This is a genomic window from Thalassospira lucentensis (genome assembly GCF_001613805.1).
In the GTDB taxonomy this organism is placed as follows: Bacteria; Pseudomonadota; Alphaproteobacteria; order Rhodospirillales; family Thalassospiraceae; genus Thalassospira; species Thalassospira lucentensis_A.
In genome coordinates this window covers 1-90,026 of sequence record NZ_LPVY01000001.1, presented here as the reverse complement: position 1 = coordinate 90,026, position 90,026 = coordinate 1, and the positions used below count along the sequence as shown (strand labels likewise).

The 90,026-nt window shown below is 56.7% G+C and carries 76 protein-coding genes and 2 pseudogenes; 25 read left to right on the top strand and 53 right to left on the bottom strand.

What is annotated here, in order from left to right:
- Positions 1-293: pseudogene (locus AUP42_RS21475) on the top strand (aldehyde dehydrogenase (NADP(+))); the annotation flags it as partial.
- A gap of 129 nt (positions 294-422) precedes the next feature.
- Here the strand turns inward: AUP42_RS21475 and AUP42_RS21820 are convergent.
- The 5 genes and pseudogenes from AUP42_RS21820 to AUP42_RS00370 form a co-directional block, all read right to left on the bottom strand.
- A pseudogene (locus tag AUP42_RS21820) lies at positions 423-559 on the bottom strand (IS5/IS1182 family transposase); the annotation flags it as partial.
- A gap of 986 nt (positions 560-1,545) precedes the next feature.
- On the bottom strand, positions 1,546-2,097 hold the full coding sequence (locus AUP42_RS00385; protein WP_062947821.1) for a sarcosine oxidase subunit gamma: 552 nt from the start codon (positions 2,095-2,097) through the stop codon (positions 1,546-1,548).
- A gap of 32 nt (positions 2,098-2,129) precedes the next feature.
- Positions 2,130-5,123 (bottom strand): sarcosine oxidase subunit alpha, encoded by a 2,994-nt coding sequence (locus AUP42_RS00380; RefSeq protein ID WP_062947819.1) that lies wholly within the window; start codon positions 5,121-5,123, stop codon positions 2,130-2,132.
- Positions 5,120-5,440 carry a sarcosine oxidase subunit delta gene (locus tag AUP42_RS00375; RefSeq protein WP_062947817.1) on the bottom strand — a complete coding sequence of 107 codons (321 nt, stop codon included), beginning with the start codon at positions 5,438-5,440 and terminating at the stop codon, positions 5,120-5,122. The genes AUP42_RS00380 and AUP42_RS00375 overlap by 4 nt, the downstream gene beginning before the upstream one ends.
- Before the next feature lie 11 nt (positions 5,441-5,451).
- Positions 5,452-6,705: a sarcosine oxidase subunit beta family protein gene (locus AUP42_RS00370; protein WP_062947815.1), complete on the bottom strand. Its 1,254-nt coding sequence runs from the start codon at positions 6,703-6,705 to the stop codon at positions 5,452-5,454.
- Between the two features lie 244 nt (positions 6,706-6,949).
- Here AUP42_RS00370 and AUP42_RS00365 point away from each other — a divergent pair, with 244 nt between their 5' ends.
- Together AUP42_RS00365 and AUP42_RS00360 are read left to right on the top strand one after the other, a co-directional pair.
- Positions 6,950-7,897 carry a 2-hydroxyacid dehydrogenase gene (locus AUP42_RS00365; protein WP_062947813.1) on the top strand — a complete coding sequence of 316 codons (948 nt, stop codon included), beginning with the start codon at positions 6,950-6,952 and terminating at the stop codon, positions 7,895-7,897.
- A gap of 71 nt (positions 7,898-7,968) precedes the next feature.
- Positions 7,969-8,349 (top strand): winged helix-turn-helix domain-containing protein, encoded by a 381-nt coding sequence (locus AUP42_RS00360; RefSeq protein WP_062947811.1) that lies wholly within the window; start codon positions 7,969-7,971, stop codon positions 8,347-8,349.
- Here AUP42_RS00360 and modC read toward each other — a convergent pair.
- From modC to AUP42_RS00320, 8 genes are all read right to left on the bottom strand, one after another.
- On the bottom strand, positions 8,346-9,461 hold the full coding sequence (modC, locus tag AUP42_RS00355; RefSeq protein WP_062947809.1) for a molybdenum ABC transporter ATP-binding protein: 1,116 nt from the start codon (positions 9,459-9,461) through the stop codon (positions 8,346-8,348). The genes AUP42_RS00360 and modC overlap by 4 nt on opposite strands.
- On the bottom strand, positions 9,458-10,150 hold the full coding sequence (gene modB, locus AUP42_RS00350; protein WP_082824615.1) for a molybdate ABC transporter permease subunit: 693 nt from the start codon (positions 10,148-10,150) through the stop codon (positions 9,458-9,460). The genes modC and modB overlap by 4 nt, the downstream gene beginning before the upstream one ends.
- A 6-nt stretch (positions 10,151-10,156) precedes the next feature.
- On the bottom strand, positions 10,157-10,945 hold the full coding sequence (gene modA / locus AUP42_RS00345; RefSeq protein ID WP_062947808.1) for a molybdate ABC transporter substrate-binding protein: 789 nt from the start codon (positions 10,943-10,945) through the stop codon (positions 10,157-10,159).
- 169 nt (positions 10,946-11,114) lie between these two features.
- Complete coding sequence (locus AUP42_RS00340; RefSeq protein ID WP_062947806.1) at positions 11,115-11,630, bottom strand: hypothetical protein; 516 nt, start codon at positions 11,628-11,630, stop codon at positions 11,115-11,117.
- A 75-nt stretch (positions 11,631-11,705) separates the two neighbouring features.
- The gene (locus tag AUP42_RS00335) at positions 11,706-12,395 is read right to left on the bottom strand and encodes an exonuclease domain-containing protein (RefSeq protein WP_062947804.1); all 690 of its coding nucleotides are present in this window, start codon (positions 12,393-12,395) and stop codon (positions 11,706-11,708) included.
- Between the two features lie 2 nt (positions 12,396-12,397).
- Complete coding sequence (locus tag AUP42_RS00330; RefSeq protein WP_062947802.1) at positions 12,398-14,266, bottom strand: DUF294 nucleotidyltransferase-like domain-containing protein; 1,869 nt, start codon at positions 14,264-14,266, stop codon at positions 12,398-12,400.
- Between the two features lie 114 nt (positions 14,267-14,380).
- A complete protein-coding gene (locus tag AUP42_RS00325; protein WP_062947800.1) occupies positions 14,381-16,147 on the bottom strand; it encodes a sodium:solute symporter family protein in 1,767 nt (588 codons plus the stop codon).
- 35 nt (positions 16,148-16,182) lie between these two features.
- Complete coding sequence (locus AUP42_RS00320) at positions 16,183-16,440, bottom strand: DUF4212 domain-containing protein (protein WP_062947798.1); 258 nt, start codon at positions 16,438-16,440, stop codon at positions 16,183-16,185.
- 538 nt (positions 16,441-16,978) lie between these two features.
- On the opposite strand from AUP42_RS00320, the gene ettA reads away from it, so the two are divergent.
- Positions 16,979-18,661 (top strand): energy-dependent translational throttle protein EttA, encoded by a 1,683-nt coding sequence (gene ettA, locus AUP42_RS00315; RefSeq protein WP_062947796.1) that lies wholly within the window; start codon positions 16,979-16,981, stop codon positions 18,659-18,661.
- 130 nt (positions 18,662-18,791) lie between these two features.
- Here ettA and AUP42_RS00310 read toward each other — a convergent pair whose 3' ends face one another.
- Together AUP42_RS00310 and AUP42_RS00305 are read right to left on the bottom strand one after the other, a co-directional pair.
- A complete protein-coding gene (locus tag AUP42_RS00310) occupies positions 18,792-19,439 on the bottom strand; it encodes an MlaC/ttg2D family ABC transporter substrate-binding protein (RefSeq protein WP_231858109.1) in 648 nt (215 codons plus the stop codon).
- A 14-nt stretch (positions 19,440-19,453) separates the two neighbouring features.
- Positions 19,454-20,239 carry a VacJ family lipoprotein gene (locus AUP42_RS00305; protein WP_231858108.1) on the bottom strand — a complete coding sequence of 262 codons (786 nt, stop codon included), beginning with the start codon at positions 20,237-20,239 and terminating at the stop codon, positions 19,454-19,456.
- Between the two features lie 304 nt (positions 20,240-20,543).
- Between AUP42_RS00305 and AUP42_RS00300 the strand changes: the two genes are divergently transcribed.
- From AUP42_RS00300 to metH, 4 genes are all read left to right on the top strand, one after another.
- On the top strand, positions 20,544-21,521 hold the full coding sequence (locus tag AUP42_RS00300) for an ArsR/SmtB family transcription factor (RefSeq protein WP_062947792.1): 978 nt from the start codon (positions 20,544-20,546) through the stop codon (positions 21,519-21,521).
- A 79-nt stretch (positions 21,522-21,600) separates the two neighbouring features.
- A complete protein-coding gene (gene metF, locus AUP42_RS00295; RefSeq protein WP_062947790.1) occupies positions 21,601-22,503 on the top strand; it encodes a methylenetetrahydrofolate reductase in 903 nt (300 codons plus the stop codon).
- Positions 22,451-23,617: a homocysteine S-methyltransferase family protein gene (locus tag AUP42_RS00290; protein WP_231858107.1), complete on the top strand. Its 1,167-nt coding sequence runs from the start codon at positions 22,451-22,453 to the stop codon at positions 23,615-23,617. The genes metF and AUP42_RS00290 overlap by 53 nt, the downstream gene beginning before the upstream one ends.
- Before the next feature lie 35 nt (positions 23,618-23,652).
- Complete coding sequence (gene metH / locus AUP42_RS00285) at positions 23,653-26,298, top strand: methionine synthase (RefSeq protein ID WP_062947788.1); 2,646 nt, start codon at positions 23,653-23,655, stop codon at positions 26,296-26,298.
- Positions 26,299-26,362: 64 nt separating this feature from the next.
- On the opposite strand, the gene AUP42_RS00280 is transcribed toward metH, so the two are convergent.
- Complete coding sequence (locus AUP42_RS00280; RefSeq protein WP_062947785.1) at positions 26,363-27,607, bottom strand: multidrug effflux MFS transporter; 1,245 nt, start codon at positions 27,605-27,607, stop codon at positions 26,363-26,365.
- A gap of 326 nt (positions 27,608-27,933) precedes the next feature.
- Between AUP42_RS00280 and AUP42_RS00270 the strand changes: the two genes are divergently transcribed.
- On the top strand, positions 27,934-29,727 hold the full coding sequence (locus AUP42_RS00270; RefSeq protein ID WP_062947781.1) for a chloride channel protein: 1,794 nt from the start codon (positions 27,934-27,936) through the stop codon (positions 29,725-29,727).
- Positions 29,728-29,833: 106 nt separating this feature from the next.
- Here the strand turns inward: AUP42_RS00270 and AUP42_RS00265 are convergent, their stop codons facing one another.
- A complete protein-coding gene (locus tag AUP42_RS00265; RefSeq protein ID WP_062947779.1) occupies positions 29,834-30,595 on the bottom strand; it encodes an EF-hand domain-containing protein in 762 nt (253 codons plus the stop codon).
- Positions 30,596-30,803: 208 nt separating this feature from the next.
- Here AUP42_RS00265 and AUP42_RS00260 point away from each other — a divergent pair, with 208 nt between their 5' ends.
- Positions 30,804-33,161: an ATP-dependent helicase gene (locus AUP42_RS00260; RefSeq protein ID WP_062947834.1), complete on the top strand. Its 2,358-nt coding sequence runs from the start codon at positions 30,804-30,806 to the stop codon at positions 33,159-33,161.
- A 60-nt stretch (positions 33,162-33,221) separates the two neighbouring features.
- Positions 33,222-34,103 (top strand): 50S ribosomal protein L11 methyltransferase, encoded by an 882-nt coding sequence (locus AUP42_RS00255; protein WP_062947777.1) that lies wholly within the window; start codon positions 33,222-33,224, stop codon positions 34,101-34,103.
- Here AUP42_RS00255 and AUP42_RS00250 read toward each other — a convergent pair.
- From AUP42_RS00250 to AUP42_RS00220, 7 genes are all read right to left on the bottom strand, one after another.
- On the bottom strand, positions 34,100-34,861 hold the full coding sequence (locus AUP42_RS00250; protein WP_062947775.1) for a sulfite exporter TauE/SafE family protein: 762 nt from the start codon (positions 34,859-34,861) through the stop codon (positions 34,100-34,102). The two genes, AUP42_RS00255 and AUP42_RS00250, sit on opposite strands and share 4 nt — an antisense overlap.
- 121 nt (positions 34,862-34,982) lie before the next feature.
- Positions 34,983-36,338, bottom strand: a complete 1,356-nt coding sequence (locus AUP42_RS00245; RefSeq protein WP_082824617.1) for a DUF2252 family protein — start codon at positions 36,336-36,338, stop codon at positions 34,983-34,985.
- Between the two features lie 78 nt (positions 36,339-36,416).
- Entirely contained in the window at positions 36,417-37,157 is a 741-nt protein-coding gene (locus AUP42_RS00240; protein WP_062947771.1) for an SDR family oxidoreductase, read from the bottom strand.
- A gap of 94 nt (positions 37,158-37,251) precedes the next feature.
- Positions 37,252-38,211, bottom strand: coding sequence for a diacylglycerol/lipid kinase family protein (locus tag AUP42_RS00235; RefSeq protein WP_062947769.1), 960 nt, complete (start codon positions 38,209-38,211; stop codon positions 37,252-37,254).
- Complete coding sequence (locus AUP42_RS00230; RefSeq protein WP_062947767.1) at positions 38,198-39,871, bottom strand: phosphoethanolamine transferase; 1,674 nt, start codon at positions 39,869-39,871, stop codon at positions 38,198-38,200. The genes AUP42_RS00235 and AUP42_RS00230 overlap by 14 nt, the downstream gene beginning before the upstream one ends.
- 132 nt (positions 39,872-40,003) lie before the next feature.
- Entirely contained in the window at positions 40,004-40,543 is a 540-nt protein-coding gene (locus AUP42_RS00225; protein WP_062947765.1) for a cytochrome b/b6 domain-containing protein, read from the bottom strand.
- A gap of 2 nt (positions 40,544-40,545) precedes the next feature.
- A complete protein-coding gene (locus tag AUP42_RS00220) occupies positions 40,546-40,824 on the bottom strand; it encodes a PepSY domain-containing protein (protein WP_062947763.1) in 279 nt (92 codons plus the stop codon).
- Positions 40,825-40,993: 169 nt separating this feature from the next.
- On the opposite strand from AUP42_RS00220, the gene AUP42_RS00215 reads away from it, so the two are divergent.
- Complete coding sequence (locus AUP42_RS00215) at positions 40,994-41,650, top strand: response regulator transcription factor (protein WP_062947761.1); 657 nt, start codon at positions 40,994-40,996, stop codon at positions 41,648-41,650.
- A 1-nt stretch (position 41,651) separates the two neighbouring features.
- A complete protein-coding gene (locus AUP42_RS00210; RefSeq protein ID WP_062947759.1) occupies positions 41,652-43,052 on the top strand; it encodes a sensor histidine kinase in 1,401 nt (466 codons plus the stop codon).
- Between the two features lie 106 nt (positions 43,053-43,158).
- Here the strand turns inward: AUP42_RS00210 and AUP42_RS00205 are convergent, their stop codons facing one another.
- Positions 43,159-43,356 (bottom strand): hypothetical protein, encoded by a 198-nt coding sequence (locus tag AUP42_RS00205; protein ID WP_142994591.1) that lies wholly within the window; start codon positions 43,354-43,356, stop codon positions 43,159-43,161.
- 275 nt (positions 43,357-43,631) lie between these two features.
- On the opposite strand from AUP42_RS00205, the gene AUP42_RS00200 reads away from it, so the two are divergent.
- Positions 43,632-45,656: an aminopeptidase P family protein gene (locus tag AUP42_RS00200; RefSeq protein WP_062947755.1), complete on the top strand. Its 2,025-nt coding sequence runs from the start codon at positions 43,632-43,634 to the stop codon at positions 45,654-45,656.
- Between the two features lie 163 nt (positions 45,657-45,819).
- Entirely contained in the window at positions 45,820-46,875 is a 1,056-nt protein-coding gene (gene mgrA / locus AUP42_RS00195) for an L-glyceraldehyde 3-phosphate reductase (protein WP_062947753.1), read from the top strand.
- Positions 46,876-46,933: 58 nt separating this feature from the next.
- Here the strand turns inward: mgrA and AUP42_RS00190 are convergent, their stop codons facing one another.
- Positions 46,934-47,839 (bottom strand): LysR family transcriptional regulator, encoded by a 906-nt coding sequence (locus tag AUP42_RS00190; RefSeq protein ID WP_037992114.1) that lies wholly within the window; start codon positions 47,837-47,839, stop codon positions 46,934-46,936.
- 141 nt (positions 47,840-47,980) lie between these two features.
- Here AUP42_RS00190 and AUP42_RS00185 point away from each other — a divergent pair, with 141 nt between their 5' ends.
- Positions 47,981-49,027: a DMT family transporter gene (locus tag AUP42_RS00185; protein ID WP_062947751.1), complete on the top strand. Its 1,047-nt coding sequence runs from the start codon at positions 47,981-47,983 to the stop codon at positions 49,025-49,027.
- 9 nt (positions 49,028-49,036) lie between these two features.
- On the opposite strand, the gene AUP42_RS00180 is transcribed toward AUP42_RS00185, so the two are convergent.
- From AUP42_RS00180 to ftsA, 8 genes are all read right to left on the bottom strand, one after another.
- Positions 49,037-49,585: a thermonuclease family protein gene (locus tag AUP42_RS00180; RefSeq protein WP_062947749.1), complete on the bottom strand. Its 549-nt coding sequence runs from the start codon at positions 49,583-49,585 to the stop codon at positions 49,037-49,039.
- Positions 49,586-49,599: 14 nt separating this feature from the next.
- Positions 49,600-49,992, bottom strand: a complete 393-nt coding sequence (locus tag AUP42_RS00175) for a hypothetical protein (protein ID WP_062947747.1) — start codon at positions 49,990-49,992, stop codon at positions 49,600-49,602.
- Positions 49,993-50,026: 34 nt separating this feature from the next.
- On the bottom strand, positions 50,027-52,096 hold the full coding sequence (gene ligA, locus AUP42_RS00170) for an NAD-dependent DNA ligase LigA (protein WP_419865687.1): 2,070 nt from the start codon (positions 52,094-52,096) through the stop codon (positions 50,027-50,029).
- A 92-nt stretch (positions 52,097-52,188) separates the two neighbouring features.
- Entirely contained in the window at positions 52,189-53,859 is a 1,671-nt protein-coding gene (gene recN, locus AUP42_RS00165; protein ID WP_062947743.1) for a DNA repair protein RecN, read from the bottom strand.
- A 225-nt stretch (positions 53,860-54,084) separates the two neighbouring features.
- Positions 54,085-54,909, bottom strand: coding sequence for an outer membrane protein assembly factor BamD (locus AUP42_RS00160; protein ID WP_062947741.1), 825 nt, complete (start codon positions 54,907-54,909; stop codon positions 54,085-54,087).
- A gap of 224 nt (positions 54,910-55,133) precedes the next feature.
- A complete protein-coding gene (gene lpxC / locus AUP42_RS00155; protein ID WP_082824613.1) occupies positions 55,134-56,102 on the bottom strand; it encodes a UDP-3-O-acyl-N-acetylglucosamine deacetylase in 969 nt (322 codons plus the stop codon).
- A 297-nt stretch (positions 56,103-56,399) separates the two neighbouring features.
- Positions 56,400-58,082: a cell division protein FtsZ gene (ftsZ, locus tag AUP42_RS00150; RefSeq protein WP_062947739.1), complete on the bottom strand. Its 1,683-nt coding sequence runs from the start codon at positions 58,080-58,082 to the stop codon at positions 56,400-56,402.
- A 254-nt stretch (positions 58,083-58,336) separates the two neighbouring features.
- Positions 58,337-59,587 (bottom strand): cell division protein FtsA, encoded by a 1,251-nt coding sequence (gene ftsA / locus AUP42_RS00145; protein ID WP_062947737.1) that lies wholly within the window; start codon positions 59,585-59,587, stop codon positions 58,337-58,339.
- Between the two features lie 296 nt (positions 59,588-59,883).
- Between ftsA and AUP42_RS00140 the strand changes: the two genes are divergently transcribed.
- The 5 genes from AUP42_RS00140 (at position 59,884) to AUP42_RS00120 (ending at position 65,190) form a co-directional block, all read left to right on the top strand.
- A complete protein-coding gene (locus AUP42_RS00140) occupies positions 59,884-61,143 on the top strand; it encodes an ABC transporter substrate-binding protein (protein ID WP_114111400.1) in 1,260 nt (419 codons plus the stop codon).
- A 64-nt stretch (positions 61,144-61,207) separates the two neighbouring features.
- Positions 61,208-62,101, top strand: coding sequence for a carbohydrate ABC transporter permease (locus AUP42_RS00135; protein WP_062947736.1), 894 nt, complete (start codon positions 61,208-61,210; stop codon positions 62,099-62,101).
- Positions 62,101-62,979: a carbohydrate ABC transporter permease gene (locus AUP42_RS00130; RefSeq protein WP_062947734.1), complete on the top strand. Its 879-nt coding sequence runs from the start codon at positions 62,101-62,103 to the stop codon at positions 62,977-62,979. The genes AUP42_RS00135 and AUP42_RS00130 overlap by 1 nt, the downstream gene beginning before the upstream one ends.
- 29 nt (positions 62,980-63,008) lie before the next feature.
- Positions 63,009-64,118: an ABC transporter ATP-binding protein gene (locus AUP42_RS00125; protein WP_062947732.1), complete on the top strand. Its 1,110-nt coding sequence runs from the start codon at positions 63,009-63,011 to the stop codon at positions 64,116-64,118.
- A 25-nt stretch (positions 64,119-64,143) separates the two neighbouring features.
- The gene (locus AUP42_RS00120) at positions 64,144-65,190 is read left to right on the top strand and encodes a LacI family transcriptional regulator (protein ID WP_331710648.1); all 1,047 of its coding nucleotides are present in this window, start codon (positions 64,144-64,146) and stop codon (positions 65,188-65,190) included.
- A 266-nt stretch (positions 65,191-65,456) separates the two neighbouring features.
- On the opposite strand, the gene AUP42_RS00115 is transcribed toward AUP42_RS00120, so the two are convergent.
- The 17 genes from AUP42_RS00115 to AUP42_RS00035 all read right to left on the bottom strand — a co-directional run bounded on the left by AUP42_RS00115 (position 65,457) and on the right by AUP42_RS00035 (position 83,723).
- Entirely contained in the window at positions 65,457-66,332 is an 876-nt protein-coding gene (locus AUP42_RS00115) for a cell division protein FtsQ/DivIB (protein WP_062947728.1), read from the bottom strand.
- Between the two features lie 39 nt (positions 66,333-66,371).
- Positions 66,372-67,286, bottom strand: a complete 915-nt coding sequence (locus AUP42_RS00110; RefSeq protein WP_062947726.1) for a D-alanine--D-alanine ligase — start codon at positions 67,284-67,286, stop codon at positions 66,372-66,374.
- Positions 67,283-68,227: a UDP-N-acetylmuramate dehydrogenase gene (gene murB / locus AUP42_RS00105; RefSeq protein WP_062947724.1), complete on the bottom strand. Its 945-nt coding sequence runs from the start codon at positions 68,225-68,227 to the stop codon at positions 67,283-67,285. The genes AUP42_RS00110 and murB overlap by 4 nt, the downstream gene beginning before the upstream one ends.
- A gap of 57 nt (positions 68,228-68,284) precedes the next feature.
- Positions 68,285-69,694 carry a UDP-N-acetylmuramate--L-alanine ligase gene (gene murC / locus AUP42_RS00100; RefSeq protein WP_062947722.1) on the bottom strand — a complete coding sequence of 470 codons (1,410 nt, stop codon included), beginning with the start codon at positions 69,692-69,694 and terminating at the stop codon, positions 68,285-68,287.
- 11 nt (positions 69,695-69,705) lie between these two features.
- Positions 69,706-70,905: an undecaprenyldiphospho-muramoylpentapeptide beta-N-acetylglucosaminyltransferase gene (murG, locus tag AUP42_RS00095; protein WP_082824616.1), complete on the bottom strand. Its 1,200-nt coding sequence runs from the start codon at positions 70,903-70,905 to the stop codon at positions 69,706-69,708.
- A gap of 302 nt (positions 70,906-71,207) precedes the next feature.
- Positions 71,208-71,672 (bottom strand): GNAT family N-acetyltransferase, encoded by a 465-nt coding sequence (locus AUP42_RS00090; RefSeq protein ID WP_062947720.1) that lies wholly within the window; start codon positions 71,670-71,672, stop codon positions 71,208-71,210.
- Positions 71,673-71,942: 270 nt separating this feature from the next.
- Complete coding sequence (locus AUP42_RS00085; protein ID WP_062947827.1) at positions 71,943-72,905, bottom strand: zinc-dependent alcohol dehydrogenase family protein; 963 nt, start codon at positions 72,903-72,905, stop codon at positions 71,943-71,945.
- 77 nt (positions 72,906-72,982) lie between these two features.
- Complete coding sequence (locus tag AUP42_RS00080; RefSeq protein ID WP_419865685.1) at positions 72,983-73,333, bottom strand: ArsR/SmtB family transcription factor; 351 nt, start codon at positions 73,331-73,333, stop codon at positions 72,983-72,985.
- Positions 73,334-73,453: 120 nt separating this feature from the next.
- Entirely contained in the window at positions 73,454-74,599 is a 1,146-nt protein-coding gene (gene ftsW / locus AUP42_RS00075) for a putative lipid II flippase FtsW (protein WP_062947718.1), read from the bottom strand.
- A complete protein-coding gene (gene murD / locus AUP42_RS00070) occupies positions 74,596-76,002 on the bottom strand; it encodes a UDP-N-acetylmuramoyl-L-alanine--D-glutamate ligase (RefSeq protein ID WP_062947716.1) in 1,407 nt (468 codons plus the stop codon). Before murD ends, ftsW begins: the two co-directional genes overlap by 4 nt.
- Positions 76,003-76,019: 17 nt before the next feature.
- Positions 76,020-77,108: a phospho-N-acetylmuramoyl-pentapeptide-transferase gene (mraY, locus tag AUP42_RS00065; RefSeq protein ID WP_062947714.1), complete on the bottom strand. Its 1,089-nt coding sequence runs from the start codon at positions 77,106-77,108 to the stop codon at positions 76,020-76,022.
- A gap of 24 nt (positions 77,109-77,132) precedes the next feature.
- Positions 77,133-78,563 carry a UDP-N-acetylmuramoyl-tripeptide--D-alanyl-D-alanine ligase gene (locus tag AUP42_RS00060; protein ID WP_062947712.1) on the bottom strand — a complete coding sequence of 477 codons (1,431 nt, stop codon included), beginning with the start codon at positions 78,561-78,563 and terminating at the stop codon, positions 77,133-77,135.
- Positions 78,564-78,628: 65 nt separating this feature from the next.
- The gene (locus AUP42_RS00055) at positions 78,629-80,089 is read right to left on the bottom strand and encodes a UDP-N-acetylmuramoyl-L-alanyl-D-glutamate--2,6-diaminopimelate ligase (protein ID WP_082824612.1); all 1,461 of its coding nucleotides are present in this window, start codon (positions 80,087-80,089) and stop codon (positions 78,629-78,631) included.
- A complete protein-coding gene (locus tag AUP42_RS00050) occupies positions 80,076-81,794 on the bottom strand; it encodes a peptidoglycan D,D-transpeptidase FtsI family protein (RefSeq protein WP_062947708.1) in 1,719 nt (572 codons plus the stop codon). Before AUP42_RS00050 ends, AUP42_RS00055 begins: the two co-directional genes overlap by 14 nt.
- Entirely contained in the window at positions 81,791-82,222 is a 432-nt protein-coding gene (gene ftsL / locus AUP42_RS00045) for a cell division protein FtsL (protein ID WP_062947706.1), read from the bottom strand. Before ftsL ends, AUP42_RS00050 begins: the two co-directional genes overlap by 4 nt.
- Positions 82,219-83,202, bottom strand: coding sequence for a 16S rRNA (cytosine(1402)-N(4))-methyltransferase RsmH (gene rsmH, locus AUP42_RS00040; protein WP_062947704.1), 984 nt, complete (start codon positions 83,200-83,202; stop codon positions 82,219-82,221). The genes ftsL and rsmH overlap by 4 nt, the downstream gene beginning before the upstream one ends.
- On the bottom strand, positions 83,202-83,723 hold the full coding sequence (locus AUP42_RS00035; protein ID WP_062947702.1) for a division/cell wall cluster transcriptional repressor MraZ: 522 nt from the start codon (positions 83,721-83,723) through the stop codon (positions 83,202-83,204). The genes rsmH and AUP42_RS00035 overlap by 1 nt, the downstream gene beginning before the upstream one ends.
- Positions 83,724-84,275: 552 nt before the next feature.
- Between AUP42_RS00035 and AUP42_RS00030 the strand changes: the two genes are divergently transcribed.
- Positions 84,276-85,004 carry a hypothetical protein gene (locus AUP42_RS00030; protein WP_062947700.1) on the top strand — a complete coding sequence of 243 codons (729 nt, stop codon included), beginning with the start codon at positions 84,276-84,278 and terminating at the stop codon, positions 85,002-85,004.
- 164 nt (positions 85,005-85,168) lie between these two features.
- Complete coding sequence (gene corA / locus AUP42_RS00025; protein WP_062947698.1) at positions 85,169-86,209, top strand: magnesium/cobalt transporter CorA; 1,041 nt, start codon at positions 85,169-85,171, stop codon at positions 86,207-86,209.
- Positions 86,210-86,273: 64 nt separating this feature from the next.
- Here the strand turns inward: corA and AUP42_RS00020 are convergent, their stop codons facing one another.
- Entirely contained in the window at positions 86,274-87,473 is a 1,200-nt protein-coding gene (locus AUP42_RS00020; protein WP_062947696.1) for a Swt1 family HEPN domain-containing protein, read from the bottom strand.
- Positions 87,474-87,578: 105 nt separating this feature from the next.
- A complete protein-coding gene (locus AUP42_RS00015; RefSeq protein ID WP_062947694.1) occupies positions 87,579-88,583 on the bottom strand; it encodes a GlxA family transcriptional regulator in 1,005 nt (334 codons plus the stop codon).
- A 99-nt stretch (positions 88,584-88,682) separates the two neighbouring features.
- Between AUP42_RS00015 and AUP42_RS00010 the strand changes: the two genes are divergently transcribed.
- Positions 88,683-89,249, top strand: coding sequence for a cysteine hydrolase family protein (locus AUP42_RS00010; protein WP_062947693.1), 567 nt, complete (start codon positions 88,683-88,685; stop codon positions 89,247-89,249).
- A 56-nt stretch (positions 89,250-89,305) separates the two neighbouring features.
- The gene (locus AUP42_RS00005; protein ID WP_062947692.1) at positions 89,306-89,926 is read left to right on the top strand and encodes a pyridoxamine 5'-phosphate oxidase family protein; all 621 of its coding nucleotides are present in this window, start codon (positions 89,306-89,308) and stop codon (positions 89,924-89,926) included.
- The last annotated feature ends 100 nt before the right edge of the window (positions 89,927-90,026 follow it).

Here is a 90,026-nt window from a genome sequence, read left to right as displayed (position 1 = left end):
CGATTGCCAGGGCGCTTGAAGGTCAGCTGACCTGCACGATCCATATGGATGGCGGGGATGCGGCGGATGCGCGTTCGTTGCTGCCGATCCTGGAACGCAAGGCGGGTCGTATTCTGGCCAATGGTTTCCCGACCGGGGTCGAGGTTTCCGACACCATGGTGCATGGCGGACCATACCCGGCATCGACGAATTTCGGGGCGACATCGGTTGGCACCATGTCGATCCGTCGCTTCCTGCGTCCGGTCTGCTATCAGAACATCCCCACCGATGTCCTGCCGGTGGATCTGGTCTGAGACGTTTCCATGCAAGAAAAAGCAAACCCCGCCGATGGCGGGGTTTCAGACTGCTGACGAACCCCATCATTATTGTCGGGGTTCGTTTTTTTATGGGGCAGTGTCTTTTTAAGGAGAAAGCTTTACTGTCTGCCAGACATGGCGTGTTACCACCTTGGTGTGATTGCGGCTTTGCGTACAGGCATAGCGCGGCGGGCAGGTTTTGCAGACCCTCGGGCTGCTTTTGTATTCCGGTATCTGGATCTGTTGGTGGTGCTGTAATTGAGGATTTACGCGAAGCCGAACCGGGCATCCGATGGGGGCGCGTCGGGTAGGGCTCATCAATTGCCACGCAATAGCGAATAGCCATTTCTGGTGGACGTACCCGTGAGAGTTGTTTCTAGATTTCCGAGCGCGCAGGATGCGTCGTGTCGAATCCTCCTTCCCATTCGGTTTCTTTAAAAAGTTCTTGATTTGTTCTTTTGTTTATGGCATAAGAGAAAAGTCAACGGGAGAAAAGCACCCGGACCGAAACCCGCGAGGCCTTGTGCCTCGCGGGTTTTTTGCGTTTGGGGCCGGATGAAAGAGGTGATCAGGATGCAGCGGCAAAGATACAGACAGGGCGGCGGGGTGATCCGCAGGATATGGGGCGGCGGATGGCGGAGCCATTATGGCGGCATTCTGCCCGAGGGCTAGAACGAGGACTAGGGGACTAACCCGATCATTTGTCATGACGGGAGAGGTGCGTCTTTTTGAGGAGGGAGCTTTAAATTTGCCGGGAGCGGCAACGATGGCAGCAGGGGGCAGCGTTGAGCTGTGGCCCGTCAGGGGTGGACCGGCGGGGCCCATGAGCCCGAAATGTGTCCGGACTTCATCGGTTTCCGGAAATGTCGCCATTGCGGAAGTGATGGGAGCGGGACGTGGGTCCGGAGACCGTCCGTTGGCGAGGATGGCGAACGCCCGAAATGTATCTGGACTTCATCGGTTGCGGGAAGTGCTGTCGTGGCCGGAAGTGACCGGGGCGGGCTGTGAGGCCGAAGGCCGCTGTCTGCGCGGCATTAGCGGGGATGCCGAAGCCCCGGGTCTGTCGGGACTTCCCGGGTTGTGGGAAGTCCGGTTTTGGCGGAGGTGGTTTGCCGTTGGGGCCGTCGTCGGCTGTGGGGCGGGCTGGGGGTCGTGACGTGGCTTTGCGGGGAAATGCCGTTGGTCGAGGTGCCATATCGAAGCGTCGGTTCCGGTTTGCGGCAGCTTTGCAAAGAGCCTGAGTGTCGGGTTATTCGCCCGCCAGTTCAGCGCAACCTGTTTCCAGAAGGGCGATGACATGCGGGGCGAAGGAGCGCCAGAGATCGAGGCGGTAATCCTGATCGCCATCCCGCCAAAGCACCGCGGACACACCGTCAAAAACCGTGCGGCGTGCTTCGCCGGTTGGTAGCTGATCAAGGTCGCGCGGGCATCCGATGGTGATCAGGTCGCTGGCCTTCGGGCCTGTGATATGGACGGTGACCTCGCGGTCGGAAATTTCCGTCAGGCTGTGCGGGGTTTTGGCATAGATCGCGGCACAGGCATCGGTAATCGTTCCTGCCTGACCTTCGGGAGCGATGATCGTCCATTCGTCCGGGCCAAGGCATATGATTTCAATATCCCCTTTGCGCCCGCACTGGCCGATTCTGGCCGGAAGGGTTACGCCAAGCGCCTTTGACAGGGCTTTCTGTTCGGGCGTTGCGGCCCGGAGTGAAAAGCGGGCGACAGGGGGCAGAAGTGCTACACGCACGGCGGAGCTTTCGGCCAGTATCCCGGCTTTGGACAGGTCGATATGTGCAGTCATTGCAGTCATCTCCGCTTGTATGACCTTGGAATTTAAAGTTTGAGACGCGCATTTTCGGGGTCGTAAAAGACCGTGCCGGTGATGGTGGCCCTGATCGTCCGGTCGGGCATCGGGATATAAACCGTTTCGCCGGTCTTGCCGTGGCCGCCTTCGATCAGGGCAAGGGCAATCGGGCGACCTGCCGCGTCGCTGTGATAGGACGATGTCACGTGGCCGACCATCTTCATCGGGATCGGCTGGTTCGGATCAAGGACGATCTGTGCGCCTTCTTCAAGTTTGGACGTGCCATCATCGGTCAGAAGCCCGACCAACTGCTTGCGGCCTTCTGCCGTCAGGTCCGGGCGGTTAAGGGCCCGCATGCCGACAAAGTCGGGCTTGTTTTTGCCAACCGCCCAACCGGCACCCGCGTCATAAGGCGTCACCGTCCCGTCGGTATCCTGACCGACAATGATGAAGCCCTTTTCAGCACGCAGGACATGCATGGTTTCGGTGCCATAGGGGCAGATATCGTATTTCTGACCCGCCGCGAACAGCGTTTCCCAAAGGGCACGGCCATGACGGGCAGGGACATTGACCTCAAAGCCAAGTTCGCCCGTGAAGCTGACGCGGAACAGGCGGGCCGGGAAACCGGCAACCGTGCACTCGGCTATCGACATATGCGGGAAGGCTTCGTCGGAAATATCGAGCCCCTCGACAAACGGGGCCAGAAGATTACGGGCATTCGGACCATTGAGCGCAATGGTCGCCCATTGTTCGGTGGTCGATGTCAGCCAGACTTTCAGATCCGGCCATTCCGTCTGAAGGTAATCTTCCATCATGTTCAGCACACGCGCCGCCCCACCGGTGGTGGTGGTGATGTGGAAACGGTCATCGGTCAGACGGCCAATCACGCCGTCATCGCGGATATAGCCATCATCGCCAAGCAAAAGGCCATAACGGGTGCGACCGGGGGCAAGTTTGGTCCAGGGGTTGGTATACATGCGGTTCATGAATTCGACCGCATCGGGGCCGACCACCTCGATCTTGCCAAGGGTTGATGCGTCAAACATGCCAAGCGATTTGCGCGTTTCGCGGCATTCGCGACGCACGGCGGCGTCCATGTCTTCGCCGTCCTTGGGGAAATACCATGCACGACGCCACAGGCTGACCGGTTCGAATACGGCACCATTTTCTTCGGCCCAGCTATCGATGGGGGTTTTGCGGGTGACTTCGAAATGATCACCTTTGTGATAGCCGACAAACGCCCCGAAGGTCGTCGGGGTATAGGGCGGGCGGAACGTGGTCAGGCCGACTTCGGGCTGTTTCTTGCCAAGCGCATCGGCGGCAATGTTCAGGCCGTTGATGTTTGACATCTTGCCCTGATCGGTTGCCATGCCATTGGTGGTATAGCGTTTGACATGTTCGATCGAGCGCATGCCTTCGCGTACGGCAAGGCGCAAATCCTTGGCCGTCACATCGTTCTGATAATCGACAAAGGCGCGGGCCTTGCCAGCATCAAGATCGGTCGGAAGTTCGGTGTGGCTGGCACCCGAACCGGGGCGATCATCGGCAACCGAAAGCGTTTTGACCGTGGCGGTTTTGCCAAGTGCTTTGGCCGCGGCAGCGCCCATCGCGGCCCCGTCATTAAGGGCGGCTTCGATCCCCCAAAGCCCACGCCCGGCACCGGCGATCTGGCAATCCTCGGTAATGCGGTCGGGCAGGAAGGTCTGGCTTTGGTCATCCCATTTAAGCGTTCCCTTGGTATGGGAAAACAGATGGAGCGACGGGGTCCAGCCCCCGCAGACCAGAAGGCTGTCGCAAGCCAGTGTCTGGGCGGCCAGCACGGTGCCATTTTCAACCTTGTTGATCCGCACCGATTTGATGCGCAGGCGGCCAGACGTGCCGGTTGCGGTATAACCGGCAAAGACCGTTATCCCGCGTGCGGCGGCTTCCTTGACAAGGTCGGCATTCGGGGTCGGGCGGGTGTCGACAATGGCCCCGATCTTCGTTCCGGCAGATGCCAGATCAAAGGCCGCATACCATGCGCTGTCATGGCTGGTGACGACGACGGCATTGTTTCCGACACGCACGCCATAGCGGTTCAGATAGGTTTGCGCCGACCCGGCCAGCATCACGCCCGGACGATCATTGCCATCAAATACCAGCGGCTTTTCAAGCGCACCCTGCGCCAGAATGACCTGTCTGGCGCGGACCCGCCACATGCGTTCCCGCGGGGTGCCGGTGGCCGGTTTTTCGAGATGATCGGTCAGTTTCTGACAAAGGCCGATCATGTTCTGATGGTAATAGCCAATCGCTGTGGTGCGGGTCATGATCCGGACACCAAGGTCGGTCAGGGCATCAAGCTCGGCCTCCAGCCAGTCCCATGCCGGTTTGCCGTCAATTTTTGCCTGTGGTTCGCTTAAAATCGTTCCGCCCGGTTCGGCGTTTTCATCGACCAGTGTGACGCGAAGCCCGGATTCAGCGGCGGCACGTGCGGCGGCAAGGCCGGCAGGACCGGCACCGACAACCAGAATATCGGTATGCAGATAACGCGAAGCGTAATTGTCCGGATCGGGTTCGGTCGGCGATACGCCAAGACCGGCAGCCGCCCGGATGAAGGGTTCGTAAACCTTGTCCCAGAAGGAGCGCGGCCACATGAAGGTCTTGTAATAGAACCCGGCGGAAAACAGCATGTAAAGGCGGTCGTTGATCGCGCCGATATCAAATTTCAGGCTGGGATATTTGTTCTGGCTGTTGGTTTCAAGCCCGTTCCAGATTTCCTGCACGGTTGCGCGCGTGTTGGGTTCAAACTGTCCCTTGCCGCGGCGTGTTCCGATCAGGGCATTCGGTTCTTCCGAGCCCGCCGCAATCGGGCCACGCGGACGATGATATTTGAACGAACGCCCCATCAGGTGAACACCGTTGGCGATCAGGGCAGATGCGACGGTGTCGCCCTCCAGGCCCTGATAGGTGTCACCGTCAAAGGTGAAGGAAACCGGCCGATTGTGAAGGACCCGGCCACGCCCCGGAACACGGAAAGCGGTCATTTCGAAGACTCCTTCTTTGCGGCATCTTCAAGCAAAACGGCAAGGTCAGGGCGCGGTTCGCCCGCCTTGTATGTCGTCAGGAACCGGTCCGAGACGGTGTCTCGCACGGCGTTAAAGAACCGGCCGCAGCCATGGGCATGACGCCAGCGTTCGAAATGCGGTCCCTTGACATTGGTGCGGATGAACAGGAAATCGCGCCATTCATCATCGGTTTTGTCCGCCGGATTTTCCGGACGCGCGATATGGGCTTCGCCGCCATAGGTGAATTCCAGTTCCGGCAGCGTTTCATCGCAATAGGGGCAATGGATGAGAAGCATGTTCGTTCTCCTCAGTGTGCGACGGCGGCTGCGGCCGCTTCGTCAATCAGACGGCCGGTCCGGAAACGGTCCAGCGTGAAGGGGGCGTTGATGTCATGCGGGGTGCCCTTGGCAACCGTCCATGCAAGCGTATGGGCAGCCCCCGGGGTGGCCTTGAACCCGCCCGTGCCCCAACCGCAATTGACGTAAAGGCCGGGTACCGGGGTCATGCCAAGGATCGGGGAGCGATCCGGGGTCACGTCAACAATGCCGCCCCATTTGCGCAGCATCCGCATGCGGTTGAAGATCGGGAAAATCTCGCAGATCGCGGCAACCGTATGTTCGATCAGCGGCAGGCCGCCACGTTGCGAATAACTGGTATATTGATCGGTGCCCGACCCGATCACGAGTTCGCCCTTGTCCGACTGGCTGATATAGGCATGCACGGTGTTGGACATGACGACACAGGGGAAGATCGGCTTGACCGGTTCGGATACCAGTGCCTGAAGCGGATAACTTTCAAGGGGCATGCGCACACCGGCTGTTTCCATAACGACACTGGTGTGACCGGCGGCCGAAACCGCAACCTTTTTGGCACGGATAAAGCCCTTGGCGGTTTCGACACCTTCGACCGCGCCATCCGGCCCGCGGCGGATCGCGGTGACCGGGCAGTTCTGGATAATGTCGACACCGCGTTGTGATGCCCCGCGCGCATAGCCCCACGCAACCGCATCGTGGCGGGCGGTTCCGGCACGCATCTGAAGCGCGGCACCGACGACCGGATAGCGTGCGTTGGGCGAAATATTAAGCGGCGGGCAGAATTCCTTGGCTTCCTGGGGCGTGAGCCAGCGGTTATCGACACCGTTCAGGCGGTTGGAATGGATGTGGCGCTGGAAGGACTGAACGTCGTGAACATTGTGTGCGAGCATCAGAACGCCGCGGCGCGAAAACATGACGTTGTAATTCAGGTCCTGGCTAAGACCTTCCCAGAGATCAACGGCATGGTCATAAAGCCGCGCACTTTCATCATAAAGATAGTTTGACCGGATGATCGTGGTGTTACGCCCGGTATTGCCACCACCCAGCCAGCCCTTGTCGATCACGGCGACATTGGTGATGCCATGTTCCTTGGCCAGATAGTAGGCCGCGCCAAGCCCGTGCCCGCCAGCACCGACAATAACGACGTCATATTCTGCCTTCGGTTGGCTGTCGGGCCATTGCTCCTGCCAGTTCTTTTGTCCTGTAAGAGCATTCTTTAACAGCGACAAAGCAGAAAAATGCGTCATGAGAAGCGGCTCCACCAAGTGTCATGATTTTGCACGATTAGATGTGAATTTGCGACGTCGCGATTGGATATTTGCGTCATATCTGTTGTACATATTCGCCATCCGGGCAGGTAGTGTGCAATGGCGCAGCGACAGGTGGCAAGTTCAGGGGCATGCGCACGGGCCTGTTAATTGTCCTGTTCTCTTGTTTTACAAGTTGCATGCCGCTAGTCTGATGGCTCCCGCCACCAACGGAGAAGCCCCGATGTCACGTTCTGACAAACATATCCTCGTTGTTTCGGCCATCCGGCCGCGTCATATGGAAGAACTTGCTGCGAAATACGAACTGCATCGCTGGGATCAGGCGACGGACAAGGACGCGTTTCTGGCCAATGTGGCAGACAGGATTACGGCCCTTGTTTCGACCGCCGGGGTCGGGGTGCCGACGGAGCTGATTGGGAAACTGCCGAACCTTAGGGTCATTACAAGTTTCGGGGTCGGTTATGATGCGATTGATATCGCGGCCTGTACGGCGCGCGGCATTCGCGTTTCCAATACGCCCGATGTTTTGAATGACGATGTGGCCGATACCGCGATCATGCTGCTGCTGGCGACGCTTCGGCGGCTGGTTGTTGGTGATCATTGGGCGCGCAGCGGACAATGGTCGGAAAAGGGGGCGATGCCGTTAACCACAACGGCGCGGGGCAAGAAACTTGGCATTGTCGGGCTTGGCCGGATCGGGCAGGCGATTGCCGCGCGGGCGGAGCCGATTGGCATGGAAATCGGTTATTTCGGACGATCCAAAAAACCGGTCGATTATCACTATGAGGCCGATCTGATCGGGCTTGCGAACTGGGCGGATGTTTTGATGATTTCCTGCCCCGGCGGGGCGGCGACACAGGGGATCATCAATGCCGACGTTTTGAAGGCACTTGGCCCGCGCGGTTTTGTCATCAATATCGCCCGTGGTTCGGTGATTGATGAACCGGCCCTGATTGCGGCACTTCGGGATGGCGTGATTGCCGGGGCGGGGTTGGATGTGTTCCATAATGAACCGCATATGGACCGTGCCTTTGCCGAGTTTGACAATGTCGTGCTGTATCCCCACAACGCCAGTGGCACGGTTGAAACCCGCGATGCGATGGCGCAGATGGTGGTCGATAATCTGGCACAGTGGTTTGCGGACGGGACGCTGGTGAGCCCGGTTAACTGATTGTATCGGCACCGGACCCGTTTCGCGGTTGGCAGTAGCGCGCATGTGACCAAGGCGCTAGATTGTCCGTCATGAGCAAAACCGACCTTAAAATCCGGCTTAAAATCGAATTGCCCGATGGGGTTCGCCTTGGTTATGGCAAGATCGATCTGCTGCGTGCGATTGATCGTGAACAGTCGATTTCGGCGGCGGCGCGTTCGATGGGCATGTCCTATCGCCGGGCATGGATGCTGCTTGAAGAATTGAACAGAAGCTTTGCCGCCCCGGTTGTTGAAACCCGGATGGGGGGTGCAGGCCGTGGCGGGGCCAGCCTGACCGGGACGGGGATGCGGATCATTGCGATTTACGACGATGCGCAAACCCGTGCGGACGAAGCGTTGGCGGATCAGTTACGCAAGCTTGCCGATGAACTGGCGGGCGATCCGTCCCCGCCGACTGAAGACGGGTCTTAAAGATCGTCGGCGCGCAAATGCCCGTCGACCGTGACCGATTTGATCACCGCGAAGACCCTTTGTCCGATGACAAGTTTCAGGCGTGTTGCCGACCATTGGGTGATGCGGGCATGGATTGTGCGGTTTTCACCGGTATCGTCATGACCCAGCCCCAGCGTGACATCCAGCGTATCGCCGCCATTATCGGCAATATCGCGGATCGTTACCGGCAGGATGTTGTTGGCGCTGATCCCGGTCGGGGCTGTCCGGGCGATCATCACATCCCGTGCACGGATATGCAGGCGCACCGGGCTTCCGGATTTCTTGCCAAGGAAGGGCACGACAAATCGTTGCCCGGCACAGTCAAGGAAGCTTATGACACCCTGCGGATCGCGGCTTTTGACCGTGGCCGGAAGTACGGTTCCCGTATCGAACTGCCCGGCAAGCGGGGCAAGGTCGGTTCGGCCCAGCATGTCAAACACCGATCCGCTGGCAAGCGTTTTGCCGCCTTCCATCACCACCATATGATCGGCCAGACGGGCGACTTCATCAATCGCGTGGCTGACATAAAGGATCGGCAATTGCCGTGCGTCGCGCAGATTTTCCAGATAGGGGATGATCTCGTTCTTGCGGCCCTGATCAAGGGCCGAGAGCGGTTCGTCCAGCAGCAGGATTTCCGGATTGCCCAGCAATGCCCGGCCCAGCGAGACGCGCTGTTTCTCGCCGCCGGAAAGAAGGTTGGGGCGGCGCGATAGCAGATTGCCGATACCGAGCATCGCGATGACATCATCACAGGCGGCTTTGTTCATGGGCCGGTCGCAGCGTTTATGGCCGTAAAACAGATTGGCCGCGACACTCAGATGCGGGAACAGTCTGGCATCCTGAAAGACATAGCCAACCCGGCGTTTGCGCGGTGCCAGATTGATCCGCTTCATGCTGTCAAATACAGCACGGTCATGGATGGTGATCCGCCCCCGATCCGGGCGCAGCAACCCGGAAATCGCATTGATGATGGTGGTTTTACCGCTGCCTGACGGGCCAAAAAGGGCGGTAATGCCGGGCTCGGCAATATCGAACTGCGCATGCAGGTCCAACTTGCCGATCTTGTGGCGGATATCGACGGAAATGCTCATGCGCGGGCCCTTTTGCGAATATGGCGCATGGCAAATTCCGAGAGTACGAGCCCGATCAGGGCAAGTCCGATGGAAATGGCCGCAAGGCGTGCGGCGGCGAGTTCACCGCCCGGTGTCTGGATCGCGGTATAGATCGCAAGCGGCAGGGTGCGTGTTTCACCCGGAACGTTCGACACGAATGTGATGATGGCACCAAATTCGCCAAGGCTTGCGGCAAAGGCGGTAATCGCACCGGCAATGATACCGGGCAGGGCCAGCGGCAATGTCAGGCTGAAAAACCGGTCAACCGGCCCGGCCCCCAGCGTTTCGGCGGCGTGATAAAGACCGGGGTCGATATTTTCCAGTGCCAGCCTGATGGCGCGCACCTGAAACGGGAAGCTGACGATCCCCGCGGCCAGTGCCGCCCCGGTCCAACTGAAAATCAGACGGATATCGAACGTTTCCAGCAGCCATGCACCAAGCGGCGCGCGGGTGCCAAAACTGATCAGCAGCAGATAGCCCATCACAACCGGTGGCAGGATGAGGGGCAGATGCACCAGGGCATCGATTAAAATCCTGCCGGGAAAGCGTGCCTGCGCCAGAAGGGAAGCGGCCAGAATGGCAAAGGGCAGGGCACATATCACCGCCACGCCGGAAATGCGCAGGCTTAGCAGCAGGGCTTCGATCTCGGCTTCGGTGAGTGTGATCATGGTTTGTTATTGTGTCTTCGGGCTGGTTGCCGGGCGATTGAAACCATATTCCGCAAAAATGACGCCTGCGTCATCCCCCAAAAGCCACGCCAGCAATTTTACCGCGGCGGGGTTTGTTTGCCCGGTGGTGATGGCAACCGGATAGGTAATGGCCGGATGACTGTTTTCGGGGAAGGTGGCGATGATTTTAACATCGGTCGCGATGGCGGCATCGGTGGCGTAAACGATGCCAAGCGGTGCCTCGCCGCGTTCTACCAGTGCCAGGGCGGCGCGCACATTGTCAGCCCGCGCCAGCCTTGGTTCGACGGCATCCCACTGACCAAGGTTTTCAAGTGCCTGTCTGGCGTAAATCCCGGCAGGAACATGGTCCGGGTCGCCAACGGCGATGCGGTCCTCGTCACCGATCAGTCTGGTCAGATCGGTTTGGGAATTGATCGTGATCGGGGCAAGGTCGCTGTCGGCTGGTGCAATCAGGACAAGCGCATTGGCCAGAAGGTCATGGCGGCTGTTGGCGGCAATCAGGTCCTGATCGGCAAGCCAGGTCATCCATTTCTGATTGGCTGAAATATAGAGATCAGCCGGGGCGCCTGCGGCGATCTGGCGGGCCAGTGTCGATGAACTGGCAAAGGATAGCTGCAATGTGTCGCCGGTCGCCGTGGCATAGCTTTGGGCTACCTGTGTCATGGCATCGGTGAGGCTGGCGGCGGCAAAGACCGTGATTTCCTCGGCGCGGGCAGCCGTTGCGGCAGCCAGAAACAACAGGGAAGCAAGGCCGGTTCGGATCAGATGGCGCATGGGAAAAACCGTGCTGATGGGGGTGGGAAAGGAGAATAATCCCCGCTATATTTCATGAAATATAGCGGGGCGTCAACCACCTGCACCGTCAGGACGAAACCGGTCGGGATCGCCAAAAAGAAAGGACCGGCAAAGCCGATCCCTGTCTTGAATGGTTGGAATGTCCGGTTCAGTTGCAGACCGATCGCAGCGGATCGTCGTCATTCATGGCGAACCATTCATCAAGGCCGGTCGGGAAACCGTTGGCGTCCAGTTCGGTTTGGGCGGTGATATATCCGCGCCTGTTCGCACCGCACTCCACCAGATGGGTCAGGGCGAGCGTTTCGGCACCCTTTTTAAGCAGCAGGGTGGTGACCCGCTTCTGATCGGGGTTATCCGGATTAACGACAATCTTTTCGCTGTCGATGGCGGTAAAGCGGTTAACCGGTGCCGAAATCAGCGTCCAGGGTGCAAACGGATTTTCGTCGGCAAAAGTCTGCACGATGCTGATCTGTCCCGGCAGGCGTGACGAATAGCGATCAAACCAGCTATATTCGTCCCAGATCATATAGGCAAACATGCCGATTGCCGCGACAAATGGAATGACATATTTCGGTGCCTTTCGCCCCCACAGGCGAAACAGCAGCATGACGACACCGGCACAGGCAAAACCGACCACAACGGTCGTCAGAATAAACACATACATCCGGCGCGAAGTCCCCTGATTTATTGTTATGACTTGATCAGTCTGGCGGGTGTTCCCGTTTCCCCTGATAACGGATTAGCGCAGCACGCGGCGAAGCTCAAGTTCACCTTTCGGATCACGCTTGGCAATCTGTGCCAGAAACAGCCCGGATGCGGCAATCGCATCGGAAAGGGCATTGTGAACGCGATACGGCGGCAGGTTGTGGGTATGGCGCAGTGATTCCAGTTTCAGCGCCCCGGCCTTCATCGGTTGCCCCTGCCGGTGCAGATCACGAAGCGCCAGTACCAGCGTATCGACGGTCGGCATTTGCAGGGATGCGCCAAAGTAACGTTTGCAGGCATGACCAAGAAAGCCCAGTTCAATCGGCGCGTGATGGGCCACCAGAACCCGACCGGCCAGAATCGGCAGGATATGGGCCAGCGCGATTTCGATATCGGGTGCCTGTTCGACATCGGTATCGAAAATGCGATGCACGATCACCGAGCTTTCGCTGAGTTCCTTTTTGGGGCGCACCAGAAGATGCTGGCAGCTTGAAAAATCGACTTCAAGGCGGCGAATGATCACAAGGCCAATCGAAACGATTTCATCCTGTTTCGGATCAAGGCCGGTGGTTTCCAGATCAAGGGCGACAAATTCGACATCGCGGACCGGCGTATCGGGATCGGCAGCCGGGATATCGTAATAGGCGCGAAGCGGCCCGGTTGCCCGACGCTGGACCATCTGGCGGTAAAAGTCGCTATCGATGATTTTCTGACGCAGGCCCATTGTTATGTCCCGCTTTTGCCAAAGGCGCTTTCAAGGGCGGCCTGGAGATTCTTGATCACCGAAAACGCATCTTTCAGATGGGTGCGTTCAAATGCCGACAGGCTTTCGGGATGCAGGAAGTTATCGGGGCGGTCGCCGTCACGAATTTGCCGGACCTGATGTTTCAGGCGCGTGATGCTGATGAATTCGAACGCATCCAGAAGGTCGGACGCCCCCTGTTTGCTGATGGAGGGGAAGGCCATCGCCGCCTCGAGCCGTTCATAGGTATTGACCACGTCAATGCCGTTCGCAAGCGCATGGATGCGCGCGATATCGACAATCGGCACCACGCCGTTATGTTTCATATCCAGCGTGCGATCATGTTCGCCGCCACGGATCATGACAAAGTTTTTAAAGAAGCCAAGCGGCACGTGATGGGTGAGGGCGTTGCCAACCATATAGGCCAGGAAAATGCGGTTGCCCTTTGCCTTGGTGACAATCATCCGATGCAGGTCTTCAAAGATCGCACGTGTCCCATGGATCACCCGCAGGTCGAACCAGACGGAACACAGCATCAGGGCCTTTGGCTCCGGCTGTTCGATCCATTTGTTGAAATATTGCTGCCAGACACGGACCGGCTGACGCCATTCGTCGGTTTTCGCCATCATCTCGCCGGGGCAATAGATGTAGCCGACGGTATCAAGGCCATCACAGACAAAATCGGCCAGTGATTTGAAATAGTCGCCGTGCTGTTCGGGATCATAGGCGTCATCAAGGATCAGGCAGTTATCCTGATCCGAAAGGGCGGTCTGTTCCTGCCGTCCCTGCGATCCACCCGCCATCCAGACATAAGGCACCGGCGGCGGGCCGAATTTTTCCTCGGCCAGTTGCAGCAGGCGTGATGTTGCCGCGTCCGAGAGGGTGGTGACAATATGCCCCGCATTGCGCGATGTCGCCCCGGCTTCGATCAGGTTGCTGAGCAATTCGGGGATTTGCGCAATGACCTTTGCCATGTCTGCCGGTCTGGTCATCTTGCGGATGCGTCCCACCATGTGGACGGCGGAAAGCGATTGGCGCGCCAGCAGGTTGTTGGTGGTAATCACGCCGATTGCCTTGCCATCCTTCATCACCGGAAGGTGACGGACATTGTTGCGCGTCATGGTCAGAAGCGCGTCAAAGGCATAATCGTCCGGCCCGATGCTGATCGGGTTCGGGGTCATGATATTTGTCACCGGTTCGTCAAAGGACCGGGCTTCGGCAACAACGCGGTTGCGCAGGTCGCGGTCGGTCATGATACCGGCGACCTCGTCCCCGTTTTGCGTGATCAGCAGGCAGGAAACCCGTTCGCTGCTCATAAGTTTGCCGGCTTCGAGGATGGAGGCACCGATATCGATGCTGACAAGGTCCCGCGCGATCAGGTCGGATACCCGGATGGACATCAGTTTAAGCTGATCATCGTCACGCTTTTCAAGCAACTGCATGCCGCTGCGAAGGCGGGCACCGCCCATCTGTTCAAAGAAGTAATTGAACTGCGGGTATTTCCCCGCCAGATCATGGAAATCCTTTTCGGGCAGCAGATAGACAAGGCTGTCTTCGAGCATGGTGATGTTGTTGGCGGCCTTGCCATTGCGGAACATCGCGCGTACGCCGAAACATTCACCTTCGCCAAGGCGGGCAAGAAGCTGGCCATCGGGATCGCGTGTTTCGGTTCCGCCCGTCCGGATGATGTGCAGATGCAGGCATTGCTGTTCGGGTGAGAGGACTTTGGTGCCTTTGCGGAAATAGCGCGCGGTAAGGCGCTTTGGCAACGCCTCGATCACGTCGTCTGGCAACAGATCGAACGGGTGATGCTGTTTGAGGAAATCGCTGATTTCTTTTAGTTCCAGACTCATATGACCATTCCTCCCTGTCGTGGTGCATTGTTGCCCGACTTCGAGGCAAAAGAAAAGGCCCCCGGAATAACTTCCGGGGGCCAGCAACAGGTTTCTTGCAAACCAGTCGACCGATTAGTGGTCAACGGCGCCACCGGCTCCTTTCGGAACGCGGATGTCTTCAATCATGTGCTGGATATGTGCCGGCGGTTCCGCCGTAACTTTCGACACGCCGAAAGCAACGAGGAAGTTCAGGATCATACCAACAACACCGATGCCTTCCGGCGAAATGCCGAACAGCCAGTTTGCCGGAACGTTTTCGATCAGCACCGGGATAAAGATGCCCTTGTAGGACATGATATAACCCATGGTGAAGACCAGGCCGACAAGCATCCCGGCAATCGCGCCTTCACGGTTAACCTTCTTGGAGAAGATCCCCATGATGATAACCGGGAACAGCGATGCGGCAGCCAGACCGAAGGCAAAGGCCACCACCTGCGCCACGAAGCCGGGCGGATTGTATCCCAGATAACCGGCAATCAGGATCGCAACGGCTGCTGCGATACGACCGGCCATCAGTTCCTGTCCTTCTGTCATATCCGGCGTCAATGTGCCTTTCAGAAGGTCATGCGAGATACCCGACGAAATCACAAGCAACAGACCGGCTGCCGTTGACAGTGCGGCGGCAATACCACCGGCAGCGACAAGGGCAATCACCCAGTTCGGAAGCTGTGCGATTTCAGGGTTGGCCAGAACCATGATGTCGTTGTCAACTTTAAGTTCGTTACCGGCCCAGCCATATTCGGCGGCTTTGGCGGCAAAGTCCTTGTTGGCATCGTTATAGTACTGGATACGGCCATCGCCGTTTTTGTCTTCGAATTTCAGAAGGCCGGTGGCTTCCCAACGGCTCATCCAGTCCGGACGATCTTCGACTTTAAGGTTGCCTTCCGGATCGCCAACGGCGCCGATCTGGACGGTTTCGGTCAGGTTCAGGCGAGCCATTGCGCCAACTGCCGGGGCAGTGGTGTAAAGGATCGCGATGAAGACCAGTGCCCAACCGGCCGAAGAACGCGCATCGCGGACCTTCGGAACCGTGAAGAAGCGGACGATAACGTGCGGCAGACCTGCCGTACCGACCATCAGCGCAAGCGTGATGCAGAAGATGTCGATCGTCGATTTGCTGGTGGTGGTATATTCAAGGAAGCCCAGTTCGGTCACGATCTGGTTCAGACGGTCGAGCATGTAATCGCCCGTGCCGTTAACCGTGGAGCCGAATGCCAGCTGCGGCAGCGGATTGCCGGTAAGCTGGAAGGCGATGAAGATTGCCGGAATGGTATAGGCAATGATCAGCACGCAATACTGTGCCACCTGGGTGTAGGTGATGCCCTTCATGCCGCCAAGAACGGCATAGATGAAGACGATGCCCATGCCGACGATCAGGCCGGTCAGGATTTCGACTTCGAGGAAGCGCGAGAACACGATACCAACACCGCGCATCTGGCCTGCAACATAGGTGAACGAGATGAAGATCAGGCAGATAACGGCAACGATACGCGCTGCTTTGGAATAGTAACGGTCGCCGATGAATTCCGGCACGGTGAATTTGCCGTACTTACGCAGGTAAGGTGCCAGAAGCATTGCCAGCAGGCAGTAGCCGCCGGTCCAGCCCATCAGGTAAACCGAGCCGCCATAGCCAAGGAAGGCGATCAGGCCGGCCATTGAAATGAAGGATGCAGCAGACATCCAGTCTGCGGCGGTCGCCATACCGTTGACGACCGGGTTAACGCCCTTGCCAGCGACATAAAACTCGCCGGTGGTGCTTGCCTTGGCCCAGATCGCGATGCCGATATACAGCGCGAAACTCAGACCGACGACAATATAGGTAAGGGTAGTAAGATCCATTTGTCTGTCTCCCCGGATCCGGAACTTTGTTGACGTCAGTCGTCTTCGTGAACGTCGAATTCACGGTCCAGTTTGTTCATCTTGCTCACGTAGACGAAAATCAACGCGACAAAGACGTAAATGGACCCTTGCTGGGCAAACCAGAATCCGAGCTCAAAGCCCGCAATCTTGATGCTGTTCATCGCATCGACAAACAAGATGCCGAAACCGTAGGAAACGACAAACCAGATGATCAGCAAAGTGGTCACCAGTTTTACGTTTCGCTTCCAGTAGGCTGCGCTTTGCTCATCCATAGCGCGTCTCCTTCCTAGAAAATGAAAACTTCCCTGCCGACCGGTTATTGAGTTCTTTTTTGTCCCGGTCCGCCTGCTTTTGATGCAGTGGTGGCGTCTGCACACACCATTGCCAACAAATTCGATAACAGTTTTCAGAATGCGCCAGAAGCTAATCATTAGTCGTATATATTAGGGCTCCTGCGTTCCCCAACCTGCTGGAAACACTGAAAAAACCCACAAAATCCGCCATTTTTTCGACATTGTTCGGCGCTGCACAATGGCATGCTGTTTTTAATCGAAATACGCGCATATTTGTTTGATTCTGCATTATTAACGGTTGATTTTGCCCCGAACGGGGTGTTTTGCGACGCGTTTTGGCCCGCGTCGTTTCCACCCGCACACATTCAAAGCGCATCACAGTGATTGCCGTTGTTTGTCATTGTTTGTAAGGGGCCGGTCGGTTACAAACGGGCAAAGCTTTCTGGATGGTCGCAATGCGATGATCCGCATGTCCCGGCATGGTCCGGGATTTCTCACATTTTGGATGGGGAATTTAATGGCATCCTACCAGTATATTTACGTCATGAAGGACCTGACCAAGATCCTTCCGGGTGGTCGTGAACTTTTCAAAGGCATCACGCTGTCCTTCCTGCCGGGTGTGAAGATCGGTGTTCTCGGGAACAACGGTGCCGGTAAATCGACCCTGCTTAAAATCATGGCGGGTATCGAAAAGGATTTTTCGGGTGAAGCCTGGCCTGCCGAGGGTGTCCGTGTTGGTTACCTTGAACAGGAACCGCAACTGAACCCGGCAAAGGACGTTCTGGGTAACGTCATGGAAGGCTGTGGTCAGATTGTTGACGATCTGGCGCGCTTTAACGAAATCAGCATGGCGTTTGGCGAGCCGATGACCGACGACGAGATGAACAATCTCCTCGCCGAGCAGGGCGAATTGCAGGAACGCATTGATGCGGCCAATGGCTGGGATCTTGAGCGGACGCTTGACATCGCCATGGACGCGCTGCGCTGCCCGCCCAAGGATTCCGACGTAAGCAAGCTTTCGGGCGGTGAGCGCCGCCGCGTTGCGCTTTGCCGTCTGTTGCTGGCAAAGCCTGACATCCTGCTGCTTGACGAACCGACCAACCATCTGGATGCGGAATCGGTTGCGTGGCTGGAACGTCACCTTGAAGATTATCAGGGCACTGTCATTCTGGTCACCCACGATCGTTACTTCCTCGATAACGTTACCGGCTGGATCCTTGAACTCGACCGTGGTCAGGGCATTCCGTATGAAGGCAACTATTCATCCTGGCTGGAACAGAAACAGAAGCGTCTGGATCAGGAAGCCCGTCAGGAAGGCAGCCGTCAGAAGCAGCTTGCATCCGAACTTGACTGGATCCGTCAGAACCCGAAAGGCCGTCAGGCGAAATCCAAGGCCCGTGTCCGTGCCTATGACGATCTCGTTGCCGAAGCCGCCAAGGCGGTTCCGGATTCAACCAAGATTGTTATTCCGATTGCCGAACGCCTTGGTAACGAGGTGATCACGGCCGAAGGTCTGACCAAGGCATTTGGTGACAAGCTTCTGTTTGATGATCTGCATTTCCGTCTGCCGCCAGGTGGCATCGTTGGTGTGATCGGTCCGAACGGTGCGGGTAAAACCACTTTGTTCAAGATGCTGACTGGCAGTGATAAACCGGATGCCGGTACGCTCAAGATCGGTGAAACCGTCAAGATGGGCTATGTCGATCAGTCGCGTGACTCGCTTGATCCGAACAAAACCGTCTGGCAGGAAGTTTCCGACGGGCTGGATGAAATTCTTCTGGGCAAACGCCCGATGAGCTCGCGTGCCTATGTATCGCAGTTCGCGTTCAAAGGGGCCGATCAGCAGAAGAAAGTCGGGCAGCTTTCAGGTGGTGAACGTAACCGCGTTCACCTTGCCAAGATGCTGAAATCGGGCGCGAACGTTCTGCTGCTTGACGAACCGACCAACGATCTTGATGTCGATACGCTGCGTGCGCTTGAAGAAGGTCTGCTGGAATTTGCCGGTTGTGCCGTGGTTATCTCGCACGATCGTTTCTTCCTTGACCGTATCGCGACCCACATCCTGGCCTATGAGGGCAATTCGCATGTCGAATGGTTCGAAGGCAACTATCAGGAATACGAAGCGGATTACAAACGTCGTTATGGCGACGCGGCGGATCGTCCGCATCGCATCAAATACAAGCCGCTGACCCGCGGTTAATGACAAAGGCCGCCCATCGGGCGGCCTTTTCTTTTGCGGGCATCTTGGGTTGGCATTCGGGCGCAAGCATGAAAAAAGCCACCGGCAAGTTACCGGTGGCTTTTTGATTTCTGTTCCGGTTGCGACGGAATTATTTTCCGACTTTCACCCGCAGGTTTTCCGTCAGGGCGGAAACCTCGCCACCATTTTTCTGGATGACAGCGGTAAATTCGTCGCGCTGGGTGATGCCCATGCTGAGGCCTTCGACGGTCACATCAATGATTTTATATTCATCACCGAATTCGCGCAGACGCCAGACGATCGACACCGGCGGGCCGTCCGGACGGACGAACTGCGAGTTGACGAAGGTATCCTTGTTCTGCTGTTTCTCGTCGCCGACAACGAACTGCTCGCCATTGAAATCCTTGAACTGGCTGGCATAGTTAAGGGCCAGATAGTCCTGCAGGAGATCGGCGAACTCGTTGAGTTCTTCCTCGGAGATGGAGCGCCAGTAGCGCCCGAGGACAAACCGGGAAATCACATCCATTGCGAAGTAACGATCCATCAGCGCGACAAAGTTCTGCCGGCGGGTGTCGTTGCTTAGCGATTGATCGGTCAGGCCGACAATTGCCTCGCTCGCAAGGGTTTTGATGACGTCGGTTGCACTGCGGCTGGCTGCGACCTCGACCGTATGGGACGATGCGGAAGTCGCGTTACCTGCAAATGCAGGACCGGCCACAAGGCCGGTCACACTGACGATTGCTGCCGCCAAAGCGGGAATCGCAATTCTGCTTTTCATGTTCGACCGAACCATTAATTTGCTGCTGCTTCAAACGCGTCATCAAAGTCGGCAGAAGCGCTTTCGTCTTCGAATTCCGGTGCAGAAGGTTCTGCGCCGTTGCGAATGGCGGCGTTACGTTGCTGACGATAGAGGCTACGCAAAGCAGCATAATAGTCAATCGAGGTTTGTTGCAATTCGTTAAGCTGGTTGAGCGTGCTGTAGCGCGCATTGAGTGCGGTCAGAGCCAGCGAACCGAGATAGAGCGTATCAAGGGTTTCGCTGTTCCGGCTGCCCCAGGTCAGCGGATTGCTTACATAATCGACCGCAATACCGGCGGTATCGCGCAGGTTCGACGGACCAAGCAGCGGCAGGACGATGTAAGGACCGCCACCGATGCCGTAATGGCCAAGAGTCTGGCCGAAATCTTCGGAATGATAGGCGATGCCGAAATCGGCAGCCACATCATTGAAACCAAGGAAGCCGATCGTGGTGTTCATGATGAAGCGCTGAACCGAGTCAGCGGCCTGATCAGGGTCACCCTGAAGCAGCGAGTTCAGCGCATTGACCGGTTCACCGATATTGCGCACAAAGCTGCGGACGGCGGTTTTGACCGGTTGGGGCGCGATGTCGCGATACCACATGGCGGCGGGGTAAAGGACCATAAAATCAACGGCACCATTAACCCCGTGAACGACCCGGTTTACCGGTTCGAGGGGGTCATAGTCACTTGTGTCCTGTGCCGGCTGGGTGGACGCGCATGCTGTCAGCATGGACAGAGATGCACCAGCGCACAGCGAAAGCAAAGTTCGAAGTTTCATTATTTTTGCCAAACGATTTCGATACAAACTTTCCCCGACCCCGAGACGCCCTTGAAATCGGGACTTCAAGAACATTACCCAACCTGCTGCCCGCGAAGAAAACAGGAATGTGCGATGCACACGTCTCAGATATCCATGTGGTTAGCATAGGGAAGTTTTAAACGCCAGCACACAAAATTATGAGCCTGATCAATGGGATTTGGCATGTTGCCTTTTTGCCATACTCCTTTTGAGTGGGTAAATAGGTCTTGATTAAATATAAACATATCTTTATGTCTTTGGTCAGATCAATGGAGGCGCTGAAATGGAACAGGTTCTTGCAAGATTGCGCGCGGCGGCAGAAGCGACACGGCTTCGCCTGTTGGCGATCTGTGCCGAATGCGAACTGACCGTCAGCGAGATCACCCAGATCATCGGGCAGAGCCAGCCGCGTGTGTCGCGCCATCTTAAACTGCTGTGCGAAGCCGGGTTGCTTGTCCGATTCCGTGAAGGCACCTGGGTATTTTATCGCACCCCCAATAGCGGCCCCGGTGCGGAACTGGTTCAGCCGGTTCTTGCCCTTCTGCCCGAAAGTGACGAGATACTGGCCCTGGATCGTGCCCGGCTGGAGCAGGTCAAGGCGCAGCGCGAACAGATTGCCCGCGAATATTTCCGGGCCAATGCCGATGACTGGGATCGCATCCGGTCGCTTCATATTGATGAAACGGTCGTCGAGCAGGCCCTGATTGATGCCATCGGCGATCTTTCCGGGGGCCGGATTCTTGATATCGGGACCGGTACGGGCCGGATTCTGGAACTTCTGGGCAAAACGGCCGAAGAAGGTGTCGGTGTTGATATGTCGCGCGAGATGCTGGCGGTCGCACGCGCACGTTTGCAGCGTGCCGATCTGTCGAACTGTCTGGTACGGCAGGCCGATATGTATCAACTGCCTTATCCCGCAGGGATGTTTGACGTTGTGACCCTGCATCAGGTGCTGCATTACGCCGAACGCCCCGAAGCCGCCATTGCCGAAGCCGCCCGTGTGCTGGCGCCGAATGGCAGGCTGGTGGTGGTTGATTTCGCAACCCATGACCGTGAGGAACTGCGCGAGGAGCACGCGCACCGTCGGCTTGGTTTTGAAGACGGGGCGATCAATACGTGGTTTCGCGCATGTGAACTTTCGCCCGGTGATGTCATAAGCCTGCCCGGCAAACCCTTGACGGTGCGGATCTGGTCCGCACATGCATCGGAGCAGGGGCAGAAGGCATTGCAGGCAAATAACAATAACGAGGCCGCCGAGTAATTAGTCGGGTAGGCTTATCGCCAACAATAATAACGCATAACGACCCGTTCCACCGGAACGACAAGACAGGATTAAAAGAATGACGGTTAAAAACGACATCGCACCACAGGGCACTTCGCATGGCGATTTGCGGGTTTCATTCGAATTCTTTCCGCCGAAAACGGAAAAGATGGAAGAAACCATGTGGCGTTCGATCCACCGTCTGGCGCCGCTGAACCCGTCTTTTGTTTCGGTAACCTACGGGGCAGGCGGATCAACCCGCGACCGCACGCATAGCAGTGTCACCCGCATTCAGGGCGAAACCGGCATTCCGGCGGCAGCCCACCTGACCTGTGTTGGCCATACCAAGGAAGAAATCGAAGGTATTGCGCGCAATTACTGGGATGAAGGTATCCGGTCAATTGTTGCCCTGCGCGGTGATCTGCCCGATGCGGGCGATAAATATGTCCCGACGCCGGGTGGTTATCCTTATGCGGTTGATCTGGTCGAAGGGCTTAAGCGGATTGCGGATTTCGATATTTCGGTTTCGGCCTATCCGGAAACCCACCCGGATGCCCCCAATACCGATTTCGAAATCGAATATCTGAAACACAAGATCGATGCCGGTGCGAACCGTGCGATCACGCAGTTCTTCTTTGATAACGAGGTTTTTCTTCGGTTCCGCGACAAATGTGCTGCTGCCGGGATCACCGCACCGATTGTGCCGGGTATCCTGCCGGTGACCAATTTCGGGTCGCTTTTGAAATTTGCCGATATGTGCGGGGCATCGGTGCCCAAACGCCTGCATTGGCGGTTTGAAGACCTTGACGAAGATCCCGACACGCGTCGCATGGTCGCCTTTCACGAAGCCATTTCGCAGGTCGAGGGCCTGATGGCCGAGGGTGTTACCGATTTCCATTTCTACACGCTAAATCGTGCCGAACTGACATATGCCATCTGTCATGCGCTGGGTATTCGCGGTGTTGCACAGGCCGCTGCCTGAACTGACCCGCCCAAACAGCCTGCATGATCAAAACGACTGGATGACGATGATGAATGACCGCAAGGAACGCATTGCCCTGCTGCGTAAACGGGCCGAAAACAAAATCCTGATCCTTGATGGTGCGATGGGCACCATGATCCAGAAGCACAAGCTGAGCGAGGAAGATTATCGCGGCGAACGCTTTGCCGACTGGAAACAGGATCTGAAGGGCAACAACGATCTGCTGTCCCTGACCCGGCCTGACATCATCAAGGATATCCATCTGCAATATATTGCCGCGGGTGCGGACCTTCAGGGGACCAATACCTTTAGTGCGACGACAATTGCGCAGGCCGATTACGGCATGGAAAGCCTTGCCTACGAGATCAATTACGAAAGTGCGAAAATCGCGCGCGCGGCCTGTGATGAATGGGAAGCCGCCCATCCCGGCGATGTGCGCTTTGTCAATGGTGCCATCGGCCCGACCAACCGCACCGCATCGATTTCGCCCGATGTGAACAATCCGGGTTTCCGCGGTGTTAACTTCGATCAGCTACGCGAAGCTTATAAGGAAGCCGTCAATGGCCTTCTGGATGGCGGAGCGGATGCGCTTCTGGTGGAAACCATTTTCGATACGCTCAATGCCAAGGCGGCCCTGTTTGCCATCGACGAGGTGCTTGAAGAACGCGGTGAAGATGTGCCGGTTCTGATTTCGGGCACCATCACCGATGCGTCGGGCCGGACGCTTTCGGGACAGACCACCGAGGCGTTTTACAATTCGGTCCGTCATGCCAAGCCGTTCTCGATCGGGCTGAACTGCGCATTGGGGGCGGCACAGTTGCGCCCCTATGTTCAGGAACTGTCGCGCATTGCCGAATGCCGTGTATCGGTTTATCCCAATGCGGGCCTGCCCAACGAATTTGGCGAATATGACCAGTCGGATGCCGAAATGGCGGCTTTGGTCAAGGAATGGGCCGAAACCGGTATGGTCAATCTGCTGGGCGGGTGCTGTGGCACGACGCCACCCCATATCAAGGCGATTGCCGATGCCGTGGCAAATGCCAATCCGCGCAAACTGCCCGTGATCGAACCGAAAATGCGCCTTTCGGGCCTTGAGCCGTTCAACGCCGCCTGATGCCGGGAAGCTGAAAAAAGAGATCGAACAGACCCATGAGTGACATTTCAAGATTCATCAATATCGGCGAGCGCACGAACGTCGCAGGATCGATCAAGTTCAAAAACCTGATCGTCGAGGAAAATTACGACGCAGCCCTTGAGGTTGCCCGTCAGCAGGTCGAAAACGGCGCGCAGATCATCGATATCAATATGGATGATGCAATGCTGGATGCCGAAACGGCGATGGTCAAATTCGTCAATCTTCTGGCGGCTGAACCCGATATTGCCCGTGTGCCGATCATGATCGACAGCTCCAAATGGAACGTGATCGAAGCCGGTCTGAAATGTCTTCAGGGCAAGGGTATCGTCAACTCCATCAGCCTGAAAGAAGGCGAGGAACCCTTTATCAAGCAGGCACGTCTTCTGCGCCGTTATGGGGCCGCCGTCGTCGTGATGGCCTTTGATGAAAAAGGGCAGGCCGATACGGTTACCCGCAAGATCGAGATTTGCGAACGCAGCTATCGCGTGCTGGTCGACAAGGTCGGATTCCCGCCCGAAGACATCATTTTCGATCCGAACATCTTTGCGGTCGCGACCGGGATCGAGGAACACGACAATTATGCCGTCGATTTCATCGAAGCCTGCAAACTGATCAAGGAACGCCTGCCATACGCCAAGATTTCCGGCGGTGTTTCCAACGTTTCCTTCTCGTTTAGGGGGAACAATCCGGTCCGTGAAGCGATGCATTCCGTGTTCCTGTATTATGCAACGCAGGCCGGCATGGATATGGGCATCGTCAATGCCGGCCAGCTTGTCGTCTATGAGGAAATCCCGCTTGAACTGCGTGAACGGGTTGAAGACGTCATCCTGAACCGTCGCCCGGATGCGACCGACCGCCTGCTGGAAATTGCCGAAAAATACAAGGGCACCGGCGGGCCGGAGAAGAAAGTCGATCTGGAATGGCGCAAAAAGCCGGTCAATGAACGACTGGCCCATGCGCTGGTCAACGGCATTGCCGAGTTCGTCGAAGAAGACACCGAAGAAGCCCGCCAGCAGGCCGAAAAACCCCTTCACGTTATCGAGGGGCCGTTGATGGACGGCATGAATGTGGTCGGTGACCTGTTTGGTGCGGGCAAGATGTTCCTGCCGCAGGTGGTCAAATCCGCGCGCGTGATGAAAAAGGCCGTGGCTTACCTGATCCCGTTCATCGAGGCGGAAAAGGATGGCGTGCGCGAAACCAACGGCAAAATCCTGCTGGCGACGGTCAAGGGCGATGTCCATGACATCGGCAAGAACATCGTGGGCGTGGTCCTGCAATGTAATAATTTCGAGGTCCTTGACCTTGGCGTGATGGTGCCGACCCAGAAAATCATCGAAACCGCCAAGGCCGAAAAGGTCGACATGATCGGTCTTTCGGGCCTGATCACGCCGTCGCTTGAGGAAATGACCTATGTCGCGGCCGAAATGGAACGAGAGGGGCTCAACATCCCGCTTCTGATCGGTGGAGCAACCACGTCCAAGGTCCATACCGCGGTCAAGATCGCCCCGAACTATAACAAGTCGGTGGTTTACGTGATTGACGCATCGCGTGCGGTGGGTGTCGCAAGCCAGCTTGTGTCTGAGACCCACCGGGAACGGTTTGCTGCGGAAATCCGGGCGGAATATATCGCGATGGCGGAAAAACACGCCGCCCAGCAATTGCAGAAAAAACGTTTTGCCATTGCGGACGCGCGCGCCAACAAGGTGCAGCTTGACTGGGACGCCTATGATGTTCCCGCACCGGCCAAACCGGGCATTACCCGGTTTGAAACCTTTGATCTGGCGGAACTGGTTGAACGGTTCGACTGGAAGCCGTTCTTTGAAACCTGGGAACTGCATGGCCGTTTCCCGGACATTCTGCAGGACGAGAAGGTCGGTGAAACCGCACGTGGTCTTTACGAAGACGCCAAGGCGATGCTCAAACGCATTGTCGATGAAAAATGGTTCAAGCCCTGTGCGGTTGTCGGTATCTGGCCGGCCAATTCGGTGGGTGACGATATCGAAGTCACCCCCGCACCCGATCAGAATGAACCGGTAATGCTGCGCACGCTTCGCCAGCAGATGTTCCGTGAAAACAATTCACGCCCGAACCGCGCCCTTGCCGATTATATCGCGCCAAAGGAATCCGGTAAGACCGACTATATCGGTGGCTTCGTCGTCACCGCCGGGCCGGAAGTCGAAGAAATCGCCAAAAAGCTTGAAGCCGAGCATGACGATTACAACGCCATTCTGGTCAAGGCCCTTGGCGACCGCTTTGCCGAGGCCTTTGCCGAACGCATGCATGAAAAGGTGCGTAAGGAGCTTTGGGGCTATGCCGCGGATGAGGACCTGCCGAATGCCGAACTGATTGCCGAAAATTATCGCGGTATTCGTCCGGCACCGGGATATCCGGCCTGCCCGGAACATACGGAAAAGCGTACGCTGTGGCAGTTGCTGGATGCCGAAAAGAATGTCGGTGTCAAACTGACCGAAAGCTGTGCCATGACCCCGGCATCCTCAGTCAGCGGGTTCTATTTCGCCCATCCCGAAGCCAAATATTTCGGCCTTGGCAAGATCGAACGCGATCAGGTCGAAAGCTATGCCGAACGCAAGGGCATGACTTTGGCCGAGGCAGAACGCTGGCTGGCGCCGAACCTGAATTACGATCCCCGTCAGGCGTGATCGTATCAAACAAAAAGCCCCGCAGCTTTCCGGCTGCGGGGCTTTTTTTACATTTGATCGGTCATCAGTGCGTCGCGTGGAAAAACTTTCCGCGTTCGGTAATGCCGACAATCACGATGGCCAGCACGGCAAGAGCCAGATAGCCGCCAATCAGCGGGATAACCGTGCCATTGAATAGCTGGCCGATGATCCCGCCCGCGACAACACCGATCAGGGTGCTGTAAACCCCGATCATCGAGGATGCGGTGCCGGCAATCCGGCCAACCGGTTCCATCGCCAGCGAATTGAAGTTTGGCATGGTCATGGAAAAGCAGAACAGTGTGACCGTAAGACCCACACCAAACACCGGAAGCGGCGGGGCACCGTCAAAGGCAAAGGCGATGCCCAGATTGATCAGGCTGCTGATTGCCATCACAAGAAGCCCACCCTGCGACAGTTTGTGCATGCCGATCTTGCGGACAAGGCGGGCATTGACGAAGGATGAAACGCTCATGCAGGCGGCGATCATCCCGAACACCAGCGGGAACCAGACGCCAAGGCCGTAAACCTCGGTTTCGAAAATCTGCTGGGCCGATCCGATATAGGCCATCAGACAGGCAAACATCAGCCCCATCGCCGTTGCATAACCCAGCGTCTGGCGGGTGGTGATGGTGGTTTTGATATCGCGCGCAATCCGGCTGAGTGACAGTTTATGCCGGTATTCGGGATTTAGCGTTTCGGGCATCCGCAGGCTGTACCAGACGGCAATAATGATCGCCAGCACAAGGGTGCTGACGAAAATCATGTGCCAGTTGGCAAGTGCAAGGATCAGGCTGCCCGATGCGGGGGCAAAGACCGGCACGATGATAAAGATCATCATCACGAACGACATGACACGCGCCATTTCGCGGCCTTCGAAACAGTCACGCGTGATCGCGATTGTCAAAACGCGCGGGGCCGCTGCGCCAAGCCCCTGAACGAAACGCGCGACCAGAAGGTGATCATAACTGTCGGCAAAAATCGCCATGACGGTCCCGATGGCATAAATGAAAAGACCCAGCATCAAAACGCGTTTGCGGCCGAAACTGTCAGCCAGCGGTCCATAGACAATCTGCATCAGGCCAAAGGCAATCATGAAAACATAGATCAGCAACTGCATGCGGTTGCCGTCTTCGATGCCGTAATCCAGGGCGATCGGACCAAATGCGGGTAAAAGATTGTCGATCGAAAGCGCAACCAGACCAATCGTGATTGCCATTAACACAACGAATTCGACAAAACCCGGAAGTGGACGGGCGATGGTGGCGCCCGATTTTTGACTTTCAGTCATTTATCGGAAGTCCTGAAAAAGGAATTTATTGTTATTCGGGGAAAGTCCCGCAGGCTTCGGAAACCTGTATGACGTCAAGCATGCGTTATTTCCCGTTCGAAGATCAATGATGGTTTTCTGAAAAAAGCACTGTCGCGTCATCGACTTGGCCCGAACCTGACCGGCCTGGGCAATGCATTTGAGGTAACCTGCGGTCATCATCTGCATCGGGCAAGGGGCAGCTATTGGCAAATATCACTGGATTTGCCGACCTTTACCTTTTATTCGCAACACCTTGTGATCATATGACAGCTTCCTGTTTCACCCGTTCCCGCCGGTAACCCGATATGGCCGAAAAGCTTTTCAAATCCAACCAGTTGCTTGGGCAATTGCGACGTATCGTCAAAAGCGAGCAGCTTGTGCTGTCGATCCTAGCACTTGTGGTCGGCGCGATGGCCGGGGGCGGGACCATCCTGTTTCGTGAAGGCATCCTGTTTGTGCAGTTGCTGACCTTTGGTTCGGGGGAGGAAGCGGTCCATGAATATCTTGCGCATCTTCCGGCGTGGCATTTGATCATGGTGCCGACACTGGGCGGGTTGTTTGTCGGGGTTTTCATTTACCGGTTTTTGCCCGAACGGCGTACCCACGGGGTGGCCGATGTGGTTGATGCGGCCCTGTTTCATGATGCACGCATGTCGTCACGCTGTGGGATCAAATCGGTATTTATCAGCGCGGTGTCGCTGGGAACCGGTGCGTCGCTTGGCCGCGAGGGGCCGGTTGTCCATATGGGGGCGTCGTTCGGGGCGTGGCTGGCGCGTATTCTTCATCTGCGGCGCAGCACGGCGCGCACCCTGCTTGGATGCGGCGTGGCATCCGCGGTTGCGGCGTCTTTTAATGCGCCGCTGGCGGGCGCGCTGTTTGCCCACGAGGTTGCCCTTGGCCATTATGCCCTGACCGCATTTGCACCGATTGTTCTGGCCTCGGTGACCGGTACGATCATCACCCGGCTTTATTTCGGCAGCGACATTGCCTTTCTGTTGCCGGCCAATGAAATCCAGTCGTTTCTGGAATTTCCGGCCTTTGCGCTTTTGGGGATTGCGGCGGGGATCACCGCGATTTGCGTAACGCGTGCCATCCCGGTGGTGCAAATGGCGGCCAAGGCATCGAAAATTCCGGGCTGGTTGCGGCCCGCCGTGGCGGGGCTTGTGATCGGTATTGTTGCGATCAAGTTCCCGCAGATTGTCGGCGTTGGTTATGGTGCGATGAATGATGCGCTTTACGGGGCGTATGGCTGGTCATTTCTTGTACAGCTTCTGATCGTGAAGGCCGCAATGGTCGCGATCTGCATCGGCATGGGCTTTGCGGGCGGGATTTTCAGTCCGGCCCTTTTCCTTGGTGCGATGCTGGGCGGGGCATTCGGGGTGACGGCAACGGCGATTTTCCCCGATCTGTCATCGGGGTACGGAGCCTATACACTGGTCGGCATGGGGGCGGTGGCGGCGGCCATGCTGGGCGCGCCGATTTCAACGACCCTGATCATCTTTGAACTGACCGGCGACTATGCCCTGACCATTGCGGTGATGGTGGCATCGGTGATTGCATCAATTGTGATGGACCAGTTCCAGGGCGGATCGTTCTTTGCCTGGCAGCTTAAATGCCGGGGGCTTTCGACCCGGTGGGGCCGGGAAATGAATTTGCTGCGCATGATGAAGGTCGCCGACATCATGAAGGCGGAATATCAGACCGTGCCGCTTGGCGACGGGATGCCGTCCATTCGCGAAAAGCTGATCAATGCGCCCTATTCCGAACTGTTCGTGATTGATGATGATGGCCGGTTGCACGGCACGATTACACTGGCCGATTTGCGCCATGCGGCGTTTGATCCGGAAATGGGCGAAGAAGTCACCGCAGGGCAGGTCGCCCGATCCAAGCCGCCGGTTCTGCTGCGTACTGACAGCATCGAGAAGGCCGTGCGTCTGATGGAACAGACCGGCGAGGAACACCTGCCGGTGATCAATAACGAGGAAGAACGTCTTATGGTCGGTTTCGTCCACGAAAAGGACGCGATGATGGCCTATAACAACGCGCTTCTGGAACTGCAAAGCGAAGAACGCGGCGATGCGCCGCCCAAGCTGTTCTAGGCTTTCCCGAACGTGGCAGGCAAAAAAATGCCGCCGGTTTGATATCGTGGCCGGCGGCAGGTTGGGGCTCTCGCTTCGTCGAAGAAACCCGGTGTTACATGGTCAATTATGCCATCAACTGTGCCATCAGGCGGTTATCGAACGGTGTTGCGCCATTGCCGACGGTGGTTGTGGCGTCATCGCCTGTGCTGCTGGTCTGGCTGTTGGTGTCGGGCAGGCTGCTGGCAGATGGGGTTTCGTCCGCCGGGGCGGCGGCCATCAGTTCGGCAAGGCTGACAATGCCGTCTTCGTTGGTATCAAGCGGGTCGTAATTTTCGGTATCGGCTGTTGCGGCACTGTCACCGCCCGATGAGCTACCCGTGCTCTCGTCCGCAGTTGCCGTGGTTGTTGTCGCACCGGGTGGGGGTGCCATGCTTGTCAGGTAATCGTCTTGGGAAATGCTTTCGGCTTCGCTACCTGCCATCATCGACCACAGGTTTTCAGCCATTTCATCGCTGACATCGTCGGGTTTGCCTGCCAGGAATTCATCCTTGGTCAGGGTGCCGTCATCATCGGTGTCAAGGTCATCAAACAGTTGCTGCGCGTCAAAAGCGCCATCGGAGGCCGATGTATCGGTGCTTTCCTGCATTTCCAGCAACATGGCTTTGATCTGATCGGAAAGCTGATCAACGCTGCCCTGTCCGCTGCTGGTGATTTCCGAAACCGCGTCGACCGCCTGTGTCGAGGCGGTGCTTTGCGTGCTGGTAAGGGCGAAGGCACCGATGCCTTCTACACCGCTACTGCTTTCGGTAGACTGGCTGCTACCGGTCGACTGTGTTTGGCTAAATATTTGCGCAAGACTGGCACTCAGACTGTTGATGCCGCTCATCGGGGGCTCCTTGCGTGGTGATTGTCGTTATGACTGTTCACGCGAGGCGCAGGAAAAACTGGCGCAGAAAAGCAGGCGGAAAAAATATTTTCAGGGAAAAAATTGGTCGACGTTCCCGATTTGTTGCACAATAAGCAACCCGATATCGCCACTTGATTGAATGCCAATACTGGCCCCGTTTGCAGAGCATGTTATATATCCCGACATGATGGATGATCCCTTTGAAATCGATGAATTCGCCGCAAGCCCGGAAATGCGCCTTCAGGACGCACCCGCACCGGATTACCTTGCCAATCTGAATGCCGAGCAACGCGAAGCGGTCGAAACGCTTGATGGTCCGTTGCTGGTGCTGGCAGGTGCCGGAACGGGGAAAACGCGCGTTCTGACGACCCGTCTTGCCCATCTTCTGGAAACCAAGGGACAGACTGAGCGCCTGCATCCGCAGCAAATTCTTGCCGTGACCTTTACCAATCGTGCGGCCAAGGAAATGCAGGAACGTGTCGCCCATGCGCTGGGCCGTCCGGTTGAAGGATGGTGGCTGGGGACTTTCCACTCGCTGGCCGCCCGCCTGCTGCGCCGCCATGCCGAACTGGTCGGGTTGCAATCAAACTTCACGATCCTTGATAGCGATGATCAGGTCCGCCTGCTTAAGCAGATCATGGATGCCGAACAGATCGATCAGAAAAAATGGCCGGCCAAGCAACTGATGGGGATCATCCAGCGCTGGAAGGACAAGGGACTTTCACCCGAACGGGTCAATGAAAGTGTCGAGTTCGCCAATGGCGGGGCCAAGTACCTTTATAAAATCTATCAGGAACGTCTGGCGGTTCTGAATGCGGCCGATTTTGGCGATCTTTTGCTGCATTGCCTGACCCTGTTCCAGAAGCATCCGGAAATCCTGCGCCGTTATCAGGAAACCTTCCGCTATGTTCTGGTCGATGAATATCAGGATACCAACGTGGCGCAGTATCTGTGGCTGCGCGCGCTGGCGATGGTTCATCGCAATATCTGCTGTGTCGGTGATGATGATCAGGCGATCTATAGCTGGCGTGGGGCCGAGGTCGGCAATATCCTGCGCTTCGAGTCCGATTTCCCCGGTGCCAAGGTCGTCCGACTGGAACAGAATTATCGTTCCACGCCGCATATTCTGGCCGCTGCGTCCAAGCTGATCACCTTTAACGATGGTCGTCTGGGCAAGGAGCTTTGGACCGAACTTGATACCGGCGAAAAGGTCTTTGTCAAAGGTGTATGGGATGGCGAGGCCGAGGCGCGACTTGTTGGCGAGGATATCGAAGCCCTGCAAAGCAAGGGTATTGGCGCATCCCATATGGCGATCCTTGTCCGTGCCGGGTTCCAGACCCGCGAGTTCGAGGAACGGCTGATCACGCTGGGCATCCCGTACCGGGTTGTTGGCGGACCGCGTTTCTATGAACGTCAGGAAATCCGCGATGCGCTGGCTTATATCCGCATGGTCGCCCAACCCGATGACAGCCTTGCGTTTGAACGCATCGTCAATGTGCCCAAGCGCGGGGTGGGAAAGGCCACCCTGCAAACCCTGCATCAATATTCGCGTGATCAGGCGGTTTCGCTTCCGGCGGCGGCGCTTGATCTGATCGGGACCGAGGAACTCAAACCCAAAATGCGTCAGGCGATTGGCGGGTTGCTGGGCGATTTCAAACGCTGGCGCGAGATGCTTGAAACCACATCGCATGTGGCGGTGCTTGAGACGGTTCTTGATGAAAGCGGCTATACCGATATGTGGCGCACATCGAAGGAAATTGATGCGCCCGGCCGTCTGGAGAACCTCAAAGAACTGGTATCTGCGATTGGCGAGTTTGAAAACCTGACCAGCTTCCTTGAACATGTGTCGCTGGTGATGGAAAACGAACAGAATGCCGATCAGGAAAAAGTCACCATCATGACCCTGCATGCGGCCAAGGGGCTTGAATTTGACTATGTCTTCCTGCCCGGCTGGGAAGAAGGTGTTTTCCCCCATCAGCGTGCCATGGATGAAAGCGGGGTGAAGGGCCTGGAGGAAGAACGCCGTCTGGCCTATGTCGGCATCACCCGTGCGCGCAAACGTGCCACGGTTTCCTATGCCGCCAACCGGCGGATTTATAACCAGTGGCAATCGGCCCTGCCGTCGCGCTTTGTCGATGAATTGCCCGACGAGCATGTCGAACGCATCAGCGACACCGGCCTTGGCAATCATCGTGGCAATGTATCGCCCGGTGCATGGGGGGCCGACGACTGGATGAAAATGCCAAGCTGGGCGGATAACAAACCGGCGGAAAGCTATAACCCCTATGGCGGGACGGGTGAACGCCGGTTTGCCAGCGCGGGATGGCAGGACCGGGTGCGCAAAAACGTGATTGATGTAAAGCCGGATGGTGAAACCAGCTACACCACCAGTTCGAAATCATCGAAATACAAAGTCGGCGATGCAGTACGTCATCGCAAATTCGGCCCCGGTACCGTCAAGGCGGTCGATGGCAACAAACTTGAAATCCATTTCGAGGGTGTCGGCACAAAGAAAGTGGTCGACAGTTTCATCCTGCCGGGTTAAGCCGCCCGGACATTATTTCTGGTGCGGTCAAACGGCCGCCGCAATCTTGCGAGAAGCGATATGACCGAAACCGTTCGTTGCTATAATTTCACCTTCGAGGTTGATGGCAAATATGCCCCGGCCTTTGCCGAGGCGTTGTATGAGCATTGCGATGCCCTGTCGCATTTCGAACGGCCGGGCGATCCGACTGCACCCTGGAAGGTCGAAGGCTTTTCGGGCGATCATCTTGACAAGACCGCGGTTGAAACCGCCGTATCATTGATGGCGTCTGCGGTCGGTGTTGACGTGCCGGTGGTCGAGTTTGGCACCTACGAGCCCAAAGACTGGGTCAGCGACAATCTGCGCAGCTTCAAGCCGATTTCGGTTGGCCGGTTCTATGTCCATGGCTCGCACTGGGAAGACGGTATTCCGGTGGCCAAAACCGGTTTGCAGGTCGATGCCGGTCTGGCATTCGGTTCTGGTGAACACCAGACGACCAAGGGTTGCCTCGCGGCAATCGACTGGATCGCCAAACATTCGTACCGTTACAATGCGCTTGATATGGGATGCGGGTCCGGCATTCTGGGCATGGCATGTGCCAAAACATGGCGTTGCCCGGTGATGATGGCCGATATTGATGCCGCATCGGTGCGCGTTGCCCGTGAAAATGCCCGGATCAACAAGATCACCGATCTGGTCACCGCGATCCATTCCAACGGCTTTAGCGACGTGCGCATCCGCAATGCCGGTTATTACGACATTGTGTGTGCCAATATCCTTGCCCGCCCGTTGCGCCATATGGCACGCGACCTGCGCGGTACGCTGGCCGAAGGTGGCTATGTGGTTCTGTCGGGGCTTCTGTCCCATCAGGAACAGTTTGTCCTGTCGGCCTACCGCGATGTCGGCCTGTCACTGGTCAAGCGTTTCCCGGTCGAGGAATGGACGACGCTGGTGGTTGGCTAAGCCACCAGCAACGCACTGACAAACCGGTAAATCCCGAACCCGCCAAGGATCACGATCAGCAATCCGACCGCGATCATCAGGGGTTTGCGCGGTATGATGCGGACAAGCACGGCGGCAAGCGGTGCGGCGGGTACGCCGCCGATCACCAGTGCCAGTGCCGCCATCCCGAAACTTTCCAGTCCGAAATGCCCGGCAAAGGTCACGGTGATCATCACTGTCACGAAAAATTCCGATGCCGCCGAGGTGCCCAGCATCCGGTGCGGTTCGGCATGGCCACGATAGACCAGCGTGCTTGATACGATCGGTCCCCATCCGCCGCCGCCCACCGCGTCGAGGAACCCGCCAACCAGACCAAGCGGGGCAAGCCCGCGCATGGCCGCAGGCGGTTGTACCTTGCGCACTGCCTTGGCAATGACCAGAACGCCCAGCGCGCTTAGGTAAAGGGCGACAAACGGCGCAAGATATTCGCCGATCCCCGATGACAGCAACGCCGCCCCGGCAGCCCCGCCGATGGAACCTGCAATCGCCAGTGTCCTGACCATTTTCCAGTCAACATTGCGCGCGAAATGGTGTGATGTGCCGGAAACGGCGGTGGTGAAAACCTCGGCGGCGTGCACTGTGGCACTGGCTTGTGCCGGGGGCAGGCCGATACTGATCAGAAGCGATGTCGATGTCAGGCCATAGGCCATGCCAAGCGCACCATCAACAAGCTGTGCGGCAAAGCCGATCAGAACGATCCACCAGAAAAAGTCGTCCATTTATGTGCGTTGCTCCATCAAGAACACAACGCCGGAATTGTATCGACAGGCCGCGTTTTTGATATCGGCAAATGCGCGGCTGGCAGAATGTCCGCCATGCATAAATGCCGCAAGACATTTGCTAACTCAGAAGGGGCGGCATCACCATTTTTTGCAGGGCAAGGCAATCGCACATGGTTTGATCGGCATAGCCTTCTGCTGCGGCAACAAGTCCTTCCGCATCGCGATCAAGCGCCCTGATCATGGTTTCCTCGAACCGGGTGGACCGGATGTCGCCGCGCGCATGCGCCAGTGCCAGCGCGGAGCCGCATGATCTGGCATATTGTTTAAGCGCCTTGCCCGGGTTCTTTGTGGCAAGGCAGATATCCTCGGGATCAAGACCGACCCGTGCATGGTGGCGGGATCGCACCAGCCAGTGGTCATCGCGCCAGACGACTTCATCAAGCACAAGGTCGGGGCGGCGCTGCATCACCCGCTGGCAGTCGACCGAAAGATGCGCCGGGTTCAGGCGGTTATTCGGGCTGATATCGGGGAAATGATGGATCGGGGCGGCTTCACGCTGTTGCTTGATTTCGACGATATGACATAGCGGCAAATCTTCCGGCCCGTCGACCTCATCGGGCCCGACCAGAAGATAAAACCGGTCCATATTGACCGATCCGGTGCCCGCCCCGACGCGAAGAACGATATCAAGGATGCTGTCATCGACATAGGGACGGAAAACGCGTCTGATTTCCGACATGGTGGCCGCATCAAGACGCTTGTAACGTTCCGGAAGGTCGCGGAACCGCAATGTGCCATCGGTCAGTTCGACCGCCTTGCCAAGTGCGCTTTTGGTTTCGAACTTCTTGCCCCCTGCGGCGCGCTTCAACGCCTTGTCGCGCGCAGCCTCGAGGATATGGCCCTTGGAGAATTTCAAAACAGCACTGCGGCGGTGATCCGGGTCGGAAACGATCTTTTCCAGGGTTTTCCGGTAGCTTTTCAGGAATGCGTCCGCGGCCTTTTTCGCGTCCTTCTGGCTGGCCGCTTCAAGACCAGACAGATCATTCATTTCGTCACTGTCGTAATCGTCATTCGTTAGTCCGTCGACATAGTCGCAGGCCAGAAACAGGCTGGTACAGAACCGCGCCAGATCCCAGCTTGCCAGCCCGAAACAGGCATCGTCGAAATCATTGGGGCAGAAAATCACATCGTCGCCATGTGACCCGTCTTCGGTCAGAAGCCCGAAATTCACCAGATGGCAATCGCCCATGATGGCGGTAATCAGCCGTTTGTCCGTCAGACTTTCGGGCAGGACGATACGACCGGATTTCAGGTCGCCATAAAACATCTGGGCGGCACCCCGCAGGAACCGGAACGGATTGGCAGCCATTTTCTGATGTTTGGCAAGCTTGGTCCTTGCACGCGGGGTGCGGCCATCGACACGTTTGAGTTCACGTGCAATCAGATTGTTTCGGCTGGCGCTGACGATGCTCATCTCGGCTTCCTTTCCGCTCAATGCAGGGTGCAGAGTGCCGGACAGGATCATCGCAGTCAAATCCTGCCACGGATCATGTTATCGCCCGCCAGCCACGTCAACCAGCGCCCCGGTGACATAGGACGCATCATCTGAGAGCAGCCAGTAGATCAGATTGGCGACCTCGTTTGCCTTGCCCGCCCGTCCCAGCGGGCAGAACGGGCCAAGTTCGGCAACCCGTTCCGGTCGGCCGACACTGCCGTGGATATCGGTATCAATAATGCCTGGCCGCACGGCATTGACACGAATGCCTCTGGGGCCAAGTTCCTTGGAAAGTCCGATCGTCAGGGTATCAATCGCGCCCTTGGACCCGGCATAATCAACATATTCGCCCGGTGATCCCAGTTTGGAGGCCATCGAGGATACATTGACGATTGAACCGCCCGCATGTGACAGGGCGCGTGCAGCTTCGCGGGCCACGATATAGGCCCCCAGCACATTGGTATCAAACACCGACTTCATCCGTTCGATGCTCATATCCGCCAGATCGCTTTTGGGGGCGACGATCCCGGCATTATTGACAACCGCATCGATTGTGCCGAACCGGTCAAGCGTTGCCTGAAACAGGTCCAAGACGTCCTGTTCGTATTTCACGTCGCATTTCTGGGCGAAAACATTGCCGGTTCGTCCGGCCCGTTCGCACAGCGCACAGGTTTCATCGGCACTTTCCTTATTGCCGAGATAGCTGATGGCGACGTTCCAGTCGTTTTGCGCACACAGAATGGCGGTGGCACGGCCAATGCCGCGTGATCCACCGGTGATCAGAACGGTTTTTGTCATGGATGTTTCCCCGAAAATCAACGTCGGGCGATACTATGGCGCGGCTTTTACGCTCTGGTCAAAAAGAAACCTGCAATTTGTACTGCGACCTTACTTAGGCCGTTGCCGACCCTAATGGCATGATCAGCCTGATCGCGTGATCTGATAGACAAACATGGCACGGAAGTCGCCCCCATGCTTCGCCATCAATTTGTAAAGCGGCGTTAGGGGCCGAAGAACAGATTATAATTTCTTTTGTTTTGATGACCCTTACGTCTTTGCTTTGGGATAAACGGCTGCAAAGCAGAGCCAACGCATAGCGCAATTTTGCGATGCGTCCAGTTGCGGAAAGGATAATGATATCAAGGTTGTGGTGTCGCAGACTTGCATCGGGGGCTAGGATATACTTTCCGGCGTAATGGGCTGCATGTGTGGCAATGACGCCGGTGGCATGAGTTGTCTGGCCGTTGGCAGTGATCGTAAAAGCCGGTTGGTTTCCGCGCAATGTCGTGATCAATCCTTGCCAGACATAGGCACCTTTTCCGATCCATCGTTTGAGACGAGGCGATATGTCTGCGACTGTTTGGGCATCTGCGCCCACGCCGGCCATCAGCATGAATGCCCGACCGTTTGCCATACCCGGAAATATATCCGCTTCAACGCCGTTCTGCACGTAGTCTGCAATAGCCTCGGTGCGAAAATCCATTCCGATTTCGATGGCCAGCACATTGGCAGTTCCCATCGGAATAATGCCAAGCGGCGGAATGTTCCGCCCGATTATGCGGGCATCGACCAAACCGTTCAGCACTTCGTTGATCGTACCATCACCACCGGCAACAAACAGTCGGGTTGTTGAAGGTATCCGGAACGCGATTTCGCGGGCGTGGCCAGGATGTTGCGTTTCAATCAGCGTGATATTGCCGGGGAGCCAGCTAAATATCTCTAACAGATATTTGCGATTTGCTCTTCCGGCGCAGGGATTGAATATTACTGTGACTTTGGGGATAGCAATGTTTGATACGACTGACGAATATGCCGAAATATCTGCAACTTTGTTCGTGTTACCGATCCGCATGGACAAGATCCTTGCCGTTTTCGCAGGATGCAAAAATATCGGACTTTTGATCGTAAATGCTCGTTTCAACCTGCATCAATCCAAGAACCGTTGAAAACAGATTATCTTGGGAATAGCTGTTTTCCTTGGAAATTGTATTGATACAGTCACGGTCAATATGCCGGGTGCTGGCAAAGGCAGCGGACATCCACGCCATCATCGGAATATGGGTTTGTTCTTCGGGGGCAAAGATATAAGGGGCACCGTGCAGGTATAACCCGCTTTCGCCGAGAGACTCCCCATGATCGGAAAGATACAGCAACGCCGGATTGTATGCGTCGTCGTATTCCGTCAGTTTTTCAATCATCTGTGATATCACGAAGTCGGTATAGCGGATGGTATTGTCATAAGTGTTGACCAGTTCCTGCTGTGTACAGTTTTCAATGTCCTTGCGGGGGCAATCCGGGGTGAACTGGCGAAAGTTTTCAGGGTAACGTTCAAAATAGGTTGGCCCGTGACTGCCGATCAGATGCATGACAATCAGCTTGTCGCCTTTGCCCATATCCAGGATTTCTTGATCAATCTTTTCAAGAAAAGCTTCGTCATGGCATGTGCCATTCTGACAAAGGTCGGGGAAATCATCCGTTGATATCTCGACGGTGGGAACGCGGTCGCAAACCCCTTTACAACCACCGTCGTTCTCCATCCAAAGGACCGGAATCCCAGCCTTGGCTATGACGTCGAGCAGGTTTTCACTATTACGCGCGACACTTTCATCATAATTGGAACGTGACATTTGCGAGAACATGCAAGGTACGGAAATTGCAGTTGCAGTGCCACAGGACCGGACATTCTGAAACGCGATGACAGTGCCAAGTTTTTCGGTGAAGGGCGTCGTCGGTCGGTCATAGCCGTTTGCAGCCAGACTTGCCGCTCGCCCGGTTTCACCGATGACCAGAAACATCAGGGTCGGCTTATCCGTCTTCCGGACAAGGCGGGCGTCATTGCCAATTGTGCGAAACGGAATAGACCGGTCGCGATATACGCCTTTGACATAGCGAATTGTTCCGGTGATGTAGCTTATCGGGACAATTTCCTTACCAAGGATTTTGTTATTACGTCCGACGGATGCGTAATCCTTGAAATATCCGGCGGCTATTGTGCCGATACACAGGATGATAATTGCGGTCATTACGATCCGCTGGCCGATCCCGCGATAGAAAGACGTTGCATAGCGAACCGGCGTCAATACCAGAAGGATAGCAGGCAACAAGCCGGTCATGACAAACCAGAACACAGCCATTGGTGTCAGATAGGAAAAGGCTTCAGCAGCATTGGTTTCGGCAAAGTTCCGGATCATGTCACGATCAAACACGATGCCGTATCGAACCATGCCATAAGTAACTGGCGCGGATGTCAGAATCAGAACCGTAAAAAATGGTTTAAGAACCGGTTTGAAAGAGAACGGTATGAAAACAAGGATCAAGCCAAGGAAAATAACCAAGGGGGCTGTTGCGGCAAAAATTGGATCATAAGCATCAAGTGCGCCAAGGATGCTGTAAAAATCACCCAGTACAGTCCAGTTAAAGGCAACACAAAAATAAAGGGCCAACGCGAAAAGTACGGCGCGGTAGTCAATATGCTGCAAATCTGGCAGGCGTCGGAAGACTGGAAAATGCATTGGTTAACTGCCCTGAACAGGAGAGAAAGGCGAAACGGATTGCCGGAAAGATTAAGACGCTGGCCGAATCAGATGGTTGGCTGATCCGGCAAAAAAATCTTCGCAGTGAAGGGTATTGGGAGATGATTTTGATCAGTTGACGTCATTACCGGCAGGTCGGCGTTTGCGACCCGACACCATTGCGCGCACCAGACTTTCCTGATGACGGATACTGGCCAGAACAACCCCGGCAACGTGCAGGCCAACTAGCACAAGCAGGCTATTGGCAAGAAATTCATGGATTTCCTCGACCCAGTCCGAACCCCAGAACATACTGGTGGTATAAAGCCAGCCGGTCAGAGCCGTACCCGTCATGAACAGCAAAAGCACAAGGATCATTGCAGCCCCGGCCGGGTTGTGCCCGATATAGCGTCTTTCCCGACCCTTCAGGATATCGGACAGATAAGTGACAACTTCTGTGGGACGGCGCAGGAACTGCGTGAAACGGGCGTAGTGGGGACCGATAAGCCCCCACAAAAGACGAAATGCGATCAGGGCAGCGGCGATATAACCACTGACCTCGTGCATGTCGTCCCATGTGTCGGCCGAAATCCACGCCACGGCAAAGCATGCCACAAGCCCCCAGTGAAATACTCGGACCAGTGGGTCCCACACTTTTACGGTAGCAACCATGATCAGTCCTTCCGTGGTTTAATCTGATCAAGGGTTTGAGGATCAAAATAGATTTCAACGCGCTTGCCATCCTGTGTAATGGCGTAAACCTCATAACAATTGTCTTCGGTTTTGATGTTCTTGATTTTCCAGCCTTCGGCCTCGAGCTTCTGCTGAAGAGTTTCACGTGGCTGCCATTGGTCCATCGGCGCCTTGCAGCGTTCCTCGTTTGCGGATGCGGCTATGGTTGATGCGACCAGAAGAGTTGCAAAGGCGGTCGCCAGCGTGGTTGCGTTTTTCATCGTGTGTCTCCGGGCGGGATGTGGAAAACTGCGTCTGCAGGCAATCTGAAGGGCCAACCTGACAGCAACCTGAACACGCCGGAAAAATGCCTTCAGGCTGTTGTCAGGAAACTGCGTTAATCTGACTTATGGGGTTGTGTACCCACTGGATTTCGTGACGGAGAAGTGCATGAGGCTTTTGCTGATTGAAGACGAAGAAGCACTGGGCGCTGCACTTCGCGACCACTTGATTGCGGCCGGGCATGCGATTGACTGGGTGCAAACCGTTGGCGATGCATCCACCGCAATAATCGGTACGCCGTACGATATTTTACTGCTTGATCTCAATTTACCGGATGGGCATGGCATCGACATGTTGCGATCATTACGCAGGCGGGGTGATGCGACCCCTTGTATTATTCTGACGGCGCAGGATCAGATTACCGATAGGATTGACGGGCTTAATGCCGGGGCGGATGACTATCTGGTAAAGCCTTTTGACCTTGACGAAATGACAGCAAGACTGGCGGCGGTTGCACGGCGTTATTCGGGTAATCCCAATCCACTGATCCAGATTGGCGAACTCGAAATTGATCTGGCAGCAAGAAGCGTTTTCCGGGCGGGACAGACCGTTGATTTGACAGCGCGGGAATGGGCACTGCTTGATCAGTTTGTCCGCCGTCCCGGCGCAACCCTGTCCAAACGCCAGCTTGAAGACGCGCTTTATGAATTTGGTGCTGAAATTGAAAGCAACACGGTTGAGGTATATGTCAGCAGGCTGCGCAAAAAGATCGGTGGAACCCTGATCAGGACTTTGCGCGGCGTCGGTTATCGGCTTGAGGGGTAGGATGGCAGGTTTTTTCAGCAGCAGCCTGACTGCGCGGATTGTCGGGCGGGTGACACTTTGTGTCGTGACGCTATGGTTGGTCGCTGCGGGATTAGCAGCAGTAGTCATCGACGAGGAACTTGGCGAAGCCTTCGATAGTGGCTTGCAGGAAACAGCGCGACGTAATCTTCCGCTTGCAGTCGAATTCATCATGAACAGACCGAATGGCAGCGGGATGACCGAATTGCCCGCGTTGCTTGATCACGATCAGGACGACGGCGAAGACGACGGACCTGATGATAGCGGGGAATATCTTCTCTATCAGATGCGAAACGCTCTGGGCGAGGTCCTGTTACAGACGCACGATGCGGGTCAGGTTGCCTTTGCAGCCCCGCTTGAGCCGGGATTTTGGCAGGACGAGATGTTTCGTTACTATACCGAGGCGGCCATTAGCGGCACGTTGTTCTTGCAGGTTGCCGAGCCATTGGCGCATCGGCGGGAGGCAACCTTTGAAAGTGCGGTGGCGGTTCTGTTGCCGGTAATTGTTCTGGTGCCTGCAATCATCGTGGCAATTTGGCTGAGTGTCCGTGCAGGTCTGGGGCCAGTTGCCCGCCTTCATGATGAAATTGATCTGCGCGGCAGTGGTAATCTTGACCCGATTGCGATCAAGCATATTCCGGTTGAGCTTGCCCGGATTGGCGGCGCGGTCAATACGCTTCTGGTGCGCTTGAAATCTGCATTGAATGCTGAACGTTCCTTTGCATCCAACAGCGCACATGAGTTGCGTACCCCGATTGCAAGTGCGTTGGCACAGACACAGCAATTGCTGTCAGAAATGGCACCGGATGACATTCACCGTGAACGGGCAAAAAGGGTCGAACAGTCGCTTGGACGTTTGCGGCGTTTATCGGAAAAACTATTGCAATGGTCGCGTGCAGAGGCTGGGATTGGTAAAAGTGATCAACACCATGATCTTGATGCGATTGTGGATATGGTGGTTGAAGATATCCGGCGCAGCAACCGGTTCGGGGATCGCATTGATGTGATGCGCAACGGGACCTCGCTGGTGGCGGCAATTGACCCGGATGCCTTTGGTATCTGTGTCGGCAATCTTCTTGAAAATGCATTGATGCATGGTGATGCCGATCAGGCTGTCTCTCTGCGCGTCGAAGGTCCGGATACATTGATTGTGGAGAATGCCGGGCGGACTGTACCCGACTATATTCTAGTCCGCCTGACTCATCGGTTTGAACGTCATGGCAAACATCCCGAAAGTTCGGGGCTGGGCTTGTCAATTGTTTCGGCGATCATTGAACAGGCTGGTGGGCAATTGGAACTTATCTCGCCACGCCCGTGCATGACGGACGGATTTATAGCTCGCTTGAAGCTACCTGGAAAAAGAAACGGCCCTGCCGTGGAGTAGCAGGGCCGTCTCAGAGGGAAAGACAAAAAAGACCGCAAGGATCGTGAACCTTCGATCCTGCGCTTCGTCCAATGGCATCAAAGACCTTCGCGGGCGGGATTGATCCCTATTCCCTGTCCGTTGCTTCCATCGAAAGGGTCTGACCCCGATGATGGCTTTCAGCATCGTCTGCCAGAAGGGCAGGGCCTGTATCAAGGCCGAGCGCGGCTCGTTCCGTAAGGGTGAGGCGCTCTAGACCGTCATAGGCCGTCTGACGACGACGCGATTGAACAACGTTCTGGACAGTAATTGGAAAACGGATCACCGTTTTGGTCTCCTGCAAATTGACGTCCCGACGGGCCATCTTTTTGTCACGCGCCTGTAATAGATTAAACATCTCTTAATTTGTATTGCGAAGCTTGCAGGGCTTTCATACCCATCATGCATGTGGTGGTATAGGCGTGACGCCGGTGTAGTTTACCGGTCGTCCGGTTGGCGTGTCCTGCCACGTTTTCTGGCATTCCATCTTGCAAGTGATCGGCGAAAACCCTTAGATAGCTTTGGTCGGATGCTGCCCCACGCACAGAAACGAGGATTTTGATGACCCTTCCCGGCGATACCCAACTTGCTGCCATGCTTGAACGTGACGGCGTTAACAAGGACGTCACTGCCGTTGTCGATTTGATTGACGGTGTGATTGCCAGTGCCAATGGCGATACGCGAACCGACTGGCTTGATCTGGTCGGTGGCAAGCTTGGCGATGATCTGAAATCGGCCCTGCTGACATTGCGTGATGAACGCAAATCGGAATTTCTGTATGCCAAGGATGGCTATGATGCGGCGGCCCGGATCGAAGCGCTTCGCAAATATCTTGCCGCCAAGGGTGTCGATGGTTTCGTCGTTCCGCGATCAGATGAACATCAGGGCGAATATGTTCCGGCCTGTGCCGAACGTCTGGCGTGGCTGACCGGCTTTACCGGGTCGGCCGGGGCGGCGGTGGTGCTTGCCGACAAGGCCGCCGTGTTTGTCGATGGCCGTTACACCATTCAGGTCCGCCAGCAGGTCAACCGCGACATTTACGAATATCGTCATCTGGTCGATGAACCGGTTGTCGGCTGGATTCATGATAATCTGAAATCGGGCCAGAAGCTGGCCTATGACCCGCACCTGCATACTGTTCAGCAGGCCGAACATCTGCGCGGTGCGTGCGAGGGTGTTGGTGCCGAACTGGTCGCAATCGAGCCCAATCCGATTGATGTTCTCTGGCATAAACAGCCCGCCATGCCGGTTGCGCCCGTGCGCCCACATCTTTTGGAACATGCCGGTAAATCAAATGCGGAAAAACGCAAACAGATTGCCGAAATGCTTGAAAAACTGGAATGCGACAGTGCGGTGATTTCGGCCCCTGACAGCATCGCATGGCTTCTGAATATCCGGGGGGGCGATGTGCCCCATATTCCGCTGCCGCTGGGATATGCCATCATCAATGGTGATGCATCGGTTGATCTGTTTATGGATGAACGCAAATTTCCGGCTGAAACCGTCAAATGGCTTGAAAATGATGCGACCATCCGCCAACCCGGCGAACTGGAAGAAGCCCTTGGTGCGTTGGGTAATCAGTCGGTCCGTCTGGACGAGGCAACCGCATCCGACTGGCTGCGCATGAAGCTTTCCGATGCCGGTGCGACGATGCGGATCGGCCGTGACCCGGTGGCGTTGCCCAAGGCCTGCAAGAACGAGGTCGAACTTGAAGGATCGCGCAAGGCACATAAGCGCGACGGCGAAAAGATCATTCGTTATTTTGCGTGGCTTGAAGAAGCTGCAGCCGATGGCAGTATTGATGAACGTATGGCTGCGGACAAACTTCTCGCACTTCGTGCCGAAGACCCCATGTTTCGCGATACGAGTTTTGAAACCATCCCGGGCAGCGGTCCGAATGGCGCGCTTTGCCACTATCGCAATACCCCCGAAACCAATCGGAAATTGTCACCGGGCGAAATTTTCCTGATCGATAGTGGCGGGCAGTATCTGGACGGGACCACCGATATCACCCGTACAACCGTGATCGGGCAACCGACCCAGGAACATCGGGATCGTTTCACCCGTGTGCTGAAGGGGCATATCGCACTTGCGCGCGCGATTTTCCCGGTCGGCACCACCGGGCAGCAGCTTGATACCCTTGCCCGTGCGCCGCTTTGGGAAGCCGGGCTTGATTTCGACCATGGCACCGGGCATGGCGTTGGCAGTTACCTTGGCGTTCACGAAGGTCCGCAGCGGATTTCCAAGGCCCCGAACAAGATCGCGCTTAAACCGGGCATGATCCTGTCTAACGAGCCGGGTTTCTACAAGGAAGGCGAATATGGCATCCGGATTGAAAACCTGATTGCGGTTGTTGAAGTCGATGGTCCGGTCGGGGCGGATCGCCCGATGCTGGGCTTTGAAACGCTGACCTTCTCGCCGATTGAACGCAAACTGATTGATCCGGAACTGATGACCAAGGATGAATTGCAGTGGCTGAACGATTACCACGCACAGGTCTATGCCATGTATACCGACGATCTTGACGAAGATCTTCTTGAATGGCTGCAAAAGGCAACGGCACCAATCAAGAAACGCGTGGCGTAAGTTCGGTCTTCAGGCAAGGCGCAATGCAAAACCGTCCCGACATATCGGGGCGGTTTTTTCATGTTAACACGCCTGACAGCGCGGTCTTTTTGCCTTATGAATAAAACATTGGATCGATTCAATTGCGGGCATGACCCCAAAAGAAAATAAGCAGGAGGAATAAATGGCGTCAGTGGAAGAAGGCTGGAATGCCAATCCCGCACGTTACGACAATGCAACCTATAACCGGTCGGGCAAAAGCGGCCTGATGCTGCCGCAGATCACGCTGGGCCTTTGGCAGAATTTTGGCGGTGTTGACGTTTTTGAGACGCAGCGTGCCATGATTCGGCGCGCCTTTGATCGCGGTGTCATCCACTTCGATCTTGCCAACAACTATGGTCCGCCCCCCGGATCGGCCGAGGAAAACTTTGGCAAGGTGCTGGCAAAGGACCTTAAATCCCATCGCGACGAACTGGTGATTTCGACCAAGGCGGGTTACCGCATGTGGCCGGGGCCGTATGGCGAATGGGGTTCGCGTAAATATCTGATTTCAAGTCTGGATCAAAGCCTGTCGCGGATGGGGCTTGATTATGTTGATATCTTTTATTCGCACCGTGTTGATCCGAATACGCCGCTTGCCGAAACCATGGGGGCACTGGATCAGATCGTGCGTTCGGGCAAGGCGCTTTATGTCGGCATTTCGTCCTATTCCGCCGAAATGACCCGCAAGGCGCAGGCGATCCTGTCCGATCTGGGCACGCCCTGCGTCATTCACCAGCCATCCTATTCGATGCTGAACCGCTGGGTCGAAACCGAAGGGCTGCTTGATACTCTGTCCGAGCTTGGCATTGGCTGCATTGCGTTTTCGCCGCTTGCGCAGGGGCTTCTGACCAACAAATACCTCAACGGTGTGCCGGAAAATTCCCGTGCCGCCCTTGAAGGGTCGTTCCAGTCCGGCATGTTGTCCGAAGACAACCTGAACCGTGTGCGCGCCCTGAACGAAATCGCCAAACGCCGTGGTCAGACACTGGCACAGATGGCGATTGCATGGGTTCTGCGTCGCCCGGAAATCACATCAGCCCTGATTGGGGCGCGTCATGTCGAACAGCTTGATAACAGCCTCGATGCCCTGAAAAATCTTCAATTCAGTGCCGAAGAACTGGCTGAAATCGACAAATACGCGACCGATGGTGGCCTGAACCTGTGGCAGAAATCATCTGATTCCGAAGCCCCGGTCTGATCGCTTCAAAGCCCTTACAGCAAACCCCGGTACGTTTGTCGTGCCGGGGTTTTGTTTTTCAGTTATCAGCCATCGGCATGGTGCCCGCCAGATCGCGCAATGTATCAAGCACGGCCTTGGCCCCGGTACTGAGCGGGCGGTCCTGAAGCCAGGACAGCATCACCTTGCGCGACAATTGCGGATTGACGATCCGCCGTGCCTTGAGCCGCCCGGTCGATAGTTCCATCACCAATGAGCTTCGCGGCAAAACCGTATGCCCGAGATCACGATGGACCAGATCGACCAGAACCCGTAATGCGTCCGCTTCGACCACCGGGGTCAGGGGGCGACCGGCACGAAATGCGGCTTCCTGCATCTTGGCGCGCAGACCGTGTTTCGGGGTTGGCATGATCAATGGCAATGCCAGAACATCTTCATAGGCAATTTCGGTTTCGCCTTCGCCGACGCGCGACGGATGGGATATCAGAAACAGGTCTTCGCGCCATAATGGTTCGGCATGCAGGCTGCGCGATATCATGCCATCATGCAGGATGCCGATATCAAGACGCCCTGATAGCAATCCTTCTTGCACATCACCTGTCAGATCCTCGGCAATCGAGATGTTCAGATCGGGATAGCGTTCGCGCAATGCTTCGACCAGCGCACCGGTAATGACGATCCCGGCACTGGGCGGCACCCCGACATGAACATGGCCGGTCACCTTGCTGCGTCGGGCTGACAGGTCGGCTTCGAGGCGCGCCAGATCACCCAGAATAACCCGTGCCCGTTCGGCCAGCATCTGACCGGCTTCGGTCAGTTTGACCCCGCGCCCGGTCCGCTCCAGCAGGCGGGTATCAAGTGCTTCTTCCAGAAGGTTAAGCTGCCGGCTAAGAGCTGGCTGCGACAGGTTCAGCCGGTCGGCCGCGCGCGACAGGCTGCCAAGTTCGGCAATGTGAACAAAGCTTCGAAGCTGTTTGATGTCCATTTATCTGCAATCCAAAAGGAATATGAACCGGCGGATGTTTTGTTAGATATAGCAAATCCTGATATCTGATAACATTTAATTCGAATTGAATAATGGCTATGCGCGGCAGATAGTTAAGGTCGAGAGAGACCGGAGACAATAATGACAAAACCATCCGCGCCAGCAGATGCCAAATCCGTGGCAAAGCCATCGGGTTCGGCCCTGACCCTTGTATTGCTGTCGACTGTGGCATTCGCAATGAAGGGGCTGTTGGCGAAATACGTTTATGCCACCGGCATGACGGTGGATGGTTTGCTGCTGTTGCGTTTTCTGATCGCGATGCCGTTTTTCTGGATCGGTGTTTATCTGTTTGGCAAACACCGGCCGGGCGAACGTACGATGAAGCCGGTCGATATTCTCTGGGGCGCGCTTTATGGCGGGCTGTTCTTTGCCGCTGCCCTGTTTGATTTTACCGCCGTGTCGGTGATTGATGTCACCGTTTCGCGGATCGTGCTTTTCACATTCCCGGCCATCGTCCTGATCCTTGAATGCCTGCATAAGTGGCGGCTTCCTCCCTTGCGCCAGTTTGTCTGCTTTGCGGTTACTTATGTCGGGTTGGTACTTGTTCTCGCCCCCAACGGGATCGGTGCCGTTTCAGATCAGCTTTGGCTGGGGGCGTCGCTCGCGTTTGCATCCGCCCTGACTTACGCCTGTTACCTTTATTTCGGGCAGCGGATGATTTCGGTCATTGGGTCGATGCATTTTGCGGCTCTGGTCAATACCATGGCCGGTATATCGATGATCCTCTATGAGCTGGTTGTGACCAAGCCGTTGAACCTGAATGTTGACGGGGTTTTGTGGACGGCGGGCATTTCGATCTTTTGCACCGTGATCCCGTTCTTCCTGCTTTATGAAGGCATCCGGCGGATCGGGGCGACACAGGCTGCACTGATTTCGCTTTCGGGGCCTGCCATGACATTCTTTGCCGCGTGGTTGTTGCTGGGCGAGGTGCTGACGGCACCGCAGGCGCTTGGCTTTGCTGTGGTTATTGTCGGCGTCGCGTCGATCAAGAATGGCGTCACACTGGCTGGTCTTGGCCGGTTGCTGGCCCGGCCGTTCTTTTCGGCAACCGGTCGTGGTTCGGATGACGTCAACGCGGCAGATACCGACCGCGGCCCGGCAGCGGATGCACCGGGCAAAGGCGCCTGATCACGGCCCTTATTCGTCGCGTTGCCAGCGGCGGACTTCGGTTTGATGTTCCGGTAACCGTTCCCCGCGCCGCCACAGCAATGGGTCGATAAACTGCCCGGCCCATGCCCCGGCACGGCTTTGCCGCGCACTGTTTTCAACCGCACCATAAGACGGCATTTCATCGGTCCGTGCCACGGCCATGCCTCGCGTAATCAGGCCCTGACCGATATCCTGACCATTGGTATTGCGACAGATCGCCATATTGCGGTGATAGCGGTTCTTGCCCTGCACCTTACACGTGATCGGCCCGGCGGCGATCAGATTGGTGATGACCTGCCAGGCATCCGCGCCACAAGCGGTGGTTTGGCCATTCACGATGCATCGCTGAAACCGCTCAAGCGCGTCCGCCCCCCAAAGATCAACGCGTTTGAAACCAAACTCCAGCGTGTCGCCATCAACGGCGCGCGCCTTGCCGACCAGTTCGTCAAAATCGGGGTTGGCATGGACAGGGGCATGTAACGTTGCCCAAATCGCAACGCTCAGACAGGCTGCACGGACGAAAGGTGCGGCAGTCATATGGGCCCCTGAAATCAGTAAAGGTCGCTATATCGGATTTCGTCAAGCTGGGCGAAAACGATCTTCCATGTCTCGTCCTGTTTGAGCAGGGCAAAGGCATAATCGCAATCAAAGATCAGGTTGTTTTCCGAGTTGCCGAACCGGAAGGACACAATGGCGCGCGATCCGCCGGGCAGGGCGGAATGCTGTTCTATCAGCATCGATTTCGCCATCGCCAGATCGGCATTTTTCAATTCATCAAAAAATGACTGATTGTATTTATGCAGATCCTCGACCGAGCCGATGGCGTGCACCCCCATCAGGTCATTGATCAGGCACGGGAAGTGATAGAACGCATCAAGGGCGTCTGCTTCGAATTTAAGATGTGCATCGGCATAGCGGCGAAAAAAGCTGCCAAGGTCTTCCATAGGATACGTTTTCCTTCCGCTTTGCCCGCGCTGATCAATCGGCGATCAGATCAAGCCATCCTTGTTCATCCAAAACAGTAACACCTAATTCTTCTGCTTTCTTTAATTTGGATCCCGCACCCGGTCCTGCAACCAGAAAATCTGTTTTCGCCGAAACGGAACCGGCAACTTTGGCGCCAAGGCTTTCGGCCTTGACCTTGGCCTCGTTGCGCGAAAACAGTTCCAGCTTGCCGGTAAAGACAACCGTTTTGCCGCTAACGGGGCTGTCTGTAACCTGCGGGGCTTCGACATTTTCGATGGTCAGAACGGCCTGAAGGTCATCAAGAACATCTCGGTTATGTTCTTCGGCCATGAATTCAATCAGGTCATGGGCCACACTGGGGCCGATCTGGTCGATATTGATCAGGTCGCGCAACGCATCACTATCGGGCGTTCCGGCATCATTCATTGCCGTGCGCCATTCCGTGATCGATCCGTAATGCCGGGCCAGAAGCTTTGCGGTAGCCTGTCCTATCTGGCGGATGCCAAGTGCGTAGATAAACCGGTCCAGCGGCACCGTGCGCCGTTCATTGATGCTGGCAAACAGTTTTTCGGCCGATTTATCGCCCCAGCCTTCAAGCTTGCGAAGGGCATCACCGTGCTTTTCCTCGATCCGGAAAATATCGGCCGGTGACCGGACCCAGCCAAGGTCAAAGAACGCCTCGATATGTTTGCCACCCATGCCTTCGATGTCGAACGCATTACGCGATACAAAATGCTTAAGACGTTCGACCGCCTGCGCAGGGCAGATCAGCCCGCCGCTGCATCGCGTGACGGCTTCGCCTTCTTCGCGGATGGCGTGGCTGCCGCATTTAGGGCAGGTTTCCGGGAAGTGATAGGGCACGGCATCATCGGGGCGTTCATCGACAATAACCTCGACCACCTGCGGGATGACATCACCAGCACGCTGGATAACAACAAGGTCATTGACCTGTACACCCAGCCGTTCGATTTCATCGCGGTTATGAAGGGTCGCGTTGGACACCACAACACCGCCCACCGTCACGGGTTCAAGTCGCGCAACCGGGGTCAGTGCGCCGGTACGCCCAACCTGGATATCAATCGCCTTGACACGGGTGCGGGCCTGTTCCGCCGGGAATTTATGGGCAATCGCCCAGCGCGGTGACCGGCTGACAAAGCCAAGCCGCAACTGCAATTCGAAATCGTTGACCTTATAGACAATGCCGTCAATATCGTAATCAAGTTCGGCGCGCTGATTGCCGAGTTCCTCGTAGAAGGCCATGATCTCGTCAGTATTGTGCAAAAGCGTTGTGTGGGGGTTGGTCACAAAGCCCCAGCCTTTGATCTTGCTGATGAAATCCCAATGCGTCTGGGCAAGGCTTTCAGAAAGTTCCCCAAAGCTATAGGCAAAGAAACGAAGCGGACGTTTGGCGCTGATGGTCGGGTCAAGCTGGCGAAGTGACCCGGCGGCGGCATTACGCGGATTGGCAAATGTTTTGCCACCGGTTTGTGCCTGCGTTTCATTCAGCTTCTGGAAGGCCGAACGCGCCATATAAACCTCGCCACGGATTTCAACGACATCGGCCGGCGCATCTTCGGGCAGGGTTTTGGGGATATCGGTAATATGGGCGACATTGGCGGTGACGTCTTCGCCCTCTGTCCCGTCGCCACGCGTTGCCGCACTGACCAGTTCACGGTTTTCATAACGCAGCGACAGTGACAGACCATCGATCTTGGGTTCACCAACGATTTCGACCGGACTATGTGCTGTCAGGTTCAGGAACCGGCGAATACGGGCCAGGAAATCAACAATGTCCTCGCGCGAAAATGCGTTGGCAAGCGATAGCATCGGGCGGGCATGCTTGATTTTGGCAAAACCATCGGCCGGGGCGGCACCAACTTCTTGCGTCGGACTGTTTTTTTTGAGCGTCGGATAGCGCGCCTCAAGTTCGATCAGGCGATTGAACAGTGCATCATATTCCGCATCGGGAACCAGCGGTTCGTCATTGATATAATACGCCTCGTTAAAGCCGCGAATACGGTCGGAAATTTCGGCATGCTGCAGGCCTGCCTCGGTCCGGGTTTCGGGCATATCGGGGACAATGGACGAGGTTGACCCTTGTTCGGCGCTCATATTTCTTTTTATCCGTATTTAAGGGGCTGGAACGGGCAGGGGGATGAACCCGTGCAAACGTTCTAGCGGGGTTGGTCTAACAGGCTGTCGGCCGCAGCACGGGCTTCGGCGGTGATCGAATGACCGGCCAGCATCCGCGCGATTTCCTCGCGCCGGGCACCATCGACCAGCTCGTTCACACGGGTCACCATGCTGCCGTCATTTTCGCTTTTGGCAATATTGAAATGGGTGCGTCCACGCGCGGCGACCTGCGGGCTGTGCGTGATGACAAGGATCTGGCGTTCCTCGGCCAGCAAATGCAGGCGTTCGCCAATGGCGGCCGCCGTCGCCCCGCCAACACCGCTGTCGACTTCGTCAAACACAAGGCTCGGCACCGCGGAAACGCGTGCCAGAACCACCTTGAGTGCCAGCAGGAAGCGGGAAAGCTCGCCCCCGGATGCGATCTTGTTTAACGGTCCGGCCGGACTGCCGGGGTTGGTGGCGACCATGAACTGAATGCGGTCGATCCCGTCGATGCCCCATTCGTTTTCTTCCAGTTCGGCAATGTCGGTGACAAAGCGCGCCTTTTCCATACGAAGCGGCGGCAGTTCGGCATTGATCGCGGTATCAAGCGTTTCGGCGGTGCCTTTGCGCGCACCATGAAGCTTTTGCGCGGCATCAATAAAGGCCGCGCGGTGTTCGGCAACCGCAGCCGTCAGGCGCGACAGTTCCTTTTCACCGAATTCAAGCTGATCGATCTGGCTGCGGTATTCCTTCATCAGGCCATTCAGCCCATCGACCGGCACATTGTATTTTCGGGCCGCCGCGCGCAGCGCAAAAAGCCGTTCCTCGACATTTTCCTGCTGTCCGGTGTCGACATTCAGATCGGCAAGGGTAACCGATATCGCACGCGATGCTTCTTCAAGCTCGATCGCGGCCCGGTCCAGTGCCTCGATAATCGGTTCGAACCGGCCTTCGGCCTTTTGCAATTCGCGTTCAAGATGGCGCTGCGCACTGCGAAGCGCACTTTCAGCACCTTTGCCCCGCGAAAGTTCGCTTTCGGCATCGTTAAGGGCCGCGACAAGCTTTTCCCCATGCATCAGGAACTGGCGTTCTTCGGCAAGGCGTTCCTCCTCGCCTTCCTCGGGGCCAAGCTTTTCAAGCTCGTCAACCGCATGGCGCAGCCATTCTTCTTCTTCGCGCGCCTTGTTGATCCGGTTGGTGGCCGCGGTCAGTTCCTTTTGCGTATCGCGCCATGCACGCCATTGATCCCGAACCGCAAGGGCAAGACTACCGAGATTTCCGTGGGCATCAAGGGTCGCACGATGGGTTGTCGGGTCCAGCAAACCGTGCTGGTCAAACTGGCCCTGAATTTCGACGCAGTAATTGCCGACATCGCGCAAAAGCCCGACCGAAACCGACTGATCATTGACATAGGCGCGTGACCGCCCGTCCGAGGTGACAACACGACGCACCACGAGTTCGTCGTCTTCAACCTCGATATCCTGTTCGGCCAGAAGCCCGTAAACCGGATGACCGGCGGGCAGGGTGAAGGTTGCGGTGACGCTGCATTTATCCGTGCCATGGCGGACAAGGCCGCTATCGGCGCGCGCGCCCAATGCCAGACCCAATGAATCAAGAAGGATCGATTTCCCCGCACCGGTTTCCCCGGTAAGCACACTAAGCCCGTCGCGGAAATCAAGGTCCAGCTTGTCGATCAGAACAACATTTCGGATGCTAAGCCGTCGAAGCATTGCGGGATACTGACATTGTTAAAACAGGTGCGATGGTGCCCGTCAGGCGACGTCGCGACAAGCAGAGTGCCCAATCGCAGCGCGCCTTGCAAGCTTTGGCAGAGCGCAAAATTCACCACATCCCTATGTTCCGCAGGAAAGAGCGAAAAATGTTGAAAAACAACTGACAAGAAATCGGTGTTCTTGGTGTGTTCTCGTGCGAAAAACAGTTCGACGCGACGAGAATCAGAACCAGTCACCAAGTGCGGTAGTGGTCGAATGCCACCAGCTTTCGCTTTCGCGCGTGTTCAGGCCATCACCCACCAGAAGATCGTAAGAATCCTCATACCACGGGCTGCCGGGGAAGTTGTGGCCCAGTACCGAGGCGGTACGTTTGGCTTCGCCATCAAGACCAAGTGCCAGATAGCTTTCGGTCAGGCGGGCCAGTGCCTCGGGCACGTGGGTGGTGGTCTGGTATTTATCGAGAACCGATTTGAACCGGTTGATTGCCGCCAGATATTCGCCGCGATCCTGATAATAGCGGCCAACACTCATTTCCTTGCCGGCAAGGTGGTCAACCGTCAGGTCCTTTTTCAGTTTCGCATCGCGTGCATACTGGCTGTCGGGGAAACGGCGGATCACGTCATCAAGCGAATCCATCGCATGCTGGGTCATCTGCTGATCGCGGCCAACGTCGGAAATCTGTTCGTAATAGGACAGTGCCTTGAGGTAATAGGCGTAGGGCACATCCGGGTTGGCCGGGTGCAGCGATATGAAGCGATCGATCGCGGTGATCGCATCGTCATATTTGTTGTCCTGGTAATAGGCATAGGCCGACATCAGGGTCGCCTTGGTTGCCCAGACCGAATAGGGGTGCTGACGTTCGACTTCGTCAAATGCCTCGGCGGCTTTCTGGTATTCCTTGGCATCCAGAAGGTCCTGTGCGCCGTTGTAAAGCTCGGAAACCGGGCGTTCGACATATTCCGGTTTGTCGTCGCTGGAGCAGGCCGCAAGAAGCAGGGCCAGACCACAAGCAGCAATAACATTCTTGGCGGAAGCCTTACGAAGCACTGTGACGTTTCCTTAAGCTTTGTGACGCATTCAGGTGGAAATTCGCCGGACTATATCATGCCGGTATGGGCATAGGGCAAGTAGTTGTGTGCCCTTTGCCGGTACTTTTCTGGTGCCCTGACGAAATTGCAATTGGCACCGTGCAAACTGTGGTTGTGAAACACAATAAAAAAAGCGGCCCCGAAGGACCGCCTTTATAGATAAGACCTGTTCAAAGGATCGGCTCAAGCCGTTGCAAGAACGGGCGTTTCAACCGCATGAAGGGCAGATTTGCGCATCGGTGCAACACGCCATGCGCTTGCATCGGCAAACAGCGCCTTCAAAAGCAGGTTGTTGACATGGTGGCCGGACTTGTACGCCGTGACCTTGCCCTGCAATTGCTTGCCGGCGGTGTAAAGATCGCCAAGGGCATCAAGAATCTTGTGGCGGACGAACTCGTCATCATAACGAAGACCTTCCTCGTTCATGACTTCGTCACCCGAAAGCACGACCGCATTGTCAAGCGAACCGCCGCGTGCCAGGCCCATCGACCGCATGGCTTCGACTTCGTGAAGGAAGCCAAAAGTACGGGCGCGTGCAATATTGGCAACAAACACGCCATCATCGAATTTCACCGACATGCGCTGGTTGTTGATTGCCTTGCTGGCGAAGTCGATTTCGAAATCAACTTCAAAGCCATGACCCGGTTCGATCCGTGCGGTGCAGCCCTTATATTCGACTTCCACCGGTTTCAGGACCTCGATCACCTGACGCGGTGCGTCCTGTTCCTCGATCCCGACACAATCGATCAGGAAGTTGAACGGTGCGGAACTGCCATCCATGACCGGCACTTCGTCGGCATCGATATCGATCAGAACGTTATCGATGCGGCTACCGGCAAGGGCCGCCATCAGATGTTCAATCGTGCCGATCTTGATCCCGGCATCGCGGTCGCCAAGGCAGGTGCAAAGCTGCGTGTCGATCACGCCATCGTAACGTGCCGGAAACAGTGGCTGGCCATCCAGATCCACGCGGCGGAATACGATACCGTGATTTTCAGGTGCAGGGTGCAGGGTAATGCGGATTTTATGACCTGAATGCAGCCCGACACCGGCACAGCCGATCGATGCTTTAAGGGTGCGCTGGCGTACGATATCCTGATCGGATATGTCCGAAGACGTAAAAGCCGCGCTGAGGTCTGTAATCTTATTCACGGGAACCCCCAGAAGAGTCAGGTCAGTGAGTTATTCATCAAATGCGCTATGTCTGGCGCATCGGGGTGTTAACCCCATTTCTTAGTGTCCGACCCTACAGATACTGTGACAAGAGGACAAATCACTCTTTGTTACGCTTTGTAAGCGACTTAACATATTGAAAAATATAAAATTAATTTCGAAAAACCGGAAAAATACAATTTCGGATTACAATGTTCCGAGGGTTTCACTTGCAGGTTCCGCATTTAAAAAAAGGGGAAGGCCAAAGCCTTCCCCTTTTTCGCGCGGAGAATGTCGTCAGTTGGCCTGACGACGCAGGAAGGCAGGGATTTCCAGAAGGTCGTCAGACGCATTCGACGTCTTGACGCGGGAAGCTGGATCCGCCTTCAAGGAGTGGTTTGCGGTCTCGCCAAGCGACATTTCGGTCTGACGTGGTGCCGGAGCCTGCGGCTGCGGATGTGCCTGACGCGGTGCTGCGTGGTGAGACTGTTCCCCATGATCGTCGTGTCCACCCTTGTTTTTGCCAAACAGGGTCCGCAGGCCAAAGCGCGGCGGGGTTGCGTTCTGGGCATCTGCTGCTTCGAACACATCCGGGCTGTGGTTTTGTTCTGCATCGCTCGGACGGGCCGGACGCGGCGGAATAAAGGCCATGTCACCGTTTTCTTTCGGCTTTTCGGCCGGGGTGAAATGCTGTGCCGGACGCGAAACCGGCTTCGGCTTCAGAACAGTCTGGCCCAGTTCGATTGAACCGGTATCGGACGCCGGCTGATTGCTCAGTTCCGGCTGCTGTGCGCTGCCGGTTGCGGCAAAACGTTCGGCCGGAATTTCGTCAATCGATGCACCGCCCTGATAACCGTCATGTGCGCTGGTAACGGCGGCTTCCGGGGCGCTGGCGACGGCTGCGGCCGCACCGTGCTGGCCAAAGGACGGGGTTGCCGGTTTTGCTGCCTGCTCGACCGGTTTGACCGGGGCGACCGAAACAGTGGTCGGCTGCGGGCGACGGACTTCCTCGGCATCAATGCCCGTGGCAACCACGGAAACGCGAAGCGCGCCTTCGATGGTCGGATCGAAAGTCGAACCAAAGATGATGTTGGCTTCCGAAGCAACTTCCTCGCGAATACGGTTCGCGGCTTCGTCGACTTCGTAAAGGGCCATATCCATACCGCCGGTGATGTTGATGAGGACCGCACGTGCGCCCTTCATCGAAGCATCTTCCAGAAGCGGATTTGCAATGGCAGCCTCGGCAGCCTCAAGGGCACGTTTCTCGCCGGTGGCTTCGCCAGTACCCATCATGGCTTTGCCCATTTCGCTCATGACAGTGCGAATGTCGGCAAAGTCAAGGTTCACAAGGCCCGGAACCATCATAAGGTCGGTAATCGAACGCACGCCATTGCGCAGAACGTCATCCGCCATCTGGAAGGCATCTGCGAATGTGGTTTTTTCATTCGCGACCCGGAACAGATTCTGGTTCGGAATGATGATCAGCGTATCAACATATTGCTGAAGCTGCTCGATCCCCTGTTCGGCGGTGCGCATGCGGCGCGTGCCTTCGAAATGGAACGGTTTGGTAACGACACCAACCGTCAGAATGCCTGCTTCCTTGGCAGCACGCGCAATGACCGGGGCCGCACCGGTACCGGTACCGCCGCCCATGCCCGCGGTGATGAACACCATGTGGCTGCCTTCAAGCTGGGCCTGAATGTCTTCGATGGATTCTTCTGCGGCTGCACTGCCCGCATCGGGACGTGCACCGGCACCCAGGCCTTGGGTGATTTTACGGCCAAGCTGCATTTTGCGTGCGGCTTTGCTCTGGCTCAGGGCCTGTGAGTCCGTGTTGGCAACAACAAAATCACAACCTTCAAGTTCGGATGCGATCATGTTGTTAACAGCATTGCCACCGGCGCCACCGACGCCAATAACCGTAATCTTCGGTTTCAGGTTTTCTTCCGTTTCAGGAACGGAAAAATTGATCGTGCTCATTGTTTGCTCTTCCTCTCCGCGCTTTAGAGCTCAAGATCGGCGCAGCCTTCCCTTTGCCACGCTACGTCTCAGGTGTCCCCCGGACATTAGACCTTGGCATTCGTTTTAGCGGGCAAAGAGTTATTGCCGTGTTAATAACAATGGAAGATTTCGAAAAATTATCGCGTTTTTTGCGTTAAATAATTTTCGTGTCGCGCAAAAGGCGCATCGCGAACCGTCCGGTTTCGGATAACGGCCGCGAAAATATCCCGGTTTCAGAAGTTTTCCTTGAACCACGCGCCAAGCCGGCCCCAGCGCCCGCCCGACTGGCGGATCTGGTTCATGGCTTCGCTCAGCGGGTCGTTCTGCTGCTGCAGGGCGCGCAACAACAAACCTGCACAGGCCGAAAATGCCGGCCCCGCAGTGGCTTCGGCAAGGCCCGATACACCGTGTGGGGTGGCAATGGTTGCGGGACGTTCAAACATCTGGCTTGCCAGATCGGCAATCGCGTTAAGCTGGCTGGCGCCGCCCGTCAGAACGATGGAACGGCCACCGATCTGCGACAGGCCATGTTCGTCAAGCTGATCACGGATCAACTCAAACGTTTCTTCGAGCCTAGGCTTGATGATGTTGATCAGCATCGAGCGCGGTACATGATTGACGTTGTTTTCGTCTTCGTCGCCGATCACGGGCACCGCCAGGATTTCCTGATCATCAGATGGCGATGTCAGCGCGCTGCCATGCAGTGTTTTCATGCGTTCGGCATGATTAAGCGATGTATTCAAACCATAGGCGATATCGCGTGTCACATGCGCCCCGCCAACCGGCACCGTCGCGGTATAGATCACCTGACCACCGTGGAAGACGGCAACGCTTGTGGTGCCAGCCCCCATATCAATGACAGTCGCGCCAAGGTCGCGTTGATCGGCAGTCAAAGCCGACAGGCCCGATGCCAGCGGGGTGACCACCGTTTCCTCGATCCCGAGATGGCAGCGCCCCAGAAGGGTTTCCAGATTGCGAAGCGGGGCGGTCTGGGTGCGGACAAAATGCAGATCAAGCCCGACCACGGACCCGTACATGCCACGCGGATCGCGAAGCCCCGTCGCGGCATCCACCCGGAAGCCCAGCGGTACGGTATGGATCAGCTCGTCGCCTGCCTGGCGCAGGACGGCTTCTTTCTGATCGTTCAGTTTGCGGATTTCAAGATTGCCGATCGGGCGTGAGCCCAGCGGTAATTCGACCGTGTGGGTTTCGGATTCAGGGCTGCCGCCCGACAGATTGACGATGACGGAATCAATCGTGTGGCCTGCCATTTTCTCGGCCGCATTCACCGCCGCAAGGACAACTTCCTGTGCAGCATCAAGATTGGCAATTGATCCGCTTTGCAGCCCCTTGGACATGTTATGTCCGATGCCGATGACTTTCGGGGCTTCGCCCTTTTCACGTCGGGCAATAAAGCAACAGACCTTGGACGTGCCGATGTCCAAGGCCGCGATCAAGCCTGATCTGGTTTTGCTGCGTGCCAATTGAATGCTCTGAACTTTTTAATAAATTGATCTGTCTTTTCCTGACGGACCTTACGCCGGTTTTCGCCCATAAGCTGTTGCAAATTGGTTAAGGCAGGGTGGAGTCTTCTGCATTCTTGTTTTTGGCAGCCTATCGGGGGCTGTTTTGCGATGCAAAAACATGCGCCGATCAACCACAGGTTTTCTGCCTGCTGACGGCTTTGCTGTACTGCAACGTTACAGGAGCCGCTTGACTCCCAACTGTAACGTTGCAGTAATCAACTGCCGAATTAAAAAACCAACAGGGAGGAAACAGCATGTTTCTTGGCAAAATGACACGTGCCGGGATCGGTATGATCGCGGCACTCGGGCTTTCGACCAGCATCGCATCGGCGCAGGAAAGTGTGGAAGTCCTGCATTGGTGGACGTCGGGCGGCGAGGCAAAGGCGCTTCAGGTTCTTAAAAAGGACCTCGAAGATCAGGGTGTTTCATGGAATGACATGCCCGTCGCTGGCGGTGGCGGCGAGCAGGCGATGACCGTCCTGCGTGCCCGTGTCACATCGGGGAACGCCCCGACCGCCGTGCAGATGCTGGGCTTTGATATCAAGGACTGGGCGGGCGAAGGTGTTCTGGCCAATCTTGATGAACTGGCCGCCGAGGAAGGCTGGGAAGATGTTGTTCCCGAGGCCCTTAAAGGGTTTTCGAAATATGACGGTCACTGGATCGCAGCCCCGGTCAACGTCCATTCAACCAACTGGGTCTGGGCCAACAAGGCGATTTTTGATGAGCTTGGCCTGAAGCAACCGACCAACTGGGATGAACTGATCGCAGCACTCGATAAAATCAAGGAAGCCGGTTACACCGCGGTCGCGCATGGCGGGCAGGCATGGCAGGATGCCACCATCTTTGATGCGGTTGTCATGGCAACCGGGGGGCCGGATTTCTATCAGGCATCCATGATCGATACCGATCCGGATGCACTGGGTTCGGATACGATGAAAACCGTGTTTGACCGGATGGCGAAACTGCGGACCTATGTCGATGACAATTTCTCGGGCCGCGACTGGAACCTTGCGACCGCGATGGTGATCAACAAGGAAGCCGGTGTGCAGTTCATGGGTGACTGGGCCAAGGGCGAGTTTCTTAATGCGGGCAAAGTTCCTGATACCGATTTCCTGTGTTTCCGTTTCCCCGGGACCCAGGATGCGGTGACGTTCAACTCCGACCAGTTCGTCATGTTTCAGGTTGGCGAGGATCGCCGGGATGCGCAGTTGAAACTGGCTTCTGCCGTGATGTCGCCAAGCTTCCAGTCGGCATTTAACGTGGTTAAGGGTTCCGTCCCGGCCCGCACCGATGTGCCCAATGACGATTTTGATGCGTGTGGCAAAAAAGGCATGGCCGAGCTGGCAGCCGCCAATGAAAAAGGCACGCTGTTCGGGTCGATGGCGCATGGCCATTCGGTTCCGGCCGGGGTCAAAAACGCGATGTATGACGTGATTACCGCGCATTTTAACGGCGAATATGACAGTGCAACCGCTGTCGAGGAGCTGGTTAACGCGGTTGAGTCCGCCCAATAAGACCGGAATGAAACCGGCGGCCGGATAACATTCCGGCCGTCGGATAAAGTGCGGAGAATCACCCATGCAACCATCCTTGCCCGGCAAGGCACAGGCAACCCTGCGGGAGGTTCTGCCCCGTCTGGTGCTGAGCCCCAGCCTGTTTCTGATCCTTTTATTCGTTTACGGATTTATTGCTTACACCGGTTATCTGTCGCTGACCGACAGCCGGATGCTGCCGTCCTATGAACTGGAAGGGCTTGGCAATTATGCCAATCTGTGGGGGCAGCGGAACTGGCTGATTGCCCTGCAAAACCTTGCGATTTTCGGCATTCTTTATATCGCGATCTGTACGGTTCTGGGATTGCTTCTGGCGATCCTGCTGGATCAGAAAATTCGCGGCGAAGGCATTTTGCGTCCGATCTATCTGTATCCGATGGCACTGTCCTTCATCGTCACCGGCACGGCATGGAAATGGTTTCTTGATCCGGGGCTTGGTCTTGAAAACACCATGCATCTCTGGGGATGGGAAAGCTTTACCTTCAACTGGATCAAGGATCGCGACATGGCGATCTATACCGTGGTGATTGCCGCAGTCTGGCAATCGTCGGGCTTTGTCATGGCGATGTTTCTGGCGGGTTTGCGCGGGATCGACAGTGAAATCCTCAAAGCCGCCCAGATGGATGGTGCGAGCCGCTGGAGCCTTTATACCCGTATCGTCATTCCGCAATTGCGCCCGGTGTTCCTGTCGGCCTTTGTGGTTCTGGCCCATCTGGCGATCAAGGCCTATGACCTTGTCATTGCACTGACCAATGGCGGGCCGGGGCGGGCAACCGAACTGCCCGCGACGTTTATGTATTCCTATACCTTCACGCGAAACCAGATGGGGGTTGGCGCATCGTCGGCGGTGATCATGCTGGCGATGATTGCCTCGATCATTGTGCCCTATCTTTATTCCGAACTTCGGGAGCGCCGCTAATGTCGCGTTCAACACAATCCTCCTTTGGCACCGGAAAGCTACTGCGCGCGGCCCTTTATGCGGTCCTGATCCTGTTTGCGGTTTATTACCTGCTGCCGCTGTTTGTCATGCTGGTCAATTCGGTCAAGACGCTTGATGAAATCCGGGGCGGCAACATGATGTCGTTTCCCGAGATGTTCACCTTCGAGCCGTGGCTGACCGCGTGGTCCAAAGCTCAGATCGGGGTCGAGCCGACCGGATTAAGCCCGTATTTCATCAACAGCATCATGATGGTGGTGCCCGCCGTGGCGATTTCGACAGCCCTTGGGGCGCTGAATGGGTATGTCCTGACCAAATGGCGGTTTCCGGGCGACAAGATCATTTTTGGTCTGATGCTGTTTGCCTGCTTCATCCCGTTTCAGATTGTGCTGATCCCGATGGCGCGTGTGCTGGGCATGATTGGTCTGGCGGGCACGACCGGCGGGTTGGTTCTGGTGCATGTGGTTTACGGGCTTGGCTTTACCACGCTGTTTTTCCGCAATTATTACGCGGCATTCCCGGACGAGCTGATCAAGGCGGCAAAGATGGACGGGGCCGGGTTCTGGCGGACCTTCACCCGTATTCTTCTGCCGAGTTCGGGTCCGATCATTGTGGTGACCGTGATCTGGCAATTTACCAATATCTGGAATGATTTCCTGTTCGGGGCGTCATTTGCCGATTTTGATTCAATGCCGATGACGGTTGCGCTGAACAATCTCGTTTCGTCCTCGACCGGGGTCAAGGAATACAATGTGCACTTTGCCGGTGCGGTTCTTGCCGCCCTTCCGACACTGATCGTTTACATCGTTTCCGGGCGCTATTTCGTGCGCGGATTGATGGCCGGTGCGGTCAAGGGTTAGCTCATAAAAAGACTTACAGGGAAGTTATCATGTCCTTTCTGCAAATCGACAAGGTGTGCAAAAGTTTTGGCCCGATCAATGTGCTGCGTGACATTACGCTGGATGTTGAAGAAGGTGGTTTTCTGGTGCTTGTCGGGCCGTCGGGCTGTGGCAAATCGACCTTGCTCAATACCATTGCGGGGCTGGAAAAGCTGACAACCGGGGAAATCCGTATTGCGGGGAATGTCATCGATGATCTGCCGCCGTCTGAGCGCAATATCGCGATGGTGTTTCAAAGCTATGCGCTTTATCCCAACATGAATGTCGGGCAGAACATCGCATTCGGCCTGGAAATGCGGGGCATGCCAAAGGATGAACGCGATGCCAAGGTCGCCGAGGTCGCCAAGACGCTTCAGATAGAACATCTTCTGGATCGCAAGCCCGGCCAGCTTTCGGGCGGGCAGCGCCAGCGCGTTGCGATGGGCCGCGCACTTGTGCGAAATCCGCAGCTTTTCCTGTTTGATGAACCGCTATCAAACCTTGATGCCAAGCTGCGCGTGGATATGCGCACCGAAATCAAACGCATGCATCAGACATTCGGCACAACGATTGTCTATGTCACCCATGACCAGATCGAAGCCATGACGCTCGGCACGCGGATCGCGGTCCTGAAGGACGGTATTGTCCAGCAATATGGCACCCCGGCGGAGATTTATAACGATCCGGCCAACCTGTTTGTCGCCGATTTCATGGGATCGCCCGCGATGAACCTGATCCCGGCGACAGTGCGGGGCAATGCGGTTGAAATGGCACGGGTGGGCGAAGAGCCGCTTGTGCTTGAATTCCAGCACCTGCCTGCGGATGTCCGGGCGCGGGACGGGCAGGAGGTCATTGTAGGCATCCGGCCCGAGGCGATTACCGATGCCGATAACCGGGCACTGGTGCGCGATGGGCAGCAGGCGGTCAGTGCGTCGTGCAGGATTGATGTGGTTGAACCGGCCGGGGCGGATATTTTTGCCATCACGTCGCTAGGTGGCAAGGAGGTGGTGACCCGCCTGCATCAGGACTGGAACGGGCAGGCCAACAACCATGCCGAACTGGTGTTCAACCTTGAAAAAGTTGTGTTTTTTGACCCTGAAAGCGGCGTAAGACTGCGCTAGAAATACCCCACGGAGGCTTTGACAACTGTCCGATCACGATCTTGCCGGGAAGGCCGGGCGCCCCGCCGTCCCATCCCGGCCGACCCTTAAAACCATTGCGGAAATGACCGGTCTTGGCGTGACGACGGTGTCGCGCGCGCTTAAGGATGCGCATGATATCAGTGCGAAAACCAAGCTGCGCGTGCGCAAGGTGGCAGATGCCATCGGCTATCACCCGGACCGGGCCGGGGTGCGTTTGCGGACCGGAAAAACCAATGTTATCAGCCTGATCCTTGATCAGACCGACAAGGTGCCGGAATTTGCCAGACGGCTGATCGTTGGCATTTCAGATGTGATTCGTGGCACGCCCTATCACCTTGTCGTCACACCGCAATCACGTACCGATGACCCGATGGACCCGGTGCGATATGTGCTTAATACCCGTGCCGCTGACGGGGTGATCATCACCCATATCAGGCCCGATGACGAGAGGGTACAGGCGCTATCCCAAAGCGGGCTGCCGTTTGTGGCGCATGGCCGGTGCCTTTCGGCACCCGATCATGCCTACCATGATTTTGATAACCGGGCGTTTTGCGAGATGGCGGCACGGCGCCTGATTGCGCGGGGGCGCAGGCGGCTGGCGCTGCTTTCGCCGCCGTCGGAGTTTTCCTATTATCAGGAAACGCTGGCTGGGCTGGCGGCGGTGGCGGAGGCAGAAAACGTGCCTTTTCAGGTGCTTGGCGGGATCGACCTTGATAGCAGCAGCGAGGTTTTGCGTCAGGCCGGCATGGCATTGCGCCATCAGGATTATGTGCCCGACGGGGTGATTTGCGGCAGCGAGCTGTGCGCGATGGCGCTGATTGACGGGATGATCCAGTCGGGGATGAATGTCGGGCGGGACATCGATGTGATCGCCAAGGAAACGTCGGATTTGCTGAACTTTACCCGGCCCCGGATCGATAGCCTGCGCGAGGATCTGATCGTGGCCGGGCAGCAATTGGCGACCCATCTGCTGGACGTGATCGAGGGGCGGGAGGGGGCAAATCTGCAATCGCTGAGCGCACCAATCCCGGTGTGGCGCAACGATATTTAAGCCGACCGTTACCGGATTTATTATTCATTTAAAGTGAAAAATAAGATCGATTATTCATTTTTGGTTGTTAATCGATTTTCGGGGGTGACTCATCGGCCCGGCGAAGCGTGAAAACAGCGTTTTTATTTGTATGATGAATAGATTTCCAAAACCGGCATTTCAGGCAGGTTTTGACCCCCGGCCTGCCAGATAAATCCCGGAAATCCGCCACTAATTATATTTGTATGAGGATTGTTTCGGGTGTTTTTCGGGCAAGGGCCGCGGCGCTAGGCCGCGTTACCCTTCTTTGGCGGGTTGCGGCGTTGTTCGGCCGCGCCTGGTGTCAGGCGGACAAAGGTGCGGTCGGGCAGGCGCAGATCGACGATCAGCACGTCGCGTGACAGGATGTGGTGTTCCTGATCAAGTTGATCGAGGCGCGCCCAGGCCTTGTCCATGTTTTCCTCGGGCAGGCGGATGAACATGCCGTTGGAAAGCTGGATGTTCCAGCGGCGGTTGCCGATGCGCTGTGCGCCGCTGACCATGTCAAACAGACGCGGGATGGATTTGAGCGTGGTCAGCATTTCGCTGGCATGTTCGGGGGCGTCCGCGCCGACCACGACCGGCAGGTCAAGATAATCACCCAGTTCGTAATCCTGAAGCTGCGCGCCGTCGGCATCAATCACGGTATGGCCATGATCGGTCTGCCACAGGGCAACGGGCTGGCGTTCGGAGATCGAGACGATCAGGGTGTTGGGCAGGCGGCGTTCGACAATCGCATCGCGGACCCAGGAAAGCTGTTCGATGCGTTCGCGCGCGGCATCGACATCAAAGGTGACAATCGGGGTGCCGGGCTTCTGGCCGATGGCGGCAAGAAGGGCTTCGGGGTCGGTTTTTTCACGCCCCCGGACTTCGATGTTTTTCACCGTCATGCCAAATTCGGCGGAAAGGCGGATCGCCTCCACCTCGGCGACCGCATACCATTTTTCGGCCTTGCCGGTATACCACAGCGCAAAGGGCCCGGCGATCAGAAGGGCCGTGAGGCTTGACCACCAGAAAACACGCACCAGTTTTTTCAGGTTGGCGCCAACGCTGTGCTGCTGTTCAAGCTTCTCGCGGCGTTCGCGGGCCTGTTCTTCGAGCGTGCTGGGCGGGGTGCTATACATGGCAGCCATTTCCAGAGACTTTATGCACAAGTGTGAGCATCAGCGTTCGCATGAGGCATCCTCGACCATCCAGGCGACAATGTCGGCAAAGCTTAGACCGTCATGACGGGCGGCATCCGGGACAAGCGATGTCGGGGTCATGCCGGGCTGGGTGTTGATTTCAAGGATCGCGACGCGGTCCTCGGTCGGGTCATAGCGGAAATCGGCGCGCGCAATCCCGCGGCAGCCAAGCGCGCGGTATGCCTTTTCGGCGCAATCCTGAATTTTGGCGCGAAGGTCGCCGGGGATATCGGCGGGGATGATATGTTCGGAGCCGCCGGCGACATATTTTGATTCAAAATCATAAAAGGCATGATTGCCGGTCAGGATTTCGATGATTTCCATCGCCTTGCCATCCTTGACCGCCACGGTCATTTCGCGGCCGGGAATGAATTCTTCCTGCATCACGCCGTCGCCATGCGTCCATTCACGCGCCAGCATGTTCTGTTCTTCCTCGGCCGTCAGGATGATTTCCACCCCGACAGAGGATCCCTCGTTATTGGGTTTCAGGACATAGGGCGGCGGCAGGGCGTTGCCCGATGCGATTTCATCACGCGAGACCCAGACATGGCGGGCACAGGGAATGTCATATTCCATGAACATCGCCTTGGCCGACATTTTATCCATGGCGATGGAAGATGCGCGCACACCCGAATGGGTATAGGGAATGCCCATGATTTCAAGCAACCCTTGCACGCAGCCATCCTCGCCCCAGCGGCCATGCAGGGCGTTAAAGACGACATCGGGTTTGGGATCAATGGCGGCAAGCTGGGCGGCCAGATCGCGGTCGGCATCAATTTCGGTGACGCGATAGCCCTTTTCACGCAGCGCCTTGATGCATTCCGTGCCCGAGGACAGGGAAACGGGGCGTTCTGCGGACCAGCCGCCATAAATGACGGCGACATGCTTGCTCATGCGTCTTTTCCTATGATCGAGTGTCCCAGTCGGTCGCCGATGCGCCGGATTTCCCAGCGCAGATCGACGCCACTATGTTTTTTCACGCGCTCGCGCACGGTTTCGCCGAGTTCTTCGAGATCAAAGGCGGTGGCATTGCCCAGATTGATCATGAAATTGCAATGTTGCGGTGACATCTGCGCCCCGCCAATCGTCAGCCCCCGGCACCCGGCGGCATCAATGACTTCCCATGCGCTATCGGGCAGGGGATTGGCGAAGGTCGATCCGCCGGTGCGCGATTTGATCGGCTGTGATCCGGCGCGGGCTTCGTGGATTTCATCCATGCGTTTGGTGATCTCGGCCGGGTCGCCCGGCTTGCCGCGCAGGATGGCGGATGTGAAAATCCAGTCTTCGGGCAGGCCGCAATGCCGGTACGTCATATCCATCGCCTTGGCGGTGACGGTGTGAAGGTCGCCATTGCCGTCAATCGCATTGGCGCTGATGAGAACATCCTTGATTTCCGTACCATAGGCCCCGGCATTCATGCGAAGCGCGCCGCCAATCGTGCCCGGAATGCCCGACAGAAACTCAAGCCCGGCAATCCCGGCATCGCGCGCGATTTGCGCAACATTGAGGTCAAGCGCACCGGCCCCGGCATGAATTTCGCCGTCCTTGATGATGGCATCGGTAAAGGGCCGACCCAGACGGACGACCACACCACGAATGCCGCCATCACGGACCAGAAGGTTTGATCCGACCCCGATCACGGTGATCGGAATTTCGGCCGGGCGGTTTTTGATGAAATCGGCGAGATCCATTTCATCAGCCGGGCGGAACATCACATCGGCCGGGCCGCCGACCTGAAACCAGGTGACCTTGGACAATTGTGCGCCTTCGCGCAGCTTGCCGCGCACCTTTGGCAGGCGATCAATAAGCGGTGTGTGATGTCCCGGCGTGCTCATGACAAACTCGTCAAATCCGTTTCAGGTTTCGGTTCAGTCTCAGTCTCAGTCTCAGTCTCAGTTCTTAAGCGCTTCAAGTTGGGCTGGCAGGGCGTTGGCCCATGCGCTGATCGATCCGGCACCCAGACAGACAATCAGATCGCCCGGTTTGGCTTCCTTGGCGATCATGCTTGCCAGGGCTTCGGGGCCTTCAAGGGCGGCAACGTGGCGATGGCCGCGATTGCGCAGCCCTTCGACCAGTGCGTCGCGGTTGGCACCCTCAATCGGGCTTTCGCCGGCTTCGTAAACGTCGGCGACGATCACGCTGTCGGCGTCGTTAAAGCAGGTGCAGAATTCCTCGAACAGGTCATGCAGGCGCGAATAGCGGTGCGGCTGAACCACGGCGATGACGTTATTCTGGGTCGCCTTGCGGGCGGCCTTCAGCACCGCCTTGATTTCGACCGGGTGGTGGCCGTAATCATCGATGATGGTGACACCATCAACTTCGCCGGTTTTGGTAAAGCGGCGTTTGACCCCGGTGAAGCCGTCAAAGGCGGAGACGATTTTATCGTCTGCAATGCCAAGTTCGAGTGCGACCGTGATCGCGGCCAGCGAGTTTGACACGTTATGATCGCCAACCATCGGCAGGCGGACATCCTTGATAACCCGTTCGGCGCTATCGACCCGTTCACGAATGACGACGTCAAAGGTGCTTTGGCCGATTTCGGTGCGGACATTGACGGCACGGACATCGGCCTGCGGCGAGAAGCCAAAGGTAAAGATGCGGCGATCCGTGACCTTGCCGATCAGGGCCTGGACTTCGGGATGGTCGATGCACAGAACCGCAAAGCCATAGAACGGGATGTTCTGAACGAAGTTCTTAAACGCCTCGCGCAACTGATCAAAGTTTTTCCAGTGATCAAGATGTTCCGGGTCGATATTGGTCACGACGGAAATAGTCGAGGGGACCTTGACGAACGTGCCGTCGCTTTCATCGGCCTCGACCACCATCCAGTCACCATCGCCAAGACGCGCATTGGTGCCGTACGAATTGATGATGCCGCCATTGATCACGGTCGGATCAAGCCCGGCAGCATCCAGCATGGTCGCAACCAGCGAGGTTGTGGTGGTTTTGCCATGCGTGCCGCCAACCGCAATCGCGGCCTTGAGGCGCATCAGTTCGGCCAGCATTTCGGAGCGGCGCACCACCGGGATCATATCGGCGCGTGCGGCGACGACTTCGGGGTTATCAGGCTTCACGGCGGTGGAGATCACCACCACCTTGGCGTCCTCGACATTGGCGGCCTGATGGCCGACGAAAACCCTGATCCCCAGATCGCGCAGGCGCTGCACATTGGCATTGTCGGAAATATCCGAACCCTGCACCGTGTAACCAAGGTTGTGCAGGATTTCGGCAATGCCGGACATGCCGATGCCACCAATACCGACAAAATGGATGGTGCCGATGTTGAGCGGCAGGGTGTTCATGGAGTGTCTCCTCATACCTTCTGGGGGTCTTTCTTTGTCATGTTATCATTATCGGGGCTACCGGCCGGGTTCAGCCCCAGCAGATCAAGCACCATGTCGGCCAGCCGTTCGGCAGCATTGGGGCGACCGGTTGCCTTGGCAGCCTTGGCCGCACGTGAAAGTGCCGCCGGGTTTTGCAGAAGTTTGGTCAAACGTTCGCTTAAAATCTCGATCGTGAAACGGTCCTGGGACATCAGCCACGCGCCCCCGGCTTCTTCGACCTGCTGGGCGTTGAAACGCTGGTGATCGTCAATCGCACTGGGTAGCGGCACCAGAAGGGCCGGACGACCGGCTGCGGTCAGCTCGGCGACGGTGGAGGCGCCAGAGCGCGCAATCACCAGATGGCAGTCGCGCAGACGATCCGGGATGTCATCGATAAAGGATGCCAGGGTCACATCAATGCCCGATCCCTCATAGGTTTTGCGCACGGCTTCAAGGTCTTCTTCGCGGGCCTGCTGGGTCACGATCAGGCGGTTGCGCAAATCACGGGGCAGGGCGACCAGTGCGGCGGGCAGGATTTCGGACAGCACGCGTGCCCCCTGCGAGCCGCCGGTAATCAGCAGGCGCACCGGGCCCTCGGATGTCGGGGCGTCATATTCGGTGCTGGCGAGGGCTGCGACTTCGTGGCGGATCGGGTTGCCGGTCCAGATGACCTTGGCCGCGTCATTGGGCGCGATCAGTTTGACCGTCGGGAAGGATGTCGCGATGCGGTGTGCCGCCCCCGCAACCATCCGGTTGGCCCGGCCCAGAACCGCGTTTTGTTCATGAATGGCAAAGGGAATGCCAAGCCATTTGGCGGAAAGCGTTGCCGGGATCGAGGCATAACCGCCAAAGCCGATGACCGCGGCGGGACGGGATTTTTTCAAAAGCGCGCGCGCCTTCATCGTGCCAAGGCCAAGGCGAAGTGCGCCGGTCAGACGGCCCTTAAGGCCCTTTCCGGCAATGCCGCCGGCGGGCAGGATGATGGTTTCAACCCCCTCGACCCCCTCGGTATAGCGCGAGGCGCGGGCATCGGTGAAAAACAGCACGTGGGCGCCGCGCCGGACAAGCGCGCGCGCCAGTGCAACCGCCGGAAACATATGGCCGCCGGTGCCGCCCGATGTCAGGGCGATCACCTGTCCTGCCAACGGGTGTTCCATCGGGGAAACTTCAATATTCTGGATGTCGGTCATCAGATCCACATATGCAACGACGGTTTGCCCCTATCAGAACCCGAGAAAGGTTAACATCCCTTCAAGCGCGGGTGTTTGTAGGGGAGGATTTTGTCGTTTTTTTGGGGTGGATTGGTGGGGTTTGAAGTTTTGAGAGGACGGGCGGCTTTGACGTCGTCGGCAGGGTCTGGCTTGCGGCGCGATGGACTCCCGCCTTCGCGGGAGTGACGGTGGTTCTTGTGGTTGGAGAGTGAACCCCCGGTTTGTCATTCCCGCGCAGGCGGGAATCCAGTTTTGGCTGGTCGCGCCGAAGGAGCAGATTTTTAAGCCATATCAATCTTATACAATATCGAATCAACCCGTTTTGCCAGCCGGTCATAGAGGCGTTGGGCGCCGTGGTTGTCGCTGGCGGTGAGCCAGTAGAGGCGGAGCCAGTTGTTTTGTTGAGCCTGTTTTTGCAGGGCATCCATCATCAGGCCGCCGATGCCGCGGCTTCGGTGATCGGGTGATACCCAGAAATCTTCGAGATAGGCGACATTGCGCAGCGTGAAGGTGTGCGGGTGGATGATCAGGTGGGCCAGTCCGATGACGGAGTGGTCATCATCATCTTGGTCATGATCCAAGGCCAGCCAAGCCTGCATCGGGTGGCTGGGGTCAATGATGCGCTGCCACAGGCCATCAATCACGTCGTCAGGCATGTCGGGTGCGCCGAACTGGATGATGTTTTGCCGCCAGAGGCGTTCCCATCCGGTGCGGTGGCGGGGTTTAGCGTGCTGGATATCGATCATGGTGGGGCCTTGGTGTCGTGTTTGGGGCGAACAGGTGCGGGTACTGTATCGCTAAAAGTCAATCATGGCTGGTGTTTTTGAGGAAGGGGTAGGCTGGACTCCCGCGTTCGCGGGAGTGACGGTGGGTTTTGGGGGGGGGGAGCGGTCGCTGCCCCTTTGTCGTCATTCCCGCGAAGGCCGGAATCCAGTTTTGGCGGAAGCAGGATAAGGGGCCTGTCTGGAAAGGCAACGCCGCACCTTTTGGTGCGGCGTTGCCGGGTGGTTGTCGGCTTATGGGGCGACCTTGATCGCGATTTTGCCCCGGAGGCCGTTATCGGGATTTTCCAGTCGGGCGTGGGCAAGCGGGATGTCGGCCAGTGAATAGACGGCACCGACATGCGGGCGGAGCTGGCCGCGTTCGATCAGGGTGCTTAACTCGTCAAGTTTGCCCCGGTTCTGGCGGGTGAACACGAAGTGGTAGCTGGCGTTTTTGCCCCAGGCTTCGATCAGGTTCTGCGGTTGTGCGATATCGACAATCGAGACGACACGGCCAAGCTGGGCCAGTGCATCCGCACTTTTGGCGAGTGTATTGCCGCCTATGGTATCAAAGATGACATCCACCCCGTTGCCATCGGTTTCGCGCAGGATGGCATCGACATAATCCTCCTTGGTGTAGTCGATGAGGACATCCGCACCGAGGCTTTGGGCGAATTCGAAGTTGTCTTCGCGCACGGTGGTGAAGACCTTGGCACCTATGGCTTTCGCGACCTGGATTGCCACATGGCCGACACCACCGGCACCACCATGGATCAGGATGCTTTCACCGACCCGAAGGCCTGCACGCACCACCAGTGCCTCCCACGCTGTTCCGCCGACCAGCGTCAGACTGGCGGCTTCGAGGTGGCTGAGTGAGGCCGGTTTTTTGCCGATAATTTTTTCCGAAGCGACATGGTATTCGGCGTAGCTTCCGTCCCCGTCAAAAATCTGCGGGGTGTACCAGACTTCATCGCCGGGAACGAAGCTGGTGACGCCGGGGCCGACGCTTTCGACGACGCCGGAAACGTCATGCCCGGTAATGGCAGGCAGGGGTACATAATCGGGATAGTCGCCGCGCCGGACCTGATAATCCAGCGGGTTGATGGAGGTTGCGTGGACACGGACAAGGACCTGTCCGGCCTGCGGGACGGGCTTGGCGACGTCCTGAAGTTCAAAGGCTTCCGGGCCGCCAAAGGATTTGAGTATCTGAGCTTTCATTGTCTGGACTTTCATTTTGGTGCCATATTTCGGCAAAAAGGGATATCGCAATTTCTCGATATATTCGGACAAAAAAACTACAGTTCTTTTCCGATGGCATCGGCAAGAGCGCGGATGGTTGCTTCGTTCCGCTTGTAGTAGGTCCACTGACCGATGCGTCTGACTTCCACCAGACCCACCCGTTGCAGCGTCGCAAGGTAATCGGACACCGTCGATTGCGACAGTCCGACACCTTCCTGAATACTGCTGACGCAAACTCCAACCGTATCGACGTCGCCTTCATCCTGCGGAGGGAAGTTCTTCGCAGGCTCTTTCAAGCCTTTGAGGATTTCAAGGCGGGTCCGGTTCGAGAGGGCTTTGAATATTTCGAGCATTTCCATGACGCGAAATATATCGGGATTTTCCGATATGTCAATATGCGGAAACAACCGGGCAGCTATGCGCTGTCGGGCTGGCCCTGATTGGCGCATCGGCAGGTCGCGAGATGGACTCCCGCTTTCGCGGGAGTGACGGTGGTTTTGATTTGTGGGGTGTGTTGGGCCGGTGGCTTATTCGCCGGGGCGTTTGCGGGTTAAGGCCAGAACGAAGCCCATGCCGATCGCGATGCCAATGGTGGCGGAGCCGCCATAGGAGATGAAGGGCAGGGTCATGCCCTTTGGCGGGACGAGTTGCAGGGTGGAGGCCATGTTGATCACGGCCTGCAAACCGAACTGGACCAGAATGCCGGTGACGGCCAGCACGACAAACAGGTTGCGTTCACCCATCAGCCGCGAGAGGCCGCGCATGATGACGAAACTGAAGACGCCAACCACAAGCACGCAGAACAGAAGGCCGAATTCTTCGCCCGCGACCGCAAAGATGAAGTCGGAATGGGCGTCGGGCAGGTAGTTTTTCACCGATCCCTCGCCGGGGCCCTGCCCCATCAGGCCGCCATTCATGAAGGCTTCCATCGAGCGGTCGATCTGATAGTTGTCGCCCGATGCCGGATCAAGGAAGCGGTCCACACGCGACTGCACGTGCGGCAGCACCAGATAGGCCCCGACCGCCAGGCCGACCACGCCAAGGCCAAGGCCAAAGACCAGCACCATCGGCAGGCCCGCGAGGAAAATTTGGGTTGACCAGATGGCGGTGACCACCACGGTCTGGCCAAAGTCGGGCTGGATCATCAAAAGGATGATGCAGGTCGCAAGCAGCATGCAGGAGACGATATAGCCCGGGAAGTTCGGGTTAAGCCGACCTTCGGAAAACATCCAGGCCACCACAACCGCAAAGCAGGGTTTGAGGAATTCGGACGGTTGCAGGGTGATCCCGGCCAGATGAATCCAGCGAACAGCACCCTTGATCTCGGAACCCACGAACGGGGTGATGATCAGAAGGCAGATCACGCCCAGAAACATGATCGAGGCCAGACGCCGCACCCATTTGATCGAGAGCAGCGAAATGCCAAAGGCGCAAATCGCGGCAAGGCCGAGAAACACGAACTGCCGACGGACGAAATGGAAGCTGTCGACATTAATGCGGTCCGCCACCGGCGGGCTTGCCGACATGACCAGCAGCGCGCCAATCCCCATCAGCAGGATGACGGCGGCCAGCATCCAGCGATCCACCGTCCACCACCAGATGCCAAGTACCGAGGTATCGGCCCGCGAAAAGGCGATGTTGTTGTTGGTGCTGTTGCCAAACAGGGATTTCATGGTTTCTCCTGCCCGGCATGTGCCAGCGCGTTAAACAGGTCGCGGAAGGCATCGCCGCGGGCTTCGAAACTTTTGAACTGATCGAACGATGCGCAGGCCGGCGAGAGCAGCACGACCGGCATATCGACCGCGCGCGATGCGATGCCTTCCCTGGCATCAAGGAATGCCGCCGCAGTCGCCCGATCCAGCGTTTCGCATTTCTGCCATGGCAGGTCATCGCCGAGCGTTTCGGCAAAGGCATCGGCAGCCGAGCCGATCAGATAGGCCTTTTTGATTTGCGGATAAAATGCCTGAAGGCCGTCAATGCCGCCTTCCTTGGGCTTGCCGCCCAAAATCCAGTAGATATCGCGATAGGCCGACAGGGCCTTGGCGGTGGCTTCGGCGTTGGTGGCCTTGCTGTCATTCACAAAGGTGACGCCATCGGCCATGCCCAGCCGTTCCTGCCGGTGGGCGAGGCCGGGGAAGCTCATGATGCCTTCGATGATTTTCGATGCCACAACCCCGCGTGCCCGGCAAAGGGCATAGGCAAACGCGATGTTTTGCCAGTTATGGACGCCGGGCATATGGGCGACCGTGACCAGATCCATGATCCGGGCCTGTGCGCCCGACAGATCATCGATCAGCCAGCCATTTTCAACGTAAATGCCATGCGGGGCCGGTTTATGGACAGATACCTCGATCACGCGGCGACCGCCTTCGCGGGCGAGTTCGACCGCCATGCGCGCGCAGGGATCGTCATCAACCGAAATCACCGCCCATTTCGGGCCCTTGTTGCGCGCAAAGACGCGGCGTTTGGCACCGATATAGCCATCCATGCCGCCGTGACGATCCAGATGATCGGGCGTGATGTTGAGCAGGCCGCAGGCATCGAAGCTGGCGTCATGAAGCAGTTCAAGCTGATAGGACGAGAGTTCGAGCACGAAGCAATCATCGGGACCGGCGGGGTCAAAGCCCAGGGCCGGATTACCAAGATTGCCGCCCGCCTGGGTTTTGATCCCGGCGTTCGACAGGATATGGGCGGTCAGGGCGGTCGTGGTTGATTTGCCGTTGGTGCCGGTGATCGCGATGCTGGGCACATCGGGAAGGGCGGTGCAGAGCAGTTCGACATCGCAGATGATCGGCTTTCCGGCACGGCGCGCCTTTTCGGCCGCAGGATGCGGTGTCGGGAAGGTGGACGGGATGCCGGGGCTGATGACCAGCATGTCGGGTTCCGTCCAGTCACATTCCGCGAGATTGATCGGGGCGAGGCCGAAGGCCTCTAGCTGGCCACGGCTTTCCGCGTTGTCATCCCATGCCCAGACGATGGCACCGCCATTGACCAGTGCCTTGACACTGGCCAGTCCGGATTTGCCCAGACCCAGAACCGCGATGGTTTTGCCGCGCAGATGTGACAGGTCGATCAAGGCGGGATGTCCTTAGTTTAACGGAGTTTAAGCGTTGCCAGCCCGACAAGGGCCAGAATGACGGCAATGATCCAGAACCGGATAACGATGGTCGGTTCCTGCCAGCCCTTTTTTTCGAAATGGTGATGCAGCGGCGCCATGCGAAACACGCGCTTGCCGGTCATTTTGAACGAGCCGACCTGAATGATCACCGAAAGCGTTTCAAGGACAAACAGACCGCCAATGATGGCAAGGACCAGTTCGTGTTTGGTGACAACCGAAACAGCACCCAGCGCACCGCCCAGGGCCAGCGACCCGGTATCGCCCATGAACACCATGGCAGGCGGGGCGTTATACCACAGGAAGCCAAGACCAGCCCCGACAAGGGCACCAAGGAAAATGGTCAGTTCACCCGATCCGGCGACATAATGGACCTGCAGATATTCGGCAAACTGGATGTTGCCGATCAGATAGGTGATCAGCGCGAAACTGGCCGCGGCAATCATCACCGGCACGATGGCAAGACCATCAAGGCCGTCGGTCAGGTTGACCGCGTTGGACGCACCGACCATGACAAACATGGCAAAGGGCACAAAGAACCAGCCGAGATCAAGCAGGAAGTTCTTGAAAAACGGGAAGGCAAGGGCGGTCGAGAGCGGATCGGCGGTGTTGGTGGAAATCCACCATGCAGCCGCCGCGGCAATCGAAAACTGGCCGAGCAGTTTGAGTTTTCCCGGCAGGCCCTTGGTATTGCGTTTGGAGACTTTCAGGAAATCATCAAGGAAGCCGAGGAACCCGTAACCGATGGTCACCAGCAGCACCGCCCAGACATAGGCATTGGACAGATCCGCCCACAGCAGGGTGCCGATGGACGTGCACAGCAACAGCAAAAGGCCGCCCATGGTTGGCGTGCCCTTTTTGGTAAGAAGGTGGCTTTCGGGGCCGTCATCGCGGATCGGCTGGCCTTCGCTTTGTTTCGAGCGCAGCCAGTTGATCAGGGACGGGCCAAGCACAAAGGCCAGAATAAGCGATGTGATAATCGCGCCGCCGGTCCGAAACGTGATGTAACGGAACAGGTTGAAGATCGGAAACTGGTCGGCCAGCGGATAAAGCAGATTATAGAGCATCGCCCCGGGGGTTCCTTCTGCGTCTTAACTTTTGGATGCAGCGCCAGATGCGCCATCCGGTGATTTTAAGGCCGAGACAATTTTCGAAACGTAAATGCCAAGCGATCCTTTGACCAAAACCACGTCATCCGCCTGCAAATCGGCCTTTATCGGGTCAATTGCGTCTTCGGCGGCGTCAAAATGGCCAGCATGGAGTTCGCCCGGCAGGGTTTCCGCAAGGTTGGCCATCAGCGGGCCGACCGTATAAACACGTTCGATGCCAAGGGCAACCAGTGGCTGATGCAGGTCTGCATGCAGTTTTTGCGCACCATCGCCCAATTCGCGCATATCGCCCAGAACCGCGATCCTGCGCCCCGATCCTTCGGGTTTGCTTTGGGCCAGCACGCTTAGACCCGCCATCATCGAGGTCGGATTGGCGTTATAGGCATCGTCAATCAGGGTATAGGTGCCATCAGCCCCGTTGGGCAGCGGCAGGATATGGGTTTCACCGCGCCCGGCAGGCGGGGTGAAATCGGCCAGATCCTGTGCGGCGCGCAAAACATCACCGCCGATTGCATCAACACAGGCCAGAACCGCAAGCGAGTTCAGAACCCAGTGTTCGCCGGGGCAGCCGATGAAATATTCGATGTCACGGCCGCCGATGCGCGCACGCACGGCAGAACCATTGGTGACAATGTTGGCTTCGAACAGGCGGTAATCGGCCATGGCATCGGTGCCAAAGCATTTGATGTTCTTGATCCCGAGTTCCTTCGCACGCCTGGCCAATGCAAAATAATGCAGGTTGTCGCGGTTGAGGATCACGGTGCCATCGGTATCAAGGCCATCGAAGATTTCAGCCTTGGCCTGTGCGATTTCGGCCTCGTCCCTGAAATATTCGGTATGTGCGCCGACGACCGTGGTGATCAGGGCGACCTTGGGGCGGACCATCTTGACCAGCGGGCTGATTTCGCCGGGATGGTTCATGCCGATTTCAAATACGCCATATTCGGCCGCCACCGGCAGGGTGGCGAGGCTCATGGGCACACCCCAATGGTTATTGAAGCTGGCGGGGCTGGCGTGGGTCTGAGCCTGTTCGTTCAGAACGTATTTGAGCGCCTCTTTGGTGCCGGTCTTGCCGACGGAGCCGGTGATCGCGATGATTTTGGCGTTTGATCGTTCGCGCCCGGCAAGACCAAGGCGGACCATCGCATCAAGCGTATCATCGACCACAAGGGCAGGCGCGCCATTGCCAAGGGTTTTGGTGTCCGACACCATGGCGGCCGCACAGCCGTTATCAAGGGCGGCCTGGGCGAATTTGTGACCGTCGAAATTGGGCCCCTTGAGCGCGATAAACAGATCGCCCTTGGCGGCCTTGCGGCTGTCAATCGATACGCCGGACGCCTGCCAGTTGCCGGTTGCCTTGCCCCCGGTGGCTTTTTCGGCGTCTTTTGCCGTCCATAAAACAGCCTTGGTCATTTTTGGGTTTCTTTCGTATCCGCATCCAGCACGATCTTTGGCGTCGTGGCTGGTTTTAAAATCAATCAGTTACCGCCCAGAAGGATGTTGCGCGCAACCGCGGCATCATCGAAAGGCAGAACCGTATCGCCGACAATTTGGCCTCTTTCATGGCCTTTTCCGGCAATAATAAGAATATCGTTGCGTTGCAAGATACCAATGCCGCGTTTGATTGCCTCGGCCCGGTCGCCGATTTCAACCGCACCCTCGCAGGCGGCCTTGATCGTGGCACGGATTTTGGCGGGGTCTTCGCTTCGGGGGTTGTCATCGGTGATGATGGCGATATCAGCGTTTTCCTTGACCACGCGGCCCATTTCCGGGCGTTTGCCGGTGTCACGATCCCCACCCGCGCCAAAGACGCAGATGATGCGGCCCTTGGCGTGCGGGCGGACAGCCTTGATCACGGTTTCAAGCGCATCAGGCGTGTGGGCGTAATCAACAAAGACCGGTGCGCCGAAGCTGGTTTTGCCAACCAGTTCCATGCGGCCCCGGACACCTTCAAGCTTTTCAAGGGCGGCAACCGCATCATCGACATCGGCACCCGACGCAATGACGATGCCAAGGGCGGCAAGGGCGTTCATCACCTGGAACGAGCCCATCAGCGGCAGATGCACGCCATATTCGCCCTTGTCGATGGCGAGTTTAAGTTTGGTGCCGGTGGCATCGGGCTTGGCTTCGAGTAGTTTGATATCATCGGCAGCCAGGCCATAGGACATCACCGAAATGCCGCGTCCCTCGCACATCGAGCGCAGGATTTTGAACTGCGGGACGTCGGCATTCAGAACCGCCGTGCCATTTTCGGCCAGAAGATCGGCAAACAGGCGGGCCTTGGCGGCGAAGTATTTTTCGAAATTGCCGTGATAATCAAGGTGATCACGGGTCAGGTTGGTAAAGGCGGCAACCGTGACTTTCACCCCGTCAAGGCGATGCTGGTCAAGCCCGTGCGAGGAGGCTTCCATCGCGACATGGGTGACACCGATTTCAGACATTTCATTAAGGCTTTGATGAAGGGCGACCGGATCGGGGGTGGTCAGCGAACCGGGGATTTTCGCACCGGCGGCACGAATGCCGAGTGTGCCGATGGAGCCCGACATATTGCCAAGGATCGTCCAGAGCTGTTCGGTGAAAACGGCGGTGGAGGTTTTGCCGTTGGTACCGGTAATCGCCGCGATATTGGCCGGCTGTTTGCCATAGAAACGCGCGGCCAGTTGTGCGTAACGCTGGCGCGGGTTTTCCACCGGGATCAGCGGAACCGTTGCGGCGGCGGGTTTGGGGGTGCCTTCCTTTGCAAGGATGGCGGCTGCACCCAGCCGGATCGCATCATTGATGTATTTCGATCCGTCGGTTTTGGCACCAGACAGGGCGGCAAACAGATAGCCATCCTTCACGGTGCGTGAGTCTGCTGTCAGGCCCGTAATGTTCGGGTCCCGTCCGTCGGCATGTTTAAGTGCCGCTTGATCACCTGCCATGAGTTCAGAAAGACGCAAGTTTGCGCTCCCCCTTGCGAAGGTCGATATGCAGCGCTTGCTCAATCTCCGGCGCCTTCGCATTCGCCGGTTCAATGCCCAGAAGGGGAGCAATACGTGTCACAACCTTGCCGACTGCCGGGGCGGACACCCAACCGGCTGTGGCAAATCCATACGTTTCTTTGGTGCCTTTGGGCTCGTCCAGCGTCACCAGAACCACATATTTCGGGTCCTGCATCGGGAAGGCGGCGACAAAGGTCGACATGCGGGCGTTCTTGACATAGCGCCCGTTCACGAGTTTTTCCGACGTCCCGGTTTTACCCCCAAGGAAGTAACCCGGAACTTCAGCCTTTTTGCCCGATCCATCGGTCACGACGAGGCGCATCAAACGCCGCATCTTGTCCGAGGTTTGCCGGGAAATAACGCGTTCACCCGCCGGTGCGCCGTCCTGTTTGAGGATCGTTGCCGGACGCAAAATGCCGCCATTTGCAAGGGCGGAAATGCCGCTGACGACCTGAAGCGGTGTCACGGCAAGGCCATGGCCAAAGGAAATGGTCATGGTGTTCACTTCGCGCCACGGATTGGGCACAAGCGGAGAGCCGACTTCGGGCAGCTCGATCTGTGGTGTGTCGAGGATGCCGAATTTCTTGAGATATTTGCGCTGGGTCTCGGTCCCGAAATCAAGGGCGATGCGGGCGGAACCAATGTTTGACGAATATTTGATGATCTCGGACACCGACAGCCAGCGGTTTTCGCCGCGATAGTCGCTAATCGCGAAGCGCCCGACGCGGATCGGCTGGGAGGCGTCATACATGCTGTCGAGATTGACGGTGCCGGTTTCAAGTGCAATCGCGGTGTTAAACAGTTTGAACACCGAGCCCATTTCATAAACGCCCAGCGTCGCGCGGTTAAAGCGCGCGTCAGCCGGTGCCTGACCGGGGCGGTGCGGATCAAAATCGGGCAGCGACATCATGCCGAGCACTTCGCCGGTATAGATATCCATGACCATGCCGGTCGCACCGACCGCGTCATAGGTCTTCATCGCGTTTTCGACTTCTTCCTCGAGCGCGTATTGAATGCGGGTATCAAGGGAGAGTTGCAGCGGACCGTTATTGATGCGCAGTTCGTTATCAAATTTGCGTTCCGCACCGGCGATACCGTTATTGTCGATATCGGTGAAGCCCAGCACATGGGCAAACAGACGGCCATGCGGATAGACGCGGCGTTCTTCGCGCTGGAAATTAAGCCCCGGTACGCCAAGCGAGTTAACCGCATATTGCTGTTCAGGCGTCAGGTTGCGGCGGATCCAGACGAAAGCCTTTTGCGAGCTTAGATGACGGATCAGGGTGTCGCGATCCAGATCGGGCAGGACGGTCAGCAATTGATCGGCCGAGCCGACAGGGTCCTTGATCACGCGGGCATCGGCATAAAGCGAATTGGTCGGAAGATCGGTCGCAAGCAGCATGCCGTTGCGATCAACGATATCGGCACGTTCGGTTTTAAGTTCGCGGGTGTCCGATCCCGATGCCATTTCGGGTTCGTTGCCCTGACGCAGAACGGTGGCGTCGACCAGACCGGCGGTGATCCAGACAAAGCCGACGGCAAACATCGCACCGGTAATGAAGATGCGGTTGCGCGCGGTTTCAATCGCATGACGTTCGCGTTGATCGGGGCCTAGTTCCGGGCGGTCGCCGCGCAGCCAGTATGAGAAACGATAGAAGCTCATTCTCCGCCCTCCTGAACGCTGGCAAGCGACGGGGAATTGATGATCATGGCTTCGGCGGCTTCGTCCGGGGCCAGTTCATCGGGGCGCGCACGCGGTACCGGCAGGAAGGCCACGGCCTCGCCGAATTTATCAAGACGGTATTGATGCAGATCGGCATTTTCAGGCAGGTCATTGATGCTTGCCATCTGAAGCGGGGTGATCTGATCAAGCTTGAGATAGGTGTTGGCGAGCGTTTCAACACGCTGCGGACTGTTCAGGTAGCTCCATTCCGCGTCGAGGACGTGGATGGTTTCCTGTTCGTTGAGGATGTCCGACTGGATGACGGCATACTGTTTTTCAAGGCGTTCGACTTCGTGCGACACCCAATAGGTGCCCGCCCCGATAACGATGGTCAGAAACAGCCCGATAAAGGTCATGGCACGTGTCATTTGCGACCTCCTGTCATTGGGGGCTGTTCGTTACGGGCAACCGCACGCAGTTTGGCCGATCGCGCACGCGGATTGGCGCGCAGTTCGTCCTTTTGCGCGGTCACGGCCTTGCGCGTGATGGTGGTGAAGGTCGGGGTTGCGACCTCTGGCTCGCCCGGAAGGCGGCGCGACATTTTCGACGGATCGCCCGAGCGTTCCTTCATGAAGGTTTTGACACTGCGGTCTTCGAGCGAATGGAAGGTCACGACCACCAGACGGCCACCCGGTTTGAGCAGGTTTTCAGCCGCCTGCATGGCGCGTTCAAGTTCGCCGAGCTCGTCATTGACGTAAATGCGAAGCCCCTGGAAGGTGCGGGTGGCGGGATCAATGCCGTCCTTGGATTTGCGCACGACAGAGCGGACCGCGCGGGCCAGTTGCAGGGTGGTTTCAAAGGGTGCCTCGGCGCGCATTTCAACGATCTTGTGCGCGACCTTGCGCGATGCGCGTTCCTCGCCATAACGATAGATGACATTGGCGATGTCTTCTTCATCGGCGGTATTGACGAAATCGGCCGCGGTCGGGCCGGACATCGACATGCGCATATCCAGTGGCCCGTCTTCGCGGAAGGAAAATCCGCGGTCGGCCTGATCAAGCTGCATGGAAGATACACCGATATCAAGGACGATGCCGTCCACCTGATCCACGCCAGCGGCGGGCAGAAGGGAGCCCATATCGCCAAAGCAGCCTTCGACCATGTGGAAGCGATTGGCATAATCGGCTTCCATGGCCTTGCCGGTGGCAACGGCGGTCGGGTCGCGGTCGATGGCGTAAAGTTCGCAGTCCGCATGATCGAGAATGGCGCGGGAATATCCACCCGCGCCAAAAGTTCCGTCCACCATGATCTCGCCCGCCCCGGGGGACAGGGCATCGAGAACTTCGCGCAACAGCACCGGTTTGTGCGGGCCATCGCCTGTGGCGAAGCTGAGGTCATGGATGCTCATTACGCGTCTCCCTCTTCATCCGGGGCGATTTCGCCGGTCGGGGCAGCGGGGCGGCTGCCCGGCGCGAAATCGGATGCCGGTTTCAGTTTGAGGGTCGATCCGCGATTGAAGGTGCGGGTGCGGCTTGCATCCTGTAGCGGTTTGAAGATTTCCGGGTTCCAGATGCGGAAGGTGCGGCCACGGCCGACAAAGGCGACCTGATCTTCGATGCGGGCGAATTCGATCAGTTCCGGGGGCAGAATGATGCGGCCTTCGCCGTCAAACGGCAGCATGTGGGATGCGCCAAGAATGGTATCGGCAAGGTCATCTGCCTCGTCCGAGAACATGGCCAGTTCGTCAATCGACGCGGCAATGCGGTCCATGTGGCTTTCGCCACAGCCTTCAAGGGCGGCTTCCTTGTGGGATTGATACAGATAGATGCCAGCGAAGGTTTCGCGTTCCAGGGTCGCACGGAACCGCTTGGGCACGGAGACGCGCCCTTTTCGGTCCAGCTTGTGAATGTGCGTTCCTGTGAACAGCACTTCGCCATTCCCCTGATCAAAAACCCATTTCGAACCGCCAGAGAATGATCAGTTTCCGCGTCGAAATGGATATGCCCCGCATGACACCGTAAATGTGCCTAGTTATGGGGTACCATGGGTTTTGATGGGGGTCAATGGGAATTGATGGGATCAAATAGGGTAATAATGTGGTTTCCTGCGGCTTTGGGACATATCGGAATGGGGGGCAAATGGGCCAAAAGTAACCGTTTTCCGGGTGATTTTCGGCTCTCGCCCATCAAAACCCACACGCGTCCCCATGCCCGCCCATGCAAATCCATGCGCAGACCATTTTTGTCCTGCATGGGATGTGACGGGATGACGGAGAGGCATTTCACGCAACATGGCGATGATCCGGTTTGGGGACCGATCCCGGCTTCGGGGATTGGCATTTGATCGTTAATCGGTTTTGATGGGGCAATGTTGCCCGCGATCCGGTCCGTGCTGATATGCTATGATGGTGATCCTGATGCGGGGCGGCGTCAGGACAGGCGAAGGGAACGAGTGTTGCGGAAAAAAGCTGCCATATTGTTAATGACTTGTGCCCTGGTGGCAGTTTTTGGCATTCGGGCGCCGGTGCATGCCCAAAGCCTTCAGTTGGACAAGGGCAGTGCGACGATTTCGCCCGAGGTCACATCGCCGGAAATGCGCCAGTTATTGCCCCTGATCATGCAGCAATTGCAGAACAATCCGCAATTGATGGGGCAGTTCGGGCTTGGCGGGCTTGGTGCGCTTAACGGGTTGGGCGGGCTTGAGGATGGCGAGGGTGTGCCAACGGGTGCCGGCACCGGCAGCACGGGTGCGGCGGCCATTCCGGGGCTTGAGGATGCGATTGCCAAGGCGCTGGCAAAGCAGAATGCGGCGAGCGCTGCTGCAACCGGCATCCCGGAACAGGTGACAATGTATCGCCAGCAATATCATCCAATCGATATGGATCACGATGCGCGCATCAGTGCCGACGAGGCCGCGTCCTATGCGAGCTGGATGTTTCGGCGGCGTGATATCAATGGCGATAGTGTTCTGGTGGGGCGTGAATTTGCCGCGGTCGAGGCATTGCCGGGATCGCCGGAGGCCAACCGGCAGCGGCTGCGGACCGAAAGCCGGCGGCTGGAATTGCTGTTTGGCGGTGTTGATGCCAATTCTGACAAAATGATCAGCAAGGATGAGTTCCTGACCTATGCCAAGGCGCAGTTTGATGAAAAGCGCGGGAACGATCCGGACATTGATCCGTTTGAGTTTCAAACGGTTTTACCGTTTCAATAGCGGGGATGCCGCGCCCCGGGGGCGTTTAACCGATTTGTCATGGCTTGGCGCGTGACAAAACATGCCCGCCGGGCATATGACATGAAACGCACAAGCCCCAAATAGACCGGTATCGGGCAGGTATCTGGTAATATCCAGTAATCTGGCGCGGATGGAGAGTGACCATGGACAGCAACGAGTTTTTTGCCCCGGCCCGGACCCCGTCGGACGATACGGCGGCACCGGCGGACGATGCTGCACCGGTCGGCGGTGACGCCGTTGAGGGCGAAATCAGTGCTGCGGAAAGTGTGGCAAAGCCGCCAAAGGCGGAACGCACGCCGGTCTGGATCGACCTTTTGAACCCGTCCGATGACGAAATCCACGAGATCGAGAAGCGGTTCGATATCGAAGTCCCGACCCGTGAGGAAATGCAGGAGATCGAGCTTTCATCGCGGTTGTATGACGAAGACGGCGCGCTTTTCATGACGGTATCGGTGCTTAACAAGGCCAATAGTGACGAGCCGGAAACGACCGCGATCACCTTTATCCTGGTCAAAAAGACCCTGATCACGCTGCGTTATGCCGATCCGGTGCCGTTCAAGACCTTTATCCGCCGGGTCAATCGCAGCCCGTCGCTGGCATCGAGTGCCGAGGCGGTTCTGTTCGGGTTGCTGGAACAGATTGTCGACCGGCTGGCCGATATCATGGAGCAGGCAGCCGCCGACCTTGAAGGGTTATCAAACATCGTTTTTGCCAATCCCGATGACCCGGCCCACGATCAGGATCACCGGGCGGTTTTGCGCCGCATCGGGCGGGCCGGGAACCTTTCGGGCAAGGCCAAGGACAGCTTGCTGAACCTGCATCGGCTGGGGCTGTTTCTGTCGACGCAGACGCGGCTTAAAAAGGATGCCAAGACGCGGCTTAAAACCATTTCCCGCGATATCGTATCGATCACCGAACATGCCAATTTCATCGCCAACAAGGTCACGTTCCTGCTTGATGCGACGCTGGGCATGATCAATCTGGAACAGAACAATATCATCAAGATTTTCTCGGTCGCGGCAGCGGCATTTCTGCCGCCGACCCTGATTGCGAGCATTTATGGCATGAATTTCGAGGTCATGCCGGAACTCGACTGGCAGTTTGGCTATCCGCTGGCGATTGGGTTGATGGTGCTGTCGGCGGTTCTTCCGCTTTGGTATTTCAAGCGGAAGGGGTGGCTTTAGGTTAGGTCAAGCTGTCGTTAATGGGTAGATAGGATCGTATCGATCCTGATATTCGATCTATTCTTCACTTTTTTGTCCATTCTTTGGCTAAAACCTGAAATACCCGTCTCCCTTCTGAGTAGATGATAATAAGGTCTTCTTTTAGTACTGCTCGAGCATGCATGGTGTTATTGCGTGCAGCACGTAATCTCTGGAAACTTTCCCTTATATCCTCCTGTCGGACCCAATAGCTTGAGAATACGGAACCCCAGTTGTCTTTTTTCTCTATAATGCGAAGGTAGTCGCTAAAATCAGCGTAGTCGATGATTGGCCTTGGTGGGTAGCCATTTTGGGTTGATTGGTGTCGTTTCTCGCACCAGTCTTTGTACAAGTTGTTTGGCAGTCGGTGTTTGGGCCAATCTTCTCCAAAGGCTCTGTGCATTACTTTATCGATAAAAATTCTTATGGCAGTTTCCAAAGAACGTAACCAATCGTAAGCTTGTCTCTCGTGCTCACTGGTAGAGGCTCTGTCTGACATGCCTTCTGGTATGAGTGGGCCGAAAATATTTTCGATTTCCGATAGCGGCCGCTTGATATTAGTGACTTCGATTATTTCACCGAAGCCTTCATCTGAAAAATCAACCAGTTCTTCATCAAAACCTTGTTTCTCATACAAGCTGCGGCGAGTATTTTCTGACGCTTCCTCGCGGAATGTGATCGGGTCACGCCAGTCACCGAATTCCAGTCGAAATGCGTCGACTACCTTTTCTTCATATGTTTGTTGTTCGAGAAGAATGTTGCCAATGATCTCCAGTTTAAGGTAACCGGAAATTGAATTCGACAAATTGGAGATTGCCATAGCTGGTGCGCTAAGATGTTTCAGTCTTGACTCAATACTTTCTGCAACTAATCCAACTTGCCGTGTAATTGCGAAAAAGGGGCTCTCTTCAAGTTGTCGGACAATTAAGAAGAAATGGCTCTCTTCGAGTTGCTTGAAGAGATTCCCAGCCGCAGCAATTTCGGGAGTGTTACAGATACTTCGGGAGTATTCACCGATCTCCCGCGATAGTTTGAGTGCCGGGTGATCTTGAAATCCGGTAAATCTGGGGATAAGCGATTGGACTTTTCTATGAAGTTCTTGGCTGGCTGATTGCGTGAAATTGTACCCTGCTGTATCCAGTAACCTCTTCGTTACGCCCAGCTCTCTATTCAAAACACTTTCAGCAGTTGAGCGGCTGATGTCCGAATCTTTTCTTTTGTTTTTTTTCGAATCATCTAACGACATTCATTTGCTCCGTTAAATTCCTCGACGCGTCGAGAGATTGAGACACAAGTGGCTTCCAAATCTGCATTTCTTATCAATTAAAACTATCATACAAACTTGATTGTTTCAGCGAGTTGATTCCTTAATTGAGAACCGTTGCCGGTAGTCACTGGGCGCCACACCCAGATGTTTGACGAAGCAGCGGCGCATGCGTTCGTCATCGCCAAAGCCACAGGTGATTGCGATCTGGCTGATGCGTTTGTCGGTTTGTTCAAGCGCGGTTCTGGCGGCTTCGAGGCGCATCAGTTCGACTGCGCGCGCCGGGCTCAGGCCGGTGGCGAATTTATAGGTACGCGAAAAGTTGCGCGGGCTCATGCCCGTCTGTTCGGCGAGGTCTTCGACCGCGAGGCGGGTTTGAAGGTTTTGCGCGATCCAGCCATGCAGATCATCAAAGCGCCCGGTGCTGTCATTGGCCTGATGTTCGAGCGGCAGACTGAATTGTGACTGGCCGCCGGGGCGGCGGATAAACACGATCAGGCTGCGCGCAACGGCAAGGGCGGCGTCCCGGCCAAGATCCTGTTCGATCATCGCGACCGCCATATCAATCCCCGTTGTTACCCCGGCCGATGTCCAGACCGGGCCATCGCGGACAAAGATCGGATCGGGAGCGACGCGGCTTTGCGGGAACATGGCTTGCAGGCGGTCGCACCAGCGCCAGTGCGTGACACAGGCACGATCATTGAGCATTCCGGCGGCACCGAGAATAAACGCCCCGATACAGACCGACCCGATGCGGGTGATTTTACCCCGGTATTTTTCAAGCCAGCCGATCAGATTGGCATCGCCAAGGGCATCAAGCATTTCATCGGACCCGGCGGCGATCATGGTGTGGATTTCGCCCGGATCAAGATCGGCAAGGGCGACGGTATCAAGCGCGATGCCGGTATCGGTCATGACCGGGCCGCCGTGGCTTGAGGCCAATATGGTGCGATAAAGCGGGGTGCCGGTTGCCGGATCGCGGGCCTCGTGAAAGGCCTGAAGCGGGCCTGTGACATCGAGCATCACGGTTTGCGGGGTGAGGATGAAAACGATGAGGCGCGGGAGGCGGGGCGGATTGGGTAGACGGGGCATCAAGGGGATTTGTCCTGAAATGAGGGGTTGTTGTCATTTATGCCATTTGGCGATCGGATAATCTAGGCCCAACAGACACATGAGCCGGAGAGATGGATAATGACCGAAATCGAAAATACTGCCCTGATCATGATCGACTGGCAGCAGGGCTTTGCCGACCTTGATTATTGGGGGCAGCGCAACAACCCGGATGCCGAGGCCAATGGCGCGAGGCTTCTGGCGCATTGGCGGGCAAAGGGCGCATCGGTCATTCATGTGCATCACGACTCAACCACGCCGACATCGCGGCTTTATCCCGATCATCCGGGCCATGCATTCCTTGATTTTGCGACGCCAACCGATGACGAGGCGGTTTATGGCAAGCAGGTCAATTCGGCCTTTATCGGGACGGCGCTTGAGGCCGATTTGCGCGCACGCGGGATTTCAAAGGTCGTTCTGTGCGGGATATCGACCGATCATTGCGTGAATACGACAACGCGGATGGCGGCGAACCTTGGCTTTGAGGTCACGATTGTCAGCGATGCGTGTTTTGCGTTTGAGCGCAGGTTGCCCGACGGACGGATTTTTGATGCCGATCTTGTGCATGATGTGGCGCTGGCGAGCCTGAATGGCGAGTTTGCCAAGGTTTGCACGACAGATCAGGTGATCGGGGGGAAATGCGATTGACTTGCGTTTCACGGTGACGCAGTTTCCCCATCTGATTCCCGCAAAAGGTGCGCCCCATGACAAAAATCGACACCCATGAAAAGCTGCGCGAGATTTATGGAATGCCAATGGAATTGGCGGTTTCAAAGGCGCTGCCGAAGCTTGACCCGCATTGCCGGCATTTCATCGAGCTGGCACCCTTTGCGGTGATTTCATCAGCCGATGCCAAGGGCAATGGCGATGTCAGCCCGCGTGGCGACGGGCCGGGTTTTATCAAGGTGCTTGATGACAACACGCTTCTTATGCCGGATCGTCCGGGCAATAACCGTGTCGATACATTGTCGAACATTGTGGAAAACCCGAAAGTCGGGATGCTGTTTTTCGTGCCCGGTTTCAACGATACGCTGCGTGTGAATGGCACGGCGGAAATCCATAATGATCCGGAATTGCTGGCCCATTTTGCCGATACGCCAAAACCGCCAATCACGGTGATCAGGATCCGGGTCGAGGAAGCGTTCCTGCATTGTGCGAAATCGCTGATGCGCTCCAAGCTCTGGAGCATCGAGAGCCAGGTTGACCGCAAGGTGATGCCGACCCTTGGCAAGATCATCAAGGATCAGACGGCGGGGAATTTTGACGTCGGCACGCAGGAAGACGCCGACAAGTATTTCGCGCAATCCATCGCGGAACGCGGATAAGGCGGATCGCGCGATTACGCATTTGACGGCGGGGCAGGTCCCCGCCGATCTGTTATCGGCATCAGAAAAAGAAATAACCAGATGGCCTGTAAGCCGGGGT

Coding starts and splice junctions, on each gene's coding strand:
- AUP42_RS00385 (WP_062947821.1), bottom strand. CDS start 2,097: ATGACTGCACATATCGACCTGTCCAAAGCCGGGATACTGGCCGAAAGC.
- AUP42_RS00380 (WP_062947819.1), bottom strand. CDS start 5,123: ATGACCGCTTTCCGTGTTCCGGGGCGTGGCCGGGTCCTTCACAATCGG.
- AUP42_RS00375 (WP_062947817.1), bottom strand. CDS start 5,440: ATGCTTCTCATCCATTGCCCCTATTGCGATGAAACGCTGCCGGAACTG.
- AUP42_RS00370 (WP_062947815.1), bottom strand. CDS start 6,705: ATGACGCATTTTTCTGCTTTGTCGCTGTTAAAGAATGCTCTTACAGGA.
- AUP42_RS00365 (WP_062947813.1), top strand. CDS start 6,950: ATGTCACGTTCTGACAAACATATCCTCGTTGTTTCGGCCATCCGGCCG.
- AUP42_RS00360 (WP_062947811.1), top strand. CDS start 7,969: ATGAGCAAAACCGACCTTAAAATCCGGCTTAAAATCGAATTGCCCGAT.
- modC (WP_062947809.1), bottom strand. CDS start 9,461: ATGAGCATTTCCGTCGATATCCGCCACAAGATCGGCAAGTTGGACCTG.
- modB (WP_082824615.1), bottom strand. CDS start 10,150: ATGATCACACTCACCGAAGCCGAGATCGAAGCCCTGCTGCTAAGCCTG.
- modA (WP_062947808.1), bottom strand. CDS start 10,945: ATGCGCCATCTGATCCGAACCGGCCTTGCTTCCCTGTTGTTTCTGGCT.
- AUP42_RS00340 (WP_062947806.1), bottom strand. CDS start 11,630: ATGTATGTGTTTATTCTGACGACCGTTGTGGTCGGTTTTGCCTGTGCC.
- AUP42_RS00335 (WP_062947804.1), bottom strand. CDS start 12,395: ATGGGCCTGCGTCAGAAAATCATCGATAGCGACTTTTACCGCCAGATG.
- AUP42_RS00330 (WP_062947802.1), bottom strand. CDS start 14,266: ATGAGTCTGGAACTAAAAGAAATCAGCGATTTCCTCAAACAGCATCAC.
- AUP42_RS00325 (WP_062947800.1), bottom strand. CDS start 16,147: ATGGATCTTACTACCCTTACCTATATTGTCGTCGGTCTGAGTTTCGCG.
- AUP42_RS00320 (WP_062947798.1), bottom strand. CDS start 16,440: ATGGATGAGCAAAGCGCAGCCTACTGGAAGCGAAACGTAAAACTGGTG.
- ettA (WP_062947796.1), top strand. CDS start 16,979: ATGGCATCCTACCAGTATATTTACGTCATGAAGGACCTGACCAAGATC.
- AUP42_RS00310 (WP_231858109.1), bottom strand. CDS start 19,439: ATGAAAAGCAGAATTGCGATTCCCGCTTTGGCGGCAGCAATCGTCAGT.
- AUP42_RS00305 (WP_231858108.1), bottom strand. CDS start 20,239: ATGAAACTTCGAACTTTGCTTTCGCTGTGCGCTGGTGCATCTCTGTCC.
- AUP42_RS00300 (WP_062947792.1), top strand. CDS start 20,544: ATGGAACAGGTTCTTGCAAGATTGCGCGCGGCGGCAGAAGCGACACGG.
- metF (WP_062947790.1), top strand. CDS start 21,601: ATGACGGTTAAAAACGACATCGCACCACAGGGCACTTCGCATGGCGAT.
- AUP42_RS00290 (WP_231858107.1), top strand. CDS start 22,451: ATGCCATCTGTCATGCGCTGGGTATTCGCGGTGTTGCACAGGCCGCTG.
- metH (WP_062947788.1), top strand. CDS start 23,653: ATGAGTGACATTTCAAGATTCATCAATATCGGCGAGCGCACGAACGTC.
- AUP42_RS00280 (WP_062947785.1), bottom strand. CDS start 27,607: ATGACTGAAAGTCAAAAATCGGGCGCCACCATCGCCCGTCCACTTCCG.
- AUP42_RS00270 (WP_062947781.1), top strand. CDS start 27,934: ATGGCCGAAAAGCTTTTCAAATCCAACCAGTTGCTTGGGCAATTGCGA.
- AUP42_RS00265 (WP_062947779.1), bottom strand. CDS start 30,595: ATGAGCGGCATCAACAGTCTGAGTGCCAGTCTTGCGCAAATATTTAGC.
- AUP42_RS00260 (WP_062947834.1), top strand. CDS start 30,804: ATGGATGATCCCTTTGAAATCGATGAATTCGCCGCAAGCCCGGAAATG.
- AUP42_RS00255 (WP_062947777.1), top strand. CDS start 33,222: ATGACCGAAACCGTTCGTTGCTATAATTTCACCTTCGAGGTTGATGGC.
- AUP42_RS00250 (WP_062947775.1), bottom strand. CDS start 34,861: ATGGACGACTTTTTCTGGTGGATCGTTCTGATCGGCTTTGCCGCACAG.
- AUP42_RS00245 (WP_082824617.1), bottom strand. CDS start 36,338: ATGAGCATCGTCAGCGCCAGCCGAAACAATCTGATTGCACGTGAACTC.
- AUP42_RS00240 (WP_062947771.1), bottom strand. CDS start 37,157: ATGACAAAAACCGTTCTGATCACCGGTGGATCACGCGGCATTGGCCGT.
- AUP42_RS00235 (WP_062947769.1), bottom strand. CDS start 38,211: ATGCGGATCGGTAACACGAACAAAGTTGCAGATATTTCGGCATATTCG.
- AUP42_RS00230 (WP_062947767.1), bottom strand. CDS start 39,871: ATGCATTTTCCAGTCTTCCGACGCCTGCCAGATTTGCAGCATATTGAC.
- AUP42_RS00225 (WP_062947765.1), bottom strand. CDS start 40,543: ATGGTTGCTACCGTAAAAGTGTGGGACCCACTGGTCCGAGTATTTCAC.
- AUP42_RS00220 (WP_062947763.1), bottom strand. CDS start 40,824: ATGAAAAACGCAACCACGCTGGCGACCGCCTTTGCAACTCTTCTGGTC.
- AUP42_RS00215 (WP_062947761.1), top strand. CDS start 40,994: ATGAGGCTTTTGCTGATTGAAGACGAAGAAGCACTGGGCGCTGCACTT.
- AUP42_RS00210 (WP_062947759.1), top strand. CDS start 41,652: ATGGCAGGTTTTTTCAGCAGCAGCCTGACTGCGCGGATTGTCGGGCGG.
- AUP42_RS00200 (WP_062947755.1), top strand. CDS start 43,632: ATGACCCTTCCCGGCGATACCCAACTTGCTGCCATGCTTGAACGTGAC.
- mgrA (WP_062947753.1), top strand. CDS start 45,820: ATGGCGTCAGTGGAAGAAGGCTGGAATGCCAATCCCGCACGTTACGAC.
- AUP42_RS00190 (WP_037992114.1), bottom strand. CDS start 47,839: ATGGACATCAAACAGCTTCGAAGCTTTGTTCACATTGCCGAACTTGGC.
- AUP42_RS00185 (WP_062947751.1), top strand. CDS start 47,981: ATGACAAAACCATCCGCGCCAGCAGATGCCAAATCCGTGGCAAAGCCA.
- AUP42_RS00180 (WP_062947749.1), bottom strand. CDS start 49,585: ATGACTGCCGCACCTTTCGTCCGTGCAGCCTGTCTGAGCGTTGCGATT.
- AUP42_RS00175 (WP_062947747.1), bottom strand. CDS start 49,992: ATGGAAGACCTTGGCAGCTTTTTTCGCCGCTATGCCGATGCACATCTT.
- recN (WP_062947743.1), bottom strand. CDS start 53,859: ATGCTTCGACGGCTTAGCATCCGAAATGTTGTTCTGATCGACAAGCTG.
- ftsZ (WP_062947739.1), bottom strand. CDS start 58,082: ATGAGCACGATCAATTTTTCCGTTCCTGAAACGGAAGAAAACCTGAAA.
- AUP42_RS00140 (WP_114111400.1), top strand. CDS start 59,884: ATGTTTCTTGGCAAAATGACACGTGCCGGGATCGGTATGATCGCGGCA.
- AUP42_RS00135 (WP_062947736.1), top strand. CDS start 61,208: ATGCAACCATCCTTGCCCGGCAAGGCACAGGCAACCCTGCGGGAGGTT.
- AUP42_RS00130 (WP_062947734.1), top strand. CDS start 62,101: ATGTCGCGTTCAACACAATCCTCCTTTGGCACCGGAAAGCTACTGCGC.
- AUP42_RS00125 (WP_062947732.1), top strand. CDS start 63,009: ATGTCCTTTCTGCAAATCGACAAGGTGTGCAAAAGTTTTGGCCCGATC.
- AUP42_RS00115 (WP_062947728.1), bottom strand. CDS start 66,332: ATGTATAGCACCCCGCCCAGCACGCTCGAAGAACAGGCCCGCGAACGC.
- AUP42_RS00110 (WP_062947726.1), bottom strand. CDS start 67,286: ATGAGCAAGCATGTCGCCGTCATTTATGGCGGCTGGTCCGCAGAACGC.
- murB (WP_062947724.1), bottom strand. CDS start 68,227: ATGAGCACGCCGGGACATCACACACCGCTTATTGATCGCCTGCCAAAG.
- murC (WP_062947722.1), bottom strand. CDS start 69,694: ATGAACACCCTGCCGCTCAACATCGGCACCATCCATTTTGTCGGTATT.
- murG (WP_082824616.1), bottom strand. CDS start 70,905: ATGACCGACATCCAGAATATTGAAGTTTCCCCGATGGAACACCCGTTG.
- AUP42_RS00090 (WP_062947720.1), bottom strand. CDS start 71,672: ATGATCGATATCCAGCACGCTAAACCCCGCCACCGCACCGGATGGGAA.
- AUP42_RS00085 (WP_062947827.1), bottom strand. CDS start 72,905: ATGAAAGCTCAGATACTCAAATCCTTTGGCGGCCCGGAAGCCTTTGAA.
- ftsW (WP_062947718.1), bottom strand. CDS start 74,599: ATGAAATCCCTGTTTGGCAACAGCACCAACAACAACATCGCCTTTTCG.
- mraY (WP_062947714.1), bottom strand. CDS start 77,108: ATGCTCTATAATCTGCTTTATCCGCTGGCCGACCAGTTTCCGATCTTC.
- AUP42_RS00060 (WP_062947712.1), bottom strand. CDS start 78,563: ATGACCAAGGCTGTTTTATGGACGGCAAAAGACGCCGAAAAAGCCACC.
- AUP42_RS00050 (WP_062947708.1), bottom strand. CDS start 81,794: ATGAGCTTCTATCGTTTCTCATACTGGCTGCGCGGCGACCGCCCGGAA.
- ftsL (WP_062947706.1), bottom strand. CDS start 82,222: ATGACACGTGCCATGACCTTTATCGGGCTGTTTCTGACCATCGTTATC.
- rsmH (WP_062947704.1), bottom strand. CDS start 83,202: ATGAGCATCCATGACCTCAGCTTCGCCACAGGCGATGGCCCGCACAAA.
- AUP42_RS00030 (WP_062947700.1), top strand. CDS start 84,276: ATGACTTGTGCCCTGGTGGCAGTTTTTGGCATTCGGGCGCCGGTGCAT.
- corA (WP_062947698.1), top strand. CDS start 85,169: ATGGACAGCAACGAGTTTTTTGCCCCGGCCCGGACCCCGTCGGACGAT.
- AUP42_RS00020 (WP_062947696.1), bottom strand. CDS start 87,473: ATGTCGTTAGATGATTCGAAAAAAAACAAAAGAAAAGATTCGGACATC.
- AUP42_RS00015 (WP_062947694.1), bottom strand. CDS start 88,583: ATGCCCCGTCTACCCAATCCGCCCCGCCTCCCGCGCCTCATCGTTTTC.
- AUP42_RS00010 (WP_062947693.1), top strand. CDS start 88,683: ATGACCGAAATCGAAAATACTGCCCTGATCATGATCGACTGGCAGCAG.
- AUP42_RS00005 (WP_062947692.1), top strand. CDS start 89,306: ATGACAAAAATCGACACCCATGAAAAGCTGCGCGAGATTTATGGAATG.